Below are 109,927 nucleotides of genomic sequence, written 5' to 3'. Positions count from 1 at the left end.
TGTCTTCGAGGCCATTCGCGCCGGGAAGGCGTAAAGCGCGCTCGGATAAGTCGTTTCGCGCATCCCCGCAACGGCCCCGATGACCGGCTGGTCATCGGGGCCGTGCGCTGTCCATAGCATCGTGCGCCGCAGGTCGGGCGGCGTGCCCCTGCCACGATGCCGGATTTCGACCGTTAGAATTGCGTAAGGTGTGCCGGGAAGTCTGGTCGGCATGCGGTATGCGTCGACCGCACCTGGTGGAGTCGCACGCCGCTGGCTCAGTCGACCGTACTGCCGGAAAGGTGCACCCTTGATCGCCCAGATGCGCTCCGAACTCGCCCGCTATCTACGGACCGAAACCTTCGGTGGCGCACTGCTTCTCATCGCGGCGGCGGCCGCGGTGCTGTGGGTGAACTCCGCATGGGGCGCGAGCTACACCACCATGGTCGACACCCACCTCGACATTCCCGCACTGCATCTGAATCTGACGCTCGCGGATTGGACCAAGGACGGTCTGCTCGCGATCTTCTTCTTCGTCGCGGGCCTCGAGCTCAAACGTGAACTGGTGGTCGGCGAACTCGCCGACCCCAAACGCGCGACCCTGCCGATCCTGGCCGCCATCGGCGGTGTGGTGGTGCCCGCGCTGCTCGCCATCGGCATCGGCTGGGGTGTGGAGGGCATGGATCGCGGCTGGGCCGTTCCGGTCGCCACCGATATCGCCTTCGCGCTGGCCGTGCTCGCGCTCACCGGCTCCCGCATTCCCGCGGGCGCGCGAGTGTTCCTGCTGAGCCTGGCGGTGGTCGACGATCTGATCGCCATCATTCTGATCGCGGTGCTGTTCACCACCACCCTCAAAATGCTGTGGCTGACCATCGCCATCGTGTGCTGCGCGGTATGGGCGCTGGGCCAGTGGAAGCGGATCGGCACACCGTTCCTCTATGTTCCGCTGGCGCTGCTCGCCTGGTATTCACTGCACGAGGCGGGCATCCATCCGACGCTGGCGGGTGTGACGCTGGGACTGCTCACCCGGGTGCGCCCGGACGCGGACGAGGACGAGCACTGCGTGCCCGCGGCCAAGCTGGAGCACTTCTTCCAGCCCATCTCCGCGGCCCTCTGCGTACCGCTTTTCGCGCTCTTCGCCTCCGGGGTGAAACTCGACGGCGATGTGTTCTCGAAGCTGTTCACCGATCGGATCTCGCTGGCCATCATCGTCGGCCTGCTGGTCGGAAAAACGGTCGGCATCTTCGGGTTCTCTTGGCTCGCGGTACGTCTGGGCATCGCGCGCCGGCCCGACGATCTCGGTTATCGGGACATGTTCGCCCTGTCGGTACTAGGCGCGATCGGCTTCACCGTTAGCCTCTTGGTGGCAGAACTCGCACTGGACGGCGTCGGCGACGGCTCCGAAGTCGAACTGGCGAAAGCGGCTGTGTTGCTGACGTCTTTGACGGCTTCCCTGGCGGGTTCGGCGCTACTGTTGCGTCGTGGCCGTGCCCACCAGGCACGCCGAGACGAGCGGGCACTACAGGGACAAGAGTGAGAGCGCACCGGGCAGTTCCGGGACATGGAGAAGGGTCGAGCAATTGAGCTTCACACAGGGCGGTAACGGGCGAGACGGGAATCGCACCCGCACCATCACCTCGATTCCGCTGTCCGATGTCGACGTGCACGAATCGGCGAGCCTGGGCAGTCTGGTCCGGGACGCGACCGAGCAGATGTCGACACTGGTGCGGGCCGAGGTGGAGCTCGCCAAGGCCGAGGTCACCGGCGAGATCAAGAAGGGGCTGCAGGGCAGCGTCTTCTTCATCGGGGCGCTGACGGTCCTGCTGTTCAGCTCCTTCTTCTTTTTCTTCTTCCTGGCCGAGCTGCTCGATGTCTGGGTGTACCGCTGGCTGGCCTTCCTGATCGTCTTCCTGCTGATGATCGTGACCACCGCCGCGCTGGCGCTGCTCGGTTATCTCAAGGTGCGCAAACTCCGCGCGCCGGAGAAGACCATCGAATCGCTCAAGGAGGCGAAGACGCTGCTGCCCAGCGGTTTCGGCGCCGCCGGTGAGCATTCCGCAGACGCCACGCCCGGTCTCGGCAAGCCGCGGCCGTAGCTCGTCGATTACGCTGCCTCGGCGTGTCGTCGATTTCGCCCCCCGATCCGTCCGCCGTCCGCTACGAGGGACCGTGGACCCATCGGGATGTGCATGCCAACGGCATTCGCTTCCACGTCGTGGAGGCGATGCCCGAAGGCGGAGTGGTCTTCGCGGACCCCGAAACGCCACTGGTGGTGCTGCTGCACGGGTTCGGTGATTTCTGGTGGTCGTGGCGGCATCAGCTGACCGCGCTCGCCGAACTCGGCTATCGCGCCGTCGCCGTGGATCTGCGCGGCTACGGCGACAGTGACAAACCACCGCGCGGCTACGACGGGTGGACGCTCGCCGGGGATATCGCCGGACTCGTTCGCGCACTCGGGCATACCGAGGCCACTCTCGTCGGCCATGCCGAGGGCGGGCTGGTGTGCTGGGCGACCGCGGTACTGCAACCGCGGGTGGTGCGCGCCATCGGACTGGTGAGTTCACCGCATCCGGCGGCGCTCAAGAGCTCCATCCTGCGCGACCGCAAACAGCGCTCGGCCTGGTTGCCCAATTTCCTGCGCTATCAACTCCCGCGGTATCCGGAGAATCTGCTCACCGCCGACGACGGCGCGGAGATCGAACGCCTGGCGCGCCATCGGGCCGGTGAACACTGGTCCGGCACAGCGGAATTCGCCGACACCGCCGAGCGCATGCGCACCGCCATCCGCATTCCCGGTGCGGCGCATTCCGGTCTGGAGTACCAGCGCTGGGCCTTCCGCAGCCAATGGCGGCCCGATGGCGCGCGCTTCATGCAGACCATGCGCGAACCCATCCACATCCCGGTGCTGTCCCTGCACGGCGACCGCGACCACTACATCCTCGCGAGCACGATTCGCCGCGGTCAGGAATTCTCGCCGCGGCGTCGCGTGGTGACCATCCCGGACGCGGGACACTATGCGCACCAGGAGAACCCGGCGGCGGTCACCGCCGAGCTCGCCACACTGCTCTCCTAGCTCAGGACGCAACTTCCGGTGCCGACCGGGGTCGAGACGCTCGCCGCCTCGTTCACTTCCGGTCGCACCTCGTCCAGGGTCAGCACATAGCCGGTGTCGTCATCGGTGACCGCCGCGCCGAAGACCACGCCGAGGATATTGCCCTCGGTGTCGACCAGCGGACCGCCGGAGTTGCCCGCGCGTACCTGACCGCGCACCGTGTACACCTCGCGCTGCACATTGTTGTCGCGATAGATATTGGGGCCCTTGAGATCCAGGGTCTCGCGCACCCGAGCCGCACTGGCCGTGTAGCGCCCGCCACCGGGGTAGCCGAGCACGATCGCGGACTCACCGGAGTTGGCCGCCGCCGGGGCCAGCGGAATCACCGGCGCGTTCAATCCGGGCACCGCCAGAATCGCGATGTCCTTGGACGAATCGAACAGCACCACTCGGGCTTCCATCGACCCGCGCGCGGTATCCACGCTCACGGTGCTGGTGCCCGCGACCACGTGCGCATTGGTCATGATGCGCTCGGGTGCGACCACGAAGCCCGAACCCTCCAGCTGCCGTTGGCAACTCGGCGCGATACCGCGGATGCGCAGCACGCTCGTCTGCAGTGACTGCGCGACCGGCAGTTGCAGCACGCTGCCATCCGGCGGTTCCACCGCGGCGATCGGCACCCGGCCGAACGGGCCGATCACATCCGGCAGCCCGGAGGTGTTGAGCAGGTTGGAGAATTCGTTCGGCACCCGTCGCAGCCAGTCCGGCGCGAGATGGTCCACATTCACCAGGACCTGAGAGTTCTTGACCGCGGCCGCGATTCCCGGCTGCGACGAATTCGCCAGCGGCAGCGCCAGCAGCCACGCGGTGGCCAAGACCGCGGCCATCTGTAGACCCGCGCCGACCACGCTGTCCACACTGCGGGTGAACGGATCACGCATACCGCTGCGCGCCGCCCGCCCCAGCACCATGCCCGCGACCTCGCCGACGATCACCAGGGCCACGATCAGCAGCACGCCGACCAGCACCCGGGAGCGACCCTCGCTCAGGTGGATGAGGATGTGCGGTGCGATCAGAATGCCCGCCACCGCGCCCAGCACCACGCCCAGGAAGGCCAGTGCGGAGGCGACCGCGCCCTGCCGCCACCCGGAGGTGGCCGCGAGCAGCGCCAGAATCAGGATCCCGAGGTCGAGCCAGGCCGAAGAGCTCATAACGTCATCCCAACCGCGGCCAGTGAGGCCTGCAGATCACGCACATCGTGATGGTCCCATTCCAATTCCCACCCGGATACCGCCAGCAGCCCGGCGAGCACTCCCCCGGTGAAGCCCCACACCAGCATGCCGTCCACCGCGAAGGCCGGACCCATATAGCCGAGCGGATGCCGCACCACGAACCTGTTGGCCGGATCGACGAGCTCCGCGACCGGCACCCGGACCACCCGGGACGCCTCGTTCACGCTCACCACGCCGACCTCGCCGGGGGTACGCCAGTAGGCCACCACCGGGGTCACATCGAACCGCGACGGCGGTACGAAGATCTTGGGCAGCACCGCGATCGGCTCCACGCCGGCCGGATCGAGTCCGGTCTCCTCCCGCGCCTCGCGCAATGCGGTGCCGATGGGCCCGTCATCGCCGGGCTCCACCCCGCCGCCTGGGAACGCCACCTGACCGCTGTGCGTGCGCATGGTCGCGGCGCGCTGGGTGAGCAGCACATCGGCATCCTCGGGCAGTCCGCCCAGCGCCTGTGGATCGGCCGTCTCGGAGCCGCTGAACAGCACCAGCACCGCCGCCTCACGGGTGTGCACGGCCGCGGAGGCGAAGCGCCGCAATACCGGATTCATCCCGGTCGGATCGGCCGGATCATGGTCGGCCACCGCTCTGAGCCACTCCGGAATGGAGCCCGTAGGCACCTCGAGTCTCATGCCCACACTCCAAGATCGACCACGGCACCGGCGCTCACGCCCGCACCCCCAACTCGGCGGCAACCGTATCGGCGATATCGTCGACGCTCTTGAACGGGCGCACAACGAGTTTCGCCACGGTGCCATCCGCACGCAACAGCACGGAGATGGGCAGCACCGCCGGAGCGCCGACGGCATTGCGCACCTTGGTATCGGGATCCGCCACACCCGGCAGATGGATTCCGAGCCCGGTCAACCGGGACAGGCCCTTGGCGGTGGACGGATCACTGTGCACGGTGAGCACCGTGATCGACGCCGACGCGCGATCGGAGAACTGTTGCAACAGCGGCAATTCCTCCGCGCACGGACCGCACCAGTAGGCCCACAGATTCAGCAGCGCGGGTTTACCCGCGAGCGCGGCGATCAGATCCACCGGTTTGCCGTCGGCCAGACATTCGAGGGCGAGCCCGCGCAATGGACTGTCCCCCACGACCGCTCCCGAGGGCGTGGGACAGTCGGCCAGCGCCGCGTGCGCCCGTTCGGCCGACGAGGCCGGTCGCTCACCCGACCCGTTCGGCGCGCCGCCGGACGTGCCGCCCCCGGAACTCGAACACGCCGCGACCGTCAGCGTCAGCGCCACGATCAGCGCGAGCAGCCCGCCCCACCTCGGAAGACGGGCGCGTCCAACAGGACTCACAGGCCCACCATTTCGAGCAGATGCTCGGCCTCCGGGCCTTTGACCAGTGCCGCCGCCGCGGCCGGATCGGTCGGACCCAGCCCGTACGAGGGGCAGTCCTTGGCCAGAACGCATGCGCCGCAGGCGGGTTTGCGCGCATGGCAGACCCTGCGACCGTGGAAGATCACCCGATGCGAGAGCATGGTCCACTCTTTGCGCTCGATGAGATCGCCGACAATATGCTCGACCTTCACCGGATCTTCTTCCGCGGTCCACTGCCAGCGCCGGACCAGGCGGCCGAAATGGGTGTCGACGGTGATACCGGGCACACCGAAGGCATTGCCGAGAATGACATTCGCGGTCTTGCGGCCGATTCCGGGCAATTCCACCAATTGCTTCAGGGTGTGCGGGAGTTCGCCGTCATAGCGTTCGACCAGCGCCTGCCCCAGTCCCATCAGCGAATTCGCCTTGTTGCGATAGAAGCCGGTGGGCCGGATGTACTCCTCCAGCTCGGTGCGGTTCGCCTCGGCGTAATCGCGGGCGCTGCGGTACCTGGCGAAGAGCGCGGGTGTGGTGAGGTTCACCCGCACATCGGTGCACTGCGCGGAAAGGATTGTGGCCACGGCCAATTCGAGTGGTGTGGTGAAGTCGAGTTCACAGTGCGCGTCCGGAAAGGCCAGCGCAAGCGTGCGATTCATGCGCCGGGCGCGGCGCACCAGACCGGTGGGCGTCTCCTTGGCGCGCGATCGGGCTTTTCCGCCCTTGGGTGCGGCGCTGCCGCTGGTAGGCACGGCGGGAGCGCCGGATTCGGCCCCATTCGCGGCCGCGCTGGATGTGGAGACACGCACGCGTCCACCTTACGGAACCGGCAAGCCCCATCAACCTGGCTGAGCATCCGCCGTGTTCCATCTGAGACCTTCGCCGTGTTTACTCCTCCCTATGCAAGGACTCGCTGTGGTGCTGTTTCCGATAGCGCTAATGCTGTTCGCATTGGTGATGGAACGTGTCGAGAATCGGCTTCGCAAGCTGCTCGAACCGGATCCGGAGGTTCAGCGGTATCTGGATCGAGCCACGAATGCCGAGGTCAGTGACCTGACCAAACTGGGACTGCCCGCCGCGGCGGCGCGCCCGAGGCGCGCCCGACCGGCGGCCAAGGGCATGGATGTAGCCCAGGCCAGCTGAATCGCTTTTATCCGCCGCTGCCCGTTACGCCGGTATTCGGCCGGTCAGCGGCATTTTCCGATCTTCCTGCGTGGGCTAAACGGCGTGTCGCTAGAGTTGAACTTTGCGTGTCGCTAGATCGACGGTGCGTGTCGTGTAATCGGATGCTGCGTGTCGGAGAATGACCCTGCCGCGTGGTGTCTATCACTACCCGGGCGTATTGCAAAGTAGACTGCACTGTCGGCCGAATGCTTCGGTCCAGGACAGAGCCATTTCCCATAAGGAGCACATTCGTGGACGAGGCCCTCGCCAGAGCAGGCATCTTCCAAGGCGTCGAGCCCACCGCGGTGGCGGCTCTCGCCAAACAACTTCAGCCCGTGGACTTTCCGCGCGGCCACGTCATCTTCAACGAGGGCGAACCCGGTGACCGGCTGTACATCATCACCTCCGGCAAGGTGAAGATCGGCCGCCGCTCACCCGATGGTCGCGAGAACTTGCTGACGATCATGGGCCCGTCGGATATGTTCGGCGAGCTGTCGATCTTCGATCCGGGTCCGCGCACCTCGACGGCGACCACCGTCACCGAGGTTCGCGCGGTCACCATGGATCGGGACGCCCTCAAGGCGTGGATCGATCAGCGCCCGGAGATCGCCGAGCAGTTGCTGCGGGTCCTCGCCCGTCGTCTGCGCCGCACCAACAACAATCTGGCCGACCTCATCTTCACCGATGTGCCCGGTCGTGTCGCCAAGGCGCTGTTGCAGCTCGCACAGCGCTTCGGCACCCAGGAAGCGGGCGCGCTGCGCGTGACCCACGACCTGACCCAGGAGGAGATCGCCCAGCTGGTCGGCGCCTCTCGCGAAACCGTGAACAAGGCCCTGGCCGACTTCGCGCACCGCGGCTGGCTCCGGCTCGAGGGCAAGAGCGTGCTCATCTCCGACTCGGAGCGCCTGGCTCGCCGCGCCAGGTAGTACCGGCAGGGAACAGAGACTCGTGGGGACCGGGTCGTCACCTCGGTGACGACCCGGTCCCTTCGTATTCGCTAGCCCCGGCTGCGGAGATAGGCCAGTTGCGCCTGCACCGAACTCTGTGCGGCCGGCCACAGCGACCGGTCCACATCGGCGTACACCTTCTCCACGATCCGCATCGCGCCCGCATCGGGCCCCAGCTCCGCCAGCGCCGCCCGCACCTGGTTCAACCGCTCCTCGCGATGCGCGAGATAGAAATCGATGACCGGCAGCGCGTCCGGATGATCCGGGCCGTGCGCGGGCAACAGCACCCGCCCCGGTGCGGCCTCCGCCAACCGCCGCAGCGATTCCAGATAATCGGCGAGCGCACCGTCGCGGGATTCGAGCACCGTTGTGCCACTGCCCAATACGGTGTCCCCGGTGAGCAGCGCCGCGTCACCGTCGGCGGGCCCGTCCACCAGGAAGCTCACCGAATCCTCGGAATGCCCCGGCGTCGCGAGCACGGTGATGCGCAATCCGGCCGCCTCGATCACCTCACCGTCGGCGAGCACCGCGGTGGAACCGTGCAGGAACTGGGAATCCTTGGCGCGCACCGGAGTTCCGGTGGCCTCGACCAGGCCGCCGATACCGCCGGTGTGGTCGAGGTGATGGTGCGTGATGAGCGTGAGCGCGATCTTCCCGCCGGTCTCGCGCACCACGGCCGCGGTATGCCCGAGATCCTCCGGCCCCGGATCCACCAGCACGTATTCCGCGCTCCCGGGCGCCCGCAACAGCCAGGTGTTGGTGCCCTGCAGGGTCATTCCGCTGGGATTGTCCGCCAGCACGACGGCGGCGGACGGAGTCACTTGCCGCAGTTGGTCATACGCGGGATGAGTGAGGGTCATGCTTCTGTCCTAACTCAGCGGGGGTGGCGGGTCCAGGGTTGAACGCACCACACCCGCCACTTCCTCGAAAAAGGAAGGCGTCAGCGAACTTCGGCGATGAGTTCGACCTCTACCGGGGTGTTCTTGGGCAGTTCGGAGACGCCGACGGCGGAGCGCGCGTGCACACCCGCATCGCCGAAGACCTCGCCGAGGAAGTTCGACGCGCCGTTGATGACGACCGGCTGATCGCTGTAACCGGGGGCGGAGGCGACGAAGCCGACGACCTTCACGATTCGCACCACATTGTCGAGTCCGACCAGATCATGCACGGCGGCAAGCGCATTGAGCGCGCACAGCTGTGCGGCCGCGGCGGCCTGCTCGGTGGAGACCTCCGCCCCGACCTTGCCGGTGGCCGAGAGCTGCCCGTCCGCGAACGGCAGCTGGCCGGAGGTGTAGACCAGATTCCCGGTCCGGATGGCCGGAATGTACGAGGCCACGGGTGCGGCCACGGGGGGCAGGGTGAGCCCCAGCTTCTCCAGGTTCTCCGCCCAGGCGGTGGCGGCGGCCATCAGTTCTTGGGTCGCTTCAGGTAGGCGACGTGCTGCTCACCGGTCGGCCCGGGCAGCACCGAGACGAGCTCCCAGCCGTCGGAGCCCCACTGGTCGAGGATTGCCTTGGTGGCGTGCGTCAACAGCGGCACGGTTGCGTACTCCCACGCGGTCACTTCACTCATGGGGTGAGATTAGCCCCGGGCATCGGGTCCCATACTCCGGACCCTGCTATGGCGCATTCGAATCCGGAAATCCAAGATTCCAGAGTGGTGTATCAGACAGTCGGCGTCTCCTCTGGGCATGAGGCAGGAACGAGTTATAGGCTCGCGAGCGTGGGAGTACCGATAGCAGTGCCCGTTTCGGTTGAGCCGGGGGTCGAAGCAGGTTGGCCGGAGCGGGCGGACAAGGCCCGTCTGCATTACGTATCCGGAAAGGGCGGCACCGGAAAGTCCACGGTCGCGGCCGCATTGGCCCTGGCACTCGCGGCGGGGGGCCGCCGCGTGCTGCTGGTCGAGGTCGAGGGCAGACAGTCCATCGCGCAACTCTTCGATCTGCCGCCGTTGCCGCCCACCGAGACTCGCATCGCCACCGCCGACGGCGGCGGCGAGGTGCTGGCGCTGGCGCTCGATGTGGAGCACGCCTTCCTCGAATACCTGGACATGTTCTACAACCTGGGCTTCGCGGGCCGTGCCATGCGCCGGGTCGGCGCCATCGAGTTCGTCACCACCATCGCGCCGGGCCTGCGGGACGTCATCCTGACCGGCAAGATCAAAGAGTGCGCGGTCCGCGTCGACAAGGCCGGTAAACCCGCTTATGACGAAATAGTCATCGACGCGCCGCCGACCGGGCGGATCGCCAGCTTCCTTGACGTCACCCAGGCCATGGCCGAGATCGCGGGCGGCGGCCCGATCGCCTCGCAGGCCGAGGGCGTATCCAAGCTGCTGCACTCACCGCAGACCATGATCCATCTGGTCACGCTGCTGGAGGCGCTGCCGGTGCAGGAGACCGCGGACGCGGTCGCCGAACTCACCGCCAATGATCTGAATATCGGCACGGTCATCGTGAACCGCGCCAATGAGGGCTATCTGCCGCGCGGCCTGCGCGAGAAGGCCGCCGCGGGCGAATTCGATACCGAGGCGCTGCGCACCGGACTCGCCGAGGCCGGAATCACCCTGTCCGAGGAGGACTTCCAGGGTCTGGTGGCCGAAACCCTGGAGCACTCGGCCCGCCTGCACGCGCAGGACGAGAACGCCGCCGACCTGGCCCAGGTCGATATCTCGCGGCTGTACCTCCCGGCGCTCGCCGACGGGATGGATCTGGGCGGGCTGTACGAATTGGCCGAAGTTCTGAGCGCGCAGGGAGTCCGCTGACCATGATCGTTCCAGCCAATACCGTCCCCCTGGACATTTCGAAGATCATCGCCGATCCCACCGCACGCATCGTGGTGTGCTGCGGCTCCGGTGGCGTCGGCAAGACCACCACCGCCGCGGCCATCGCGCTGCGCGCCGCCGAGGCGGGCCGCAAGGTCGTGGTGCTCACCATCGATCCGGCGCGCCGGCTGGCGCAGTCGCTCGGGGTCAGCGATCTCGGAAACACCCCGCAGCAGGTCGAATTGGGCGACGGCGTCAAGGGCGAGCTCTACGCCATGATGCTGAATATGCGCCGCACCTTCGACGATATGGTGCTCGAGCACACCAGCCCGGACAAGGCGGAGCAGATCTTCGCCAATCCGATCTATCAGACGGTGGCCTCCTCCTTCGGCGGCACCTCGGAGTACATGGCCATGGAGAAGCTCGGTCAGCTGGCGAGCAAGCGCGAGTGGGACCTCATCGTGGTCGACACCCCGCCCTCGCGGAATGCCCTGGACTTCCTCGACGCGCCCAAGCGTCTCGGCAATTTTCTGAACGGCAAGATGATTCGGGTGATCATGGCGCCGGGCCGCGGGGTGGGCAAACTGGTGGCCGGGGCGATGAGCCTGGCGCTGCGCGGTGTGTCCACCATCGTCGGCGGACAGCTGCTCAAGGACGCCTCGGTCTTCCTACAGTCCCTGGAATCCATGTTCGGCGGCTTCCAGGATCGCGCGGATCGCACCTACGCCATGCTGTCCCGGCCGGGCACGCACTTCATCGTGGTGGCCGCGGCCGAACCGGACGCGCTGCGCGAGGCGTCGTTCTTCGTGGACCGGCTCTCCACCGACAAGATGCCGCTGGCCGGTCTGGTGCTCAACCGCACGCACCCGGTGCTGAGCTCGCTCTCGGCCGAACAGGCGTCGGTGGCCGCGGACAAGCTGGTCCCGCAGGCCGCGGTGAACGGCGAATCCGAGACCCCGGCCGCGCTGGCCGCCGCGGTGCTGCGGATTCACGCGCAGCGCGCGGTGACCGCCAAGCGCGAACAGCATCTGCTGACCCGGTTCACCGGTGCGCATCCGCGGGTGCCGATCGCGGCGGTGACGGCACTGCCGTTCGAGGTCGCCGATCTGGAGGCGCTGCGCGCGGTCGGTGGGCAGCTGGCCGAGGCGGGAGCCGCGCGGTCGGCCTGACGCATATGCGCCACCCCTGGCGCGAGTGCGCAACCCCCCTGAATCACACCGGAGGATTTGCCTGTTCTGCCCGTTCTTACCCCGGAAATGGATCGAGCCCGCATCAGCGGGCTCGATCCATTCTGCTTATGGGGATACGGGTTACATGGCTACTTTCTGCGTACGCTGGACCCGGAAGAAATCGGCCCAGGATGTCACCTCGGGATGCTGCTTGAGCAGCGCACGACGCTGCCGCTCGGTCATGCCGCCCCACACACCGAACTCCACGCGATTGTCCAGGGCGTCCGCCCCGCACTCCATCAGCACCGGGCAATGCCGGCAGATGGTTGCCGCCTTGCGCTGTGCCGCGCCACGCACGAACAACTGGTCGGGATCCACTTCCTTGCATCGAGCCTGGGAAACCCAAGCGATCCTCGCTTCGGCCTGCTCCACGTCCAATCGAGCTATCGGGGTAGTCATGTGCATTTAAGTGCCCCTTTGCAGTCCGAACACCGGGTCACGGCGCTCCAGAATCGCGTGTGCAGCGCGCAGATACCCAACCCCACTGCGAACTGCACCACATTCCACTTTGAGTGTTAGCTCTATCACACTGGGTTCTCAATCTAGATAGTGGTGCACGGCCAGCGCAAGACCGTCCTGAGATTTTCTGGTACGCCCGTCCACGCATTCGTTGCCTAAAACCGGTCAGTCGGCATGATTCAGACGAACGGACACCCTCGCCCGGGCGGACGCCGACAGTCGGAAAGGGCAATTAGGCTATGGGTCGTGCCGATCACACGAACGCTCGCGAGACTGGCCGGCAGCTGCGTCCTGGCCGCCGTCCTGCTCGCCGGGCTGCTGTTCCCACTCGCCGGCGGCTTCGGCTATATCTCGAACCGAGCCGCCGACGCCGTAGACAACGTCTCCGCCGAATTGGTGGAGGGTGCGGTCCCGGCGGTGTCGACCATGGTCGATGCGAACGGCCAGCCGTTCGCGTGGCTGTACGAGCAGCGGCGATTCGAAGTCCCCAGCGACAAGATCTCCAACGACATGAAGCTTTCGCTCGTGTCCGTGGAGGACAAACGCTTCGCCGAGCACGGCGGCGTGGACTGGCAGGGCACCTTCCGCGCCTTCCTGACCAACACCAGCGGCGGTGAGGTGCAGCAGGGCGGCTCCACCATCGACCAGCAGTACGTGAAGAACTATCTGCTGCTCGTGGTGGCCAAGACCGATGCCGAACGCCGCGCCGCCACCGAGACCACCCCCGCCCGCAAGATCCGTGAGATCCGCATGGCGATGACGCTGGACAAGCAGCTCACCAAGGACGAGATCCTCACCCGCTATCTGAACCTGGTGCCCTTCGGCAATTCCTCGTACGGCATCCAGGACGCCGCGCAGACCTACTTCGGCGTGGATGCCAAGGATCTGAACATCGTGCAGTCGGCCATGCTGGCCGGCATGGTGCAGTCCAGCTCCAAGCTGAACCCGTACACCAACCCCACGGGTGTGCTGGAGCGCCGGAACACCGTGCTGGACACGCTCATCGCCAATATCCCCAGCCGGGCCGACGAATTCCGCAAGGCCAAGACCGAACCGCTGGGTGTGCTACCCGAGCCCAAGGGACTGCCGCGCGGCTGCATCGCCGCCAATGACCGCGGCTTCTTCTGCGATTACGCGCTGCAGTACCTGGCCAATGCCGGTATCAGCCGCGATCAGATCGACAAGGGCGGCTACCTGATTCGCACCACCCTCGATCCGGATGTGCAGAACTCGACCAAGGCCTCGGTCACCGCGAACGCCGATCCGAATCTGGACGATATCGCCTCGGTCATGAATGTCATTGCTCCCGGCCAGGATTCGCATCCGCTGCTGGCCATGGCATCGAGCCGCACCTACGGGCTGGATGGCAATGCGCATCAAACCGTGCAGCCGCAGCCGTATTCGCTGGTCGGCGATGGCGCGGGCTCGATTTTCAAGATCTTCACCACGGCCGCGGCCATGGAAAAGGGGCTCGGTATCAGCGCACAGCTGGACGTGCCCGCGAATTTCCAGGCCAAGGGCATGGGTAACTCGGGCACGCCGGGCTGCCCAGCCGAGACGTACTGCGTCAAGAACGCGGGCGCGTACAAGTCGCCGATGTCGGTGACCGAGGCCCTGGCGACCTCGCCGAATACGGCCTTCGTCAAGCTGATTCAGGCCGTCGGGGTCACCCCGACCGTCGATATGGCGGTCCGCTTGGGCATGCGCTCGTACGCACAGCCGGGCACCTCGGGCCACGGCAATCAGAGCCTGGCCGACATGGTGAAGGACCAGAACCTCGGCTCGTTCACCCTGGGCCCGGTCGGCGTGAACGCGCTGGAGCTGTCGAATGTGGCCGCGACGCTGGCCTCCAGCGGTCGCTGGTGCCCGCCCACTCCGATCAAGGAGGTGGTGGATCGCAGCGGTAAGACCGTGCCGCTCACCCAGCAGGCGTGTGAGCAGGTGGTCGATCCGGGTCTGGCGAACACCCTCGCGAACGCGCTGAGCCATGACGTGCTGAGCGGTACCGGTGCGGGCGCGGCCTCCTCGGTGGGCTGGAACTTCCCGCTGTCGGCCAAGACCGGAACCACCGAGACGCACCGCTCCTCGGCCTTCCTGGCGTTCAGCAACTTCTTCGCCGGCGCGGCGTACATCTACGGTGACAGCCCGACCCCGGGCGAGATCTGCTCGTACCCGCTGCGCAACTGCGGCAGCGGCAACCTGTACGGCGGTAATGAACCGGCGCGGACGTGGCTGGGCGCGATGAAGAATGTGCTCGGCAAGTTCCCGCCGCTGGGTCTGCCCCCGCTGGACGACAAGTACGTGCGCGGCTCGAACAATTCGCAGATTCCGGATGTGATCGGCCAGAACCAGGCCGAGGCGACCGCGAGTCTGATCGGCGCGGGCTTCCAGGTGTCGGTGGCCTCGGCCCCGGGCGCGAACAAGGGCACGGTGATGAGCATCTCGCCGGACGGTTCGGCGATCCCGGGCTCGGTGATCACCATCTATGTGAGTGACGGCACCCAGCATCCGCTGCCCGCGCCGAACGCTCCACAGCCGACGGTGCCGGGCATTCAGATACCGGGTCTGCCGCAGTTGCCGCCGATCCCGATACCCATCCCGATTCCGCGATAACGGGATTCGAGCGATTTACCGAGCGTGGCCCCTCGCCGATCGGCGAGGGGCCACGGTTGTATCGCCAGCCGTCCGCGCGGCCGATGTCGTCGCCCGGTGCGACGTGCGCGCCCGGGACGTTCGTGAATGGCCGAGAGGCCGAATGCGCGCGTCGCTCGCACCCGCGCGGGTGCGAGCGTCGCCGAGACCGGACGCGAGCCGCGTTCAGAGGCGGGCTTTGACCGCCGCCGAGACGCGGGTGCCGTCGGCACGCCCGGCGGCCAGGGCGGTGGCGACCTTCATGACCTGCCCCATCTGGCGCATGCCCGGGCGCTCGCCGATTTGCTCGGCCACGTCCGCGATGGCGGTGTCGGCGATATCGGCCACTTCGGCGTCGGTGAGCGGGGTCGGCAGGTACTCCTCGATGATCTGTTCCTCGGCGCGCTCGGTGGCGGCGAGTTCACCGCGTCCGGCCTGCTCGTAGACGACGGCGGACTCGTTGCGCTTCTTCGCTTCCTTGGACAGCACGGCGATGACCTCGGCATCGGTGAGTTCCTTCGCCTCCTTGCCGGCGACCTCGGCGGTCTGCACGGCGGCGAGCAGCATGCGCACCGTATTGAGGCGCAGCGTGTCCTTGGCCTTCATGGCGGTGGTGAGATCCGCGCGCAGCTTCGATTTGAGTTCCGACATGGCCGCCACGGTACCGTTCATCACCCGCGAGGCTCGACGCATTTTCAACGGGTCGCCTATTCTGGGCAAATGCCCGTAATCTCGACCGCCACCCTTCGCCGTACCGCTCTGGGAGCCGCGGGGGCCGCCGTCGCCGGAGTCGGCTACGCCACGCTGATCGAGCGCAACGCCTTCACCCTGCGTGAGGCGACGCTGCCGGTGCTGTCCCCGGGTAAACCCTCGCTCCGGGTGCTGCACATCTCCGATCTGCACATGATGCCCGGTCAGCAGTTGAAACAGGCGTGGTTGCGCGAACTGGATCGGCTGGAGCCGGATCTGGTGGTGAACACCGGTGACAATCTCTCGCATATGAAGTCGGTGCCCGCGGTGGTGCAGGCCCTCGGCGGCCTGTTGGGTCGTCCCGGCATCTTCGTCTTCGGTTCGAACGACTACTTCGCACCGGTGCCGAAGAATCCGCTGAAGTACTTCAAGAAGGATCACAGGCGGGTCTTCGGTGATCCGCTGCCGTGGCAGGACCTGCGCGCGGCGTTCACCGAGCGGGGCTGGCTGGATCTGACGCATGTGCGCCGCGATATCGAGGTCGCCGGGGTGAAGATCTCGACCGCGGGCGTGGATGATCCGCATTTGAAGCGGGATCGCTACGACACCGTGGCCGGTGCGCCGAATCCGTTGGCGGACTTGAGCATCGGGCTCACCCACTCGCCGGAGCCGCGGGTGCTGGATCGGTTCGCGGGCGACGGTTACGACCTGATCATGGCGGGCCACACCCACGGCGGGCAGCTCTGCCTCCCGGGTTTCGGTGCGCTGGTGACCAATTGCGGTATCGACCGGTCGCGGGTGAAGGGTCCCTCGCAGTGGGGCGCGCACACCAAGCTGCATGTCTCGGCCGGGCTGGGCACCTCGCCGTGGGCGCCGTACCGGTTCTGCTGCCGTCCGGAGGCGACGCTGGTGACCCTGGTGGGCGCGCCCCCGAAGCAGCCGGTCGCCGAATCGGGTCGCGGGCGCACCACTTCGGAGGCTGTCGCGCGTTAGGCGTCCGCCGCGATATACAACGCGGTATGTAGTCGTCAGTCAGGGGTGAGCCGTGGCCAGTGGTAATGAACCGAACGAGGATCCGACAACGCGGGGTCCGGATCCCGACTGGTGGCAGGGCGTGCCCAGTCAGGATTCGCCGTGGCAGTCGGCCCCGCAGCCGCAGCAGCCGCCGCCGAATTACGGTGTGGGTCAGTCGGACCCGACGATTCACCAGCAGTGGGGTCCGCCGCCGACGACACCGTTCACCGGCGGCCAGCCCTATCAGAGCGTGCCGAATCAGCCGTATCAGCAGTCCCCGTATCAGTCCGGCCCCGCGCCGTACCAGACAACGCCGCCGCCCGGTTACGGTCCGCCGCCGGGTTACGGAGCACCGCCGCCTTCGGGCGGCGGCAATCGCAAGGGCTGGTTGTTCGCGGGCATCGGCGTGCTGGTCCTGGCCATCATCGGCGTGGTGGTCACGGTCGTATTGGTGAACCGCGGTTCGAATGAGCCTTCGGCGCACTCGAATACGACCCCGTCGCTGATCAGCGCCCTCACCACCACCCCGTCGGGCGCTCAGCCCAGCACCTCCCCCAAGGCCACCACCTCGGCGAAGGCGACCACCCCGGCCGCGGTCATCCCGGGCTATCAGGTGGTGACGATCGCGGACAACGGTGCGGCATATGACATTCCGAAGGACTGGAAGCTGGATCGCACCGGCCAGACCAGTTTCAACGGCGGCGGTGATTCGGTGCCGATCGCGGGTCTGGCGCAGGACGGGCTCAACTACTGCCCGAACTACGTGCGCACCAACGTCTTTCTGAGTCAGTCCACCGAGACCGACCCGGCCAAGGCGGCCACCGATATCGCGACCCGGATGGCCAAGATCGGCTGGTCCACCTCCACCGGCTCCACCCCCGGCGCGACCGAGACCTTCGCCAACAGCGACGGTCAGCTCCAGGGCGTCTACCTGGAGACCAAGGGCAATGCCCCGCCGCCCTCGGCCGGCTGCGCCTCCACCTATTCGATCTACACCTTCGCCTTCCCCGGCGACAGCGGCGCGTTCGTCTTCACGATCGCCGCGGACACCGGTGTGGCCGGTTCGGTGGACCCCGGTCTGGCCAAGAAAATCCTCGCCAGCATCCGCCCGCTCTAACCCGCCGATTCCACCCATTTACCCCGTCTGACCACACGATTTAGCATCAGCGCCACCCATCGGCTAAGCTACTCCACGTTCACATCACGGGGTGTGGCGCAGCTTGGTAGCGCGCTTCGTTCGGGACGAAGAGGTCGCAGGTTCAAATCCTGTCACCCCGACGTGTTGGTTGAGACACAGAAAAGGCCCTGACTTCGGTCGGGGCCTTTTCGCTGTCCGGGCGCAGGCGGCGGTGGGTGTATTCGGCGACCAGGGTGCGCAGGGCGGGTCCGCGGGGGGTGGAGACGATCAGGCGGCGATCGGAGCCGTCCGGGGAAACCAGGGTGTCGTAATGCACCGTCAGATCTCCGGCCCGGGGGCGGTGCGGGCGTTCGCGGACGGTGTGGTCGTCCCACCAGGTGGCGAAATCGAGGCTGGCGGAACGTAGTTCGGCGATCAATCGGCGCAGGCCGGATCGTCGGGGTGGCGGGCCAGGTGCATGCGGAGGTTGCCGCCGGCTTCGCGGGCGACCACGGGCAAGTCGAGTTGCCCCTCGCGATCGGCCGGGTCCGGGAACACGATGCGGGGCGGTATTGCCGCCGGGGCCGAACTCCTCGCCGAAAAGTGCTGCGGCGGCGGCATTGCGGGCCAATATGTCGAATCGGAGTTCTCCGTAAGCGGTCATGTCGTCGGCATCGGCCAGGTCACCGCGACCGCACAGCGACCGATACGGATGATCCCCAGCCGTATTCGGCCGGGGATCATTGGGGTGCAACCGATTTCAGGGCATCAGCCCAGGTGCAGCTTCTTCATCAGGCGCAGGGTCATGAGGGTGCTCTTGAGCTGCTTCTCGTACGGCATGCCCGCGCGGGCGGCCAGGATCTGCTTCTTCTGCACGCCGACATTGATGGTGTCGGTGTACTTCAGGATGCCCGCCGCACCGTGCCGGGTGCCCACGCCGGAGCTCTTGACGCCGCCGGACGGGGTGCCCTTGGCGGCGTAGGTGGTGACGAAGCCGTCGTTGATATTGATGGCCCCGGCCTCGATCTTCTCGGCGATGCGACCGGCGCGGTGCAGGTCGCCCGCCCAGACGCTGGCATTGAGTCCGTAGTCGGTGTCGTTGGCGAGGCGGATGGCCTCCTCATCGGTGCCGAACTTGTAGATGGCCACGACCGGGCCGAAGGTCTCCTTGGTGGCGTGCTCCATATCCTTGGTGACGCCGGTGAGCACGGTGGGCTCGAAGAAGGCGGGGCCGATGTCCGGGCGCGGTTTGCCACCGGTCAGCACGGTCGCGCCCTTCTCGCGGGCCTCGTCGACGTGGGCGGCGACGCGCTTCATATGGTCGACCGAGACGAGTGAGCCGATTTCGGGGTCGAAGTCGTAGGTGGCCCCGGCCTTGGCGCCCAATTCCGCTGCGGCGGCGACGAATCGGCGCAGGAATTCGTCGTAGACACGCTCCTGGACGTAGATGCGCTCGATATGCATGCATGCCTGGCCGGTATTGCCGAAGACGGCGAAGATGGCGCTGGGGATGCATTCGTCGAGGTTCACATCGTCGAGCACGATCATCGGGTTCTTGCCGCCGAGTTCGAGCGAACAGCCGATGAGATTGCGCCCGGCCTGCTCACCGATGGTGCGGCCGGTATTGGTGGAACCGGTGAACATGACGAAGTCGACATTGTCGATGATCGTCGGGCCGACATCGGGGCCGCCGCCGCAGACCACCTGGACCAGTCCGCGCGGCAGGCCCGCCTTGTGCAGCAGTTCGATGCCGAACAGGGTGCACAGCGCGGTCTTGTTGTCCGGCTTGAGAATCAGGCCGTTGCCCGCCATGAGCGCCGGGGTGGAGTCGGACATGGAGATGGCGAAGGGGAAGTTCCAGGGCGCGATGACCGCGACGACGCCCTTGGGCCGGTGCTCCTCGGTGGAGGTGGTGATGACCGGCATGGGGCCACTGCGCTTCTTGGAGCGCAGCGTCTTCTCCGCGGTCTTGAGGTAGTGCGCGATGACCATCGGGGTGTCGCAGGCCTCTTCGATGGCCATGCGGCGAGCTTTACCGCAGCCGATCTGAATCAGGTCGGCAATGGTCTCGATCTCGGAGAGGATGAGTTCGTGGGCGCGTTCGAAAACCTCGAGCCGCTGCTTGAGCGGCCGCGCGGCCCATTCGACCTGGGCGGCGCGGGCGATCTCGACGGCCTTGACGACATCTTCGGGCGAGGACTGCGGCAGCAGGCCGACCACGTCACCGGTGTAGACCTCGATCATTTCGAAGGGCTCGCGGGCCTCGCCCGCCTTACCCGCGGTCACCATGCCGGTGAGCCGGTTGATCAAGGATTCCGTAACCCGGGGCGGCAGCTTGCTCTGCGTACTCATTGCACTCATGGCGTCTCTCCCATAACTAGCCGCCCGTGACGGCGGTCACCACGATCCAAACTAGAACACGTTATTGTTCAAGACAACGGCGCGGGGTAGTTTCGTCCCCGAATCTGCGGAAAGAAAGGTCGGCGATGACGACAGCCACTGCTGAAACAAGTAGCAATACCGAGCCCCATGCCCTCGTGGAGAAGCGTGGCGGCACGCTGATCGTCACCATGAACCGCCCCGATAAGAAGAACGCGCTCACGGGCGAGATGCTGGCCATCATGACCGAGGCGTGGGAGCGGGTGAACAGCGATCCGGACATTCGCACCTGCATTCTGACCGGCGCCGGCGGCGCCTTCTGCGCGGGCGCGGACCTCAAGGCCATGTCCAAGCGTAATCCCAGTGACGGCATGTCCGAGGGCAGCGCGTTCGATCCGACCCGGATGCCGGGCCTGCTCAAGGGTTTCCGCCTGACCAAGCCGCTCATCGCCGCGGTCGAGGGTCCGGCCATCGCCGGTGGTACCGAGATTCTGCAGGGCACCGATATCCGCATTGCCGGTGAGAGCGCCAAATTCGGTGTCTCCGAGGCGAAGTGGAGCCTGTTCCCGATGGGCGGTTCCGCGGTGCGGCTGCCGCGTCAGATCCCGTACACCGTCGCGGCCGAACTGCTGCTCACCGGTCGGCACATCACCGCCGCCGAGGCGCTGGGGTTCGGGCTGATCGGGCATGTGGTGCCGGACGGCACGGCGCTGAACAAGGCCCTCGAAATCGCCGAATTGATCAATGACAATGGCCCGCTTGCCGTTCAGGCGATCCTGAAGGTCATGCGCGATACCGAGGGCATGCACGAGGAAGAGGCTTTCAAGATCGACGCGAAGGTCGGCTTGCCGGTCTTCCGGAGCGAGGACGCCAAGGAGGGCCCGCGCGCCTTCGCCGAGAAGCGCAAGCCCAACTTCCAAGGTAAGTAAGCGGTGTGGGGGCGCACGCCCCCACACCGTCACCTACCGGGCGACCATTTCTTCGCCGAGGAATCCGCCCGATTGATGCCGCCACAGCTGCGCGTACGTTCCTTCCGCGCGCAGCAGCTGCTCATGGGTGCCCTCCTCGACGATCCGCCCGTGGTCGAGTACCACCAGCCGGTCCATTCCGGCGACGGTGCTCAGCCGGTGCGCGACCACCAGCGCCGTACGCCCCTCCATCAGCTCCCAGAGTGCCTGCTGCACAAGCTTTTCGCTCTCGGAATCGAGGGCGCTGGTGGCTTCGTCCAATAGCAGGATCGGCGCATCGCGCAGAATCGCGCGGGCGAGCGCCACCCGCTGGCGTTGTCCGCCCGACAGTTTCACCCCGCGCTCACCGAGCAGGGTCTCCATTCCCTGCGGCAGCGCGTCCGCGAATTCGGTGACATGCGCGGCCTCGGCGGCGCGCAGAATCTCCGCGTCGGTGGCATCGGGCCGGGCGAAGCGGATGTTCTCCCGCAGGGTGCGGTGGAACATGGCCGGATCCTGCGGCACATAGGCGAGCAGACTGCGCAGATCGCTCTGCTTCAGCTTCGAAATATCCTGTCCGCCAATGCGAATCGCACCGGCGTCGACATCCATCAGCCGGAGCAGCAATTGGGTGAGCGTGGTCTTCCCGCCGCCCGAGCGCCCGACCAGACCCAGTTTGGATCCGCTCGGCACATGCAGATCCAACCCGGTGAACAGTGGTGCGGCGCCCGCGTGGGTGAAGTGCACCCGCTCGAATCGCACATCGGATCCCTTGGGCCGCAGCGCTTGCGGCTCCGCCGCGTCCACGACGGTGGGCGAGGTCAACAGTAGTTCGGTGAACTGCGCCGCCTCGGTGAGCGTGCTCTCCAACCGCCGGTAGATCTGATTGAACCGGAACATGATCCCGGTGGCGTTCCAGTAGTACGTGAACGCCACCATGATCACGGTGACCGAGGCGTGCCCGCCGCTGAGCCCGAGCGCGATGAGCAGCCCGGCCACATTGGTGATCGCCACCAGCGGCGTCACCACGGTGTCGATGCGCAGATTGGCATAGTCCCAGGAGCGCAAGGACTTTCGGCGCTGGTCGACGACCCGTCGCCGATGTTCGGCCGCCTCCTGGCGTTCGGCGGCGAACGCGCGCACCACCTGCATATTGGCCAGGCTGTCGGCCACATGCCCGGAGACCAGGGCGATGGACGCCTCCCGCTCGTCCACCAGCGCCTGCCGTCGCTGGATGAGCGGTGTGATGATCAGCGCGGTCAACAGGATCAGCCCGATGAGCACGACCACCAGCATGGGGTCGTAGCGCCACAGCACCACCGCCGCGAAACCGAGCGGCAGCACGGCGGCGAAGATCTCGAAGGCGAAGGTGTCGACGAACTGTTCGAAGCGGCTGGCGAAGCTCAGCGACCGTTTGGTGAGCGATCCGGCGAAGTTGTTGTGGAAGAACGCCGCGTCCTTGGCCAGCAGTTCGTCCATGGCGATGACGTACAGACTCTCGATGCCGTAGGCGTCGAGTCGGTTCAGGCAGTGGATTCCGATGCGCCACAGCACTTCCGAGAGCATGATCACGCCCGCGAAGGCCGCGACCAAGGGGCCGAGGGTGGATATCCCGGAGTCACCGCTGGCGGCGACCCGCCCGATGAGGACCGCGACCAGCAGTGGTGCGATGTAGTTCTGGCAGATGGTGCCGAGCGCGGGCCCCAGCATGCCGCCCAGCGTCCACAGCTTGCGCCGAGCCAATTCCCGTCCGTAGTAACGCAGTACGAGCTTCAACGCGGGTGCGCGTGAACTCATCCGTCCCCTCTCTCGAATGGTGTCCGAGCAGAAGGGTTCATTTTCTCGCGCGTGCGAGATCCGGGCCAGCGATTATTCGCCGGCCGATAGCCGGCGGAGGGCCGGTGCTGGGCGATCGCAGAGCCCCGATCGCCCAGCACCGATGCGGTCACCGGTCGGAGCACGAGCCGGTTTCCGCGCGACGGTCAATCCGTCGGCTTGACCATGCGGCGCACGATCCGGCGCGAGAGGCCGGGCAGCAAACGCCGCATGAGGTAGGTGGGATAGGCCTGGCCGGGGAAGACGAACAGCGGATTGGCCGGCTTGGACAGCGCCTTCTCGAGCGCGTCGATCACACCTTCGGGACTCATACCGCCCGAACCGCCGAGCACGGATTCGTTCTCCGCGCGGACCTTGTCCAGGAAGGCGGTCTCGACCATGGGTGGGCAGAGTCCGAGCAGTCGCACCCCGCTGTCCTGGAGTTCGTAGGCCAGGCTGTCGATGAATCCGATGACCGCGAACTTGGACGCGGAGTATCCGGCCATCCCCGGTGAGGGCAACCAGCCCGCGACCGAAGCGAAGAGTACGACGGTGCCCGTGCCCGCCTGTTTCATGGCCGGTATGACGGCCTGACACAGATTGACGGTGCCGAAGTAATTGACATCCATCATCTTCTTTATCTGCGCCACATCATGATTCAGCGCGGAGGCGTGCACGTGGCACATACCGGCGGCGTGCACGAGCCGGTCGATGGCGCCGAGTTCACCGCGTACCTTGTCCACCACCGCGCGCACCTGTTCCTGATCGGAGACATCACAGGTGTAGGTGGTCATATTGGGTGAGCGCTGCGCGGTTTCGGCGAGCCCGACCGGGTTCAGGTCGACCGCGGCGACCTTCCATCCGGCGGCGGCCAGCCGCAAGGCGACGATCCGCCCCATACCGCTGGCGGCTCCGGTGACGAGTGCGGTCCGGGTCATCGTGCCTCCCTGGTCGGCCAGACGCTCGTGGCGTCTTCGAAAGTCATTGCCAGCGAACCGATCCGGCTGGCGAACAGCGCGCGCCGGGGCAGGCCGAGCGCACGCAGTTGCCGCGAGACGGGGTGGTCGCCGAGTTCCACGCGCACCCCGCCGGGCATACCGCGCACCCGGCTCGGGTTCATCACCCACGGGGTGCGCCGGAGCACTCCGTTCTTCCAGGTGTACGCGTCGATGGAGGCACCGCCCGCACCACCCGGCATGGGCACGCCGTCCAGTACGCGCAGGGCGATGACGAGTTGCCCGTCCACCCGCACCTCGCAGCGCTGGCCGCCGCGCACCGGCGTGATGTCGATATCGGCCATCAGCTTGGGAAATCCCCAAATCGATTGTCCGGCTTCGAGAGTGAAACTCTGATTCACCGGCAGCCAGTGGATGTAGGCCCCGGTGCCGTCCTTGCGCCCCGGCTGCTTGGCCATGAGCGAGAAGGCGAATTCGTGGTACGGCCCGAGATCGCCGTCGACGTAGCGCACGAAGGCGAGCGAGAGAATCGCCAGGCCGAGAACAGTGACCGGTTCCAGCCCCGCCGGTGCGAGCAGTTCGCGCGCGGCGGCGGTATCCGCGAAGAAGAGCGCGGAGCTGGCATCGGCATGCCTGATCTCGACCGGCATCCGGACCTGTTCACCGAGTACGGTGTGCACCTCTGCCATCTCTGAATTAGAACAGGTTCCTATGCTGTTCGCCATTGATTCAGCCGAGTTATCCCGAAGAATGGACCGTGACTTGGCATTGCTTTCCATAACCGGTTACTGCACCTCGTGATCCGGTAGGGCGGATTCCGCGTACGACTTCGCCCAGCGATAGTCCGGCTTACCGCTGGGCGTGCGCACGACGGTCTCCGTGACCCAGATCCGGCGCGGCAGTTTGTATCCCGCGAGATGGGTCCGGACATGGCGTTCGAGATCGGCGAAGTCCACGCCGTCCGCGCTCGACACCACCGCGCCGACCAACTGCCCCCAGCGCTCGTGCGCGATCCCGATGACCACCGCGTCGTACACGCTCGCATGCGCCTTGACCACGGCCTCGACCTCTTCGGGGAAGACCTTCTCGCCGCCGGTGTTGATCACCATATTCCCGCGACCGATGAGCGTGATGGCCCCGTCCGCCTCGACCCGCGCCCGATCATCGGTGATGACCATGCGCCGCCCGTCCACGGTGCGGAACAGCTTGTCGGTCTTGACCGGATCCTTGTAGTAGCCGATCGGCACATTGCCGGTCTTGGCCAGCCACCCCTGCGAGCCCGGCGCGACCGGATGTCCGTCCTCGTCGACCACCACCGCCCCGCGCCCGGTGTTGACCCGCGGCCCGCGCCCCGGATCGTCGTCCTTCTGCGCGAAACCTATTCCGCCGAAACCGGTTTCGGAGGAGCCGATGGATTCGCTGACCAGCGTGCTCGGGAACAGTTCCAGCAGTTCGTTCTTCACCGGCTGGGTGAGCTGCGCCGCGCCGGAGCCGATGGAGAAGACCGAGGAGGCGTCCACGGGTGCGGCCCGATAGGCGTCGATGAGCGGGCGGGCAATGGCATCACCGGTGATGACCAGGATATTCGGCTGTTCGCGCGCCACGACCTGCCAGATGCGCGCGGGATCGAAGCGGGGTTCGAACAGCACGGTATTGCCCGACCACAGCGCGGTGAAGGTCGGCATCATGGCGGCGGCATGGATCAGCGGCGGCAGCACGAACCAGCGCATCGGTTTTTCCTGGGCCGCGCCCGCCCGCGATTGCTGGTACTCGTCGGCCACCGGTTCCCCGGTGTAGAAGTCGATACCGCCGCCGAGCACCCGCCACATGTCCTCCTGCCGCCACATGACGCCCTTGGGCAGTCCGGTGGTGCCGCCGGTGTACATGATGAAGAGATCGTCGGCGCTGCGCTCGGCGAAATCCCTTTCGGGCGAACCATTCTCGAGTGCCGACTCATAGGGCATGGACTGGGTCGCCAGACCCTGACCGCCCTGATCGTCCTCCACCACCAGGCTGTGCCGCAGCTTGGGCAGCTGCCCCCGCACCGCCTCCAGCAGTGGCGAGTAGCAGCGATGATGCACGACCATCTCGAGGTCGGCGTTGTCGTAGACGTACCGCAGTTCCTCGGCCCGATACCGGAAGTTGATATTGACCGGCACCGCCCGAATCTTGAAGCAGCCCAGCAGGGTTTCCAGGGTTTCGATGCTGTTGTGCATATGGAAACCGATATGGGTGCCCGGTCCGGCCCCGGCAGCGGCGAGGTGGTGCGCGAGCCGATTGGCCCGCTCGTCGAGTTCGGCGAAGGTGCGCCGCCGCGCGCCCTCGATGACGGCGAGGCGGTCGGGTACCGCGTCCGCCGCGTGTTCGTAGAGGTCGGCGAAGTTACAGGCCATGGACTTTCGCTTTCTACAGGACGGTGAGAGGGAGGGGAATGCCCCGGTCGGCGAAGGTGAACGCGGCCCCGGTACTGAATCGGGTGATGGCGACCTCGCCGAATTCCCGGAAAGGCACGGCGGCCAAGCCGAATTCGAGGATCAGTTCGTCGGCGGTCGCGGATCGCACGCCCGCCTCGAATCGGGGATTGACCCCGCGTGCAAGGGAATTCAATGCCTCGAGATGCTCGGCATCCACCAGTGCGGCCCAGGCGCCGTCGGCCACCGCACCGCAGGCCCGGCCGAGCCGCAATTCCACGATCTGCTCGCCGCCGGAAACCGAGCATCCGATCTCAGCGTCCACATAGGCCGAGGGATTCAAGGCCGGATGCAGGCGCAGCACCTCGGCCAGTGCGGCGGTGTCGTCCCCGAGTCCCAGGGCGGAGCGCAGCCGCTCCGAGGTCAATCCCGCGATACCGGTGAACTGCTTGCGCGTGATATCCAGCGCCACAGCCGAATCCGAGCGCTCGGCGACGGCCCGCCGGAACGCGAGCGTCAACAGGTGCTGCTGGAGACACACTTCCTCGGCGATCCGAATCAGCGCCGACCGCGAGAAGTCCCCGAAGCGCAGATCGTTCAACAGCGGCCCCGAATAGTCCGACTGTCCCTCGTCTTCGGTGTCGATGGCCGCCAATTCCACCGTGGCCGCACGGGTTCCGGCCAACGCCAGCGCATCGGGTTCGGGCGGGGTAGGCTCCAGCGATCGATCGATGGTCACGGTCCACGCGCACACCGGCGTCCGATCCGCGGGCACCCGCGGTGGCCGATGGATCGGCCGCACGCGCGCATGGGGATTGGTGGCCAGCGCCGAGGCGTCGAAGGTGGGGTCTTCGATGTGGTGGCACATGCCGACCACGTATTCCTCCCCCATCGGCTCCACATCGGCGAGCGCGCCGCAATGGTCGAGGTGGAATTCGCCGTGGTCGTGATCGCGGACCCGGTACCGGAAGTCCATGAACTGCGGTGGCGCGCCGATATCGAGCTGGAAGCCCTTGAAGATGGCGTCCACCCCGTCCCCGGTGACACCCAGCGCCGCACGCATGCGCCGGGTGTACAGCGGACTGGCCCAACGCCATTCGTCGATGGCGACGCCGGTCATCCCCTCGCGCCCGAATGCCCCGATGGCATGCGCCATGCCGGAGCGGTCGATGAGATGTCCGCACAGCAGCAGTTCGGGTACCAGGATCGCGAGTTCGGAGCGGGACAGCGAAGCGTATCGACTGTTCACCACAGCGGAGCCGGTCCCTGCCCGACCGGGTACCAGCCCTTCAGCGGTTCCCCCGACACCGAACGTTCGATGCGCTTGCGCATGCCGTCCGACAGCACCCCGTTGGAGATCATCTCCACGAAAAGCGCTGTGACATTGCCGAAGTCGAAGAAGTCCCGCTGCCACGACCACTGCCCGCCGCCCGCGTACCGGAACCAGCTGCCGCCGATGCCCTCGGGGCTGTACGGCCGCCCGTCGGCGCGGGTCTTCTCATTGATCTGTTTCCAGAAGCCGATGACGCTGCCGCTGCGTTCGTCGACCACGAATTCCTGGTACGGATAGGTCCAGCCCTCGAGCCCGAACATCTCCTGTCCGAGCGCGATATCGCGGATCTCGTCGCGGCCCACGGCCATGAATTCCTGGGTGGGTCCGTAGTTCCAGCCGTAGGTGGCATCGGGGGTGTAGAAGTCGGCCAGGGGTTTCCAGTCACCGAGCGCCTCGCAGCGCTGGTTCTCCTGCACCCATCGGGCGATCATGTCGTCGAGTTCGTCGCGGGACCAGGCCATGGGGTTTCCTTCAATCTTCACGGAGCGAAAGCGCCTGGGTGGGGCAGTAGCGGACGGCCTCGCGGGCCGCCGCCAGCTCGTCGCCGGGGTCGGCGCGGAGTATCTCGACCTGTCCCTGTTTGGGTACGTGGAACAGTGCGGGGGCTTCGTCCTGGCAGACGGCATGCCCCTGGCAGAGGTCGAGGTCGACAACGAGCCGCATGATTACTCTCCCGTTGTGGTCAGGGGTGCTTCGGGCTGGACTTCGACCAGCACCAGATGCGCACCGCGCGCAGTGCCGACCACGGCGACGATGGCCGCGGCGATATCGGATGCCTTGAGGAAGTAGGGGTGCCGGGCGAATCCCCATTTCACCCAGTCCTGCAGCATGGGGCCGACGACCTCGGGCGCGGCGGTCATCCCCATACCGGTGAGGGTCTGGCCCGGTCGCACGATGGAGGCCCGCACACCGGTGCCCTCCAACTCCATACGGAGTTGGCGCGCAAAGGCTTCCACGCCCATTTTGGCGGCGTTGTACGCCCCGACCCCGGGCCGCGCCCGGTCGGCGCAGTCCGATCCGATCACCACGAAATCGCCGCGGCGTCGTTCGATCATGCCGGGAATGACCCGGTGCGCGAGCCGCTGCGCGCCGACCAGGTGCACCCGGGTCTGCGATTCGAACAGCTCCGGATCCATCTCCCAGCCCTTGGCGAACTCCAGGTCACCGGCCCCGGAGACCACGATTTCCAGTGGCCCGAGCGCCTTTTCGGCCGCGATCACGAATTCGTCGACCGAGGCGGTATCGGAGACATCGAGTCGGTGCGCGAATGCCTCACCGCCGTCGGCGCGGATCTTCTCGGCGAGGGTTTCGCAGATCTCCAGCCGGCGTGCGCCCAGCGCCACCGGATATCCCAGCTCCGCCAGCGCGACGGCGGTGGCGGCCCCGATGCCCGAGGAGGCCCCGGCGATCAGCACCGGTCGCCGCTCCGGATGTGGTGCGAATCGTGGCATTACCGAACCTCCACTGTCACAGGCAATTTCGCGAAGCCGCGGACATTCACCGAATGCACGCGCTCACCCCCCGCCTCCAGGTTGTACGACCGCACGCGATCGGTGAACTCGCGCAGGACGATTCCGGCCTCCAGCCGCGCCAGGTGCGCGCCGAGACAGAAGTGCACCCCTTTTCCGAAGCTGACCAGCCCGCCCTTGTCACCGCGCTCGATGTCGTAGCGGTCCGGATCATGGAAGACGCCGTCATCGCGATTGGCGGAGCCGATGAGCAGCAATACCTTCGAGCCCCGCGGAATCGTCTGCCCGTAGTACTCCAGGTCGACCGCGGCGGTGCGCGCCAGAATCTGAGTGGAGGCGTCGTAGCGCAGCGTCTCCTCCACCCAGTCCCCGACCAGATCGGGATGGTCGGCGACCTTGGCGTACTGCTCCGCATTCACCCCGGCCCAGTGCAGCGCGTTGCCGAGCAGTTTGGTGGTGGTCTCATTCCCGGCGACCACCATGAGGAACATGAAGCCGATGACCTCGGCATCGGTGAGCCGATCACCGTCGGCCTCGGCATCGAGCAGCGCGGAGGTCAGATCGTCGGTGCGGCGTGTGTGCCGGGCGGCGACCATCTCGTTGTAGTAGCCGAAGAGCTGTACCGCCGCCTCCATGGCCGATACCGGCACATCGAGCACACCCTCTTCGCGGTGCAGCAGCAGATCCGCGAGTCTGCGCAGTTCGGCGCGATCGGCCTGGGGTACGCCGAGCAGTTCGGAGATGACATCCATGGGCAGTTTGCCCGCGACATCGTCGATCCAGTCGAAACTGCCCGCGGCCAGCGCGGGTTCGAGGTGTTGCAGGGTGATCTCGCGAATCCGGTCGCTCATCTCGGTGACCCGGCGCGGGGTGAAGCCCTGGTACACGAGTTTGCGCAACCGCAGGTGGCGCGGATCATCCATGGCCAGGAAGGACATGGTGTTGTGCGCGTGCGGACCCCAGGCGGCCGGGTCCAGCGAAACCCCGTTGGCGCTGGAGAGATTCACATTGTCGCGGAATCCGGCGGCGACATCGGTATGCCGGGACAACGCCCAGAAATCCAGTCCGGGGTGATGGTAGAGGGGGGCTTCGGCGCGCAGCCGCTGATAGACCGGGTACGGATCCTCGTGGATGGCGTAGTCGTACGGGTCGAACAGCAGGGGCTCCAGCGGCACTGCGGACAACTGACTGGACATGTGTCTGCACGGTACTAGCGCAACGGCGAACTGACAACGAATTCGGAAATTCGCCATGGGAAAGAGTCTCCCAAACTGAAACATGTTCTTGCGCGTTTCCGAGCTACGAACCTATAGTCCGTACACGTGTCCAGACACTATGGGAGCTACCGTTGAGCCTGAGCAATCTCATCCCGGACAGCGGTTCCCAACTGCTGATCGGCGGAAAACTCGTCCCCGGACAGGGCAACCTGTTCGGCAACATCAACCCCGCCACCGGCGAGCAAATCGGCTATGCCGCCAATGCCGGCCCCGCGGATATGGATGCCGCCATCACCGCCGCCCGCACCGCCTTCGACGCCACCGATTGGTCCCGGGACGCGGGCTTTCGCGCCGCCTGCCTGCGACAACTCCGCGATGCCCTGCGCGGGCACATCGAGGAGCTGCGCGAGATCACCATCGCCGAGGTGGGCGCGCCCCGCATGCTGACCGCCGGGCCCCAACTCGAGGGCCCCATCGGCGATCTCGGCTATTTCGCCGATCTGGCCGAAAACTATTCCTGGGAAACCGATCTCGGCATCGCGTCGCCGATGGGGATCAAGAGCAGCCGACGCCTGCGCCGCGAACCCATCGGAGTGGTCGGCGCGATCACGCCGTGGAACTTCCCGCACCAGATCAATTTCGCCAAGATCAGCCCGGCCCTGGCCGCCGGGACGACGGTGGTCCTCAAGCCCGCCCCGGATACCCCGTGGTGTGCGGCGGCGGTGGGCCGAATCATTGCCGAGGAGACCGATATTCCGGCCGGTGTGGTCAATATCGTCACCTCCGACGATCATGGATTGGGCGCGCAGCTGGTCGCCGATCCGCGGGTGGACATGATCTCGTTCACCGGGTCGACGCGGACCGGTCGCACCGTCATGGCCGCCGCCGCGCAGTCACTAAAGAAGGTGTTCCTGGAACTCGGCGGGAAGTCGGCGTTCATCGTGCTCGATGACGCGGATCTGAAAGCGGCGGTGAGCTACGCGGCCTTCGGCGTCACCGTGCACGCGGGGCAGGGCTGCGCGATCAGCACCCGGCTGCTGGTACCGCGCGAGCATTATGACGAGGCAGCCGACATCGCCGCACGGACCCTGGCCGGGATCCGGCCCGGCAACCCGGATAGGCCCGGAACTGTCTGCGGCCCACTGATTTCCGAACAACAGCGGGCGCGGGTCGAACGCTATCTCGACAGCGCGCGCGCCGAGGGTGGCACCGTCACCGGCGGTAACCGTCCCGACCTGCCCGGGTACTTCATCGAACCGACTCTCGTTGCGGGCCTGCCGAATTCGGCGACGGTCGCCCAGGAGGAGATCTTCGGGCCGGTGCTGACGCTCATCGCGCACGACGGCGACGACGATGCGATCCGGCTGGCCAACGACTCCCCCTACGGCCTGTCCGGCTCGGTCTGGGGCACCGATCCCGCACGTCTTCGCACGGTCGTCAACGGCGTGCGCACCGGCACCCTGAGCGTGAACGGCGGCGTCTGGTACTCCGCCGACGCGCCCTTCGGCGGATACAAGCAATCCGGTATCGGACGGGAAATGGGCATTGCCGGATTCGAGGAGTACCTCGAAACCAAACTCATCGCGACCGGTTGCTGAAGGAGCACGTCATGGCCCGTTTCACCGATAAGACCGTCATAGTCACCGGAGCCGCGCAGGGTATCGGGGAGACCTATGCCCAGGCGTTGGCCGCCGAGGGCGCGAAAGTCGTTGTCGCCGATCTGAACAGCGAGCGCGGCGCGGCCGTGGCCAAACAGATCAGCGCGGACGGCGGTATCGCGGTCTTCCGCGCGGTCGACGTCTCCGATCCCGAATCCGCCGCCGCGGTAGCGGAATTCACGGTCGGCGAGTTCGGGCGCATCGACCATCTGGTCAACAATGCCGCCATCTACGGGGGTATGAAACTGGATCTGCTGCTCACCGTGCCGTGGGACTACTACAAGAAGTTCATGAGCGTGAATCTGGACGGTGCGCTGAATATGACGCGCGCGGTGTGGAAGCCGATGAGCAAGCACGGCGGCGGGTCGATCGTGAATCAATCCTCCACCGCCGCATGGCAGTACTCCGGTTTCTACGGCCTGGCCAAGGCCGGGATCAACAGCCTCACCCAGCAGTTGGCGCATGAGCTGGGCGGGTCGAATATTCGGATCAACGCCATCGCGCCCGGACCGATAGACACCGAGGCCACGCGGACCATCGTGCCGGACAAGTATGTCGACGACTTGGTGAAGACGGCGGCCATCAAACGCCTGGGCACCCCGGAGGATCTGGTCGGCGCCTGCCTGTATCTGCTGTCGGACGAGGCGAAGTGGGTCACCGGGCATGTGCTGAATGTCGATGGCGGACAGGTGTTCCGAGCATGAGCGATATGTCGATCGGCTTCATCGGCCTGGGCAATATGGGTGCGCCCATGGCCAAGCGGCTACTGGAATGGCCCGGCGGACTGGTGGTCTGCGATATGCGACCGGATGCGCTGACACCCTTCACCGATCACGGTGCGCGGGCGGCGGCCACGGCGGCACAGGTCGCGGAACGGTCCGGAGTGATCTCGGTGGCCGTCCTGGACGACGCGCAGGTGCGCACGGTGGTCACCGGCCCGGACGGTATTCTGCGGACGGCGAAGCCCGGCACGGTGGTCGCGGTGCATTCGACCATCGCCGATTCCACCGCGGTCGAGTTGGCGGCCGAATGTGCCGAGTACGGTGTGGAATTCGTGGACGCGCCGATCAGCGGCGGCGCCCCGGCGGCGCACAAGGGCGCACTGGCGGTCATGGTCGGCGGCAGCGAGGCCGCCTTCGCCACCGTGCGCGCCCCGTTCTCCAGTTTCGCCTCGCTCATCGTGCACGCGGGCGAGGTCGGGGCGGGCACCCGAATGAAGCTGGCGCGCAATCTGCTGCATTTCATCGCCTTCACCGCCGCCGCGGAATCGCAGCGGCTGGCCGAAGCGGCCGGGTTGGACATCACCGAACTCGGCAAGGTGGTCCGGCACTCCGACTCGCATACCGGTGGTCCCGGGGCGATCATGTTGCGGGACACCACCTCCCCGGTGGCCGAGGGCGATTTCTGGCTGCCGATTCTCACCCATGTCCGCGATCTCGGCGAGAAGGACCTCTCGCTAGCCCTGGACCTGGGCCGTCGGCTCGGCGTCGATCTGCCGCTGGCCGATCAGGCGCTCGGCGCGCTCGGGGACGGGCTCGGGGTCGGACGCGGACCGATAGCGAAGGAGCAGTGGTGATATGACCGATGAACGCCGACAGCGCGGACTGAAGAAGATGAGCGAGGTGTACGGCTGGGAGTTCCAGGACGGCCCGGGTACGCATTTCGCCGTCACCGCCGATCATCTGTTCGCCGATATCTGGTCGCGGCCAGGACTTTCCATTCGCGATCGCCGAATGTTGTTGCTGGGTGCGCTGACCGCGCAGGGCCTGTTCGATATCGCCGAGATCCAGATCGGCGCGGCCCTGCGCAATGAGGAGTTGGACGAGGAGCAGTTGCACGAGATCGCGCTGTTCCTGTGTCACTACGTGGGCTGGCCCGCGGGCACCACGCTGGACGGCATTGTGGGTAAAGCCGTCAAGCAGCACAAGAAGAAGTAATCCCCTCCACCAGTTAGGAATTCGAAGACCATGGCCGATACCGCAACCGTCCGACCGCTCCGGGCCAGCGAGGTGAGCTCCTGGGATCTCGAGGCCGATGTGGTCGTCGTCGGCTACGGCATTGCCGGGGTGTGTGCGTCCATCGAGGCGGCCCGGACCGGGGCCGATGTGCTCGTGCTGGAACGCACCGGCGGCTGGGGTGGCGCGGCCGCGCTGTCCGGCGGCTTCATCTACCTCGGCGGCGGTACGGCGCTACAGCGCAAGCTCGGTTTCGAGGACACCCCGGAGAACATGGAGGCGTTCCTGACGGCCGCGCTGGGTCCGGGCGTGGACAAGGCCAAGATCCACGACTACTGCCAGGGCAGCGTGGAGCACTTCGACTGGCTGGTCGCCAATGGCGTCCCGTTCAACGAGGTCTTCTGGGGCGAGCCGGGCTATGAGCCGCCCGCCGATGAGGGCCTGATGTTCTCCGGCGGCGAGAACGCCGCACCGTTCAACGCCATCGCCACCCCCGCACCGCGCGGGCACCTCGCCTGGACCAAGGACAAGAAGCTGGGTGAGAAGGGCGGCGGCTACATGCTGATGGAGCCGCTCGCCCAGACCGCCGAAAAGCTGGGCGTGCGACAGGAATTCGACGTGCGGTTGCAGCGACTGGTCGTCGACGACGACGGCCGGGTGGTGGGCGTGGCCGCCAAGCGCTACGGCAAGGAGCTCTTCGCCCGCGCCGAACGCGGCGTGGTACTGGCCACCGGCAGCTTCGCGTACCAGCACGAAATGGTGGAGCGCTTCGCGCCCAAGATCATCGGACGCCCCGCCGCCACGGTGGAGGAGCACGACGGTATCGGCATCCGGGTGGCGCAGGCCCTGGGCGCGGATCTGGCGCATATGGACGCCACCGAGGTCGCGCTCATCGCCGACCCGCAGGTGGTGGTGCGCGGAATCCTGGTGAACGGGCGCGGACAGCGATTCATCACCGAGGACACCTATCCGGGGCGGATGGGTCAGGCGGTACTCCAGGATCAGGACAATCAGGCATACCTGATCATCGACGAGCAGGCGCTGGAGGCGGCCTTCGAGACCAAATCGTCGATGTCGTTCCTGCGGATCGCGCCGACCTGGGTGGCCGAGACCGTCGAGGAGCTCGAGGGTGAGATGAGCCTGCCCGCGGGCACCCTGCGCGCGACCATCGACCTGTACAACAGCCATGCCGAACACGGCCAGGATCCGTTCCTGCACAAGAAGACCGAGTGGGTCAAGCCCATCGGCGAACCGCTGGGCGCGTACGACCTGCGCGGATACACCGGCGGCTTCACCCTCGGCGGGCTGCGCACCGATCTCGACTCGCGGGTGCTGCACGTCTCCGGTGAGCCCATTCCCGGGCTCTTCGCGGCGGGCCGCGTCACCTCCGGCATCTGCGCGGGCGGCTACGCCAGCGGCTGCTCACTGGGTGACGGCAGCTTCTACGGACGGCGCGCGGGCGTGGCCGCCGCCAAGGGCGACTGAGAGGACGTGCGGCACATGCGATTCGGAATCGTGCAATTCACCAGCGACCGCGGCATTCGACCCGCCGTCGCCGCGAAAGCCGCTGAGGAACAGGGCTTTCGATCATTCTTCGTGCCCGAGCACACCCATATCCCGATCAAGCGGGAAGCGGCGCATCCGGGTACCGGCACCGCCGAACTCCCCGATGACCGATACACCCGCACCTTGGATCCGTGGGTGACGCTGGGGACCATCGCCGCGGTGACCACGAAGATCGAACTCTCCACGGCGGTGGCGCTGCCGACCGAGAGTGATCCGATCACCCTGGCGAAGACCATCGCGACGCTGGATCACCTCTCGGGTGGACGGGTCACGCTGGGCGCCGGATTCGGCTGGAACACCGACGAACTCACCGATCACGGGGTACCGGGCAATAAGCGGCGCACAGTGCTGCGCGAGTACGTCGAGGCCATGCGGGCGCTGTGGACGCAGGAGGAGGCCAGCTACTCCGGCGACTTCGTCTCCTTCGGCCCGAGTTGGGCGTGGCCCAAGCCGGTGCAGGCGCATGTGCCGCTGCTGATCGGGGCGGGCGGCACCGAGAAGACGTTCAAGTGGATCGCCCGCTCCGGTGACGGCTGGATCACCACACCCACCGAAACCGATGTCTCGGCGTCCACCGCACTGCTGATGAAGTGCTGGGCCGAGGCCGGCCGCGAGGGCGCACCGCGCGTGGTGGCCCTGGACTTCAAGCCCGACGCCGACAAGCTTTCGCGCTGGGCCGAGGCCGGTGTCACCGATGTGCTCTACGGCATGCCGGACAAGCCGGAGGCCGATGTGCTCGCCTACCTGGAGCGGTTGGCGGGCAAACTGGAGCCGCTCGGCCTGGTCCGCTGACCGCGGACCCGCCTGACTTCTGTAATTAACACTCCACCAGTAGATTTCGCCGCGCCCCGACGAAAGGCCCAGACGTGCGTATTGCCCTGCTGTCCTACCGCAGCAAAACCCACTGCGGCGGCCAAGGGGTATATGTCCGCTACCTCAGTCGAGGGTTGGCGGAGCTGGGACACCAGGTCGAGGTGTTCTCCGGGCAACCGTATCCGGAGCACCTCGATCCCCGGGTGCGGTTGACCGAGGTGCCGAGTCTGGACCTGTACCGGGACGAAGACCCTTTCCGCACACCGGGATTGCGGGAGATCCGGGACGGAATAGACCTGCTCGAGGTCGCCACCATGTGGACCGCCGGATTCCCGGAGCCGCGCACGTTCAGCCTGCGCGCGGCCCGGATACTGCGGGAACGCGCGGCGGAATTCGATGTGGTGCACGACAATCAATGCCTCGGTTACGGGTTGCTGGACATCGCCCGGCACCTGCCGCTGGTGGCCACCATCCACCATCCGATCACCCGGGATCGGGCGGTGGATCTGGAGGCCGCGCCGTGGCGGCGAAAACCGTTCCTGCGCAGGTGGTATGGCTTCCTGCGGATGCAGGAGAAGGTGGCGCGGCAGCTGCCGGAGCTGATCACGGTGTCGTCCTCGTCGGCCGCGGATATCGTCAGCGACTTCGGGGTGTCGGCCGAGCACGTGCGCACGGTGCCGCTGGGTGTGGACACCGAGCTGTTCCGGCCGCGCGAAGCACCGCGGGTGCGGGGACGGATCGTGGCGGTGGCCAGCGCCGACAAGCCGCTGAAGGGCATCGCGCATCTGCTCAATGCCATTGCCCGGCTGCGGGTTACCCATGACCTGGAGCTGCGGCTGGTCGCCAAGTTGGAGCCGGAGGGTCCGACCGAGAAGCTGATCGCCGAACTCGGACTCGCCGATATCGTCACCCCGGTGAGCGGACTCGATGACGACGAGCTCGCGCGGCTGCTGGCCTCGGCCGAGATCGCCTGTATCCCTTCCCTGTACGAAGGGTTCTCACTACCCGCCGTGGAGGCCATGGCCAGCGGTACACCCCTGGTGGCCAGCCGCGCCGGAGCACTGCCCGAAGTGGTCGGCGATTGCGCCGAACTGGTCGAGCCCGGCAATGTGGATGATCTGACCCGGGTGCTCGGCGCACTGCTGGACTCCCCCGCCCGGCTCCGCGACCTGGGTGCGGCCGGGCGGGCGCGTGCGCTGACCGTCTTCAGCTGGGAAGCCGTTGCCGCACAAACCGTTTCGGTGTACGAACGAGCTATGGCCCGGCACGATTCCCGTCCGGTGATCACCCCCATCCGCCAGGAGGCGCACACATGCTGACCGTCGACTTCGACCGCCTGGGCATCGGCCCGGGCACCCGCGTCATCGATGTGGGGTGCGGGGCCGGACGGCATTCCTTCGAGGCGTATCGGCGCGGCGCGGATATCGTCGCCTTCGACCAGAACGGCAGCGACCTGGCCGATGTGGAGGTGATGTTCCGGGCCATGGCGGACGCGGGTGAGGCGCCCGAGTACGCCAAGGCCGAGACGGTGCGCGGGGACGCCCTCGACCTGCCGTACGGGGACGGCGAATTCGACGTGGTGATCGCCTCGGAGATCCTCGAACACATCCCCGCGGACGACGCGGCCATCGCCGAGCTGGTGCGGGTGGTCAAACCCGGTGGCGCGCTCGCGATTACGGTGCCGCGCTGGCTGCCCGAGCGGATCTGCTGGGCGCTGTCGGACGAGTACCACGCCAATGCGGGCGGTCATGTGCGGATCTACCGGGCAGACGAACTGCGCGACAAGGTCATCGCACGGGGTTTGAGATTTATCCACAGGGCGCACGCACACGCGCTGCACTCGCCGTACTGGTGGTTGAAGTGCGCGGTCGGGGTGCACAATGACAGGCATCCGGCGGTGACGGCGTACCACCGAATGCTGGTGTGGGACATGATGTCCGCACCGCAGGTGACCCGCACCACCGAGCGCTGGCTGGACCCGCTCATCGGCAAGAGCGTGGCCCTGTACTTCGCCAAGCCGGCGGTCCGCAGTGCCCGCCGCTGAACTACCCGCCGTGCCCGGCGTGCTGTCCGCACACGACTGCCTGCGCACGGCCGAAACCATCGCGGCGGCACAGCAATCCGATGGGGCGCTGCCCTGGTTCACCGGCGGGCACACCGATCCGTGGGATCACATCGAGAACGCCATGGCCCTGACCGTCGGCGGACTGTGGGATCAGGCGCGCGATGCGTATCGCTGGTCCGCGAAGACCCAGCGCGACGACGGGTCCTGGGCCATGCAGTTCCGCGACGGCGTGGTGGAGAACGCGGACAGCGATACCAATTTCTGTGCGTACATCGCGACGGGGGTGCTGCACTACCTCACCAGCACGGAGGATTCCGCGTTCGCGCGGGAGATGTGGCCGACGGTCCGCGCCGCGATCGACTTCGTGCTCTCCCTCCAACGTGGCCGCTTCGGCGAGATCCACTGGTCGCTGGGTCCCGCGGGCTCGTCCGGCGAAGCGCTGCTCACCGGCTGCTCCAGTATTTTCCACAGCCTGCGCTGTGCGCTGGAGCTGGCCGAGCGGTTGGGTGATCCACAGCCTTCCTGGGAGGTCGCCGCACTCCGCCTCGGGCATGCGCTGCGCGATCATCCCGAGGCGTTCCTCGACAAGAGCCGCTATTCGATGGACTGGTACTACCCGATCCTCGGCGGCGCGATCCGAGGGCGACGCGGCTACGACCGAATCACCGCGCGCTGGCCCGAATTCGTCATCCCCACGCTCGGTATCCGCTGCGTCGCGGATCAGCCGTGGGTCACCGGCGCGGAAACCTGCGAGCTGGTGCTCGCGCTGGACGCACTCGGCGACCAGCGCCGCGCCCGCCAGCTCTTCATCAATATGCAGCACCTCCGCGATCCGGACGGGTCCTACTGGACCGGCCTGGTCTTCACCGACGGCAAACGCTGGCCCGAGGAACGCACCACCTGGACGGCCGCGGCCATGCTGCTGGCCGCCGACGCCCTCAGCCGGACCACGCCGGGGAACGGCATCTTCCGGGATCTGCTCCCGAATCTCCGCACACCGGCCGGACCTTGCGAGTGTGCCGCCGACCTGTACCCGAATCCTTCGTAGCACGCCCGGCACCGACGGACTCCGCCCCCGGTGCCAGTCCCGGGGGCGGAGTCCGGTGAAACAGCTACCGGATCACTGCTCCAGCAGCTGTTCGATTCGGGTGGTGCAGAAGCCGGTGATATTCATCTCCGGCGGCAGTTGGATCCGATTCGCCATGCGCAGCAACGGAACCGACAGCAGCACCGCGGCCAGGATCTCGTTGAAGACCAGATTGCGCACCCGCGTTCCGGTTCGCTTTTCGTAGTAGGCGATGGTCTCCTCGCGAGTCGGCGTACCGGACAGCGGGTCGTGCCCCTCGTAGGTGGAGCTGGCCCAGTCCAGGAACAACATCCAGGCCAGGTCCGCCTCGTGGTCGCCGAGATACGCGATCTCCCAGTCGAGTACGCCGCTGACCCGGAAATCGCTGTCGTACAGGATGTTCGACATGCGGGCATCACCCCAGCAAAGAACCGGGTGCTCGGGTTCGGCGAGGTTCTGCCGCAGGTACGCGATAGCGCGCCGGTAGGTCGAGGGCAGCTCCCCCGCGGTGGCCCATCGCAGGGCCGCGTCCAGATAGTTCACAATCTGTTCCACCGGCCCGCTGCCGTACTCCGGCAACGCCAGGAAGTCCAGATTCAGAGCCCGCCAGTCCAACCGGTGAATATCGGCGAGGGTGTCCACGCATCCCCACCACATCCGCGCGCGCTGCTCCGGTGTGGCTTGGAAGTAGTTGCCCTGCACGTGATACGACGGATAGTCGCCGGGCGCCTCGCCCGCCAGCCGGTTCATCACGAAGTACGGGCTGCCGAGTTGTTCGCCTTCGCGGTCCAGCCAGATCGGCGTGGCCACCGGAACAGCGGTGGCGGCCAGTCGCCGCATCACCAGCACCTGCCGCAGCAGATCGTAGTCGGGGAACAGGGATATCTCCGGCGGCCGCCGGAAAACCATTGGCAGCGTGCCGCTTTCGTCCTCTACATCGAAAAGGTATGTCTCGGTGGCGAATCCACGATCGGTACGCTTGAAGTCGCGGATCCTGGCGCTACCGGAGACCGGGAAGTTCCGGCGCAGCTGCGGTTCCAGTGCCGCTGCCAGCCGCTCCGCCGGCAGTCGTTCGATGCTCAAGCTCAGTACCCCTTGTACCCGTACTTGTCATTGCGGCCCATGAAGACCATTTCGACCAGGCCGTAGCCGACCTTGCCCTCGGTCTCGACGCGGCAGAAGGTCTCGCTCAGCATGCTGACCTGCTTCAGATCCTGGGCATCGGTGAGATCGGCGACGAAACTGTCACTCCAGGATTCGCCCTTCCACACACCCGAGGCGTAGCCGCGGTAGGTGTCATAACCCGCCAAGCCGGGCCAGAAGTCGCCCACCGGCGTGATGGTGAACTCCCGCGTCGTGCCCGCCGCGTCGACAATGCTGAACGTCCCGCCGCTGACGATTCGGAAGTCGTCGCGGAAGGTCAACTCGTGCGCGGCGTCTCGCACGGGCTGTGGCTGGGCGTCCGAGCCGAGCGGTGACAGTACCGTCCCTTCGAAATGCCAGCGGTGCCCCTCGGGCGTCTCGCGCTGCGCGAAATGCACCAGCTCGTCATCGAATTGGAAGATCCCCATGTAGTAGAGGACGCCCTCGGGAATCTCGCCCGGCTGCAGAATCCCGCCGCCCTCGTTGATCGCGCCGCCGCCACCGCCGTGCCGGGTGCCCCAGGAGTGATCGCGCCCGAACCACCAGGTCGACGGATCGATCTCGATGCGCTCGCCCTCGACCTCGAGGAAGCCCGAGACCCAGCCGTTCTGGTAGTACCGCCGCGCGTCCTCGCGCACCCGTCCGCGCGTCCGGAAGAACGCGGGCTCCTGCTCGTAAGCCGGGAACCGCGCATCGAATTCAAGCTCCAGCGTGATGTTGTGCTCATTCTCGACCAGCGACGCGCGCACCTTCCGCAGCGGTTCGACGATCTCGTAGGTGAACGGCCCGACCTGCCAGGATCCGAGCCCGTCGTACCGGTCGTCGATCTGCCGGGACAGGCGCACCGTATGCGCCTTATCGCCGAGGGTGATCATGGCGTAGGCGTCGATGAGATTGCGGTTGGGATAGCGCGCCATACCGGTCATGACGCTGACCCGCCGGGTCTTGTCGAAGCCGTACATCACCACCCGCTCGGTCCAGCGCAGATCGCTCTGCTGGACGTGGTCGAAGGTGGTGGGCAGCTGATGGCAGAGCAATTCGTCCTGTGGCGTCAACATCGACGGTACCTCTCGAGAGCAATTAGAATACGCGGCACAGCGTATTTGAAAAGGCCGCTGGAGGTACTGTGAATCCCAGAATTTTCTCGAGAGAGTGTGGGAGGACCCGGTGAGCGCACCCCAGCCGGCCCGCTCGGGGCCGGGGCGTCCCCGCGATCCGCAGTTGGACGAACAGCTCCTGGCCGCGACACAGGAACTGCTGGTCAGCGAGGGCTACCAGGCCACCACCATTGCCGCGGTGGCCCGGCGCGCGGGTGTGGTGACCACCTCCATCTACCGCCGCTGGCCGAGTAGGCGGGCCTTGATCGAGGACGCCATCTTCGCCCTGGAGGAGTTCAACCACCCGGCCCCGAGCGGTGATCTGCGCGCGGACCTACTCGCCTGGACGCGGCTGTTCCTGTTCGCCTCCGCGCATCCCGCCGCCCGCTCGGCCATTCCGGGTCTGCTCTCGGAGTATCACGACGACCACGACAGCTACCGCCGTCTGCTGGACCGCGGTGAGCTTCCGACCCGCGAGGCGCTCGGGGAGCTGTTGACCGGCGCGGCGGATTTGGGCCAAGCCGCGTCCGACTGCGATGCGGACGCGCTGTTCGAACTACTGCGTGGCGCGACGCTGTTCCGGGCGCTCACGCACGGCGATCACGATGCCGACGCCTTCTGCGCGCAGATCGCCGACGCCCTGGTGGCGGTGGCGTCGACCCCGGCCGGTCAGCGTATGAGACCGAACCAGTAGATCACGCAGGCCAGAACGAAGACGATCACTGTTTCCATCGTCGGATCCAATCTCCTTGGCGCACTTGCCTCAACGATACCCGTGAACAAGATCGCCGGATGCAACCCCGGCATTACCGGGATTCGCCGATCCGGCCCCTGGAGCACGACCCGACACCCCTCGTGGACGGATCGTGCCCCAGCGTTCCCCCGGCCGGGTCCGACGCCGGGCGGACCCGGCGTCGAAGACAACGATGCGGCGCGGCCCTTGGCACGGCCTTAAGAAGATCTTGCAGCACCGAGGAAACGCCGTAGACCAGCAGACACGCCGGTCAAAAGGACTAAATTCGGCCAATCCGGCGCGCCTGGTCGGCGCTACGCGTGTCGCCCGCACTATGGCTGCTGTCAAGACGCGGAACTCTCAGGAGGCGCATGTGAAATTGTGGCGATCCCGCTGGTGCCGGGTGGCGCTGCTGCCCACGCTGGTGGGTGCGACCGCGGTGGCCGGGCCGTTGGCCAGGGCCGATATCGGCACCGAACTACCCCTGATCATCGATGTCAGCACACCCGCCGCCGGACAGTGCGACGGCGCGCTGCACGGCACCACCGCCGTGTACTTCCCACCGGGCGTGCCCGCGCACGCCGATGTGGAGTGGCGCATTCTCGGCGGCGGACAACCGATTCGCACCGGCATCACCCCGGTCAACAGTGACGTGATGACGGTCGGATTCGATATCCGGCAGGACGAACTGCCCGCCGACGGCCGGCTACGCGTGGACGCCCGCGCCAGGGTCCCCGGCGGCGCGGTCGGCGGCTACGGCAAACCGTGGAATCTACGGGTGAGCCGCGAATGCCGTCCGCTGCACGTGGTTTCGGCGGGCGATTCGGTCACCTGGGGGCAGGGGCTGGGATTGGATCGCACGTTCGCCGATCTCACCGCCGAGGCGCTCGGCACCCAGACCGGCCGCACCGCCCGACTACACGACTATTCGGTCTCCGGCGCGGCCCTGGACGCGCCCGTCCTGCACGCCGATACCGAGGACGCGGGCTGTCCGGTCGACGCGAAAACCACCGACGAGACCCGCACCGACCGGCTGCCCGACGTATTCTGCCAGCTGGAACAGGCCGGAGCCGAGGCCCGAGCGGGCGGTTATCCGGTGGATCTGGTGCTGCTGGACGGCTGCATCAACGATCTGGATCCGCTGTTCGGCATTCCGGTCGGCGTCACCCCGGGCACCAAGGATGTGACCGCCGCGGTACAGCGCGAATGCGCGGGGGTAGGGGCCGAGGCGGACAATCCGGCCGTGCACGTCCCGTACTTCAGTGGTGCGAAGCTGGGCTACGGCGGGCGCGGTATGCGGGCGGCCATCGAGAAGGCGCACAATCTGCCCGGCAGTCCGAAAGTGCTGGTATCCAACTACTTCCACGGCGAGGACGCGCCCGGGGCCCCGGAGGCGTTGCGCGCCCGCTGGTCCGAGTTCATCCGGGTCTCGGCCGAAACCTTCCGGCAGGCTGCACAGCAGGCCAATAGCGCCGCGGGCGAGGTGTACGCGGTGGCGGCCGACGGGCTGGTCAGCCGGGACGGCGGCGATCACGGTCCGTGGATGAATCCCCTCGGCGATGAGGAGGTTTCGCTGCGACTGCTGGCCTGTCCGCACATCGAGGCGCCGCCGCAGTGCCGTACCGCCGCCGTCAGCCATACCGATGTGGACGGCGCGCGAGAGTACGCCAAGACCTTCCTGCTCAATCCGGTCGTGCGCGAATGGTTCGGCGGAGGTGGACCTTTGGGTGACGGCTTCACCGTCTCGAAGACCTCCGGACCCGCCGGAACCACGGTGGAGTTCGACGGTGCGCCCGCGGGCGGCGCGATTCGCCAGTACGACTGGTACTTCGGCGATGGCGCGCACGCCAGCACGGACGGTCCGACCATCGCGCACGCGTACCGGGATCCGGGCCCGAATCTGCCGCGCCTGGTGGTCACCGATATGACCGGGCGGCGGGCCATGTACGAGTTGGAGGAGCCGATAGTCATCGGCTGAAGGCCGGACCGCCCTGTACGGACTCAGCCGTGCAGGGCGGTGGCCAGTTCCGCGATGGCGGCATCGGTCACCGGATATCCGGGGAAGTAGCAGCACACCCGGGAGATCCTGTCCCCGTAGCGATTCCGGATCAGCGCCGCGCACTCGGCGGGGGTGCCGCTCACCGTCAGCGCGTCCACCATCGGATCGTCGATCAATCCGGCCATCTCCCGCCAGCGCCCCTGTTTGGAGAGCAGATTGAGCTCCGGTTGCAGATCCCCCCAGCCTTCCACCTCGAGCACCGGGCGATAGGACGGCGTGGACCCGTAGAACGCCAGCAGATTACGCACCGACCGTCGCGCCGCGTCGAGTTCGCGCTCCGTATTGCCCATGGCCACAATGGCTTCGGCGATGATCTCGAACGGCCGATCGGATTCGGCCAGGCCCCGGTCCACCGCGGCCAGCGTGCGTTCCCGGAAATGCCGCTCGGTATTGAACGGCATGACCAGCAGCCCGTCGGCCACCCGCGCCGCCATCTCGGTCATGCGCGGGCCGAGCGCACCCACCAGCACCGGCGGCACGCCATGCGGATTCGGCCCCGGATCGAAGTTCGGCGGCATCAGGGTGTGCTGCCAGAACTCCCCGCGATAGTGGAGTTGTTCCCCGGTCTGCCAGGCGCGCAGGATCTCCCGCACCGCGGCGACCGTATCGCCGAGTCGATCCACCGGCCGCGACCAGGTGCTGCCGTACCGTCGCTCGATGTGCGGCCGGATCTGCGATCCCAGCCCGAGCCGGAAACGCCCGCCGGACAACGCATGTAGGTCATAGGCCGCATGTGCGAGATGAATCGGACTGCGCGGGAACGCGATCGCCACATTGGTCATGATCGCGAGCCCGGACCCGGCGGCCAGCGCGAGCGGGAGGAACACATCGTGCGCGCCCTCGAAGGTGAACACCCCGTCCACCCCGGCCGCACGCAATTGCGCCGCGCGGGAAGCGGATTCGGCGACCGGGCTGTTGAGCCACACATCCAGCGGCAACGCTGCCATGATTTCCTCTCGAAAGCAGAACTCCGCCCCGGGCGCTGATGGTGCAGGCCCGGGGCGGAGCATGGTCACCGCAGGTCGTGGTTGGGTGACCGGCGTTCCGGCAGCTGCAAGGGAAGTAACAGCGCCGCCGAAACGCCTTCCGGTGCGGCGGTTTACGCGCCGATGAACTCCGCGGCCTTCTCACCGATCATGTAGCTCGGGGCATTGGTATTGCCGCCGGTGATGCTGGGCATGATCGAGGCGTCGGCCACGCGCAGACCCTCGATACCGTTCACCTTCAGGGTGGGGTCGACCACGGCGCGCTCGTCCACACCCATGCGGCAGGTGCCGACCGGGTGGTAGATGGAGTGCACGCGGTTGGGGAGTTCGGCGCGCAGTGCGGACTCGTCCTGCAGGGCGGGCCCGGGGGCGAGCTCCTCGGTCCAATCCTTGGCAATGCTGCTGTGCGCCATGATCTCCCGGATCATCCGAATGCCCTCGATGAGGAATTCGGTATCGCGCGGATCGCTCAGGTAACCCGGGTCGATGAGCGGCGAGGCGAACGGATCGTTCGAGGCCAGTCGCAGATCGCCGCGACTCTTGGGGTAGATGAGGCTCGGGAAGATGGTGAAGCCGGGGCGGCGATCGACCAGGTGCAGCTTGTCCTCATCCTGGTTGGGGATGGGGTAGCTCCACGGCAGGGTGTGGATCTGCATGTCCGGGTAGTCGCCGTCGGCGAACTTGGTCTTGACGAAGCCGCACGCCTCGAAGACCGTGCGCCCCATCCAGGAACTGCCCGGGCGGGCCAATTCCCGCATGATGCCGCTGGCGAAGTGGGTCGGAATACCGCGGTGGATGGCCTTCTTCGAGATGTAGGTCATCGGCACGAACAGGTGGTCGTGCAGGTTCTGGCCGACCGGCAGGTCCGCCACCACGTCGATGCCCAGTTCGCGCAGGTGCGCGGCCGGGCCGATGCCCGAGAGCATGAGCAGCTGCGGCGAGCCGATGACGCCGCCGGAGACGATGACCTCCTTGGCTGCGCGCACGATCCGGCGGCTGCCGTTCTTCTCGGCCAGTTCGACACCGGTGGCGCGGCCGTTCTCGATCACGATCCGGGTGACGTGCACATGGGTGAGCACGGTCAGATTCGAGTTCGGCATATCGGTGATGAAGCCGCGCGAGGAGCTGTAGCGCAGACCATTCTTGACGCTCTGCTGGAAGATCGAGATGCCCTCCTGCGATGCGCCGTTGTAGTCCTCGATGATCGGCGCGCCAAGGGTCTCGGAGGCGGCGACCATGAACTGCTGGGCGATCGGGGTCAGGTCCTGCTGCCGGGTGACCTCGATGGGGCCGCCCGCGCCGCGCACATCGCTCGCGCCGTCCTGCCAGTTCTCCAGGCTCTTGTAGGCCGGGAGCACGTCCTCATAACTCCAGCCGGTATTGCCCTCGGCGGCCCAGGAGTCGTAGTTGGCGCGGTTACCGCGCACGTAGAGCATGCCGTTGACCGAGCTGGAGCCGCCGAGCACCTTGCCGCGGGTCATCGGGATCAGGCGGTCGTTGGCGTGCTTCTGCGGGACCGAGTACTGCTTCCACGTCACGCGCTTCTTCAGCTGCGGGACGGTGTGCACCATGCTGATCGCGCCCGGCATGGTGACCATGCGGGTGTTGTCCCTACGGCCGGCCTCCAACAGGATCACGCTGGCGCCGCGTTGGGCGAGTCGGCCCGCCACCACGGCGCCGGCGCTGCCCGAACCAACAACGACGTAATCGGCTTCGGTCGCGGAATCCCCGGAGCGCGGAGAAGCGGTCATTCTTCGTTACCTCATCCTCGAGTGTGCCTGCGGTCACTGTAGAACAAGTTCTAGTCTGCGCACAGATCGGGCAGGGTGTCCACTCGTTCTTCAGATTCTGCCGGTTTGCTGGCTCAAGCCGGTTGCCGGTGTAGGCGAAACCCGGTCCGCCGCACCCGTCCACGTGGTTCAATCGTGGTGAAACACGTTTCAGTTTCGCGATCATAGCGGCAATATGCGCGAGGAGGAACAGTGTCTGTTCCGTCGCTACCGGCAGGCTTCGATTTCACCGATCCGGCCCTGTGGGCCGATCACAGTCCCGCCGCGGAGTTCGCCGCGCTCAGGCGCACCCGGCCGGTCTGGTGGAATGCCCAAACCCCCGAACAGGCAGCGCCGTTCACCGACGCGGGCTTCTGGGCGATCACCCGATACGAGGATGTCAAAGAGGTGTCCCGGCGACCGGACATCTGGTCCTCGCATGAAAAGGGCTCGATTATCCGGATGCCTGCGGATTCGCTACCCGAACAACTGGAACTGTCACGGAGTGCGCTGCTGATCAATATGGATCCGCCGAAACACACCAAGATTCGCCGGATCATCTCGCAGGGATTCACCCCGCGGGCGGTCGAGGGGCTGCGCACAGCGCTCACCGAACGCGCCGCGGCCATTGTCGCCGAGGCGAAGAAGTCCGGCGGCGGCGATTTCGTGGAGCAGGTGGCGTGCGAACTTCCGCTACAGGCCATCGCCGAACTGCTCGGGGTGCCGCAGCACGATCGGCACAAGCTCTTCGCCTGGTCGAATCAACTGCTGAACTTCGACGATCCGGAGTTCGCCGGGGCGAATATGACCGCCAATGCCGAACTGCTCGGCTACGCCTACAACCTGGCCGAACAGCGCCGCGCGTGTCCCGCCGACGATATCGTCACCAAGCTGGTGACCGCCGATATCGACGGGGAGGCACTGGGTTCGGACGAATTCGGCTTCTTCGTCATCCTGCTGTCGGTGGCGGGCAATGAAACCACCCGCAATGCCATCACGCACGGTATGAAGGCATTCGTCGACAATCCGGAGCAGTGGGAGCTGTATCGGGAACGACGCCCGCGCACCGCGCCCGACGAAATCGTGCGCTGGGCCACGCCGGTCACCTCATTCCAGCGCACCGCGCTCCACGATACCGAACTCGGCGGGCAGGCCGTCCGGCAGGGCGATCGGGTCGGATTGTTCTACAGCTCAGCCAATTTCGACGAGGACGTATTCGACCGGCCCTTCGAATTCGACGTGCTGCGCGATCCGAATCCGCATGTCGGATTCGGCGGCACCGGTGCGCATTTCTGCGTCGGCGCGAATCTGGCGCGGCTGGAGATAGACCTCATGTTCAATGCCATCGCCGATGCCATGCCCCGGATCAGCGAGGCCGCACCGCCGCAGCGATTGCGCGCGGGGTGGATCAACGGGATCAAGCACTGGCAGGTTCGGTACGAGTGAAGCCCCTCGAATACGGGCGGACCGGCGACCACGCCGAACCCGTTCTATATTCGAGGGCGTGACCTCACTTCGCGATATTCCGCTGCAGACGCTCGCCGATAAGCCCACCACGCTCGCCGAACTGGCCGCCGACCAGGTGGTCCTGCTGGTCAATGTCGCCTCCAAATGCGGCCTGACCCCGCAGTACACCGGCCTGGTCGAACTCCAGCGGACCTACGGCCCGCGCGGTTTCACCGTGGTCGGCGCGCCGTGCAATCAGTTCATGGGCCAGGAGCCCGGCACCTCCGAGGAGATCGCCGAATTCTGCTCCACCACCTACGGTGTGGACTTCCCGCTGCTGGAGAAGCTGGAGGTGAACGGCGAGGGCGCGCACCCGCTCTACCGGGAGCTGACCCGGGTCGCCGACGCCGACGGCACCGCCGGTGATGTGCAGTGGAACTTCGAGAAGTTCCTGCTCGGCCGCGACGGCACCGTGCTCGCGCGCATCCGCCCCCGCACCGAGCCCACCGACCCGTCGGTCATCGCGGCCATCGAGGCCGCCCTCTAAAGCGGACCCCGTCATCCCGGCGTGCTTGTGGCCGGGATTCACGCTTGGGCTATCGGGACCGCCTGCGATAGCGCACCGCGCACGGCTGCCGCAACCGCACCACCATCTTCGAATGATCGTTGCGGTAGGCGCCGGACGGCTGTGCGAGTTCGAACTCCCAGTCCCACAACAGGATCGAGAAGATCGCCTTCAGCTGCATCAGCGCGAAGGCGGCCCCGACGCAGCGATGCCGCCCCGCGCCGAACGGGATCCAGGTCCAGCGGTTGAGCAGATCCTGCTGATTCGGGTCGAGATAGCGGCCCGGATCGAAGGTGCCGGGATTCGGGAAATCCTCCGGAATCCGGTTGGAGACAGCGGGTGTCGCCGCCACCAGGTCGCCGGGCGCGATGCGGTGGCCGCACCCCTCGAACACCTGTCTGGACGGTACTACGGGAGCGATTGCGCGGCAAGGGATCTCGGTACGGAGGACAATAGTTCCGGGTGCACTCGGACCGGTGGCGGAATATCAGTCACGCAATGCGCGCAGCGCGGATTTCTCCAGCAGATCCGCGATTTCGGCATACGAGGCGTAGCCCATCCCCGCGCGCAGCAGTGCGCCCGCGTACAGCATTTCCAGGGTGTCCACGACCTCCGGATCGGCCTCCGGGCCGAGCGCGTCGATGAGCCGCTGCCGAATCTCGGCCCCGATCCGCAATCGCAGATGCGCCACATCCGGATCGGTGCCCAGCAGGGCGTTCGTCACCGCGCCCGCCAGCGCAGGTTCGTCCGCCATCAGCATGGCGATCTGCCGCAGCGCCGCGACCACCCGCACCGTACGGTCCGCATCCTCCAGCGCGGGCGCGGGCGTGGATGCCAGCCGACGCCAGAACATCTCCGCGACCAGGTGTTCCTTGGACGAGAAATAGGTGTAGGCGGTAGCCGTGCCCACCCCCGCCGCGGCGGCGACCATGCGCACGGTGAGCCCTGCGAAGCCCTCCCGCGACAGCACCTCCATCGCCGCCCGGGTGAGCCGGTCGACGGTGTCGGCCTGCTTCTCGGTGAGGCGACGGCGGGTCGCCTCGAGGCTTACCACCGGGCGGTCGGAGACGGAATCAGACACGTGTCCGGATGCTACTATGGGTCCGCTCTCCGGGCAACTCGCCGATGCGTAATCCGTATCAATGCGCGCGCCCCAGAAAGGTTTTTGTATGACACGGGCTGACATTTCCGCCGACGCCGCCGAATTGTTCGCATTGGCCGAAGAAATCACCGGATTCATGCCGCCGGAAGAGGGCCGTGCGCTGTACGAAGCCGCGCGCACCTACGCGGGCGACGGGACCATTTTGGAAATAGGGACCTACTGCGGTAAGTCCGCCATCTATCTGGCCGCCGCGGCGCGGGAGACCGGTGCGACCGTGTTCACCGTCGACCACCACGGCGGCTCGGAGGAGCACCAGCCGGGCTGGGAGTATCACGACACCAGCCTGGTGGATCCGGAGACCGGGGTCTTCGACACGGTAACCACCTTCCGGCGCAACATGATTCGCGCGGGACTGACCGAGACGGTGATCGGGATCATCGGCTCTTCCACCGCGGCGGCACGCATCTGGCGCACTCCGCTGCGAATGCTGTTCATCGACGGCGGGCATACCGAAGCGGCGGCGCAACGGGATTACGACAACTGGGCGCACTGGGTGGCCGGGGGCGGACTGCTCGCTATTCATGATGTCTTCCCGGATCCGGCCGATGGCGGGCAGGCTCCGTACAACATCTATCGGCGGGCGATGGACTCGGGGAAGTTCCGGGAACTCTCGGTCACCGGGTCGCTGCGGATCTTGCAGCGCAATGCCGGCTGCAATTGACAGCACCCCGCCCCCGAATTGATATCGGGAGCGGGATCTTCGTCTTCGGTTGTGGCTAGCGGGCTTCGACCATCTCCTCGGCCGCTTCGGCCGGAACACCTTCCGCCCCCGCCGCTTTCGCGCCCCGCATCAGGAAGAAGGCAACCACGCAGGCGGCCAGGACGCTGATCGCGCCGGCGGTGAAGGTGGTGGACATGGCGTTGGTGAACGCCTCCCGCGCCGCGGCGACGATCGCGCTGTCGCCGCTGGCGATGGCCGGGGCCAGGTTCTCCCGGACCACCGACGGCGCATCGGCGGGCATGCCGCCGGTGTACGAATTCGCCAGAATGGCACCGAGAACCGCGACGCCCAGCGCACCACCGGTCTGCTGAATGGTGTCGTTCAGCGCCGAACCGACACCGGCCTGCTCCGGCGGCACCGCCCCCATCAGCGCACCGATCGCGGCGGGCATGGCCAGACCCGCGCCGGCGCCGACCAGGGCCATGGCCAGGGCGGGCATCCAGAAACCGGAATCGACGGTGAGCGTGGTGAGTACACCGGTGCCCGCGGCCAGCACCAGCAGGCCGCCGATGGTCATGGTGCGCACGCCCAGCTTGCCGGCCAGCCCGGCGCCGATCCCCTGACAGACCAGCGCCGCCAGCGCCATCGGGGTGAAGGCCACCGCGGTCTTGATCGGCGAGTAGCCGAGCACGAATTGCAGGTACTGGGTGAGCACCAGCAGCAGACCGGCATTGGCGAAGACCACCAGCATCAGGGAGAAGCTGGAACCGGTGAAGACGCGATTGCGGAACAGCTGCATCGGCACCATCGGGTGTTCGGCCTTCAGTTCCCGAATGATGAAGGCGGAGAAGCCGATCATCGCGAGGACGAGTGACGGCCAGACACCCGCGAGCCCCCTGGCGGGGAATTCGATAATGGTCCACACCAGTGCGGTGGTGCCGACGATGGAGAGCACCATGCCCGACAGATCCGGCTTGGTCCACGGGCCCTTCGACTCCGGCATGAGCGCCAGCGCGGCGAGAATGGCGACGATCGCGATCGGCACGTTCAACAGGAACACCGAACCCCACCAGAAGTGATTGAGCAGTACCCCGCCCATGACCGGGCCGCCGACCACCCACGTGGCGAGCAAGGAGGAACTGCTCGAACTGGTGGTGGACGAGGTACTGGGCGAGGTGTGGATACCCGGGGAGTTCACCGCCGACCGCTGGCGCGCCGATATGCTCGCCACCAGCCGCAGCCTGCGCGACACCCTCCTGCGGCACACCTGGCTGGGCGGCGTGATGAGCAGCGCGGGCCTGGTCTACCTGGGCCCCGATGTCATGCGCATGATCGAGGGCATTCTGGCCATTCTGGAAACCGCGGGCTTCGACGACATCGTCAGCGACCCCGCCTCGAACGCGATCTTCTCGTACGTCATGGGCTCCTCCAGCAGTGAGGCCGCCCTGCTGACCGCGGCCGCGCGCAGCGGGCTCAGCGAACAGGAATGGGTCGACCGGATCCTGGTCCTGTCCAGAGCGGTCCCGGCCGTACCCGCGGATTGACAAAAGGTATGTGGCACACCGCGATATCGACTCGCGGGAAGCCCGCGAGCATTTCTTCGACGGTGAACTCGGCCTCATCCTCGACGGCCTGGAAAGAAACCATCGGCGGCAGGCCGAGCCCGCCGCCGAATAGGGTCAGCGGCCGGTGGGCAGGTTCGCGCCGCCGGTCACGTCGAGCACCACGCCGGTGATGAAGCCGTTGGTGGCCAAAGAGTGGATGGCCCTGGCGATTTCGTCCGGATGGCCGACGCGGCCGACCGGGGTGGTGGCGGCGAGGCCGTCGAAGAGGTCGCGGCGCTGCGCCTCCGGAACCCGGTCCCACCACGGGGTGTCGATGACGCCCGGGGAGACGGCATTGATGCGGGCGGGAGCCAGTTCGACCGCGAGCGGGCGGATCATGGCTTCGAGAGCACCGTTGATGGCGGCCAGGCCCGAGGTTCCGGCGAAGGCGGCGCGAGCGGAGGCCGCGGTGACCAGGGTGACCGAACCGGTTGAAGTCAGGTGCGGCAGCGCGGCTTTCAGGATGCGAACCTGGGGCCAGAACTTCTGCAGGAACCCGGCTTCCAGCTCGTCCAGGTCGAGGTCGGCGAAGGCGCCGCTGCCCGCCGCACCGCTGACCGCGATGACCAGGTGGTCGATCGGGCCGGATTGTGCGAAGAAGGCGGTGATATCTGCCTGATCGGCGGCGTCCATGCGATAGCCGGTGCTCTTGCCGCCGATGCGGGCCAGGGCCGCGTCGATCTTGTCCTGGGTGCGGCCGGTGATCACCACTTCGGCCCGCTCCGCGGCGAACAGCGCGGCGGTGGCCTCACCGATGCCGGAGCTGCCGCCCATGACGACTACGCGCTGGACAGTGGCCGAATCCGCTGTGGTCATGTCGAATGCCTTTCGGTTGGTGTCCCGCACTATGCTTACGAGACTCACAGTCTCGATAACGCACCGACCGAGACTTTTAGTCTCGGCAAAAGGGTGAGTTGGGTCACAGGAGGAAGGCATGGAGCGACCGCATACCGGACGACGCCGCAATGAGGCGGCGCACCGGGCCATTCTGGACGCCGCCCTGCGCCTGCTCGCGGAATCCGACGGGGCGAAGGTGAATATCGACGCCATCGCGCGAGCGGCGGGGGTCGGGAAACAGACCGTCTACCGCTGGTGGCCGTCCAAGGGCACCCTGCTGCTCGACGCGCTCACCGACCGATCCGAACAGGATGTCGCGCGCCCGGACACCGGATCGCTGCGGACCGATCTACTGCACCTGATCGAGAGCACTTTCGCCGGGGCGCAACGCATTCCGACCGCGTCGGCGCTACGGACCCTGGTGCGCGAGGCCGCCGGGGACGAGCACCTCGCGGAACTGCTGCGCACCTTCACCATGGAGCGCCGCGAGGTCGCCCGGGAGGTGCTCGCGCGCGGACGCGAACGCGGGGAATTGCGCGCGGACGCGGACCTGGACCTGCTGCTCGATCAGTTCTACGGGCTGTTCTGGTACCGCTTCCTGCTCGGGCACGCGGCCCTGGACCGCAGGACGGCCGAGGAGCTCACCGACGCGCTCCTGAAACAGTAACGCCCGCACCATGAATCATGGTGCGGGCGTTGTTTTCTGGATGTTTTCTAGCCGGCCAGCCCGGCGCGCACACCCTCTTCGATGCGCTTGCCCAGCTCGGAGTCGATGTTCTTCCAGTATTCGAAGACCCGGCTCAGCACCGGTTCCTGGACGCCGCCGAGCACATGGCCGACCACGTTGGATACCAGGCGATCTCGCTCGCCGTCGTCGAGGACCTCACGCACCAGGGTGCCCGGCTGGGTGAAATCGCCGTCTTCGCGGTGCTCGATATAGCCCGCGTGCACCATGGTCGGCTCGAAATCCCAGATGCCGCCGTCCGGTGCGAGTTCCGGCTCCGCGTGCGGGCCGCCGTACGAATTCGGCGCGTACACGGGGGTATTCGCGTCGTTGTACGTGTACCGCATGGCGCCCTCCTTGGAATAGGAGTTCACCTCCGCGGCCCTGGGCAGGTTCGGCGGCAACTGCGCGTAGTTGGTGCCGATGCGGTAGCGGTGCGCGTCGGCGTAGGCGAAGACACGGCCCAGCAGCATCTTGTCCGGCGAGAAACCAATGCCCGGAACGACATTCGACGGTTCGAAGGCCGCCTGCTCGATATCGACGAAGTAGTTGCCCGGATTGCGGTTCAGCGTCCACTTGCCGACCTCGATCAGCGGGTAGTCCTTATGCGACCACACCTTGGTCAGATCGAACGGGTTGAAGCGGTAGCCCTCGGCATCGGCGACGGGCATGACCTGCACATGCAGTGTCCAGCTGGGGAATTCGCCGCGCTCGATGGCCTCCCACAGATCCTGGCGGTGGAAATCGGGATCGGTGCCCGCGCGGGTGTCGGCCTCGGCCTGAGTCAGCGACTCCACGCCCTGATCGGTCTTGAAGTGGTACTTCACCCAGAAACGCTCACCGGCGGCATTGATCCACTGGTAGGTGTGCGAACCGTAGCCGTTCATATGGCGGTAGCTCTTGGGCACACCGCGATCGCCCATCAGCCAGGTGACCTGGTGCGCGCTCTCCGGGCGCAGGGTCCAGAAGTCCCACTGCATATTGTGATCGCGAAGTCCGTTGCCGGGCAGGCGTTTCTGCGATCGGATGAAGTCCGGGAACTTGATCGGATCCTTGATGAAGAAGACCGGGGTGTTATTGCCGACCAGGTCGTAGTTGCCGTCCGGGGTGTAGAACTTCACCGCGAAACCGCGCGGATCGCGCCAGGTGTCCGGGGAGCCCAGCTCACCCGCGACGGTGGAGAAACGGGCCAGCGATTCGGTGCGGGCGCCGGGCTGGAACAGCTTGGCCTTGGTGAAGCGGCTGACGTCGCCGGTCACCACCAATTCGCCGAACGCGCCCGCGCCCTTGGCGTGCACGATGCGCTCGGGTACCCGCTCGCGGTTGAACTGAGCCAGCTTCTCGATCAGATAGTGGTCGTGCAGCAGGATCGGACCCTGGGTTCCGGCGGTGAGCGATTCATTGTCGCTGACCACCGGAGTGCCGGTATTGGTGGTTGTCGGCTTGGTCATTCGACGCCTCCTTCGCAGGTGGGAAGCGCACGTGCCGGGCACTGCGCGATCACCACACTGCCCGCTTTTCTGGAATTAGTCAAGAAAAGGTTATTGGAAGGGATGGACGCCCGACGGGACCGTGAGCTGCGGTTGCGGCGGAATCGCCGGTGCTACCGGAGGCGCGGTGCGGAGCGTCACCCGCGGGGCAGGTTCGTCGGCCAATCGCGCCGGAACTCCGGGGGGAGACTCGGGAACGGCAGCGGGTTGACATAGCTGGCCGGTGGTGTCCGCACCCAGGTCGGCACCGGCGGCGGGGTGTGCGACGGCGTGCCGGAGTCGTCCGAGACACCGGCCGCGATCAATCGGATCACCAGCACGACCGATATCCCGAGCACCCACTTGTAGGCGCGCCCGCCCCGCGACGCCGGTGCGGTGTCGTACACGAATTGTTGCGGCTGAGCCGTCCGGAAGTTGCGCGCCAACCGCTGCGTCTCCGCCGTCCGCGCGGCTTGGGCCAGCCGATCGTCTTCGGCGGCCAGCCAGTCCAGGTGGTCGCGCACCGCGGTGCCGTACCCCGGATCCAGCAGCGCCACTCGGCGCAACTGCGCCGACCCCGTTTCTCGATCGCCGCCCTCGATATCGATCAGCGCGAGTTCGTACAGCGCCTCCGCGTTCTCCGGATCCAGCCGCAGCGCCTCCCGGAACTCCGCCGCGGCTTGTTCGGTGCGCCCCTTCATATTTCGGCGCAGAATGAACCCGCGCAACAGATGCACGCTGACATCGTCGGGGTCGATCTCCAACGCCGTATCCAGCGTCGCCAACGCCGCCGCCGGATCTTGATCCCGCGTGGTGGAGGCCAGAATTCGCAGATTGTCGGTGTCCTCCGGCGCGATCTTCACCGCCCGTTCGGCGGCTACCCGCGCCCGCGCCCGATGCTCGGCCACCACCTCCGGCCCCAGTTCGGCATCGCGGGCCATCCCCAACTCCCCCAGCGCCCGCACCCGCCACGCGAAGGTGTTCTCCGGATCCCCCCGCAGCGCCGCCGCACTGTACTCCACGGCCCGCCCGTAATCCCGCAACCGCAACACCACATTGGCCATATCCGCCAGCGCCACAACATCTTCCGGCTCCCCCGCCAGCACCTCCCCCAGCGTTTCCCGCGCCGCTTCCAGCCGCCCCAGACTCGCCAGCACCCGAGCCCGCTCGATCCGGTTATCCATGCGCCGCCGCCGGTGGGGTCCGCAGCTGGGTCAGGAGCACAGCGGCCTGTTCGATTCGACTATCCATTTGTTCTTCCCGCCCCTACCGGATGTTCGGTCAGCGGAGCTTCATGCGCTTCATGTAGGTGGCGAGTTCGTCGTAGGCGCCGTCGTTGTTGGCGAATTCGACTACGTTGCGGGCGGATTCGAACCAGGCGCCGGCGCTGGGGCGGATCTGGGTCATGGCCTGGTCGATATCCGGCATGCGGATGGGGCGGACGGCTCCGGCGCGCAGGGAGTCGGCCATGGCCAATTGGGTTGCGGAGGTGGCGATGTGGGCCAGGTCCGCGCCGGAGAAGCCTTCGGTGCGCAGGGCTATCGCCTTGAGATCGATGCCCTCGACGGGGCGGTCCTTCAGGTGGTGACGCAGGATGGCGACGCGGGCGTCCGGGTCGGGCAGGGTCACCAGGATCATGCGGTCGAAGCGGCCGGGGCGGCGCAGCGCGACGTCGATGTCCCAGGGGTGGTTGGTGGCACCCAGGATGTAGACGCCCTCGTTATCGCCTGTGGCCGAATCCATTTCGGTGAGCAGCTGATTCACCACGGTGCGCAGGCCCGCCGAGCCGGACATCTGGCTGCGCTTGTAGCCGAGCGCGTCGACCTCGTCGATGAACAGCACGCAGGGGGCATTGCGGCGCGCCACCTCGAAGATCTGGTGCAGATTGCGCTCGCTCGCGCCCAGGTGGATATCGAGGATATCGGCGATCTCGATCGGATAGAAGTTCGCGCCGAGCTCGCCCGCCACCGCCGACGCGATGAACGTCTTACCGCAGCCGGGCGGACCGTACAGCAGCAGCCCGCCGCGGGCACTGGTGCCGAATGCCTTGGCCAGCTCTGGATTTCGCAGCGGTCCGAGTAGGGAGAGCTCCAACTGCTCCTTCACGTTCTGCATACCGCCCACCTCGGACAGTGACAGCCTGGGCTGCTCGAACAGCCCGACATCAGCCGGGTCGACGACCAGCGGTTCACCATCGTCGTCCACGAAGGCGGGTTTGATGATGTCGCCGACCTCGGCTTCGGCGGCGGCCCAGTCGAAACCGTTGCCGCGCGTGGCGTTCGAGGTCTCCGGCTCCGCCGCGACGGCGTCCGGTGAAGCGGTGGCAACGGGTGCGGGGCTCGCGCCACCGGCGAGCGCGGCCGAACAGCGTTGCAGCAGAGTCATGGCCGTCGCATTCCCGGGATCCTGACCCAGCGCGATGGCACAGTGCGTGAGCGCGTCCGCGTAGCGCTCGCGATCGGCGAGCAGTTCGACCACCCGCAGCCGCAGCGACAGCAGATCGGGGTTCTGCTCGAGCACGCTCATCAGTTCGGTGATCACCGGATCATCGGTCAAGGCTTCCCCCCTGGAAAAAGTTCGGTCTTCGTTGCGAATGCTAAACGGTCCCGGCGACAGTGCGCACCGAATAGTTTGCCGCCCGCCCCCGTGCGGCCGCGGGTAGCGCGGATCACACCGGCGCGGCCGGAATAGATCCCGCCGCGGCCCGGTTGATCCCCACTGTCGGCGTCGGTAACAGCCCCGGGCCGCACCCTTTGTCGCTACGAGCGACCACCCGCCGAGAGGCGCTTGTTGGGCGTCGACGCTGCTTCGCGGCACCGCTGCGAGCGACGCCGCCGGGACTCCCCCCTTTCCCGGCGGCGTTTCGCCGTATCGGGTCCGGTCCGGCGGTTAGCCTGAAACGCATGGTGCGCATGCGCAGGGGGCTGCTCGGCGCGATGGTGCTGGCGGTAATGATCTTCGGCGGCGGGGTGGCGCAGGCACGGCCGGAGTCGATACCGGCGGGGGAAATTCGGTGCGCGCAACCGGACGGCCGGGAATTCGAACGGGCCGCACCGGAACAGGCGGGGTTGGATAGTGGGCGATTGCACGACGCGTTGAACTTCGCGGCCGGCCGGAATCGATTGAATGTGCAAGTTTTCCGACACAATTGCCTCATCGGCGAAGGCCCACAAAACTCACAAACCGGACAAATTCCATGGAATGTCTGGAGCGTCACCAAGAGCATTGTTTCGCTACTCGCCGGAATCGCCTGGGATGAAGGCAAACTCGATATCGACACGCCCATCGATCGCTATCTGCCGCCGGGCGTCGGCGATCCCGGACATCGCGCCATCACCGTCGAGGATCTGCTCACCGAAACCTCCGGATTGCGCATCGGATTGGTCACCGAAGGCCTCACCGGCGTCATTCCCGTCGACCCGTTCAGCGCGGTGCAGGCGCTCGGCGTGCCATTCGACAATCCGCCCGGAACCGCATTCTCCTACAGCCAGCGCAATGTGGACCTGCTCTCCTATGTGCTGGAGCTGGCCATCGGCGAACCGCTGCAGGAGTTCGCGCAGCGAGAGCTGTTCGGGCCCATAGGCATCGAGCGCGGCGACTACTACTGGGCACGGGACCGCTCCGGGCACACCTACGGCTACGCGCATCTGATGATCCCGCCCGATGATCTGGCCCGGCTCGGGCTGCTGGTCGCGAATCAGGGCCGATGGCAGGGCCGCGAGGTCGTGTCACGGGCGTATCTGACCCGCGCCACCAGCTCCTCGGCCACCAACGGCTGCTACGGCTACCTGTTCTGGCTCGGCCCGGACTGCGCCGAGAACCCCGAATTCCTGCCCGCCGACACCTTTTCCATGTCCGGGCTGGGGCTCCAGCACGTGTTCGTCATCCCCAGCCTGGATCTGCTGGTGGTGTGGACCGGCGTCTTCGGCGTGCACACCGATCAGGGTCCGAGCGGAATCCTGCAGTACGGCATGGAGGTGTCGCACGAGTTCTTCCGGCAGCTGTTCGCCGCCTTCGACGATCCCCCGGTGCCCGATCCGGGGCAGTTCGTCCAACCACCGCTGCGGTTCGATGCCTCCAAGTACTTCGACGCCGATATCGCGCTCGCCGTATTCGGGCTCGGCCCGGACGCCTATCCGGGCTGTAATGTGCTGTCCTGCTTGAATACTCCCCTCGCTCCACCGTTCAGCGACGCACCGCCCGGCTGTGCGCTACTGGCATGCGTCGGCGCGGATCCACGCACCCCCGGTATCCGCTGAGCCGCCCGTTGCGGCATTCCGTGGGTCCCCGAGCCCACGGAATGCACTAGGGCGTGACGGCGGCGCGGCCCGCCAGCTCCCGCAGATCATCGGCCGGTCTGCGGCCCGCGAACTGGAGTAGGTCGCGCACCACCTCCCGGGCGCGCGGATCATGGTGCACCAGCTCCGGAGCCAGCCGCTCGGCATTGAGCAAGGCCCCCAGCGCATCCTGCGCCTGCCGCCGCTGCGCGTGCGCGCGAGCCACGTCGACCAGGAAACGCGCCTGCCGTTCGGGTGAGAGCACCGCGGCGTCCACCGAGGCCGCGGTATCGAGCGCCTCACCCGCATCACCCAATTCGACGGCCACCGCGACCGCGTGCACGGCCACACTGGTCGGGCCGAATTCGGTGTCGAAATCATTGCGGCCCTCACCGAGTCGCTGCGCGGCGGTGCGCGCGGCGGCCAGTCCGGTGCGCGCGGCCGTCCGATTGCCATCGGTCGCCGCGATCACCGCCAGCATGAGCTGCAGAGAGCCGTAGAGCGACAGTACTTCCGGACGCACCCGCTCGGTATCGGCGATCTGCGGCGCGAGCGCCGTCACCGAGACCCGAGCCGCCTGCTCGGCCTGTTCCAGCCGTTGTAGTCGCAGGAAAGCCTGTGCCATCCGGTAGGTTCCGGCCACGACGCCGAGCGCGTCACCGGATTCCTCGGCCGCGGTGAGCGCCCGATCGGCGGCTACCCAGGCCGCGTCCACTTCCTCCTGACGGGTGAATGCGGCGGCGGCCACCTGGTAGGCGCGTGACAGCAGTGTCAACACCTCCGGCCGTTTCGCGGAGGTGGTCCGCGCCGCGTGTTCGAGATCCGGAATCAATTCCAGCAGTGCGCTGCCGACCTCCACGAGCCGCGACTCGTGTGCCAGCTGCCATGCCAGATCGACTCGTTCCTGTAGTCCCGGCAACTCGTCGGCCGACTCGCGATCGGCCTCGTCACCGAGGAGTTGCTCCAGTGCGGGATGTCCGGTGAGCAACAGTCGCAGTTGTTCGAAAACGGCGGATCCGGGTCGATGGCCGTCACCGCGATCGGCGGCCATCGGTTCGGCCGCCTCGGGTCTCAGGTCTCGCACCGCGACTCCGAGGACGTCGGCCAGTCGTTGCAGTACCGACAGTCTCTCGACCGGCAGTACATCGCGCTCGACCTGCGACACCCAGCTTTCCGAGCGCCTGATGGCTGCGCCCAACTCTTTCTGCGATAGTCCCCGCCGCCGCCGCAACTCAGCTACCCGTGCCCCTAGGGTACTTTCGGCCACCGGGTCAAACTCCTTCTGCCTGATCGGCTTTCCCGGCCGTCACCGCCCGCTTGTTTCGCCGATTCCTACCATGCCCTTCTCCTTCCCAGTGGGATCTGCGGACAAGGATTCCAGACCGGGCGAGCTTACGGCGCACAGTATGGAACATGTATTTTTCTTATTGCACCGCAATTTTTCTGTGTTTAACGTTTACTACGGACCGTTGGCACCAATCCGACGACAAGAGGTGGCACATGACCGCCGCACCGCAAACGCGCGAAGTCCATGTGCGCCTGCGCTTTCCGGGCGGCATGGTGCTCGACTACCGAGCCGGCCGGGCAATAGCCGAACGGCTCGCGGCGCACTTGCGTCCGCACAGTATCGAAGTCACCATCGAGCCATCGGCTACCACCGAAGAGGACACTGCGGTAGATCATCTTCCGCCACTACCGTGCGCGGAACTCTGGACGGACTGAAGCGGCGCCGAATATGAAAAACGAGCCGTTCAATCCGAAGCGGATCGAACGGCTCGTTTTCAGTTGCGTACTCATTCCTCAATCAACCCCACCCAGAGGTAATCCCGTGCGCGGGTCATGGCAACCCACGCCTGACGGGCAGCGAGTTCCGCGGTTGCTTGCCCGTCGCCAGCGTCCGCACCAGCACTGCCGACCAACAAGGTCGGATGAAAGACCGCAGCAAATTCCACGCCTTTGGCGCGGCGGACAGTGCCTACCTTGACCGCGTTCTGAGGTGTTCCGTCGAACTTCTCCAGCGAAAGCGTCGGTATGGATGCGTAGTCGAGGACTTGCTGCAGGTACTCGGCCTCGTCCAAGGTCGCCGTGATCACCGCGATCTCGGTCCAGGCGTAGCCCGAATCCGTGATGGCTTCCACGAGCCTCGAACCAAGCTCGTTACGACTGACCCGCTCGGACACCACCATTCGCGCCGAGGATATCTCCCCCTCATCGTGCAATACCGAGTCGATTGTCGTAGTGGGGGAGACCAGATCGTGGTCACGAAGCCGATTCCAGGCGGTTCGAACATGATCGTCTGTGAACATCTCAGCCTTACGCGGCGTCCATTCGCGCACCAGCTCAGCTGTGCGCTGCCAGGTTTCGGCCGCCCCGACATCATGAACAGTCAGCCAGTGCACCGTAGCGAGCAGTTCCATGCCGTACATCGACTCGAACCCGTCGGTGATGTTGTCCACCAGCGCAATTCGCTGTCTTGTTGCGGGCTCGTCAGCCAGCACCCGAGCAGCCTGTTCAGCTGCTCCGGGAAGCGGGCGCACAGAGGATGCCTCCAGCGTGCGCGCCGACCCGTCACCGTAACCCGTGAGAAAATGGCCTTCTACCAGGTTGAGAACACGGCGAAGACTGTCGGCATAGGGCCCGTAACGGCCCTTGGTGAACTCGAGCCCGAGCGGCTCACCGACCACCTGCAGGAAATACATCAGCTTCTGAATCTCGAGTGGAGTCGCCTCCAACGCATTGCGGAGGTAGCGAGTCAAGAGTTCAACCAGTGCGGCACGGCCAACCGTCATGTCTGGACGGGGCGTTGCATTCGGCATTTCACCAGCGGGTGGAGTACCGACCGGTGGGTAGATGCGAGCATCGAGATCAGGGAGCGGGCTCAGGGCGGATACCAGAAGTGGCTCGACTTCGGACCACTCGAGGCCGCCGTTCCCGCAGCCGAGCGGCGGGATCGCGATCGACTCGATATCAAGATCTCTGATGACCGCGACCAGAGCCGTGAGCCCCGCCCGCACATCCTCCAGCTTGGAACCTGCGCGCCAGTGCCGCTTGGTAGGGAAGTTGATGATGTAACGGGGGCCCTCCAACATCCCCGTCTCCCATACGTGCATTCGGCCTATCTGCACTTGGCCTCGCGCGCAGGCCTTTTGATATTCCTCGAACATCTGGGGGTAAGCGCGCCGAAACTGCAGCGCGATACCTTTGCCCATAACGCCGACAGTGTTGACAGTGTTGACCAAAGCAACCGTATCGGCGTGGAGCAGGTTGCCTGTGGCCTGAGTGATCACGGCGAACGACTCCATACGCTAGAAATACCAGTCAGGTATGACAGAAACACGTGGTCCACCAACGAGGCTACCCCGCAGCATCTGAGCGTGACGCTCACCGTAAACGACGACTTGCCGGATGACCGACCAGGGTACTTGCCCGTAGACGAGACACTCGGCCATCCTTCGCTCGACGCGTTGCCGATCAGCCTCCGTGTTCTTCCAGACACGCTCACACATAAGCGGCCAGTCGATCATCGTGTCGAGGTCCGCTACATCCTGCGAGAACCGACAGAACCCGAGCGCGGCATTGCGATCAGTGAACACCGGATCCAGCTCATGAGCGACCAAATCCTCCACTGTTGTCCGGAGATACACAAGATCATGCTCGTCGCCGTCGTACGTCTCGACGTTTCGCCTGTGGATCGAGTACATCATCGGGCTCCGCGGCGCGAAATAGAAGGGCACGTAATCAGCGACAACGCCTCGCTTACCGATCGGCACCACACGGGTTCGACGCTTCCTCTTGATGTCCCGATTCCCTGCCTCACGCTTGATACAACCGATCCGCTGAGCAAACGTGTCCGCGAGCAAGCCCCCTTGGACAACCGTGCGGATGTGGTCGATGTGCGTGAAGTGGCATACCGAAGTCGGCACCGGCCGGGGCAAACTCAGCACTCCACCGTCGACAGCGAGCCAGATCCGCAACCAAGTTCACGCATGAATCCCCCTAGACACCGCGCAGTCCGTACGGACACACGTTGCAGGATACCTGGGAACAAACGGTCTGTCAGTCGAATTTACTTACAGCGCAACACTTTTGGCGACAATGGATGAGATGACTGTCCATCCACGAAGTCGAAGCATGTGAGAAAGACGATTGGGCCGTTCGATCCGAAGTGGATCGAACGGCCCAATCGTGTGTCGCGACTAGCGGTCCGCGAGCAGAACTTCCGCGATCTGAATGGTATTCAGGGCGGCGCCCTTGCGCAGGTTGTCACCGGAGATGAACAGCGCCAGGCCGCGACCGTCCGGCACGCCCGGATCCTGGCGGATGCGGCCGACCAGGGATTCGTCGATACCGGCGGCGGCCAGGGGGGTGGGGACGTCGACCAGCTTCACGCCGGGGGCGTTGGCCAGCAGCTTCTTGGCGGTCTCGACCGAAATCGGTTCGGCGAACTCGGCATTGATCGAGAGCGAGTGGCCGGTGAAGACCGGCACGCGCACGCAGGTGCCGCTGACCAGCAGGTCGGGCAGGCCGAGAATCTTGCGAGACTCGTTGCGCAGCTTCTGATCCTCGTCGGTCTCCTCGGAGCCGTCGTCCACCAGCGAGCCCGCCAGCGGGATCACATCGAAGGCGATGGGCGCGACGTACTTGTTCGGCGCCGGGAAATCCACGGCCGAACCGTCGTGCACCAGCTTCTCGGCATCGTCGATGACCGCGCGCACCTGGGTGACCAACTCTTCGACACCGGCCAGGCCACTGCCCGACACCGCCTGGTAGCTGGAGACGATGAGCCGCCGCAGACCGGCCTGATCGTGCAGCACCTTCAGCACCGGCATCGCCGCCATAGTGGTGCAGTTCGGATTGGCGATAATGCCCTTGACCAGGTTGCGGGTGGCCTCCGGATTCACCTCCGAGACCACCAGCGGCACCTCGGGATCCTTGCGCCAGGCCGAGGAATTGTCGATGACCGTGACACCGGCGGCCGCGAAGCGCGGGGCCTGCACGCGGGACATGGTGGCGCCGGCGGAGAACAGCGCGATATCGAGACCGGTCGGATCGGCGGTCTCGGTGTCCTCGACGACAATGTCCTTACCGCGGAACGGCAGCGTCTTACCGGCCGAGCGCGCGGACGCGAAGAACCGCACCTCATCGGCCGGGAAGTCGCGCTCCTCCAGCAGCTTTCGCATGACCGCGCCGACCTGACCGGTCGCGCCGACGACTCCTACCCGTACACCCATGATCAGCGCCCCGTTCCGCCGTGCACGACCGCCACCTCGTCGCCGCCCAGGTCGAACGCCTGGTGCAGCACCTTGACGGCCTCGTCCAGATCAGTGTCCTTGACCAGCACCGAGATTCGGATCTCGGAGGTGGAGATGAGATCGATATTGATACCGGCCTCGGCGAGCGATTCGCAGAAGGTGGCGGTGACGCCCGGATGCGATTTCATTCCCGCGCCGACCAGCGAGACCTTGCCGACGAAATCGTCGTAGACCACCTGCGAGAAACCGATCTCGCCCTGCGCCTTGGTGAGCAGTTCGACCGCGCGCGGCCCGTCCAGCTTGGGCAGGGTGAAGGTGATGTCGGTCTTGCCCGTCTCCACCTTCGAGATGTTCTGCAACACCATGTCGATATTGATCTCGGCATCCGCGACGGCCCGGAACACCTTGGCGGCGTAGCCCGGCTTATCCGGAATGCCCACCACGGTCACCTTGGCCTCGCTGCGGTCGTGCGCGACGCCCGTGAGAATTGCCTGCTCCAACGGGATGTCCTCCATCGATCCGGAAATCAGGGTGCCGGTCTTGTCGGTGTACGACGAACGCACATGAACCGGCACGTTGTAGCGGCGCGCGTACTCGACGCAGCGCAGCATCAGAACTTTCGAGCCACAGGCGGCCATCTCCAACATCTCCTCATAGGAGACGGTGTCCAGCTTCTGGGCATCGGCGACGATGCGCGGGTCGGCGGAGAAGACGCCGTCCACATCGGTGTAGATCTCGCAGACATCGGCATTGAGGGCGGCGGCCAGGGCGACGGCGGTGGTATCGGAGCCGCCGCGGCCCAGCGTGGTGACGTCCTTACTGTCCTGGCTCACCCCCTGGAAGCCCGCGACCAGCACGATGGTGCCCTCGGCGAGCGCGTTCTGCACCCGGCCCGGAGCCACATCGATGATCTTGGCATTGCCGTGCGTACCGGTGGTGATGACGCCGGCCTGGGAACCGGTGAAGGACCGGGCCTCCGCGCCGAGCGAGTGAATGGCCATGGCCACCAGCGCATTGGAGATGCGCTCACCCGAGGTGAGCAGCATGTCCATTTCGCGGGCGGGCGGCGCGGGGGCCACCTGCTGGGCCAGATCGAGTAGCTCGTCGGTGGTATCGCCCATGGCGGAGCAGACGACCACGACATCGTGGCCCTGCTTCTTCGTCTCGACAATTCGCTCGGCGACCCTGCGGATGCGCTCGGCGGTGGCGACCGAGGATCCTCCGTACTTCTGGACGACGAGAGCCACTGCGGGAATCCTCCAAGATCGACAAACTGCTGCTACCGACCCACAAGACTACCGGGCAGCCTCCGGCGGCCCCGAGAGGGGAAGTTGGTGTGGCATGGGTCACTAAAGCGGTAAACGGAACTTACCGGCGGGTACGTTCCGATTCCATTGCTAGGCAGTGACATTCACAATTCCGGCGGCACAGAAAGGACCAGACGGTCTGCGAGGCAGTTGACTCGGAGAGCGACGCTGGTCACAATCGGTGCCCAAGCTGGAGGGTAGGTAATGCGCACGAAAACTGATCACCGCTTCATCATCGACATCGATCCAGATCAGGTGATGGAGGCGTTGCTCATGGTCGAGCAACTGCCTGACTGGTCCCCCTCGCACCAGGACGTCCGGGTCGCCACCCGCGACAAAATGGGCCGCCCCAAACGGGCCTACGTCTCCGCCACGCTCATGGGCCGCCCCGACCGACAGGTCGTCGAGTACACCTGCACCGAGAACCGCGTCGCCTGGAAGGTCTCCGAATCCAGTGCCGGCGCCGGCGGCCAGGGCTGGTTCGACCTCACCGAAACCGAGGACGGCGGTACCGAGATCTGGTACCACACCGAGCTCTACCTGCCGATTCCCGCGCCGGGCATGCTACTCAAGCGCACCGCGCGCCGCGAGGGCGAGGCCGCCATCGAGAACTTCATCGCCTTCGTCGAATCGGTCACCGGCGTCGAAGGACTCGGCGATATCGGCGAAGCGGAGCAGGCGCCGTACGCCGAACCGACCACCGGATACGAACCCACCAGCTATTCGCAGCCACTGCACTACGGCGGCAGGCTCGAACCCGGATTCGGTACCGCGTAACCGGAGGTCCGTCCTGGCAGTATGTCCAGCATGCCTGGTGCGCAACGTAAGCGAATAATGCCGGTGGCGCGGGACGCCTCGGTCACCCAGCTGGAACTCTTCTTCGACCTCGTGATCGTCTTCGCGTTCACCATGGTCACCGATCTGGCGGCCCACGAGACCACCGCGGTGAATCTGCTGCGCGCCCTGGTCATCCTCATGCTGCTGTGGTGGATGTGGATCGGCTACTCCTGGCTCGGCAATGTCGTCAAGGCCGATGAGGGCATCGCGCGGGTGGCCATCTTCGTGGCCATGGGCGCGGCCTTCGTCATCGCGCTCACCATTCCCGAAGCCTTCCATGATCTTCCGGGCGGCTGGTACGGACCGCTGGTCTTCGTGGTCGCCTATCTCATCGCGCGCTTCGTGCACCTGTGGGTGTTCTGGATGGCCAGCGCCGAGGACGAGAAACTGCGCGGACAGGTGATCCGCTGGGCCGCCGGCTCGCTCACCATCAGCGCGATCCTGTTGCTGGCCGGGGTGCGCAGTCACGGCGACTGGCAGATTCTGCTCTGGCTGGCCGCGCTCGCCGGGGAGATGCTGTGGACCGGATTCTCCGGAAACGACTGGGTGCTCAACTCCGCCAAGCACTTTGCCGAACGCTACGGGCTGATCATCATTATCGCGCTGGGCGAATCCATCGTCTCGATCGGCGTGGGCGTGGCCGGACTGCCGATCTCCTGGGCCATCACCCTCGGATCGCTGCTCGGGCTCGCGATCGCCGGACTCATGTGGTGGGCGTACTTCGATGTCGCGGCGCTGGTGGTCGAGCACGAGATGGAACACGCCAAGGGCGAACGGCGGGTGCAGATCGCGCGCGGCTGCTACACCTACTGGCACTTCCCGATGATCGCCGGAATCGTGGCCATGTCACTGGGATTGAAGAAGGTGCTCGGCTATGTCGGCGGGGCGCAAGGACATTCGCTCGAGGACAAGCTGTACGGGATACCGCTGTACGCCCTGTACGGGGGCGCGGTGGCCTATCTGCTGGCGCTGGTGGGTTTCCGGTACTACGCGACACATAAATGGCTGATTCCGCGCGTGGTGGCCTCGGTGGCGCTGCTGGCACTTATTCCGCTGGCCACCACGCTGCCCGCGCTCGCAGCGCTCGGCATCCTCTGCGCGGTGCTGCTGGCCATGATCGCCTGGGAGACCGTGCGCTACGCGCAGAAGCGGGACGGCATTCGGCACGGCATCTGACCGGGAACTATTGCGGGATCCGGTGATTCACCGACTCCGGAACCCGCACCCCGGCCCGCACCGCATCGCGCATCTGATCGATGTTCTCCCGCAACACATCCGCCACCAGCTCATCGGTGCGCGGATCGGCCAGCACCTGGAAGACCAGGCGGAAGCTGGCATCGGCGATACCGCGAATGATGTCCTCGTGGAACGGGAGATAGCGCACCCGGCCCAGCGCCGGATCCTGGCGAATGAGTTCGAGCATCATCTGATCGAGCTCACCCCGGTTCTCCTCCAGGGCATTGGCGATATTGCGGGTGTAGTGACCGGTGCGCAACACCTCGCCGACCTCGTCCAGCACCGCCATGGTCACCGGGCGCTTGACCGCCTCGACAATGGCGCCCACCGAACGGTTCACGATCGCCGCGGTCACCCGCTCGCCGAGAGCGCGATCGGCGACCCGGCCCAGCCGGACCGCGATCACCACGATCCGCAGCAGCCGGAAGCCGCGGAAGAACGGGCTGGTCACCGGGATCATGCCCAGTACCTCGTACCAGTAGATGAACGGGAACGTCCAGCTCCAGGCCTCGCGCCGCCAGCGCCACAGGAATTCGACCAGGAAGATCGCGCAGATGCTGTAGTCCAGTACGCGGATCACCCGGAAGGTGTGGTCCGAGACGTCGAAGAACGTCACCCAGACCACCAGCGCCACCGACACCACGGCCAGTGCGAGCATGAACAGATCGGTCCACAGGGCGGATGGGCGCCGCCCGAACTCCCCCGCCTCCGGTGCGCTGTCGCTCACGCCGGCCCCTTCCTCATCGAACGGTCTCGCGCCAGCGTAATTGCCGAGGCCGAATCCGCCCGGATTCCGGCCCCGGGCAATACGGTCAGCGGCCCGCGCCGATAATCGCCTCGATATTGCGTTCGGCGAGAGCGGTGATGGTGAGCGACGGATTCACCGTGGCGGTACTGCCCGGAATACCCGCGCCGTCCATCACGTACAGACCGGGGTGGCCGTGCACGCGACCGTACGCATCGGTCGCCCGGCCGTAGACCGCGCCGCCGAGCGGATGCGCGGTGAAGGCGGCATTGGCGTCGTACCCGATCACTGAGTAGTCGACCGAGGAGTTGGAACTGCCCGCGATGCGCCGGTCCACCGCGCGGCAGGCCGCGACCACCTGATCCTGTGCCGCGCGCGGCCAATTCAGGCCGACGGTATTGCGGGCGCGGTCATAGCCGAAGCGGGCGCGGGTCGGATCGAGCGCGATACCGAGCGAGGCGATGGCCAGGGTGTCCACCGGAATGCCCGGTACGAACCAGTTTTCGAGCGTCAGCGGCATACCGGACGCATCGTGGATACGGCTGGCGCTGGGCACGCCGCCGCCGGTGAGGGTCGGCTCGGTGACGCTGCGCGCCAGCACCGCATCGCCATTGGTGCCCCAGCCGTCGCCGATGTGCTCATTGAGATTGGGCAGGGTGCCGGTGGCCTGGGCGCGCACCAGCAGTTCGGAGGTGCCGATCGAGCCCGCGCCGAGGAACAGCCGATCACAGGTGAGGGTGCGGGTGGCCAGCACTTCACCGGTCGGGGCCAGTTTGGTCACCGAGACCACGAATTTGCCGCCGCCGTCCTGGCCGATGGCGTCCACCCGGTGCCCGGGGAAGATGCCGGTGCGGCCGGTGCCCTCGGCGTAGCGCAGATAGTTCTGATTCAGATCGAACTTGGCGCCATTGGAGTTGCCGAGATTACTGCGCGCGGCGGTCGCCGAGGCGCGCGAGGCACCCGCGAGTTCGGCGCGCAGCACATCCCAGTTGAAGATCGAATCATTGGGCAGCGGTTCATAACCCGCCGTCCGCACCTGCCGGTCCCATACCCGCGAATGCGAGAAGGGCGCGGAGTTGTAGATATCGGCGGGCATGGGGCTCAGCCGCAGCATCTCCCGCACCCGCGGGTAGTAGACGCGATCGAGTTCGTCGTAGTCGGCGATACCGCCGTAGAGCGAATCGAAGATATTGCGCGGCGGCGCGACCATGGCCCCGGTGAAGACGATCGATCCGCCGCCCACCGCGGCTCCGCGCCACACATCGATACCGCCGAATTCGGTGATATCCAGCACGCCGCCGAAATCGGCGAAGGTCATCGGCACCTTGGTGACGCCGGTGAAGCTGGAGCGATGCCAGAAGCCGCGGCCGTCGGGGAGATCGTCGCCGGTGAAGATCTCCCGATTGGGATCATTGGGCCAGCGCGATCCGCGCTCGAGCACGGTATTGGCGATGCCCGCCTGGGCCAGTCGCAGTGCGGTCACGGCCGCGCCGAAGCCGGAGCCGATGACGATCGCCTCGGTGTGCTCGGGCGGATCCGGCAGCGGCGCGAAGATCTCCGGCACCCACGCCTGGAACAGCGCGTTCCACACCGGATTGGCCGAAGCGGATCCGGCACCGCGCGCGGCGGCACCCGAACCCATGCCCGCGAGCAGAGCCGCGGCACCCGCGGCCTTGAACATGGCGCGCCTGCGCAACCGGCCACCTCCCTCATCAAGTAGGCCGCGCGCGAGATTACCGGTCGGTCGGCCGCGCAACAACACATTCGTCGTGCGCCACGAGAATGGTCATGCGTGTCGGCTATGTGTCGCGGTTGCGACGTGGTACAAGCCGCGCCCGGTCAGGCGCGCAGGCGCTCGCGCCGCAACCGGTCGACCTCCGGAAGATCCAGGGGGGACAGCGAATCCACGCCCAGGATCTTCTTGATCAGGTAGTCGGCGAGTTCGGGATTGCGGGCCAGCGCGGGACCGTGCATATAGGTGCCCAGCACCGAACCCTGCACCACGCCCTCGAGACCATCGCCGACACCATTGCCGACGCCCTTGGTCACCCGGGCCAGCCCACTCGCGTCGCCGCCGAGTTTCGTTCCGCCACGGTGGTTTTCGAAACCGGTGAGGGCCTGGGTGAGGCCCGGCAGCAGCGGCTGGGTGGCCACCTCGCCGATGGCCCGCCTGTCCTGCGGGGAGGTGGTGACGTCGAAGAGGCCGACGCCGTCGACCCGTTCACCCGAGGAGGTCTCGTACCAGTGGCCCAGCACCTGGATGGCGGCGCAGATGGCCAGCACCGGGGTACCGCGCCCGGCCGCCTGCTGCAGACCGGGATAGCGCTGCAGGTGCCGGGTGGCCAGCCGCTGCGCCGAATCCTCCGCACCGCCGAGCAGATAGATGTCCAGCGAATCCGGGACCGGATCCGACAGATTGATCTCCACGATCTCGGCGGCATGGCCGCGCATGCGCAGGCGCTGGCGGATGACCACGGCATTGCCGCCGTCACCGTAGGTGCCCATCACGTCCGGGAGGATGAGGCCGATGCGTACGGTCGAGTCGGTCATGCCCGCGCCTTCTCTTCGAGGTCTCGGTTCAGATCACGGAAGGCCGTGTAGTTGGCGAGCACCTCGACCCGGCCGGGCGGGCAGGATGCGATGGCGCGCAAGGGATCCGCGACGGTGATGTGCTCGACACCGGCGTAGGTCAGGCGCACCGCGAGATCGGTGGCCCGCTCCCCCGCGGCCACCACCTGGGTGCCCTCGAAATGTTCGAAGCGCACATCCCACAGCCAGGAAAGATCCTCGCCGTCGGGCACCTGGCCGTTCACTGCGATGACCAAACCCGTTGCGGCGGAGTCGATCATGGACAGCGCCTCCTGCCAGCCGGCCGGATTCTTGGCCAGCAGCAGGCGCGCGGAATGCCCGTGCACCTCGACCGTGCGATAGCGGCCCGCGATCTCGGTGACGGTGCCGGTGGCCTTCGCCGCGGCGGCCGCGTCGGCGCCAATGGCGACGGCGGCGGCCACCGCCTGCGCGGCGTTACCGCGATTGGCACGCCCCGGAAGAGCAAGGGCGAGCGGCAATTCCAGTCCGTCGGGGCCGTAGACGGTGTGCTCGTCCACCCGCCACCGCGGCTCCGGGCGCCGGAAATCGGCTCCGGTGCTGTACCAGTGCTCGCCCTCCCACAGGATGGGCTCACCGCTGCGCGGGCAGCTGGTGGCGTCCACCGACCAGCCGCTCCCGGCGGACACCCACACCACATTGGGATGGTCGTAGGCGATGGAGGTGACCAGCACATCGTCACAGTTGGCGATCAGCACGGCATTCGGGTGCCGGGCCATACCGGCGCGCAGGCGGCGCTCGATCATATTGATCTCGCCGACCCGGTCCAGCTGATCGCGGGAGAGATTGAGCAGCACCACCGCGGCGGGTTCGAGCGCATCGGCCACATGCGGCAGATGCAATTCGTCCACCTCGATGGCGGCCAGGCGCGCGGTGCGATTCGCGGTGAGCGCGGCCACGATTCCGGCATCCATATTCGCGCCGTCGGCCTGGGTGGCGACCGCGCCGAGGGTCTGCAGTGCGGCGGTGGTCATCCGGGTGGTGGTCGATTTGCCATTGGTGCCGGTGACCAGCACCGTGCGCCGGCCCCGCCCCAGCTGGGTCATGATCGTCGGATCGATCTTCAGCGCGATCAGGCCGCCGATCATCGAACCATTGCCGCGCCCCGCGCGCCGCGACGCCCATGACGCCGCCGTCGCCGCCCGCAGCGCCAGCTGTCCGCGTACCGAGATGTCTGCCACGCCGCGAGTTTATTGGTGCGAGCGGGTTGATGCGCAGGCGGCATCGACACTCAGGACTTGTAGAGCAGCTCCTCGTAGGTGTGCGAGTAGTGCTTCTCCAATTGTTCGACGGTCTCGGTGCTCTCGGGTTGCAATTCCTTCACCAGCCGAGCCTGATTCGGCAGCGTGTCGACCGGCCATTGCTCGGGGTTCCACAGGCCGCTGCGCAGGAATGCCTTGGCGCAGTGCAGGAAGATCTGCTCGACCTGGACCTCGACGGCCAGGATCGGACGGTGCCCCTTCACCACCATGTCGTCGAAGTACGGCGCGTCCCGCACCAGCCGGGCTTTGCCGTTGATACGCAGGGTTTCCCCGCGGCCGGGAATCAGGAAGATCACGCCCACACGCGGATTGCTCAGAATATTGAGGTAGCCGTCCGCACGGCGATTGCCCGGGCGCTCGGGAATCGCGAGGGTGTGGTCGTCCAGCACATGAACGAAACCGGCCGGATCGCCCTTGGGCGAGGCATCGCAATTGCCGTCGGCGTCACTGGTGGCCAGCACCACGAAGGGAGAGAGGGAGATCCACTCCTTGTCGCGGGCATGGAGTGCGACGCGCTCCTTGGCGATGGCCCGGGGTGACGGATCACCCAGCAGGGCGCGTAGTTCGGCCTGATCCACGATCTCGCTCATGATTCGATTCAACGCTCGAACCGGGCCGCTGCGCCAGTGGATTGTGCGGTATCTCCCTAGAGCGGGCCGTCGAAGAGGTTGGGCTGACCGGCCTTGAAACGCGCGATGTCCAACTGCCGGAACGGTTCCAGTTCGGTGGCGCGGTAGAGCGTGAACAGCTGACAGCGCGGGGCGTTCGAACCGGACACCTCCAGCAGTGCGTTCACCGCGGTGCGCGCGGCCTCCGACGCGCCCTCCATGGTGGCCAGATCCACCTTGGTGCGCACGTAATCGCCTGCCAGGAACAGGTTTTCGAGCTCGGCGCGATGCGACTCCGGGCGCAGCGCCCAGGAGCCCGCGGTATTGATCAGCAGCGGATCGGCATTGGCATTGCGCTTGGCGCCCGCATCCCAGGTGATGCCGGTGTCCAGGAACCAGGAGTGCAGATCCGCATCGGCGAGCAGTTCGCGCTGATCGTTCAAATGCGCTTTGAGCTGCGCCCATACCTCGCGGGCGATCTCATCGTGGGTGCACTCCTTGGCGGGTTTGCCATAGAGGATGCCGGGGGTGTTCCAATCGGAGATGTCCACCGACAGGCAGTCCCGCACGGTGCCGTCGCCGAAGCCGGTGATCGGGGTGCGCGCCCAGAACTGGTTCTGCGCGATGGAGGTCAGCGACCACGGTGAATCCACATAGGCGACATGACCGCGCGCGATATTCGTCTCGCGCTTCAGGAAGAACTGGATACCGGTCATCCAATCCACCATGAGCTGATTCATGCCCGCCAAATCCGGTCGGCGGGAAAGGATTTCGGGTGACCACAGGGTGCGCGCCACCTCGGTGGGGACGGCGGAGACGAAATAGTCGGCCTCGATCTGCCGTGCCGCGCCGGCACCGTCGACAATGCGCGCGGCGGTGATGCGGCCGTCGGCGATATCCAGGCCGCGCACCTCACCGGTGGCGAATTTCACGCCGAGCTCGCGCAGCCGCGCCACCCACGGATCGATCCACGCCTCATTGGTGGCGCCGTTCAACAGCCGGTCCAGCGCACCGTCGTTCGCGACCTCGAAGGGATTGCCGAGGAACTGCTCACCCATATTGCCGATGGTCAGGGTGCTGGCCAGATCGTCCTTGGCCGCCACCAGCAGGGTGGTCAGCGTGCGCGAGAGCAGCATGCGGAATTCGGTGGAGCGACGGCCCGCGCCGACATAGTCCCGCCAGGAAACCTTGTCCCACTGGCCATATCGCCGGGCATCACAGCTGGTGTTGAAGACCAGCAGGCGATTGGCGAAGTACAGGGCGTCGGCCTCGGACATCTTGGTGCTGGTGGCGATGGCCGATCCGACGGTCTCGCGGAAATCGTCGGGGGTGGCCCAGACCCGGCCCGCGCGGCCCAGCGGCAGGATCACATCATCGGCGTCGCGGCGGGAGAAGCGCGCCTCGGGGGCGGCGATCAGATTGTCCCAGACCCCATTGGCATTGCCCGCGAACGGAATTCGCCGCATGGTGTCGGGAATGTGCCGGTAGAAGCCGGGGAAGAAGCGAAAACCGTGTTCGCCCATCAATTCCGGGCGACCGTCGCGCCCGGTGCCCGGCACCGGAATGCTGCGGGCTTTGCCACCCAGCGCCCGGCGCTCGTACACGGTGACATCGAAGCCGCGTTCGGCCAGTTCGTGCGCCGCGGTGAGTCCGGCGACCCCGCCGCCGAGCACCACGACGGTGCGGCCCGGATCGGCCGCCGCGGGGGTGGGTCGCAGGGTCGCGGCCGTACTCGCCAGAGCACTCGCCGCGACCGCCCCACGCAGCACCGTGCGCCGCGTGACGGACATACGCTGTCCCGTCATTCCCTACCTCCCACGCCTGGGGGAATCCTAGGCAGCGGGAACCGGACACGGGTCCGTAGGGTCGCAATTTCCGGACCTCGTGTCGATCTTTGATGTGTGTATGCCGACCGTTCGCTATACCTCGGCCAGGCGCGGGGCCGGTTCCGCCGGAATCAGTCGAGGTGACGGGGCCGGCACCGGCTCCGGCGCGGAATTCGCAGACTTCGCAGCCCGGGCCGAGGTGGCGGTGAACGCACCCGCGATCACAATGGCCGCGCCGACCAGGGAGACGGCCGACGGATGCTCGTGCAGGAAGGCCCAGGAGGCCCCGATCCCGACCACCGGCACCATGAGCGAGAGCGGTGCGACCGTGCCCGCCGGATAGCGGCTCATCAGATAGGTCCACAGACCCGAACCGGCGATGGTGCCCAGCAGCACGATGTAGGCCAGCGCGGCATAGGCGGGCCAGCCGCGCGCGGAGAACGAGTCGGCCAGATCGCGCAGCCCGGTGGCCGGGCCCTCGACGACGGCGGAGAGCGCGAACATGGGCAGCGGCGGGACGACCGTCATCCACAGCGTCAGGTGCAGCGGATTGACCCCCGCGGCGTGCGCGGCGGCCATGCGGGAGCCGAGATTGCCGAAGGCCCAGCCCAATCCGGCCAGCAGGGTCAGGATCAGCGGCAGCAGCGCGGCCTGATGGGAGCGGTCCCAGCCGATCACCGCCATACCGGCCATGGCCACCGCGATGCCGAGCAATCGCACACCGCGCAACCGCTCCCGCAGGAATACCGCGCCCAGCAGCACCGTGAACGGCGCCGAGGACTGCAACACCAGCGAGGACAGTCCGGTCGGCATCCCGGCGCGCATGGCGCTGAACAGGAAGGCGAACTGCAGAATCCCGAAGCCGACGCCGTACAGCAGCAGCCACCGCCACGGCACCCGCGGGCGCGGGATGAAGATCAGCACCGGCACCGCGATCACCGCGAAGCGCAGGGCGGCGAAGAAGAAGGGTCGGAAGTGGTCGAGGCCCACCCGAATGGCGAGGAAATTCAGCCCCCACAACACCACGACAGCCAGGCCGAGCAGCCGATCACGATTGGTCATGAGGCAAATATGCGGTTGTCCATAGATAAGAACAATCGAATAAATCTGTAGAAACGATGTAGTAGAACTTATCTATGCCGCACCCGGAAGAGCCGGACACCACCCCGCCCCGCACCGTCCCGCGACCCCGGCGCATCGCACCGGACCCGATGGGTCCCCGGCATCTTCCACCGAGCGGGCCCGATCCGCATCCCGGCACCCGAGCCGGGGCCGCCACCCCACCCCGCCGGGTCGGTACAGCCACCGGGGGCGACGCGGTGGGCACGCAGGAGGCGAAGACTGCGCAGGACGGTGGCCCCCTCATGTCGGTCGAGCGATTGCGCGTGTTGCGCGAACTCGCGGATCGAGGGACCGTCGCCGCCGTGGCCGAAGCGCTGTCGATGACGCCCTCCGCGGTGTCCCAGCAACTGAAGGTGCTCGCCCGCGAAGCCGGGGTGGCACTGCTGGAGCCGGAGGGGCGCCGGGTGCGGTTGACCGATGCGGGACGAGCACTGGTGGTGCGGGCCGATGAGGTGCTGGCGGCCATGGAGAAGGCGGCCGCTGAGATGGCCTCGTACCGGGGATCACCGCGCGGACAGGTGCGGGTCGCGTTGTTCCCTTCCGGGGCGGCCCTGCTACTGCCCCAGGTCCTGACCGAATTGGCCGGGACCGGGGTGGAGATGATCGCGGCCGATGAGGATGTGCCACCGGTGCAGGTGCCACGGCTGCTCGCCGATTACGACGTGGTGCTCACGCATCGGGATGAACGGTCCACCTCCCTCGGCGGGGCGCGGGTGGCCTCGCGGGTGCTCATGCGGGAGCCCATCGACGTGGTGGTGGGACCCGAGCATCGGCTGGCCAAGCACGGCGCGGTGGTACCCGCCGAACTGTCCGATGAGACCTGGCTGAGTGTGCGCGGCGGATTCCCGGTGGACGACGTACTGCGCTCGATTGCCACCGTGACCGGCGTGCAGCCGCGAATAGCGCAGCGGCTCAACGACTTCACCGTGATCGAGGCGCTGGTCGCCTCCGGTTACGGCATCGCGCTGATGCCCCGGTACGCGGTCCGGCACGCCGAGGTGGTGATGCTGCGACTGGCGGGGGTGCGCGCCGCGCGGCTCTACGATCTGGCCACGCGTCCGCATGCCGAGAAGCGCCCCGCCGTTGCCACCGTCCTGGCCGCCTTCGAACGCGCCGCGCGCCGCGCCACGCGCTAGCCCCGATGCGACGTGTCGCCGCGCCGGGGCTAGCGCCGCTGCACTCTTGACTTGGAGCGCACTCCAGGTCATAGCGTGAGCGCATGAGCATTCGTCTCGGATATCAGATGCCCAACTTCAGCTACGGGGTGCCGCCGCGCGAGTTGTTCGCCGCGGTCACCGCGCAGGCCCGCGAGGCCGAGGCGGCGGGGTTCGACGCCGCCTTCGTCATGGACCACTTCTACCAGTTGCCACTGCTGGGCACCCCGGACCAGCCCATGCTGGAGGCGTATACGGCGCTGTCCGGATTGGCGGCGGCGACCGAACGAATTCAGTTGTCCGCCTTGGTGACCGGCAATACCTACCGCAATCCGGCACTCACCGCCAAGACCGTCACCACGCTGGATGTGGTGAGCAGCGGGCGGGCCGTACTCGGGATCGGCGCGGGCTGGTTCGAGCTCGAGCATCAGGCGTACGGATTCGAATTCGGCACCTTCACCGAGCGTTTCGAACGACTCGAGGAAGCGCTGCAGATCATCACGCCCATGCTGCGCGGACAGCATTCCACCTTCGACGGGCGCTGGTATCACACGAAGGACGCCATGAACGAGCCGCGCGTGCGCGATGATCTGCCGGTCATGCTCGGCGGCGGCGGGGAGAAGAAGACGTTCGCGCTGGCCGCGCGGTTCGCCGACCATCTCAATATCATCTGCAATGCCTCGGAACTGCCGCGCAAACTGGACGCGCTGCACGCCCGGCTGGATGAGGCGGGACGCGATCGCGCGAGCCTGGAGACCAGTTTCCTGGCCTTCGTCATCGTCGACGAGGACGGCGACCGGGCCCGCAAGGCGCAGGCGGATATGCTTGCGCGGCAAGGGATCACCGATCTCTCGGCATTGCCGGTGGCGGCGCTGCGACAGACCCCGGCGGACCGGCAGTTCGCGGGCACCCCCGATGAGGTGGCCGAGCAGTTGCAATCGCGGGTACTCGATCACGGAATCGACGGGCTCATCGTCAATCTCGTCACCAACGGGCATGAGCCGGGGACCGTGGAGCTGGCCGGGCGGGCATTGGCTCCGCTGGTGCACGGCTGATGCGCTGATACGCGAAACGCCCCGCGGTGGTCGCCGCGGGGCGTTCGTTCGTTCTCGGGGTTGCCGTGCCTAGTGCTGTCGCGGGTAGCCCTGCTGCGCAGCGTGATAGCCGAAATCGTCGGCGACCATGGCGGCGAGCTCCAGCAGTGCGCGCCGGGTCGGCTTGGAGACCAGCTCCAGATCGATCTCCGCGCCTTCGGCCAGGTGATCGTCGAACGGCACCACCTGCACCGCGCGGGTGCGGTCCAGGAACAGTTTGCGCAGCTGATCCAGGTCCACGGTGGAGGAACCCTTGCGAGAGGCGTTGACCACCACCACGGTTCGCTCCACCAGCTTGTGATAGCCATGGTGATCGAGCCAGTCCAGGGTGGCCGAGGCACTGCGGGCGCCGTCGATGGCGGGCGAGGTGACCAGCACCAGCGAACTCGCCATATCCAGGACGCCGGACATGGCCGAATGCATCAGACCGGTGCCGCAGTCGGTGAGGATGATGTTGTAGAACTGCTGCAGGATACCGATCGCCTTACGGTAATCGGCCTCGCTGAACGCCTCCGACACCGCCGGATCCTGTTCGCTGGCAAGCACTTCCAGGCGACTCGGGGCCTGGGAGGTATGCGCGCGCACATCGGAGTAGCGGGTGATGTGGGTGTCCTCCAACAGATTTCGCACCGTGGAGCGGGTCTGCCGCGGCACCCGGTGGGCGAGGGTGCCCAGGTCGGGATTGGCATCGATGGCGATGACCCGGTCACCGCGCTCGGAGGCGAAGGTGGAGCCCAAACCGACGGTGGTGGTGGTCTTTCCGACACCGCCCTTGAGCGAGAGGATGGCGATCCGGTAATCGCCGCGCACCGGCTGGTTCACCCGATCCACCAGCTGCGCGTGCATCAGATCCGCGGGCGACTCACCCGGGTTGATCACACCGCCGGAAGCCTTGTGCACCGCGCGCCGCCAACCGCTGCGCGGTGCGCGTCGCGCCCGGCGCAACAGGTTCAGGTCATTGACCGAGTGCCCCGGCGGCGGCTGCTGCTGGTAGCCGCCGTGCTGCTGCGGAAAACCCTGCTGCGGCTGACCATTCCAGCCCTGCGGCGCGAAGCCGGGCTGCTGCATCGGCTGCTGCGGGGGCTGGGCGGGCGGCGGGGACCAGCTGTAGATCGGGCCGCCGGGTTGATCATTGGCGGGCGCGAACTGACCGGGCTGCCCGAACTGACCGGGCGCACCGCCCGGCTCCTGCGGTCCGGGCTGACCCGGCTGGCCGGACTGGTCGGGAAACACTCGGCGAACCATGCCGTCACTGCCGATTTCCTGCCGGATCTCGCCGTACGGGGTCTCGTCGCGCACCTCACCGTAGGGACCGTCCTGGCCCGGAAACGCGCCCGGCGCACCGGAATTCGGCGGCGGCGCGAACTGGCCGGAATCGGGTGCGGAGTAGTTTCCGGGCGGCGGAAAACCCTGCTGACCGTGCTGGAACGGACCGCCCGGGAACGGCCCCTGTCCGTCGAACGGTCCGTTCGGACCGCCCTGGGGCGGTGCGCCGTACGGGCCCGCGGGCGGGAAGCCGCCCGGCGCAAAGGGATTCGGTCCCTGACCATACGGTCCCGCGGCTTCGGGATGGAAGACGGTCTGCTCGATCGAGTCCGGTACCGGCGGGAAGAATCCGGGCCCCTGCTCACCCTCGGCGGCGGACTCGGCCTCGACGGCCTGATCCGGCTCCGGAGCGCCCTCGCGGGACGAGGGTCGCTCGTCCTCGAGTTCGTCGGCGTCCACCGGTAGCCCGGCCGCGGCCTGCGAGGTCGAATTCTGGTCGTTCGTAGTCACGTGTCCCCCATCTGCTCGACAGCTCGAACAGAGAGCTCGGCGCTAATGCGGCTCCCACGCTAGCATTCCCGACGCTCTCCTACCCGGCCCTGGTAACCCTTCGCACCCTCGCGCAACTGCCCCGCAAATCCGCCTCCCCGAGACTTCAGCGCACGGCTGAGTGCCGTTAACCATCTCGCACGCGTGCCTGCGGTCGCTGCCGAACCGATTCCGGGCGTACCCCATGAGTTACCCGGGCCTCACGAAATCAGTCGTCTCGTTCGCGAAACCCGGGCACCCGAGGGGTTGGATCAGTTGCCGCGGGCCGCTCGGTTGACAGCCGAGACGACCGCGCGCAGCGAAGCGGTGGTGATCGAGGTGGCGATGCCGACGCCCCAGGTGACCTTGTCGCCGATGGCGCATTCGACGTAGGCGGCGGCCTGCGCGTCATCACCGGAGGACATGGCGTGCTCGCTGTAGTCCAGGACGCGCACGTCGTACCCGATGGTGGCCAGCGCGTCCACGAAGGAGGCGAGCGGGCCATTGCCCTCACCGGAGATGGCCTGCTCGACGCCGTCCACCTTGACCACGGCCTCGATATGGTCGACGCCGCCGTCCAATTCGGAGGCGGTGACCTTCTGGCGGATGCGCTCCAGCGGCACGATCGGGGTCAGGTACTCCTCGGAGAAGACGTCCCACATCTCCTTCGGGGTGACCTCGCCGCCCTCACCGTCGGTGATCTTCTGCACGGCCTGCGAGAACTCGATCTGCAGGCGGCGCGGCAGCACCAGCCCGTGATCGGTCTTCATGATGTAGGCGACGCCGCCCTTGCCGGACTGCGAATTCACCCGGATGACAGCCTCGTACGTGCGGCCGACATCCTTCGGATCGATGGGCAGGTACGGGACCGCCCAGGTCATATCGGCCACATCGGAATCCGCGGCGTCGGCCGCGGCCTTCATGGCGTCCAGGCCCTTGTTGATGGCGTCCTGATGCGAACCCGAGAACGCGGTGTAGACCAGATCGCCGCCGTAGGGGTGGCGCTCGGCCACCGGCAGCTGGTTGCAGTATTCGACCGTGCGGCGGATCTCGTCGATATTGCTGAAGTCGATCTGCGGATCCACACCGCGCGAGAACAGATTCATCCCCAGGGTCACCAGGCAGACATTGCCGGTGCGCTCGCCATTGCCGAACAGGCAGCCCTCGATGCGATCCGCACCGGCCTGGTAGCCCAATTCGGCGGCGGCCACCGCGGTGCCGCGGTCATTGTGCGGATGCAGCGACAGCACGATCGAATCGCGGCGGGCCAGATTCCGGCTCATCCACTCGATGGAGTCGGCGTAGACGTTCGGGGTCGCCATCTCCACGGTCGCGGGCAGGTTGATGATCAGCGGCTTGTCCGGCGTCGGCGCGATGATCGCGGAGACGGCGTCGCAGACGTCCAGGGCGTAGTCCAGCTCGGTGCCGGTGTACGACTCGGGGCTGTACTCGTAGCGCCAGTGGGTGTCCGGGTACTTCTTCTCGATCTCCAGGCACAGCGTGGCGGCGTCGGTGGCGATCTTCTTGACGGCCTCGCGGTCTGCGCGGAACACCACGCGGCGCTGCAGAATCGAGGTCGAGTTGTAGAAGTGCACGATGGCATGGGGTGCGCCCGCGCAGGCCTCGAAGGTGCGCTCGATCAGCTCGGGCCGGGACTGGGTCAGCACCTGGATGGTGACATCGTCCGGAATCGCGCCGTCCTCGATGATCTCGCGGACGAAGTCGAAATCGGTCTGGCTGGCGGCCGGGAAGCCGACCTCGATCTCCTTGTAGCCCATCCGCACCAGCAGGTCGAACATGCGGCGCTTGCGGGCCGGGCTCATCGGATCGATCAGGGCCTGATTGCCGTCCCGCAGATCCACCGCACACCACTGCGGGGCGCGGTCGATGACCTTGTCCGGCCAGGTGCGGTCGGCCAGCGTGACGGGCTCGACCTCCTCGGCGAACGGCCGGTACCGAAAGGTCGGCATGGAGGAGTTCTTCTGCGTGTTCCAGGCGGGCTGATCCGCGGGAGCAGGCTTGGACGGCACGTTGACCGTGCGCGAACCGGATACGAAGGCATCAGCGGGTGACATGGCGATTTATCTCCGAGAGTGTGGCTGGATCCCAGGTATGGGGTAGACCGGCACGACGAACACCCGCGACGGGAGCCGGTCCGTATCAGACCCCGCCGCGGCGGCCGAGGAGAAGGCTTGCCCGCTGCATGATGATCAGAGTTTACAGCGTGGCAATACGGTGCCGGAATCCAGGTGCGCCGCTACTGTCGGCCGCATGGCGATGCTGGCGAATGCGCTCGGGCAATGGACCGGGGCGAACGATTTTCGGCTGATGTCCACCGACACCATGGAGACTTCCGCCGCGACCGTGACGGTCACCACCGGGGCGGGCGGGAATCTGACGTCGATCGGATACACCTGGAGCCATCCGGCGGACGGGCCGCAGCAGGGACTGCTGGTCGTCGGTGCGGACGAGGACGGCAAGGCCCGGGCGCTGTGGAGTGACACCTGGCATCAGAAGCCGGGGCCCTCCGTGTTGACGGGTACGGCGAATCCGGGCGCGCAGGTCGAACTGGCAGCGACCTACGCGGGCGACTGGGAGTGGCGGATCATGGTGGACGACACCGTGGACGGGGTGTTCCGGCTGCGCATGGACAATGTGGTGCCCGAGTCGTACAAGCCCGGCGTGGGGGCGTACACCGTGATGGAGCTGACGGCCCATCCCGAATAGCTAAGCCGCGGAACACAGTTCGTGGATGAAGCGCATCTTCTCCAGGACCGGATCGGCCAGGACGAAGGGGTAGAGATCCGGGTGGCCCATCGAGCGGTTGACCATATTGAGCGACCAGGCCAGCGGCAGCCAGAGTTCGATGATGCGGTCGAAACCGGAGCGGCCCAGTTGCGGGCGGTCCATGGTCGCGCCCGCCGGGGCGAAGCCGAAGGACGCGGCGGTGTCGAGGGTGTCGCGGATGTGCAGGTAGTGGGCGAAGGTTTCGGCCCAGTCCTCGGCCGGATGCATGGTGGCGTAGGAGGAGACGTGGTCGGACTCCCAGCCGGGTGGCGGACCGACCCGATAGTGCCGGTCCAGGGCCTGTTGATAATCGGTCAGGGGATCACCGAAAAGGGTTCGGGCCCGGTCTGATTCGGCCGCGGTGACCAGGACCGGATAGTAGTAGTGGCCGATCTCGTGCCGGAAGTGGCCGAGCAGGGTGCGGTAGGGCTCGGCCATCTCGACGCGGAGCTGTTCGCGGTGCACGTCATCGCCCTCGGCCAGGTCCAGGGTGATGAGGCCGTTCTGGTGACCGGTCATGACCTGCTGGTCGGAGCTGGCGAGCAGGTCGAAGGCCAGGCCGTGTTCGGTATCGGTGTGCCGGTCGACGATGGGCAGGCCGAGTTCGGTGAGCTCCATGACCAGGCGGCGTTTGGCGGCCTCGGCCTCGGCGAAGGCGGGCAGCCATTTACCGTCCCGATCGGACGGGCGGGTGCGGGTGAGCCGGCAGGATTCACACAGGCCCGATCCCTTGACCAGCCAATTGCATTGCGCGATATGGCTGTTGTCGCAGAGCCGGTAGCGGTCGGCGTCCAGTACGCCGTCCGCGGGGTCCGCGTCGCCGTTCCGGGCCAGCACCAGCAGCGCCCGGTCGGCGAGGCTGAAACCCAGTGCGCTGCCGCAGTTCAGGCAGAGCGAATTCTCGAAGGCCAACCGCTGGCCGCATTGTGGGCAGGCGAAATCGCGCATGTGCTTCACACCTCGATCGGGGCGACGTCGACGGAGACGCGGATGCTGCTCTCCTTGGCGTCGGTGTAGATGATGCCGCGCATGGGTGGTACGTCGGCGTAGTCGCGGCCCCAGGCCACGGTGACATAGCGTTCGTCGGCGAATTGATTGTTGGTGGGATCGAAGTCGACCCAGTGTCCGTCGGCGCTGCCGTCCGGCAGCCACACCGCGGCCCAGGCATGGGTGGCGTCCGCGCCGACCATGCGCTCGCGGCCGGGCGGCGGATCGGTGGCGAGATAGCCCGACACATAGCGGGCGGCCAGCCCGAGCGAGCGCAGACAGGCGATGCCGAGGCGGGCGAAGTCCTGGCAGACGCCGCGGCGATCGGCGAAGACATCGGCGACCCGGGTGCTGACGGTGGTGGAACCAGATTTGTAGGTGAAGTCGGTGTAAATGCGGGTGGTCAGTTCCCGCACCGCCTCCAGCAGCGGTCGGCCCGGCGGAAAGGATTCTGCGGCATAGGCGGCGACCTCGGGAATGATCTCGGGCGGGTTCAGGTCCAGGGTGAATTCCACCGCGAGCGGACCGTTCTCGATGGCGGGACGGGCCTTCTCCCAGGGACCCGGATCCGGAGCCTCCGGCGGATCCGTCACCTGCACGGTCGATTCGCCGGTCACCTCCAGGCGGCGATGCTCCGCCGTCACATGGAAATACAGCGTGGTGTTGCCGTACACATCGGTGCCGACCGAGCGATCCGACGGCACCGGATCCACCCGGATATCGTGCGCCAGCAGCCGCTGGCCCGGGAATTCGCGCGGGGTCAGATAGGCGCGGCCGTACGAGCTGGTGACCTCGTCCGAATACACGTAGACCGTGCTGTGCACTACTCGATAGCGGCGCACGCTCAACCCACCACCCGGGTGGAGCCCCACAGCGGCTGGGTCTCCCGCGGCACCGAAAGCCGTGTGGTCTCGAAGGATTCGGAGATCTTGCGCAACCGCAGATGAACGCCGTCGAGCAGTTCGGCGAGTTCGGTGCGGCGGCCGGTCGCGTCGGTGACCTCCAGATCCGCGGGATCGACCCGGCGCAGCATGCGCTGGGCGTCGGTCAAGAGTCGTTGCGGGCGTGAGGATCCCGAGGCGGCGGGCAGGGCCAGGAAATCCGCCTCCAGCCGCTCGAGCTGATAGGCCAGCGAGCGCGGATTGCTGCGATCGAACAGCAGCAGGCTCGCCACGGCCGCGACCCGGACCGAATCACCTTGGCGGCGGCGATAACTCACCGACGAGACGGTGGCCTGTAGTACCGCCTCGGTGACCACCCGCCCGATCGGGGCCGGATAGGTGCCGGTGAGCGCGGCCGCGAGCAGCGAGGTGAGCGCGAGGCCGCGTTCGACCCGGCGGCCGATATCCATGACATGCCAGCCCGTATCGCGCACGGTGGATTCCGCGTCGATGCCGGTCAGGGAGAGCAGCGCCGCCAGGGTCCGGGAATGCACCGCCGACAGCGCCGCACCCCGATCGCCGCGGGCGCCGCGGTATTCCGAGAGCGCGCGGTCGACCGCGCCCGTGATCATCCAGGTATCGGGTGAAAGCTGGTCTCGCACAGCGCGAGCGGCCGTCCCGTAGCGCTCGACGGCGAAGGCGAGTGAGCCCGACAGTTCGCGGTCCACGGTCAGGGACACCAGGTAGTCGTGTTCGCGACGGGAAGCGCCGGGCAGCGCGATGGGCATGGTCGGCTGGTCGGAGTACTCGCGGCGACGTTGCGCGGCGGCGGACAGCTCCGGCGAGCCGCCTTGGCTCCGATCGCCGGAACCCTGCCATTGGCCGCCGGAGCCCTGACTCTGACCCCTGCCACCCTGCCACTGACCACCCGAGCCCTGGCTCTGACCACCCGCGCCTTGCGACTGACCACCCGAGCCCTGACCACCCGCGCCTTGCGACCGACCACCCGAGCCCTGACCACCCGCGCCTTGCGACCGACCACCCGAGCCCTGACCCTGACCACCCGCGCCTTGCGACTGACCACCCGAGCCCTGACTCTGACCGCCGGAGCCCTGCGACTGACCCAGCGAACCATCCTGCTGTACAACCGTTTCCGGCACGGCGGGAGCTGCCGCGGTCGTCGCGTCGGAGCCTGTTCGCCGGGGTGCGGGCGGCGTGGTGCCGGTCATATGCCCCAGGGCCGCTATCAGGATCGGCATCGCCTCCGCGCCCTCCATCCAGGGTCGGTACCGATAATCCTGGTAGCGATCGTGGGTGGCGTCGAGCAGCCGGACGGTGGCCTCGGCGCGCTCGCCGTAGCGGCCCATCCAGAACAGATCGTTGAGTACGCGCGGGGAGCTGATGACATCCACGGTGGCCAGGGCGGGCGCGCGCTGTTCACGCTCCTCCGGGATTTCGACCGCGGGCGCGGGGGCGGGTGCGGCGCGAACCCAGACGTCCTTCGCGGCGGCCTCGCCGATGACGCCGTCGGGACCGGTGCGCTGATGCAGTTGGCCGAGTCCGCCCGCCATGACGCGGTATCCGACCCGGCCCGCGAGCGAGAACAGTCGCACGGCGACGGGCGCGGCATCGAGTTCGCCACCGGCGGCGACCGCCGGGGCCACCGAGAATCGGGCCGGTTCCTGGCCCACCCATTTCCAGCCTTCGGCGGCAATGCGTTCGCGCCATTCGGCGCGCTGTGCGCGGGTCAGCAGGGAGCCGAAGACGGTGACCGAATCATCGACGGTGGAGCGCAGGATCAGCCGGTGCAGATTGCCGATCAGGTGCGAGCGCTGGGCATCGTCTCCGCCCCAATAGGTTTCGATACTCGGCAGCTTCAGCTCCTGATCCAGCAGGGCGCGCGACAGCTCCGGCAGGAATGCCGCGAGCGCCGGACTCTCCAGCAGTCCGCTGCCGAGCGTATTGACCACCGTCACCGCGCCCCGGCGCAGCACCTCCACCAGTCCGACCACACCCAATCGCGAATCCGGCCGCAGATCCAGCGGATCGGAGAATTCGGCGTCGACGCGGCGCAGCATCACATCCACCTGCTTGAGGGTGCCCAGCGAGCGCATCCACAGCCGCCCGTCCCGCACCACCAGATCGGCGTTCTCCACCAGCGGGAAACCCAGCACCGATGCGAGATATGCCTGGTCGAAGGCGGTTTCGGATTGCGGTCCGGGGCTGAGCACCACGACGAGCGGTTCCTCGTCGGCGGCATGCGGGGCGGCCTCGACGAGCATCAGTCGCATGGCGCGCACGAAGGGATTGAGCGGCAGCGGGCTGGCCAGTTCGAAGGCCTGCGGAATCGCGGCCGAGACCACCCGCCGGTCCGCGAGCGCGTAGCCCGCCCCGGACGGGGCCTGCGCCCAATCCGCGAGCACCCGGAATCCGCCATCGCTCCAGCGGCTGATATCGCAGGCGTGCAGGAACAGCTGATGCCGCCCGGGCAGCGAGATCCCGTGTGCCGCACGCACATAACCCCGATGACCGAAGACGATCCGCGGTGGCAGCAGCCCCGCGGTGAGGGTGCGGCGCGGACCATACACATCGGCGAGAATGGCGTCCAGCAGCCGGGAGCGCTGGACCACGCCCGCTTCCAGATCCTTCCAGTCCGCGGCGTCCAGGAGCAGCGGAATCGGATCGAGCCGCCACGGTTTCGGCGGCGCGGGCTCATTCGCCGCACCGCCGAGTTCGGTATAGGTGATGGCGTCGTCCTCGATGAGACGGCGCACCCGGGCGTCCAGGGCGTGCAGCCCGTCCCGGCCCAACTCCAGGAATTCGGTGGAGAGCTCGGCCCAGCTGGGGCGCAGGCCGCCACCGCCGTTCACCAATTCGTCGTAATACCCGTCGGTGGGCAGTCCGACCGCATCGAAGGAGCCCGTATCGGCCGCTGCCGCACGGTATTTCGCGTACTCGCCGGGTGCCGTCGTGTCGAACACCGTCACCGTCACCACTTTCGGGCGTATGCCTACCGGTCGCCGGCGCCCCACACCGTGCGCGCCCGGCGTAGATCGAGGATCCCGGGAGCGCCGATATCGGTGGCCTGTATAGCCATTTTGGCACGCAGATCGGCGATGTCGACCGGACCGGAGGTATGCCCGGCCGGTTCGAAACGCCTATTGCGCCGCGATTGCGCCACCACCGCGTTCACCGGTGGACCGGCGTAGAACATGCCGCCCGGATGCGAGACGTGATAGGTACAGCCGCCGCGCGACAGCCCGGTCTCCAAATCCACCACATCGAAGGTCAGCGGTGCGTCCACGGTAATGGTCGGATGCAGTGACTCCGGCGGCTGCCAGGCCCGGTACCGCACCCCGCCGACCTGCACATCGGCCTTCCCGGTGGCCATGAGCGGAATCGGGAAGCCATTGCAGGTCACCGCGTAGCGGCCGCGATCGGCCCCGGTCACCCGCACCTGCATGCGCTCCACCGACGAATCCACATAGCGGGCGGTGCCCGCGGCGGTGCTCTGCTCCCCCAGGGTGTTCCAGGGTTCGATGGCCCCGCGCAACTCCATCTCCACATCCCCGAGTACCACCGTGCCGAACCTCGGAAAACGGAACTCGGAGAACGGATCCAGCCAGCTGATATCGAATTCGATGCCGTGCGAGCGCAGATCGGCCGCGACATCGGCGATATCGGCCGCCAGGAAATGCGGCAGCAGATAGCGACCGTGCAGATTCGCGCCGTGCCGCAGCAGCGGGGCGGTGTACGGATGCTCCCAGAACCGCAGCACCAGGGCGCGCACCAGCAGTGACTGCACCATGGCCATGCGGAAATGCGGCGGCATCTCGAAGCCGCGCAACTCGACCAGACCCAGTCGGCCGCGCGCGGAGTCGGGACTGTAGAGCTTGTCGATACAGAATTCCGCGCGATGGGTATTGCCGGTGAGATCGGTGAGCAGATGCCGCAGCGCGCGGTCGACCACCCAGGGCGCGGTGGAGTTCTCGGCCGGTATGTCACCGGAACCGCCACTGAGCCGGGCGATTTCGGCGAAGGCGATCTCCAATTCGTAGAGCGCCTCCACACGACCCTCATCGGCACGCGGGGCCTGCGAGGTGGGTCCGATGAAACGACCGGAGAACAGATAGGACAGCGCCGGATGGCGCTGCCAGTAGCGGAGCATGGAGACCAGCAGATCCGGGCGGCGCAACAGCGGTGACCGCGCGGGCGTGGGGCCGCCCAGCGTGATGTGATTACCGCCGCCGGTACCGCGATCGGTGCCGTCCACATCGAAGGATTCGGTGCTCAGCCGCGCCAATCTGGCCTGCTCGTACAGGGTTTCGAGGAGGCCGGACTGTTCGGCGAAGCTGGCGGCGGGCTGTACGTTCACCTCGATCACGCCCGGATCCGGGGCGATGGACAGCGATTGCAGTCGCGCGTCGACCGGCGGGCCGTAACCCTCCAGCACCACCGGCTGGCCGACCGCCAGCACCGCCTCCTCGACCCTGCGCACCAGATCGCAGAAGGCCCCGAACTCCTCGACCGGGGGCAGGAAGACGAAGAGCTGGCCGTCCCGGATCTCGGCCACCAGCGCGGTGGTCGGCGCACGGTCGGCGGACTCCACAATTGCGTCCGGCTCATAGGGTTCCAGCGGCAGCCGCGGTGCGAAGGGATCCGATTCCGGGCGGCGGGCGGGAGCGCGCCAGGAGATGGCACCCAGCGGCAGGCGCAGTCCGGCCGGAGAATCGCCCTCGGTCAACATGATTCGGCCGCGGCGCAGCCGCCAGTCCGCGCTCGCCCAGCCCGCCTCGTCCGCGCGGCGGTACAGCGGCAGCACATAGGCGACCGGCTCTCCCGCCGAGGTGTCCAGCCGGGCGAGCAGCTTTTTCCGGGTCTGCGCCGAGTCCTGCTCCGGCACAATATCGTTCCAGGCGGCGACGGGCTCACCCGCCGGGAGCGCGGCCTGGGCGGCCACCCGCGGCAACGGGTCTTCGAAGGCGGGGCGCACCTGGGTGTCCGGTAGACCCAGGCCCTGGGCGATATGCGCGATGACGGCCCATGCGGTTCCGGCATCGGCCCGCGCCGAGATACCGGATTCCGCTGTCTCCGCGGATGATTCGAGCTCGCTCGGCCCGGTCTCGGATCCGTTCGTCAGCACGGCGGTGACCGCCGCCTGCGGATCGAGCACCGCCGCGGTCTGGGTGCGGGCCGGTACCCCGATGCCGAGAGCGGCCGCGGAACCGCCCGTGCCCCTCGGTCTTTCGGCGGGCGGCGCGGGTGGTGACGGCGCCGGTGGCAACCAGGGATTGCGCAGCAGGCCGGGATGCCGCCAGAGCGCCTCGCCGTCGGTGCGCCACAGCATGGCGATCTCCCAGCGCGGCAGTGGTTCTCCGGGATACCACTTGCCCTGCCGGTATTGAACCAAACCGTCGGGGGCGTAGATGCGGCGCAGGCGCTGCGCGAGATCGGCCGCGCGCTCGCGTTTCCGGGGGCCGTCGGCGGCGGTGGTCCATTCCGCGCCGGTTTGATCGTCCAGGGAGACGAAGGTGGGCTCGCCGCCGATGGTGAGGTCGATACCCGCGGCCCGCATCCGATCGTCGACCACCGCGCCGAGCGCGGAGATTCGCTCCCACTGAATATCGCTGTAGGGCAGCGTGACTCGTGGATCCTCGTGGATGCGGTGCACGGTATTGGAGAAGTCCAGGGTGGCCCGCACCGGATCGGTGGCGCCGGTGATCGGCGCGGCGGAGACCGGATGCGGCGTGGCGGCGAGAGGGATATGCCCCTCACCGGCGAAGAGCCCGGAGGTGGGGTCCAGGCCCACCCAGCCCGCACCGGGCAGGTACACCTCGGTCCAGGCGTGCAGATCGGTGAAATCGGCGGGCGGACCCGAGGGACCGTCCAAAGACGGTACGTCCTGGGCCAATTGGATGAGATAGCCGGAGACGAAGCGGGCGGCCAGCCCGAATTCGCGCAGGATGGCGACGAGCAGCCAGGCCGAATCGCGGCAGGAGCCGATCCCGGTGTTCAGGGTGTGATCCGGTGTCTGCACGCCGGGTTCGAGCCGAATCGTGTAGCCGACATCCGCGCGCAGCGCCTGATTGAGCCCGATGAGGAATTCGATGGTGCGCGGACTGCCCTGCGGCCGGTGCCGCGCCGCCCAGTCGCGCACCGATTCACCCGGCCCCGAACCGGATTCACCCTCCTCGACCGGGCGCAGGTACACCTCGAGATCCGCCGCGAGCGCGGGCGCGTACGTGAAGGGGATGTGTTCGGCGGCATCCTCGACGAAGAAGTCGAACGGATTGATCGCGTCCATATCGGCGATCAATCCGACGGTGATGGACAACTCGCGCGCCGGCTCCGGAAACACCAGGCGCGCCAGGAAATTGCCGAAGGCGTCCTGCTGCCAGTTCACCCAGTGATCGGACGGGGAGACATGCATGGAGTAGGACTGGATCGCGGTGCGCGTATGCGGCGCGGGTCGCAATCGGACCACGTGCGGATGGATGCGCACGGGGCGATCGAAGGTATAGACGGTGCGATGTTCGAGGGAAACCCGAATCCCCATAGATAAGTTCACCACGCCGGCCCGGGACACGCGGCTTTATTCCCGACAGATCGGACGACACGCGGTGACCTCCCACCGTTGTCGTACCCGAGTGCTTGGATTTCGGGCAGACGGTCGAAGGAGGTTTCATGAACCACTGTCTCGGGACACTGATCGCGCACGCCGACGGTTCGGCCGAGTGCACGGATTGGGCGTGCACCGATACCGACCGGCTACGCCATGTCTATCTGGCCGACTGCTCCGCTATCGCGGGCGGCTGCGAATGCGTCCAACCCGAATTCGGCACGGGTACCGGTCGGCAAACCCTGGCGGGGTGACTACTAGCCTGATCAGGTGAGCTACGACCATGTGCTGCTGCCCTCCGGTGTCGCCACCACGCCCGCCGCGCTCGATGCGTTCCTGACCGCGCAGAACGGCGAACCCGCCACCGAGCCGGTGGCCGCGATGGCCGCCGAGCTCGACCGGCGCAATGGTGAACTCGCCGAGGCGGACGAATTCCTCGGCGCGCCCGCACCCGACGGCGCCATGGGTGCGGCGCTGTTCGTCTCGAGCCCCTACGACGCCATCGGGCATGTGCGCGCGCTGCTGTTCGAGCTGGCCACCCCGCGCGGGTACGCGGTCTACGATCCGCAGCTGGCCTGGCTCATGGACCCCGCGGGTTCGGTTCCGGTCGCGGTCTCGCACGGCGGGGCCGGTGACTTTCCCTATCTGACACGTGAACTGGCGCATCTGTGGGTTCCCGAACTCGGAGCGCCGGGGCCCTATCTGATCGTGGAAAGCGGCGATCAGGTGTACATCCAGACTTATCGGCATGAAGACGGGCGTTACGACGTCGAATACCGGGATGGCTCATCCGAGCGGCATTACACCGTACGAGTCGATGATCCCTCGACCGTCGCCGATCTCATCTGGTCGTGGACTATCGGTGACCGGTCGCATTTCGAGGCGCTCGATTGGCAGCGCCTCACCTTCCAATAACAACAGTGTCTCGATTCGGGGTTGCACACCCTCACGAGTAAGCCTGCGCGGCTGGAGGAACGCTAGCCTTTCACTAATTTCGTGCTCCGCTGTTCCCAGGTTCCACCCGGAATAAGGAGAGACTGTGAGGCTACGCCCCAAGAAAGCCGCGACCCCGAGGCTTCGTAAGAGCCTGGCCGTATTGGCAGGGATCGCCGCAGCTCTCGCCGCCGTGGTGGCATTACACGCCACGGGTGCGGGAGCGGATATACCCCGGAACAGTCAGCACATTCCCTGCCCGCACCCGGCGGCATTGGCGCCGCCGGTGTGGACCTGACAACTCGATTCACAACGCCCGGCGGCCGGAAAGTGCCCGGCCCAAGGTCAATTCGTCGGCGAATTCGAGGTCTCCACCCATCGGGAGGCCCGATGCCAGGCGGGTGACGCTCAGTCCGGGGAAATCGCGGAGCATACGGACCAGATAGGTGGCCGTCGCCTCACCCTCGGTATTGGGGTCGGTCGCGATGATCACCTCGCTGACATCGACACCGTCATCCTGGTTTCCGATGCGCTGCAAAAGCTCCCGAATGCGGAGTTGATCCGGCCCGACCCCGGACAATGGATCCAATGCGCCACCGAGTACGTGATAGCGGCCGCGGAATTCGCGGGTGCGCTCGATGGCCTGCACATCCTTGGGCTCCTCGACCACACAGATCATGGTGCGATCACGACGCGGGTCCGAGCAGATACGGCACAGCTCGCCATCGGAGACCGTGCCGCAGACGGCGCAGAACCGCACGCCGTCGCGCACCTTCTGCAGCGCCGCCTGCAGGCGGTCGATCTCCGGCGGCTCCACACCCAGTAGGTGAAAAGCGATGCGCTGCGCGCTCTTCGGACCCACACCGGGCAGCTTGCCCAGCTCGTCGATGAGATCCTGAACCGGACCCTCGTACATCAGAAGCCCGGGAGCGCGCCGCCGCCGAGCCCACCGGCCAGCGGACCGAGCCGGTCCGCGGCCAATTGCTGGGCATTCTCCATGGCGTCGTTGAGCGCGCCGATGACCAGATCCTGCAGGGTGTCGACATCCTCGGGATCGACCACCTTCGGGTCGATGGTCAGCGACAGCACCTCACCGGTGGCGCGGATCTTGGCGCGCACCAGGCCACCGCCCGCCTCGCCCTCGACCTCGGACTGGGCGATCTCCTGCTGTGCGGCCATCACGGCTGCCTGCATCTGCTGGGCCTGGGCCATCAACTGCTGGATATCGAACTCTCCACCGGGTTGCACGGCGTGTCCTCTCTGCGGGGGAAGTAACCGCACCCAGCCTACTGGCAGATCCGCGGGCCACCCTTGACTCTCCCCCGGTAGGAGAGTGTTCGCTGAAGGCATGACAGCGACGGTTCCGATCGGGGAGTTCTCCCGGCTCAGCTACCTCAGCGTGAAGGCGCTGCGCTACTACCACGAGATCGACCTACTGGCGCCCGCCGCGGTGGATCCGAGCACCGGGTACCGGTTCTACTCGACCGATCAGGTGGAACGGGCGCATCTCATCCGGCGGTTGCGCGATCTGAATATGCCGGTGCCCGAGATCAGAGCGGTGCTGTCCGCACCGGACCGCGCGACGCGCGACGCCGCGCTGCGGGCGCATCTCGAGCGCATGGAGGCCGAACTGACCCGCACCCGCGATGTGGTGGCCTCGCTGCGAGCGCTGCTGCTGCCGCCCGCCGATGAGCCGCTGCACGTCGAATACCGTTCCGTCCCAAGCTATCCCGTGCTGGCCGTAACCGATGTGGTGGGCCGCGAGGTGATCGACCGGTGGTGCGACGCCAGCTTCGCCACGCTGTACCAGGCGCTGGAGGCCGCGGGCCTGCGACCCGACGGCCCGGGCGGCGCGACCTACGCGCTGGAGTTCTTCGAACACGACCGCGGCGAGGTGATGGCCTTCGTACCCATCGCCCCGGCCGATCGGGGCCACGCCGAAACTCTCGGCACCGTGCTCGACCTACCCGCCCGGCGATTCGCGGTGGCCGTGCACAACGGTCCGTTCACCGACTTCGACCTCAGCTACGGCGCACTCGGCAGCCACGTCGCCGAACACGACACCGCGCTCGCGGAACCCGTTCGAGAGATCTACCTGGTCGGTCCCGGCGATGTCGCCGAGGCCGAATACCGCACCGAAATCTGCTGGCCCATCGGCCGGCTCTGACAGGGAGAAACCACCATGGGATTGAAGATCGCGCACATCACCGTCGACTGCGCCGACGCCGCCGAACTCGCCGGATTCTGGGCGCAGCTGCTGGAGCTCCCGGTAGACCCGGACGCCAGTGCGCAATTCGCGACCGTTGGCGCGAGCGCCGGCCGCTCCCCCCTACTGATGTTCATCCAGGTCCCGGACAAGACGCCGGGCAAGAATGTGGTGCACCTGGATTTGACCGCCGAGGATCTGCGCGTGGAGCAGGAACGCGCGGTTGCCCTCGGCGCCAAGCACATCGCCGACTTCGACGAGTACGGCGCGATCTGGTCGACCTTCGCCGACCCCGAGGGCAACCTGTTCGATATCGCGATCGAGAAGGCCGACTAGGCGAGTTCCCGCTTCAGATTCTCGAGCACCTCTGCCTGGATCTTCTTCAGGCCGAGGGGTGCGAAGATGCCCTCGAAGATGCCGCCGATCCCGCCCGCGCCCTTCCAGCTGGTGCGCGTGGTGACCAGCGATCCGCCGCCCTGCGGGGTGACCGTCCAGGTGGTGACCATGGAGGAGTTCGAATCCCGTTCCGTCACCATGGAATCCGAGACCGAGATGGTGGCGTGCACATTGCGTGACCGCTTCTCGGTGGCGTCCAGTGTCCAATCCACCACGGTCCCCGCACCTTTACCGCCCTCGACCACCTTGTAGTCCCGGTAGTGCGAGGAGAGAATGCGCGGCCGAACCGACTCGTAGTCGGCGATCGCCTCGAGAGTGCGCTGCGGGTCCGCCGTCACGACGACCGAACTGGAGGCGCTGACCTGTCCCACCATGTGCTCCTTAACTTTTCCCGGCTAGGTGCCCTGTGCCGCGGAAAATGCTACGCCGCCCCGCTTCCGCCGACCGCTCTCGACCGGATGCGGGTACGCTTATAGTTAGCAAGCGTAACTATAATCACCGTCCAGGTGGGAATAGACTCGATATGCGGCTGGTGGCGGGTGTCGAGGCGGATGGAAACTATGCGTGAAAAACCGCCCCGCCGGTGTGGTTCTGCTGGCCGTACCGGTTCGTGCAGGCTAGCGTTCCGGGGGTGGCATTGAGTCTGCTGGGGAAGGCTGGCCGCGCACCAGCCGCGCAAGAATCAGGGTTCGCCGCGCATCGGGCCGGGGTCGATCGACTCCTGGCCTCCTATCGCGCGATACCGCGCGATGCGAACGTCCGATTGGCCAAGAAGACCTCCAACCTATTTCGGGCTCGCGCCGAGAACACCGCGCCGGGCCTGGACGTCTCCGGATTGACGCAGGTCATCGCGGTGGATCCGAAGGCCAAGACCGCCGATGTGGCCGGGATGACGACCTATGAGGATCTGGTCGCCGTCACCCTGCGATACGGGCTCGCACCGTTGGTGGTGCCGCAGCTCAAGACCATCACCCTGGGCGGCGCGGTCACCGGACTCGGCATCGAATCGACCTCGTTTCGCAATGGCCTACCGCACGAATCGGTGCTGGAGATCGATGTGCTCACCGGTGCGGGCGACATCATCACCGCCACCCCGGAGGGCGAGTACGCGGATCTGTTCCGGGGCTTCCCCAACTCCTACGGCACCCTCGGCTACTCCACCCGCCTGAAGATTCAGCTCGAAGCGGTCGAACCCTACGTGGCCCTGCGGCACATAAGGTTTCATGAACTGCGGGAGCTGGAAACAACCATGGCGCAGATCATCGCGGACCGGTCGTACGCCGGTGAGCGGGTCGACTACCTCGACGGCGTGGTCTTCACCGCCGACGAAAGCTATCTGGTGCTCGGCCGGCAAACCGATGAGCCCGGACCGGTCAGCGATTACACCGATATGGACATCTTCTACCGGTCCATCCAGCACGATTCAGCCGAACCCAAACGTGACCGGCTCACCATCGCGGACTATCTGTGGCGCTGGGACACCGACTGGTTCTGGTGCTCGCGCGCCTTCGGCGCCCAGAACCCCAAGATCCGCAGGTTCTGGCCGAAGAAGTACCGGCGCAGCAGCTTCTACTGGAAGCTCATCGCACTCGATCACAAGTACCACATCGGCGATCGGATGGAGGCCCGCCAGGGCAACCTGCCCCGCGAACGCGTGGTGCAGGACATCGAGGTGCCCATCGAGCGCACCGCGGACTTCCTGGACTGGTTCCTGCGCGAGATCCCGATCGAGCCGATCTGGTTGTGCCCCTTGCGATTGCGAAACGCGGGTGGTCCGGAGCGCCCCTGGCCGCTCTACCCCCTCGAACCGGATCGCACCTATGTGAACGTCGGCTTCTGGTCGGCCGTGCCGACCACGCCGGGGCAGCAGGAGGGCGCGGCCAACCGCGCCATCGAACACGAGGTGTCCAAGCTGGACGGCCACAAGTCGCTCTACTCGGACTCATACTACGCGCAGGACGAGTTCGCCGAGCTCTACTACGGCGGCGACACCTACGCCCAACTCAAGCGGACCTACGACCCGGATTCTCGTCTACTGGATCTGTATTCGAAGGCGGTGCAACGCAAGTGACCACGTTCAAGGATCGTTCCGACGTATTCGCCGAGCTCGGAACAAAACTCACCATTGCCGAGATCTTCGAGACCCTCATCGACGGGCCGGTGCCGATCCGCTTCACCGCGTACGACGGCAGCAGCACCGGCCCGCAGGACTCCGAATTCGGTCTGGAGATCGTCAACCCGCGCGGTGTCAACTATGTCGCCAACGCCCCCGGCGATCTGGGCATGGCCCGGGCCTACATCTCCGGCGATATGATCGCGCACGGCGTGCACGCCGGTGACCCGTACGAACTGCTCAAGGCCATGGCGGGCTTGAAGTTCCGGCGGCCCACCGCCATGCAGCTGGTCGTCATCGCGCGCTCGCTCGGCTGGGAACTGCTCAAGCCGGTCGCCCCGCCGCCGCAGGAGACGCTGCCGCGCTGGCGGCGCATCGCCCTGGAAGGGTTGCGGCACAGCAAGACTCGTGACGCCGAGGCCATCCACCACCACTATGACGTCTCGAACACCTTCTACGAGTACGTACTCGGCCCCTCCATGACCTACACGTGCGCGGTCTACGAGGACGAGAAGTGGACCCTGGAGCAGGCCCAGGAGAACAAGTACCGGCTGGTCTTCGACAAACTCAACCTGAAGCCCGGCGACCGGCTACTCGATATCGGCTGCGGCTGGGGCGGCATGGTGCGCTACGCCGCCAAGAAGGGTGTCAAGGTCATCGGCGCGACGCTTTCCGCCGAGCAGGCCGAATGGGCACAGCGCAAGATCGCCGAGGAGGGCCTGTCCGAGCTGGCCGAGGTGCGGCATTCGGACTATCGCGATGTGCGCGAGGGCGACTTCGACGCCGTCTCCTCCATCGGGCTCACCGAGCACATCGGGGTGCACAACTACCCGGCCTACTTCGAATTCATCAAATCCAAGCTGCGGGTCGGCGGCACCTTCCTGAACCACTCCATCACCCGCCCGGACAACACCCGCACCACCAAGGCGGGCGACTTCATCGACCGGTACGTCTTCCCGGACGGTGAGCTCTCCGGCTCCGGCCGCATCATCTCCGATATCCAGAATGTGGGTCTCGAGGTGCTGCACGAGGAGAACCTGCGCCAGCACTACGCCCTCACCCTGGCCGAATGGTGCGAGAACCTGGTGAAGAACTGGGAGGCCGCGGTCGACGAGGTCGGCGAGGGCACCGCCAAGGTCTGGGGCCTGTACATGGCGGGCTGCCAGCTCGGCTTCGAACGCAATGTGGTGCAGCTGCACCAGGTGCTCGGCGTCAAGCTCGGGCCGGACCAGGCATGGACGGTACCGCTACGGCCGTGGTGGCAGCCCTAGGAGCGGTTCGGCGCCGGTAGCCCCAGTCGGGCGGTCAACCAGGGCAGCGTCGAGGTGAACGCCGACGACGCGAACTGCCAGGTGTGACCGCCCCGCGTGGTGTTCACCGTGCAGTCGATTCCGACGCGGCGGCCGTCCTCGCACAGGGTGTTCGCCGCACCCAGCTCACCGGTGTCGAAGACGCCGTCGCGCCCGCCCAGGCCGACCGAATCATCCTCGGCCGCAGGCTGTTTCGGCCGGATGTTACCGTGGTCGGCACCAGGACCGCCCTGGCGCTGCGGCGGGGTCAGATCGTCGTAGACGCCGACCATGTCCTGATACGGGCCGTGCGCGGCCATCACCGTCCGCGGATCGAAACGCGCCCACGCGGCGGCGTCGCCGCCGTACAACCGGCGAACGGTCTGCTCCTTCGTCCCCGCCGTCGGGCCGAGATCCCCCGCGATGTCGAGGAAGGTGTGCAGCAGTTCCGGATGCATGACCGCCAGATCCACCGCGCAGGTGCCGCCCATGGACCAGCCCACGGCCGCCCACCGCGCCGGATCGGCGGAGACCCCGAAGGCCGACTTCATATAGTGCGGAACATCATTGGTGAGATGGTCGGCGGCATCACCGCGGGTGCCGTTCACGCATTCGGTGTCATTGTTGAAACTGCCGCCGGAGTCGACGAAGACCAGCACGGGGGCCTGACCGCCATTGCCATTCACGAAATCGTCCACCGCGGGCATGATCTGACCGCTGCGCACCCAATCCGCCGGGGTATTGAACTCACCGCCGATCATCATGACCACCGGGAGCGCGGGCGGCTTGTCACCGGCGAACCACGCGGGCGGCAGGTACACGTACTCGCGGCGATGCTTGAAATGGCTGCCCGACTCCGGAATATCCACCGGCACAATGCGGCCCGAGCCGACATCGCCATTCCGCATACCCGCCAGCGACGCCAGGGACGTCTGATGCGGCAGCGATTCGGCGGTCGCGGCCGCCCACGCCGACCGCACCGTCGGGTAGTACCCGACCCACTGGTCCAGCACGATCAAGGCGTTCACCAGCGCCAGCGGCACCGCCAGCACCGCGGCCACCCGCTGCCACCACGCCCCGTCCTGCCAGCCCACCAGCACCAGGCCCACGGCCAGCGCGGTCATCCCGACGGCGACCCACAGCAGGACCGGGGCCGGATCCGAGGCCAGCCCTTCGTCATTCATATAGGCCCACGCCACCCAGGTCACCCCGGCCGCCAGCGTCACACAGGCGGGCACCCACAGCAGCCACCAGCGCCGGGTGAACCGCGCCACCGCCAGCACCAGGAAGAACACCGCCAGGAACAGCGCGACCTGCGGCACCCAACCGTGCAGGAGCGAAAGCCCGTGCTGAAAACCACCCTGATGCCCCGAACCCGCCGGTGCGCGCGGCGCGGGAGGAGGGGCCAGCGGCGGACTCTGCGGCAGCGCAACGGTGAACGGCACGACGGCGATTGTCGATGACATTCCTCGAGGTTGGCTGTGAACACCCTCCGGGATCGCTGGCGACCGGCCCGGCCCGAAACGCTGGAGGTCGGACCGGTCCATCGCCCCTCGGGAGGAGGTACGGGCCCGCTACGACAGCGGTTCGCCGAAAATCTGCGGACTGTCTATAGCAGGCTGTCGAGAAACGCCCTTGGCAGTTCAGGGTTTTCCGGATTTCCGATGTCGATCAGCGGGAGTTGGGTGCGCATGGTGCGCAGGATGTTCCGCACGCCCGGACCCGCGTCGATCAGGGGGCGAGACCAGCCGAGTTCGGCGAAGCGGACCACCACGGGGGTCAGGACCGCGATGGATTCGCCCACCCAGCCCGAGGCCGACAGACATTCCGCGAGGAGCAGCGCGGCATCCATTTCCGCACGCGGACGGTTCTTCTCGCGTATCCGGGCGTGCAGGGCGCGTGCCCGCTTCACCGCTGTGTCATCGGTGCCGAGCGGTGCGAGATCGTCGGAGTCGCCGCGCTGATCGCCGCGATAGTGCCGGGACAGCAGCGCCCGGACGGCCGCGAACTCCTCGGCCTCGAGGGCCAGCGCGGCCGCACCCGACAGCCGTCGCAGCGGACGCACCATGGGATCGGTGACCAGACCCGCGGTCAGCTGATCCGGTGGCAGGCCGAGCCGGAAACGTTCCGCCCTGATATGGGCCGCGAGCCGAATCAATTTGCGGTCCAACGCGATTCGCGCACCCTCGTCCAGGCGGGCGGTGGCGGTGTCCAGATCACCGTGCACCGCCTTCACCCGGGCGCCGATGACGAAGGTGCTGATCAGGAAATCGACCGGGCCGACATGGGTGGCGAGCTGATAACTCTGGTCCAGCAGGCGTTCGGCGCCCTCCAGATCATTACGGCGGTAGGCGAGTTCGCCGAGCAGCGCCGCCGCCACCCGCACGGGCTGCGAATGCGGACCCGAGCGATCCCGAGCCACCTGCCAGGCTTGTTCGAAATACCTTGTGGCGGCGTCGATATCGAGCTGCTCATAGGCGGCATCACCCTGACCGCAGAGACCGAACACCGCACCGAGCGGGTCGGCGGAAAGGGCGTGATACGGGGCCGCCCACTCCTGCATCCGGCGCGCGCCATCGAAATCGAATTCGCAGAGCCGCACGTAGGAGACCAGATTCGCGGCGGTGGAGACCGTCCAGGGCGGCAGTTCATCGGCCAGCCGGAGCGTATCGGCGAGCTTGTCCAGCACCCCGTCGGTGCGATCGCGCGCCACCTGATCGGCGGCATCGAGCACCGCGGCCTGACAGCGCTGATTCATCGCCTCCGCATCGGTGGGCGAGCTGCGCGCCAACAGGCTGGAGAGCCGCCCCAGCGCGGTGCGCGCCGCGCCCGACTGCTGCAGGTTCACATTCGCCCGCGCCAGTGCCATCAGCAGTTTGCTGCGCGAAGTCACCTGTTGTACGGGCAGTTTGGCGACCGTCCCGAACAGCGTCGCCAAGCGGGAGCGGTCGATGAGATCCATGCCGCCGTTCTCGACCAGATCCAGCGCGAATTTGAAATCGGTGGCGGCGAGCGCGTGATCCACCGACTGCCGCAGCAGCTGATGTTCGGCGAACCAGCGGGATGCCTTGCGGTGCAACGTCTTCACCTGACCGGGCTGGGCCCGATCCAGGCGGGCACGCAGATGTTCGGCCACCATGGGCTGCATGCGATACCAGGAGGGGTCATCCGAGAGCCGGTGCAGGAACAGCTCGCGCTGCTCGGCCTGTTCCAGCAGGTCACCGGCGTCGGCGCTGCCGCTCAGCGCCTCGGCGAGGGAGGCGTTCACCCGCTCCGGCACCGAGATCGCGGTCAGGAAGTCGAGCATGGGCGGTTCCAGCGAATCCAGCACATTCTCGGCGAGGTATTCACGAATCGCCTTGCTGTCCCCGGAGATTCGAGCGATCAGCTGATCGGCATCGGACCCCGCCGACCGCAGCGACAGACTCACCAGCTGAATGGCCGCGGGCCAGCCGTCGGTCGCGGTGTGGATCTGCTCGACCTGCCGGTCGGACAGCGCCAATCCGGTGCGTTCGACCAGGATCTGCCGGGTCTCCTCGGCGGTGAAACTCAGCTGATCGGACTCGATCTCGATGAGTTCGTCGGCGACCTGCATACGACTCAACGGCAGTCCGGCGCGCTCGCGACTGGTGATCACGAACCGCAGATGGTGGCAGCCGTTGTCGAGCAGCGCGTCCATCACCCGGTGCGCACCGGGATCGGTCACCCGATGCCAGTCGTCGACCACCACCACAATGGTGTTCCCGCCCGCATGCACCTCGTCGATGAGCGCGGAGACGGCGTACGGCACCGCTTCGGCGGGCCGCTCCTCCAGCACCTGCTCCAGCCCCGCGCCCAGTTCGGGCCGCACCCGGCGAATGGCGGCGATGACATGCGCGAGCAGCCACACTTCGTTGTCGTCATAGCGGTCGATGCCGATCCAGGCCACCGCCACCCCGCGATCGGTGAGCTCGGCGCACCACTGCGCGGCCAGGGTGCTCTTACCGAACCCCGCCGGGCCGTGGATGATCGCGAGCCGGCGTCGCCCGCCCGCGCGCAGCGGTTCCAGCAGTCGCCGCCGCGGCACCGGTTCCCACGCGGGCGTCGGCGGCCGGAATTTCGTTGCGGCCGTGGGCGGAAGCGTATTGCCGGTCGGGGCGGAAGGCTCTCCCATCGGCGAATAGGTGCCGCTCGGGGAGATCGACGGACGCAGCGTCAGCGATCTGTTGCGCGGCGCGTTCACCATGGTGTGGCGCGAATACTGCTGGGTCGCATCGGATTCGGCGCCCTCGCCCGCGACACTGCCGTCCAGCAGCGCCATTTCGTCCGGCACCTGCCCGTGTTCGGCCTGCACCGAACGCAACAGCTCGCCGAACTCCACCGCCGACTCGGGGCGGTCGCGGGGATCCGGGGACATGGCCGCCTCGATGGCCGCCGCCACATCCGGCGGTATCTCCTGTTCGCGCAAATCCGGCAGCGGCTGGCTGGTGATGCGCAGGAACTGCGCGACGATCTTCTCCCCCGCCTGCCGCTCATAGGCGGCATGCCCGGTCAGCAGGGCGAAGAGCGTGGAGCCGAGCCCGTAGACATCCGAGCGCACGGTGGGCTCATCGCCCTTGAGGACCTCGGGCGCGGTGAAGGCGGGCGAACCGGTGATCAGACTCGTGGAGGTGCGGAAACCACCCGGGATGCGGGCAATGCCGAAATCGGTGAGCTGCGGTTCGCCATAGCGGCTGAGCAGCACATTCGCCGGTTTCACATCGCGGTGCAGCACCTGCGCGCGGTGCGCGGTCTCGATCGCGCCCGCCAGCTTCACCCCCACGCGCAGCGAATCCGACCAGGTCAGCGGACCGTTATCGCGGACCAGCTGCTCCAGCGAACCGTGCGTGGCATAGGGCATCACAATGTACGGGCGACCGCTGGCGGTCACATCCACCTGGAGGATGTCGACGATATTCGGGTGCCCGGAGAGCCGCCCCATGGCGTGCTCCTCGCGCAGGAAGCGTTCCCGGCTCTCCTCGTCGATCTCGGTGGAGAGCACCTTCACCGCGACGATTCGATCCAGAACCCGCTGCGTGCAGCGGAAGACCACCCCGAAGCCGCCCCGGCCGACCTCTTCGGCATCACCCAGTCCCATGGCCTCGAGCTCATCGACGATGCTCATGGGAACGTATGCCTGCGTAGCGGTTTCGGGCCGAGTAGAGTCGCTCCGGGACTTTCCCGGGCGCGGCTGTGGATTCATCTCTACCCCACCTCGCACTGGACGAGCGCGCACCGGAACTACGGGCAATACCGGTGTTCTACCCGCGCATAATCCAACGTAGCGCGCGCTGTGGATCGGTGTGCGGAATTCGCCGCAGCCGCGAGGTTGCCCCACCGACCCCCGCACACGCCACGGCCCGGGTTGTGTGACACAACCCGGGCCGTGGCGGTCAGCGAATCCGCGGTGCGGCACTCGCTTCCGGTATCACCTGCTACTTGCGCAGCGAGGCCGGAACCTCGAAACGCTCACCGAACTTGGCGGCCAGCTCGTCCGCACGGGCGACGAAGCCCGCGGTGCCACCGGGGTAGCCGACGATGAACTGGTGCACGCCACCGGTCCAGGCCGGGTAGCCGATGCCGAAGATCGAGCCGATATTGGCGTCGGCGGTGGTGGTCAGCACACCCTCGTCGAAGCACTTCTGGGTCTCGATGGCCTCGATGAACAGCATGCGGTCCTTGAGGTCCTGCAGGGTGACGCCCTCGGGCAGCTCACGCTGCGAACCGAAGGCCTCGCGCAGGCCCTCCCAGATACCGGCGGTCTTGCCGTCGACGTAGTTGTAGAAACCCGCGCCGTGCAGCTTGCCGCGACGATCGAACTTGTCGATCATGGTGCCGATCACATTGCCCGAGGCCAGCGACGCGGCCGAGATGACCTTGCCTTCCTTCTCGGCGGCCTCGCGGGTCTCCTTGAAGATCTTCTGCATGGTCTCGAAGTTGAGTTCATCGCTCAGCTTCAGCGGCGCGGCCGGGTAGCCCGCCTGCAGACCGGCCTGCTCGATGGTCTGCGGGTCGATGTTCTCCTCGAGCATCATGATGGCCTCGTTGATGAACGTGCCGATGACGCGAGAGGTGAAGAAGCCGCGGCTGTCGTTGACCACGATCGGGGTCTTGCGGATCGCCAGGGTGTAGTCGTACACGCGGGCGAGCGCCTCGTCCGAGGTCTTCTCACCGCGGATGATCTCGACCAGCGGCATCTTGTCCACGGGGGAGAAGAAGTGGATGCCGATGAAGTCCTCGGCCCGCTTCACACCGTTGGACAGCAGGGTGATCGGCAGGGTCGAGGTGTTCGAGCCCAGCAGCGCGTCGGCGTCGACGATGTCCTCGATCTCACCGAAGACCTTCGCCTTGAGTTCCGGGTTCTCGAACACGGCCTCGATGACGAAGTCGACACCGGCGAAATCGGCGGCATCGGCGGTCGGGTGGATGCGGGCCAGCAGCGCCTTGGACTTCTCCTCGGTGGTCTTGCCACGCGAGAGGGCCTTCTCCTCGATCTTCTCGGAGTAGTTCTTGCCCTTGTTGGCGGCCTCGATGGTGACGTCCTTCAGGACGACCTCGTAACCGGCCTTGGCGGAGACGTACGCGATACCCGCGCCCATCATGCCCGCGCCCAGCACACCGATCTTCTTGATCTCACGCTTGGGCACGTCCTTGGGACGCGAACCACCGTTGTTGATCGACTGCAGATCGAAGAAGAACGCCTGGATCATGTTCTTCGCGACCGGGCCGGTCAGCAGCGAGACGAAGTAGCGCGACTCGATCAGCGACGCGTTGTCGAAATCGACCTGCGCGCCCTCGACCGCGGCGGCCATGATGGCCTGCGGCGCCGGCATGTTCTGGCCCTTGAGCTGCTTGCGCAGGTTGGCCGGGAACGCCGGGAGGTTGGCGGCGAGCGCCGGGGTGGACGGGGTGCCGCCCGGAATCTTGTAGCCCTTGACGTCCCAGGGCTGCACGCCCTTGTCCGGGTTGGCCTTGATCCACGCCTTGGCGGCCGGGATCAGTTCCTCGATCGAGCCGACGACCTCGTTGATCAGGCCGGTGGCCTTGGCCTTCTGCGGGGTGAACTTGTTGCCCTGCAGCAGCACGCCCATCAGGCCGTTCGCGATGCCGAGCATGCGGGTGATGCGGGTGACGCCGCCACCGGCCGGGAGCAGACCGAGGGAAACCTCGGGCAGACCCAACTGCACGCCCTTGACGTCCGCGGCGATGCGGTAGTGGGTGGCCAGGGTGATCTCCAGGCCGCCGCCCAGGGCCGCGCCGTTGATCGCGGAGACGACCGGCTTGCCCAGGGTCTCCAGGCGACGCAGGTCACCCTTGATGGAGCCGAGCTCCTCCATGATGTCCGCCGCGTTCTCCGGGGTGGTCTTCATCATGTTCTTGAGGTCGCCGCCGGCGAAGAAGGTCTTCTTGCCGGAGGTGATGACGACACCGGTGATGTCGTCCTTCTCGGCCTCCAGGCGATCGACGGTCGCCTTCATGGAGTCCTTGTACAGCTGGTTCATGGTGTTGGCGCCCTGGTTGGGGTCGTCCATGGTCAGCACGACGATGCCGTCGGCGTCCTTTTCCCAGCCGATCATGTTCTCAGTCATTGTTTTTGGTTCTCCTCGAGAAAAGTCTGAATCGGATTTCGGCGCGAGCGGGGTCCTACGTGGGGTTACGCGGGCTGCCGCCTCCGGACCCTCACGCTCGCGCCGACTGGGCGTTAGACGCGCTCGATGATGGTGGCAACGCCCATGCCGCCGCCGATGCACAGCGTGATCAGGCCGTAGCGGGCATTGCGACGGTGCAGTTCGTCGACCACGGTGCCGGTGATCATGGCGCCGGTGGCGCCCAGCGGGTGGCCCATCGCGATCGCGCCACCGTTGACGTTCAGCTTCTCGTCCGGGATCGCCAGATCCTTCTGGAACTTCAGCACGACGGAGGCGAAGGCCTCGTTGATCTCGAAGATGTCGATATCGTCGACCGTCAGGCCCGCCTTGGCGAGAGCCTTGAACGCGGCCGGGGTCGGGCCGGTCAGCATGATGGTTGCGTCCGCACCCGAGGTGGCGGTCGCGACGACGCGGGCGCGCGGGGTCAGGCCCGAGGCCTTACCGGCATCCTCGTTGCCGACCAGCACCAGCGCGGCGCCGTCGACGATGCCCGAGGAGTTACCACCGTGGTGCACGTGGTTGATGGCCTCGACGAAGGTGTAGCGCTGCATGGCCACGGCGTCGAAGCCGCCCATCTCGCCGATGCCGGCGAAGGCGGGGTTCAGCTTGCCCAGGTCCGCGGCGGTGGTGCCGGGACGCATGTGCTCGTCATTGTCGAGCACGGTCAGGCCGTTGATGTCCTTGACCGGAACGACGGAGTTGGCGAAGTAGCCGTTCTTCCAGGCGTTGGCGGCCAGGTCCTGCGAGCGGACGGCGTAGGCGTCGACGTCATCGCGGGTGAAGCCCTCGATGGTGGCGATCAGGTCGGCCGAAATGCCCTGCGGGACAATGTAAGCCTCGTACGAGGTCTTCGGGTCCATGAACATGGCGCCGCCGTCGGAACCCATCGGCACGCGGGACATGGACTCGACGCCACCGGCGATGACCAGGTCATCGAAGCCGGAGCGAACCTTCTGGGCGGCCAGGTTGACGGCCTCGAGGCCGGAGGCGCAGAAGCGGTTGATCTGAATGCCGCCGACGGTGTCGGGCAGGCCCGCGGTCAGCACGGTGGTGCGGGCGATATCCGCGCCCTGGTCACCGACGGGGGAAACAACACCCAGGATGATGTCCGAGATCCGATCCTCATCGAGATTCGGGAAACGGTTCCGCAGCTCCGCGACCAGACCGGTGGTCAGATCGATCGGCTTGACCGAATGCAGCGACCCCTTCTTGTTACGGCCGCGCGGGGTGCGGATGGCCTCGTAAATGTAGGCCTCTGTGGTCATATCGGAGTTTTCCTTCCGTAATGTGCGCCGACACCGCGTTGTGCGGGGCGGCCGCGGGTAGCCTCGCCGATCGACTGTTCGGGACGACCGTCTGACGCTGTACAAACAGCCTCAGAGGCGGACCGACGCGCTCTCTGGCAACCCGTACGCCTGGGCATACCTTAGAACTTCGCCGAACCGATACTCACGGCCACCCGATCATAGTACCGCCCGATGCGAACTCCGGTTAACTTAATGCGTCTCACAGGGCAACTGTCAACCCTCCAGCGGAGTAGCCCCCAATTCGGACCGCAACAGTTCCAAGGCCACATCATCGGGGTCGCGGCGCTCCTCGGCGGGGATCGGGACGGCCGCGGCGGCCAGCATCTCCCGCTCCTCCTCGTCCGTAGTAGCAGGTGGGACGCTCTCATAACCTACTGGCGAGTAGTCCGAGGGCCCCGGGTCGTCCGGATAGTCAGGCCCGTCAGGCAGCGGAATCTCGTCCTCCGGGGGCGCGTTCCGCACCGCCGCGGCACTGGGCCGCACATACGATTCGACCGCCACGGGCGCGGGCTCCGCGACCGCCGTGCCCGAGCCACCGGCCGAGGCGATACCGGCGCTCTGCGCGATCGCGGCGGTGCCGCCCGCCGCCTCGGTGCCGCCGGTCGCCGGACTCCCCCACGCCACCGGTGCCGCCACCGCGGTGGCGGCCGCGCTCGTCGCGCTCTTGGCTTGGCTCGGCCGGGAGAACTTGGCCGCGGCCTTCTTGGGGGCCGCGCCGCCACCGGCCGGACCCTTCCCCGCCCCGCCCGCACTGCCCTGCGGAGCCGCGGGCGTGTTCCCACCCCCCACTTCCCACTTCACATCATGATCGCGCCCGAGCACGGCCTTGACCGCCGACCGAACCGCGTCCAGGTTCTGCGGCTGCGACAATCGCTGCGCCAGCGGCGCGTGCTGATGCGCGAACACAATCGTGCCGCCCTCGAGCCGCGACACCGAAGCCCCGGACAGCAACGCCTGCACCGCCGCCCCGAACTCCCGCACCTTGGCCCGAATATCGGCCCAAGCCGCCTCGATCTCCCGCAGCACATCATCGGTGTCCCCACTCCCCACCGGCCCCACTGCCGCGGCCTCCGCCGCGACAACAGGTTCGGGTGCGGCGGACTCGGCCGCGACAACCGGCGCGACAATCGAAGGTTCCGACGCGACCGGCTCCGTGACAGCAGCGGGCTCGGGCGCGCCAACCGGCTCCACGGCAGCAACGGGCTCGGGCGCGCCAACCGGTTCCGGCGCGGAGATAAGTTCCGGCGCAACCCCTTCGGGTGCGACCGCGCGGGGTTCGGCAACACCGGCCACGTCCGCGAGCGAAGCGTCGGAGGTGCTCTGATCGACCTGCGCGGCGGCAACCGGTGCGGACTGTCCGTCTGCCGGAACTCCCGCCGAAGTTGCGTCATCGGCCGCACTCTCGGCCGAGAACTGGCCGACAACCTCGGAAACCGCTGCCGCACCACCGGATTCACTCGCGAACGCGAACGCGGGCAGCGGATCATCCGCCGCTGGCGCATCGGACTCGTCGACATCCACCCCGAGCGCCATCTGATTCGGATCGGTCTCGACGATATCGGGATTCGCGGCGGGCTCCGGCTCTGCGGGCGCGGGAGGCTGCTGGCCACTCGAAATAACCTGCGGAACAGGTATATCCAGCGTAGGTTCGGACTCTTCGATCGGAGCGGACTCGCCCGCGGCCGCCGAATCACCCTGCGGTACCGCGTTTTCCACGGCCTGCGCGACAGCGTCCAGCTCCGACGGTACCGAACCCTGCGCCGAGGGGTCCGCAACGGGAACGCGAACGGCATTCATCTCGGGCGGCCGCACAGCGGCGACAGGCGCGGGTGCCGCCGAATCAGCCTGCGGCGCAGGTGCATCCACGACCGGCTGCGATGCGGCGGCCGAGGTCCGCGGCCCCGAGGAAGGCGCGGGTGACTGAACAGACTCGGGTGCCGAATGAACCGGCCCCGGGGTCCGCTGCGGAGCGGCCGGAGTCGGAGCGGACCGGGGCGCCTGGATGCGGGGGTCTGCCGGTGCGGCCGATCCGGGTCCCGGCGCTGCGGCGGGTCCCGGC

Annotated in this window: 97 protein-coding genes, 1 tRNA gene and 1 pseudogene; 42 read left to right on the top strand and 57 right to left on the bottom strand. The window is 66.9% G+C overall.

Annotation, left to right across the window (positions count from 1 at the left end; all coding sequences use genetic code 11):
* Window positions 1-289 precede the first annotated feature (289 nt).
* Genes nhaA through NA10_RS18380 form a run of 3 tightly spaced genes read left to right on the top strand, consistent with a single transcriptional unit; the run spans window position 290 to window position 3,052 of the window.
* Window positions 290-1,516, top strand: a complete 1,227-nt coding sequence (nhaA, locus tag NA10_RS18390) for a Na+/H+ antiporter NhaA (protein WP_373862390.1) — start codon at window positions 290-292, stop codon at window positions 1,514-1,516.
* Window positions 1,517-1,559: 43 nt separating this feature from the next.
* Entirely contained in the window at window positions 1,560-2,075 is a 516-nt protein-coding gene (locus NA10_RS18385) for a phage holin family protein (RefSeq protein ID WP_067569498.1), read from the top strand.
* A 32-nt stretch (window positions 2,076-2,107) separates the two neighbouring features.
* A complete protein-coding gene (locus NA10_RS18380; protein ID WP_218021545.1) occupies window positions 2,108-3,052 on the top strand; it encodes an alpha/beta fold hydrolase in 945 nt (314 codons plus the stop codon).
* Here the strand turns inward: NA10_RS18380 and NA10_RS18375 are convergent.
* From NA10_RS18375 to nth, 4 genes are read right to left on the bottom strand one after another with little or no spacing between them, the layout of a single operon-like run.
* Complete coding sequence (locus tag NA10_RS18375) at window positions 3,049-4,242, bottom strand: MarP family serine protease (RefSeq protein ID WP_067569492.1); 1,194 nt, start codon at window positions 4,240-4,242, stop codon at window positions 3,049-3,051. The genes NA10_RS18380 and NA10_RS18375 overlap by 4 nt on opposite strands.
* Window positions 4,239-4,952, bottom strand: coding sequence for an NUDIX hydrolase (locus tag NA10_RS18370; protein ID WP_067569489.1), 714 nt, complete (start codon window positions 4,950-4,952; stop codon window positions 4,239-4,241). The genes NA10_RS18375 and NA10_RS18370 overlap by 4 nt, the downstream gene beginning before the upstream one ends.
* A gap of 34 nt (window positions 4,953-4,986) precedes the next feature.
* Window positions 4,987-5,628: a TlpA family protein disulfide reductase gene (locus NA10_RS18365; RefSeq protein WP_245677592.1), complete on the bottom strand. Its 642-nt coding sequence runs from the start codon at window positions 5,626-5,628 to the stop codon at window positions 4,987-4,989.
* On the bottom strand, window positions 5,625-6,398 hold the full coding sequence (gene nth, locus NA10_RS18360; protein ID WP_067569553.1) for an endonuclease III: 774 nt from the start codon (window positions 6,396-6,398) through the stop codon (window positions 5,625-5,627). The genes NA10_RS18365 and nth overlap by 4 nt, the downstream gene beginning before the upstream one ends.
* A gap of 187 nt (window positions 6,399-6,585) precedes the next feature.
* Between nth and NA10_RS18355 the strand changes: the two genes are divergently transcribed.
* A complete protein-coding gene (locus NA10_RS18355; RefSeq protein WP_245677591.1) occupies window positions 6,586-6,789 on the top strand; it encodes a hypothetical protein in 204 nt (67 codons plus the stop codon).
* 272 nt (window positions 6,790-7,061) lie between these two features.
* Window positions 7,062-7,736: a Crp/Fnr family transcriptional regulator gene (locus NA10_RS18350; protein ID WP_019044571.1), complete on the top strand. Its 675-nt coding sequence runs from the start codon at window positions 7,062-7,064 to the stop codon at window positions 7,734-7,736.
* Between the two features lie 71 nt (window positions 7,737-7,807).
* Here the strand turns inward: NA10_RS18350 and NA10_RS18345 are convergent, their stop codons facing one another.
* The 3 genes from NA10_RS18345 to sp36 form a co-directional block, all read right to left on the bottom strand.
* On the bottom strand, window positions 7,808-8,617 hold the full coding sequence (locus NA10_RS18345) for an MBL fold metallo-hydrolase (RefSeq protein ID WP_067569483.1): 810 nt from the start codon (window positions 8,615-8,617) through the stop codon (window positions 7,808-7,810).
* Between the two features lie 80 nt (window positions 8,618-8,697).
* Window positions 8,698-9,165: a RidA family protein gene (locus NA10_RS18340; protein ID WP_067569479.1), complete on the bottom strand. Its 468-nt coding sequence runs from the start codon at window positions 9,163-9,165 to the stop codon at window positions 8,698-8,700.
* Window positions 9,165-9,329 (bottom strand): Sp36 family protein, encoded by a 165-nt coding sequence (gene sp36 / locus NA10_RS36835; protein ID WP_153802898.1) that lies wholly within the window; start codon window positions 9,327-9,329, stop codon window positions 9,165-9,167. The genes NA10_RS18340 and sp36 overlap by 1 nt, the downstream gene beginning before the upstream one ends.
* 168 nt (window positions 9,330-9,497) lie before the next feature.
* Between sp36 and bagA the strand changes: the two genes are divergently transcribed.
* Window positions 9,498-10,517 carry an ATPase BagA gene (gene bagA / locus NA10_RS18335; protein WP_067569476.1) on the top strand — a complete coding sequence of 340 codons (1,020 nt, stop codon included), beginning with the start codon at window positions 9,498-9,500 and terminating at the stop codon, window positions 10,515-10,517.
* A 2-nt stretch (window positions 10,518-10,519) separates the two neighbouring features.
* The gene (gene bagB, locus NA10_RS18330; RefSeq protein ID WP_067569473.1) at window positions 10,520-11,686 is read left to right on the top strand and encodes an ATPase BagB; all 1,167 of its coding nucleotides are present in this window, start codon (window positions 10,520-10,522) and stop codon (window positions 11,684-11,686) included.
* 141 nt (window positions 11,687-11,827) lie between these two features.
* Here the strand turns inward: bagB and NA10_RS18325 are convergent, their stop codons facing one another.
* Window positions 11,828-12,151, bottom strand: a complete 324-nt coding sequence (locus NA10_RS18325) for a WhiB family transcriptional regulator (protein ID WP_067569470.1) — start codon at window positions 12,149-12,151, stop codon at window positions 11,828-11,830.
* Between the two features lie 300 nt (window positions 12,152-12,451).
* Between NA10_RS18325 and NA10_RS18320 the strand changes: the two genes are divergently transcribed.
* Window positions 12,452-14,818, top strand: coding sequence for a penicillin-binding protein (locus tag NA10_RS18320; protein WP_067569466.1), 2,367 nt, complete (start codon window positions 12,452-12,454; stop codon window positions 14,816-14,818).
* A gap of 204 nt (window positions 14,819-15,022) precedes the next feature.
* On the opposite strand, the gene NA10_RS18315 is transcribed toward NA10_RS18320, so the two are convergent.
* The gene (locus NA10_RS18315) at window positions 15,023-15,487 is read right to left on the bottom strand and encodes a GatB/YqeY domain-containing protein (RefSeq protein WP_067569550.1); all 465 of its coding nucleotides are present in this window, start codon (window positions 15,485-15,487) and stop codon (window positions 15,023-15,025) included.
* A gap of 69 nt (window positions 15,488-15,556) precedes the next feature.
* Between NA10_RS18315 and NA10_RS18310 the strand changes: the two genes are divergently transcribed.
* The 3 genes from NA10_RS18310 (at window position 15,557) to NA10_RS18300 (ending at window position 17,818) form a co-directional block, all read left to right on the top strand.
* Window positions 15,557-16,519 (top strand): metallophosphoesterase, encoded by a 963-nt coding sequence (locus tag NA10_RS18310; RefSeq protein ID WP_067569463.1) that lies wholly within the window; start codon window positions 15,557-15,559, stop codon window positions 16,517-16,519.
* 52 nt (window positions 16,520-16,571) lie between these two features.
* Entirely contained in the window at window positions 16,572-17,657 is a 1,086-nt protein-coding gene (locus NA10_RS18305) for a DUF8017 domain-containing protein (protein ID WP_067569460.1), read from the top strand.
* A gap of 87 nt (window positions 17,658-17,744) precedes the next feature.
* Window positions 17,745-17,818: transfer RNA gene (locus NA10_RS18300), tRNA-Pro, on the top strand.
* Here NA10_RS18300 and NA10_RS37575 read toward each other — a convergent pair.
* Both NA10_RS37575 and NA10_RS18290 read right to left on the bottom strand, forming a co-directional pair.
* Window positions 17,800-18,321 carry an MmyB family transcriptional regulator gene (locus NA10_RS37575; RefSeq protein ID WP_169812602.1) on the bottom strand — a complete coding sequence of 174 codons (522 nt, stop codon included), beginning with the start codon at window positions 18,319-18,321 and terminating at the stop codon, window positions 17,800-17,802. The two genes, NA10_RS18300 and NA10_RS37575, sit on opposite strands and share 19 nt — an antisense overlap.
* A 104-nt stretch (window positions 18,322-18,425) precedes the next feature.
* Window positions 18,426-20,018 (bottom strand): succinic semialdehyde dehydrogenase, encoded by a 1,593-nt coding sequence (locus NA10_RS18290; RefSeq protein WP_067569454.1) that lies wholly within the window; start codon window positions 20,016-20,018, stop codon window positions 18,426-18,428.
* Between the two features lie 125 nt (window positions 20,019-20,143).
* Between NA10_RS18290 and NA10_RS18285 the strand changes: the two genes are divergently transcribed.
* The gene (locus NA10_RS18285; protein ID WP_067569451.1) at window positions 20,144-20,965 is read left to right on the top strand and encodes a crotonase/enoyl-CoA hydratase family protein; all 822 of its coding nucleotides are present in this window, start codon (window positions 20,144-20,146) and stop codon (window positions 20,963-20,965) included.
* Window positions 20,966-20,998: 33 nt separating this feature from the next.
* Here the strand turns inward: NA10_RS18285 and NA10_RS18280 are convergent, their stop codons facing one another.
* The 9 genes from NA10_RS18280 to NA10_RS18240 all read right to left on the bottom strand — a co-directional run bounded on the left by NA10_RS18280 (window position 20,999) and on the right by NA10_RS18240 (window position 30,163).
* On the bottom strand, window positions 20,999-22,780 hold the full coding sequence (locus NA10_RS18280; RefSeq protein ID WP_067569448.1) for an ABC transporter ATP-binding protein: 1,782 nt from the start codon (window positions 22,778-22,780) through the stop codon (window positions 20,999-21,001).
* A gap of 185 nt (window positions 22,781-22,965) precedes the next feature.
* Complete coding sequence (locus NA10_RS18275) at window positions 22,966-23,736, bottom strand: SDR family NAD(P)-dependent oxidoreductase (RefSeq protein ID WP_067569445.1); 771 nt, start codon at window positions 23,734-23,736, stop codon at window positions 22,966-22,968.
* On the bottom strand, window positions 23,733-24,443 hold the full coding sequence (locus NA10_RS18270) for an acetoacetate decarboxylase family protein (RefSeq protein ID WP_067569442.1): 711 nt from the start codon (window positions 24,441-24,443) through the stop codon (window positions 23,733-23,735). Before NA10_RS18270 ends, NA10_RS18275 begins: the two co-directional genes overlap by 4 nt.
* 96 nt (window positions 24,444-24,539) lie before the next feature.
* A complete protein-coding gene (locus tag NA10_RS18265) occupies window positions 24,540-26,147 on the bottom strand; it encodes an acyl-CoA synthetase (protein WP_067569439.1) in 1,608 nt (535 codons plus the stop codon).
* A gap of 13 nt (window positions 26,148-26,160) precedes the next feature.
* Window positions 26,161-27,417: a hypothetical protein gene (locus NA10_RS18260; RefSeq protein WP_067569436.1), complete on the bottom strand. Its 1,257-nt coding sequence runs from the start codon at window positions 27,415-27,417 to the stop codon at window positions 26,161-26,163.
* Entirely contained in the window at window positions 27,411-27,959 is a 549-nt protein-coding gene (locus NA10_RS18255) for a nuclear transport factor 2 family protein (RefSeq protein WP_067569432.1), read from the bottom strand. Before NA10_RS18255 ends, NA10_RS18260 begins: the two co-directional genes overlap by 7 nt.
* 10 nt (window positions 27,960-27,969) lie before the next feature.
* Window positions 27,970-28,161 carry a ferredoxin gene (locus tag NA10_RS18250; protein ID WP_067569429.1) on the bottom strand — a complete coding sequence of 64 codons (192 nt, stop codon included), beginning with the start codon at window positions 28,159-28,161 and terminating at the stop codon, window positions 27,970-27,972.
* Between the two features lie 2 nt (window positions 28,162-28,163).
* Complete coding sequence (locus tag NA10_RS18245; RefSeq protein WP_067569425.1) at window positions 28,164-28,949, bottom strand: SDR family oxidoreductase; 786 nt, start codon at window positions 28,947-28,949, stop codon at window positions 28,164-28,166.
* Window positions 28,949-30,163, bottom strand: a complete 1,215-nt coding sequence (locus NA10_RS18240; RefSeq protein WP_174562525.1) for a cytochrome P450 — start codon at window positions 30,161-30,163, stop codon at window positions 28,949-28,951. The genes NA10_RS18245 and NA10_RS18240 overlap by 1 nt, the downstream gene beginning before the upstream one ends.
* A 158-nt stretch (window positions 30,164-30,321) precedes the next feature.
* On the opposite strand from NA10_RS18240, the gene NA10_RS18235 reads away from it, so the two are divergent.
* The 9 genes from NA10_RS18235 (at window position 30,322) to NA10_RS18195 (ending at window position 39,289) form a co-directional block, all read left to right on the top strand.
* Entirely contained in the window at window positions 30,322-31,782 is a 1,461-nt protein-coding gene (locus NA10_RS18235) for an aldehyde dehydrogenase (protein ID WP_067569544.1), read from the top strand.
* 11 nt (window positions 31,783-31,793) lie between these two features.
* Window positions 31,794-32,546 (top strand): SDR family oxidoreductase, encoded by a 753-nt coding sequence (locus NA10_RS18230; protein WP_067569541.1) that lies wholly within the window; start codon window positions 31,794-31,796, stop codon window positions 32,544-32,546.
* The gene (locus NA10_RS18225) at window positions 32,543-33,418 is read left to right on the top strand and encodes an NAD(P)-dependent oxidoreductase (RefSeq protein WP_067569422.1); all 876 of its coding nucleotides are present in this window, start codon (window positions 32,543-32,545) and stop codon (window positions 33,416-33,418) included. Before NA10_RS18230 ends, NA10_RS18225 begins: the two co-directional genes overlap by 4 nt.
* 1 nt (window position 33,419) lies before the next feature.
* Window positions 33,420-33,779 (top strand): carboxymuconolactone decarboxylase family protein, encoded by a 360-nt coding sequence (locus NA10_RS18220; RefSeq protein WP_067569419.1) that lies wholly within the window; start codon window positions 33,420-33,422, stop codon window positions 33,777-33,779.
* 30 nt (window positions 33,780-33,809) lie between these two features.
* Window positions 33,810-35,282, top strand: coding sequence for an FAD-dependent oxidoreductase (locus NA10_RS18215; RefSeq protein WP_067569416.1), 1,473 nt, complete (start codon window positions 33,810-33,812; stop codon window positions 35,280-35,282).
* Between the two features lie 15 nt (window positions 35,283-35,297).
* Window positions 35,298-36,155, top strand: a complete 858-nt coding sequence (locus tag NA10_RS18210) for an LLM class F420-dependent oxidoreductase (protein ID WP_067569413.1) — start codon at window positions 35,298-35,300, stop codon at window positions 36,153-36,155.
* A 74-nt stretch (window positions 36,156-36,229) separates the two neighbouring features.
* Window positions 36,230-37,495: a glycosyltransferase family 4 protein gene (locus NA10_RS18205; RefSeq protein WP_067569410.1), complete on the top strand. Its 1,266-nt coding sequence runs from the start codon at window positions 36,230-36,232 to the stop codon at window positions 37,493-37,495.
* Window positions 37,489-38,220, top strand: coding sequence for a class I SAM-dependent methyltransferase (locus tag NA10_RS18200; RefSeq protein WP_067569407.1), 732 nt, complete (start codon window positions 37,489-37,491; stop codon window positions 38,218-38,220). The genes NA10_RS18205 and NA10_RS18200 overlap by 7 nt, the downstream gene beginning before the upstream one ends.
* Window positions 38,207-39,289, top strand: a complete 1,083-nt coding sequence (locus tag NA10_RS18195) for a prenyltransferase/squalene oxidase repeat-containing protein (protein WP_067569404.1) — start codon at window positions 38,207-38,209, stop codon at window positions 39,287-39,289. Before NA10_RS18200 ends, NA10_RS18195 begins: the two co-directional genes overlap by 14 nt.
* 72 nt (window positions 39,290-39,361) lie before the next feature.
* On the opposite strand, the gene NA10_RS18190 is transcribed toward NA10_RS18195, so the two are convergent.
* Both NA10_RS18190 and NA10_RS18185 read right to left on the bottom strand, forming a co-directional pair.
* Entirely contained in the window at window positions 39,362-40,390 is a 1,029-nt protein-coding gene (locus tag NA10_RS18190) for a phosphotransferase family protein (RefSeq protein ID WP_245677590.1), read from the bottom strand.
* A 2-nt stretch (window positions 40,391-40,392) separates the two neighbouring features.
* Window positions 40,393-41,508 carry an Rv3169 family protein gene (locus tag NA10_RS18185; protein WP_067569401.1) on the bottom strand — a complete coding sequence of 372 codons (1,116 nt, stop codon included), beginning with the start codon at window positions 41,506-41,508 and terminating at the stop codon, window positions 40,393-40,395.
* Between the two features lie 109 nt (window positions 41,509-41,617).
* On the opposite strand from NA10_RS18185, the gene NA10_RS18180 reads away from it, so the two are divergent.
* Together NA10_RS18180 and NA10_RS18175 are read left to right on the top strand one after the other, a co-directional pair.
* Entirely contained in the window at window positions 41,618-42,241 is a 624-nt protein-coding gene (locus NA10_RS18180; protein ID WP_067569535.1) for a TetR/AcrR family transcriptional regulator, read from the top strand.
* A 412-nt stretch (window positions 42,242-42,653) separates the two neighbouring features.
* Entirely contained in the window at window positions 42,654-44,258 is a 1,605-nt protein-coding gene (locus NA10_RS18175; protein ID WP_169812601.1) for a PKD domain-containing protein, read from the top strand.
* 23 nt (window positions 44,259-44,281) lie between these two features.
* On the opposite strand, the gene NA10_RS18170 is transcribed toward NA10_RS18175, so the two are convergent.
* Together NA10_RS18170 and NA10_RS18165 are read right to left on the bottom strand one after the other, a co-directional pair.
* Entirely contained in the window at window positions 44,282-45,286 is a 1,005-nt protein-coding gene (locus tag NA10_RS18170; protein ID WP_174562524.1) for a TIGR03617 family F420-dependent LLM class oxidoreductase, read from the bottom strand.
* Between the two features lie 152 nt (window positions 45,287-45,438).
* Window positions 45,439-47,076, bottom strand: a complete 1,638-nt coding sequence (locus NA10_RS18165) for a GMC family oxidoreductase (RefSeq protein ID WP_067569395.1) — start codon at window positions 47,074-47,076, stop codon at window positions 45,439-45,441.
* Window positions 47,077-47,307: 231 nt separating this feature from the next.
* On the opposite strand from NA10_RS18165, the gene NA10_RS18160 reads away from it, so the two are divergent.
* Together NA10_RS18160 and NA10_RS18155 are read left to right on the top strand one after the other, a co-directional pair.
* A complete protein-coding gene (locus NA10_RS18160; protein WP_067569392.1) occupies window positions 47,308-48,540 on the top strand; it encodes a cytochrome P450 in 1,233 nt (410 codons plus the stop codon).
* A gap of 58 nt (window positions 48,541-48,598) precedes the next feature.
* Window positions 48,599-49,087, top strand: coding sequence for a glutathione peroxidase (locus NA10_RS18155; RefSeq protein WP_067569389.1), 489 nt, complete (start codon window positions 48,599-48,601; stop codon window positions 49,085-49,087).
* Window positions 49,088-49,136: 49 nt separating this feature from the next.
* Here the strand turns inward: NA10_RS18155 and cyp51 are convergent.
* Together cyp51 and NA10_RS18145 are read right to left on the bottom strand one after the other, a co-directional pair.
* A pseudogene (gene cyp51 / locus NA10_RS18150) lies at window positions 49,137-49,508 on the bottom strand (lanosterol 14-alpha demethylase); the annotation flags it as partial.
* 84 nt (window positions 49,509-49,592) lie between these two features.
* Window positions 49,593-50,186, bottom strand: coding sequence for a TetR/AcrR family transcriptional regulator (locus NA10_RS18145; RefSeq protein WP_067569385.1), 594 nt, complete (start codon window positions 50,184-50,186; stop codon window positions 49,593-49,595).
* A gap of 88 nt (window positions 50,187-50,274) precedes the next feature.
* Here NA10_RS18145 and NA10_RS18140 point away from each other — a divergent pair, with 88 nt between their 5' ends.
* Window positions 50,275-50,928, top strand: coding sequence for a class I SAM-dependent methyltransferase (locus NA10_RS18140; RefSeq protein WP_067569383.1), 654 nt, complete (start codon window positions 50,275-50,277; stop codon window positions 50,926-50,928).
* A 55-nt stretch (window positions 50,929-50,983) separates the two neighbouring features.
* Here NA10_RS18140 and NA10_RS18135 read toward each other — a convergent pair whose 3' ends face one another.
* Window positions 50,984-52,060 (bottom strand): MFS transporter, encoded by a 1,077-nt coding sequence (locus tag NA10_RS18135; protein WP_245677589.1) that lies wholly within the window; start codon window positions 52,058-52,060, stop codon window positions 50,984-50,986.
* Between NA10_RS18135 and NA10_RS18130 the strand changes: the two genes are divergently transcribed.
* Both NA10_RS18130 and NA10_RS39165 read left to right on the top strand, forming a co-directional pair.
* On the top strand, window positions 52,026-52,472 hold the full coding sequence (locus NA10_RS18130; protein ID WP_067569379.1) for a TetR/AcrR family transcriptional regulator C-terminal domain-containing protein: 447 nt from the start codon (window positions 52,026-52,028) through the stop codon (window positions 52,470-52,472). The two genes, NA10_RS18135 and NA10_RS18130, sit on opposite strands and share 35 nt — an antisense overlap.
* A gap of 10 nt (window positions 52,473-52,482) precedes the next feature.
* Window positions 52,483-52,605, top strand: coding sequence for a hypothetical protein (locus NA10_RS39165; RefSeq protein ID WP_281180198.1), 123 nt, complete (start codon window positions 52,483-52,485; stop codon window positions 52,603-52,605).
* A 2-nt stretch (window positions 52,606-52,607) separates the two neighbouring features.
* Here the strand turns inward: NA10_RS39165 and NA10_RS18125 are convergent, their stop codons facing one another.
* Entirely contained in the window at window positions 52,608-53,348 is a 741-nt protein-coding gene (locus tag NA10_RS18125; RefSeq protein ID WP_067569528.1) for an SDR family oxidoreductase, read from the bottom strand.
* A gap of 118 nt (window positions 53,349-53,466) precedes the next feature.
* Here NA10_RS18125 and NA10_RS18120 point away from each other — a divergent pair, with 118 nt between their 5' ends.
* Window positions 53,467-54,036: a TetR/AcrR family transcriptional regulator gene (locus NA10_RS18120; protein WP_067569377.1), complete on the top strand. Its 570-nt coding sequence runs from the start codon at window positions 53,467-53,469 to the stop codon at window positions 54,034-54,036.
* Window positions 54,037-54,083: 47 nt separating this feature from the next.
* Here the strand turns inward: NA10_RS18120 and NA10_RS18115 are convergent, their stop codons facing one another.
* The 3 genes from NA10_RS18115 to NA10_RS18105 all read right to left on the bottom strand — a co-directional run bounded on the left by NA10_RS18115 (window position 54,084) and on the right by NA10_RS18105 (window position 58,118).
* The gene (locus NA10_RS18115) at window positions 54,084-55,544 is read right to left on the bottom strand and encodes a catalase (protein ID WP_067569375.1); all 1,461 of its coding nucleotides are present in this window, start codon (window positions 55,542-55,544) and stop codon (window positions 54,084-54,086) included.
* Between the two features lie 176 nt (window positions 55,545-55,720).
* Complete coding sequence (locus tag NA10_RS18110) at window positions 55,721-56,746, bottom strand: tetratricopeptide repeat protein (protein WP_067569372.1); 1,026 nt, start codon at window positions 56,744-56,746, stop codon at window positions 55,721-55,723.
* Window positions 56,747-56,843: 97 nt separating this feature from the next.
* Window positions 56,844-58,118 (bottom strand): ATP-binding protein, encoded by a 1,275-nt coding sequence (locus tag NA10_RS18105; protein ID WP_067569370.1) that lies wholly within the window; start codon window positions 58,116-58,118, stop codon window positions 56,844-56,846.
* A 347-nt stretch (window positions 58,119-58,465) separates the two neighbouring features.
* On the opposite strand from NA10_RS18105, the gene NA10_RS18100 reads away from it, so the two are divergent.
* A complete protein-coding gene (locus tag NA10_RS18100; protein ID WP_067569367.1) occupies window positions 58,466-59,821 on the top strand; it encodes a serine hydrolase domain-containing protein in 1,356 nt (451 codons plus the stop codon).
* 46 nt (window positions 59,822-59,867) lie between these two features.
* Here NA10_RS18100 and NA10_RS18095 read toward each other — a convergent pair whose 3' ends face one another.
* On the bottom strand, window positions 59,868-61,106 hold the full coding sequence (locus NA10_RS18095) for a helix-turn-helix domain-containing protein (protein ID WP_067569364.1): 1,239 nt from the start codon (window positions 61,104-61,106) through the stop codon (window positions 59,868-59,870).
* Window positions 61,107-61,339: 233 nt separating this feature from the next.
* Here NA10_RS18095 and NA10_RS18090 point away from each other — a divergent pair, with 233 nt between their 5' ends.
* Window positions 61,340-61,561, top strand: a complete 222-nt coding sequence (locus NA10_RS18090; RefSeq protein WP_067569361.1) for a hypothetical protein — start codon at window positions 61,340-61,342, stop codon at window positions 61,559-61,561.
* A 71-nt stretch (window positions 61,562-61,632) separates the two neighbouring features.
* Here the strand turns inward: NA10_RS18090 and darG are convergent, their stop codons facing one another.
* The 4 genes from darG to NA10_RS18070 form a co-directional block, all read right to left on the bottom strand.
* Window positions 61,633-63,141, bottom strand: coding sequence for a type II toxin-antitoxin system antitoxin DNA ADP-ribosyl glycohydrolase DarG (gene darG / locus NA10_RS18085; RefSeq protein WP_067569358.1), 1,509 nt, complete (start codon window positions 63,139-63,141; stop codon window positions 61,633-61,635).
* Window positions 63,142-63,144: 3 nt separating this feature from the next.
* Window positions 63,145-63,783: a type II toxin-antitoxin system toxin DNA ADP-ribosyl transferase DarT gene (darT, locus tag NA10_RS18080; protein WP_169812600.1), complete on the bottom strand. Its 639-nt coding sequence runs from the start codon at window positions 63,781-63,783 to the stop codon at window positions 63,145-63,147.
* Window positions 63,784-64,035: 252 nt separating this feature from the next.
* On the bottom strand, window positions 64,036-65,070 hold the full coding sequence (locus NA10_RS18075; RefSeq protein WP_067569352.1) for an aspartate-semialdehyde dehydrogenase: 1,035 nt from the start codon (window positions 65,068-65,070) through the stop codon (window positions 64,036-64,038).
* Window positions 65,071-65,072: 2 nt separating this feature from the next.
* Window positions 65,073-66,338, bottom strand: coding sequence for an aspartate kinase (locus tag NA10_RS18070; protein WP_067569349.1), 1,266 nt, complete (start codon window positions 66,336-66,338; stop codon window positions 65,073-65,075).
* A 264-nt stretch (window positions 66,339-66,602) separates the two neighbouring features.
* Here NA10_RS18070 and NA10_RS18065 point away from each other — a divergent pair, with 264 nt between their 5' ends.
* Together NA10_RS18065 and NA10_RS18060 are read left to right on the top strand one after the other, a co-directional pair.
* A complete protein-coding gene (locus NA10_RS18065) occupies window positions 66,603-67,175 on the top strand; it encodes an SRPBCC family protein (protein WP_067569346.1) in 573 nt (190 codons plus the stop codon).
* 30 nt (window positions 67,176-67,205) lie between these two features.
* A complete protein-coding gene (locus NA10_RS18060) occupies window positions 67,206-68,411 on the top strand; it encodes a low temperature requirement protein A (protein ID WP_067569525.1) in 1,206 nt (401 codons plus the stop codon).
* Between the two features lie 7 nt (window positions 68,412-68,418).
* Here NA10_RS18060 and NA10_RS18055 read toward each other — a convergent pair whose 3' ends face one another.
* The 7 genes from NA10_RS18055 to NA10_RS18025 form a co-directional block, all read right to left on the bottom strand.
* On the bottom strand, window positions 68,419-69,198 hold the full coding sequence (locus tag NA10_RS18055; protein ID WP_067569343.1) for a hypothetical protein: 780 nt from the start codon (window positions 69,196-69,198) through the stop codon (window positions 68,419-68,421).
* Window positions 69,199-69,283: 85 nt separating this feature from the next.
* Complete coding sequence (locus NA10_RS18050; protein ID WP_067569340.1) at window positions 69,284-70,912, bottom strand: GMC oxidoreductase; 1,629 nt, start codon at window positions 70,910-70,912, stop codon at window positions 69,284-69,286.
* A gap of 143 nt (window positions 70,913-71,055) precedes the next feature.
* Window positions 71,056-71,766 (bottom strand): type 1 glutamine amidotransferase, encoded by a 711-nt coding sequence (locus NA10_RS18045; protein ID WP_067569337.1) that lies wholly within the window; start codon window positions 71,764-71,766, stop codon window positions 71,056-71,058.
* Window positions 71,763-73,004, bottom strand: a complete 1,242-nt coding sequence (locus tag NA10_RS18040; protein ID WP_067569334.1) for a Mur ligase family protein — start codon at window positions 73,002-73,004, stop codon at window positions 71,763-71,765. The genes NA10_RS18045 and NA10_RS18040 overlap by 4 nt, the downstream gene beginning before the upstream one ends.
* Window positions 73,005-73,054: 50 nt before the next feature.
* Window positions 73,055-73,675, bottom strand: a complete 621-nt coding sequence (locus NA10_RS18035; protein ID WP_067569331.1) for a pyridoxamine 5'-phosphate oxidase family protein — start codon at window positions 73,673-73,675, stop codon at window positions 73,055-73,057.
* 56 nt (window positions 73,676-73,731) lie between these two features.
* Window positions 73,732-75,498 (bottom strand): hydroxysqualene dehydroxylase, encoded by a 1,767-nt coding sequence (locus tag NA10_RS18030; RefSeq protein WP_067569328.1) that lies wholly within the window; start codon window positions 75,496-75,498, stop codon window positions 73,732-73,734.
* A 114-nt stretch (window positions 75,499-75,612) separates the two neighbouring features.
* A complete protein-coding gene (locus tag NA10_RS18025) occupies window positions 75,613-76,581 on the bottom strand; it encodes an EamA family transporter (protein WP_067569325.1) in 969 nt (322 codons plus the stop codon).
* A gap of 302 nt (window positions 76,582-76,883) precedes the next feature.
* Here NA10_RS18025 and NA10_RS18020 point away from each other — a divergent pair, with 302 nt between their 5' ends.
* The gene (locus NA10_RS18020) at window positions 76,884-77,777 is read left to right on the top strand and encodes a LysR family transcriptional regulator (protein WP_067569522.1); all 894 of its coding nucleotides are present in this window, start codon (window positions 76,884-76,886) and stop codon (window positions 77,775-77,777) included.
* An 83-nt stretch (window positions 77,778-77,860) separates the two neighbouring features.
* Window positions 77,861-78,850 carry an LLM class F420-dependent oxidoreductase gene (locus tag NA10_RS18015; RefSeq protein ID WP_067569322.1) on the top strand — a complete coding sequence of 330 codons (990 nt, stop codon included), beginning with the start codon at window positions 77,861-77,863 and terminating at the stop codon, window positions 78,848-78,850.
* A gap of 69 nt (window positions 78,851-78,919) precedes the next feature.
* On the opposite strand, the gene NA10_RS18010 is transcribed toward NA10_RS18015, so the two are convergent.
* Together NA10_RS18010 and leuA are read right to left on the bottom strand one after the other, a co-directional pair.
* On the bottom strand, window positions 78,920-80,665 hold the full coding sequence (locus NA10_RS18010; RefSeq protein ID WP_245677588.1) for a nucleotide-binding protein: 1,746 nt from the start codon (window positions 80,663-80,665) through the stop codon (window positions 78,920-78,922).
* A gap of 290 nt (window positions 80,666-80,955) precedes the next feature.
* Entirely contained in the window at window positions 80,956-82,758 is a 1,803-nt protein-coding gene (gene leuA / locus NA10_RS18005) for a 2-isopropylmalate synthase (RefSeq protein WP_067569319.1), read from the bottom strand.
* 196 nt (window positions 82,759-82,954) lie between these two features.
* Here leuA and NA10_RS18000 point away from each other — a divergent pair, with 196 nt between their 5' ends.
* On the top strand, window positions 82,955-83,410 hold the full coding sequence (locus NA10_RS18000; RefSeq protein WP_157556597.1) for a hypothetical protein: 456 nt from the start codon (window positions 82,955-82,957) through the stop codon (window positions 83,408-83,410).
* Here NA10_RS18000 and NA10_RS17995 read toward each other — a convergent pair whose 3' ends face one another.
* Genes NA10_RS17995 through NA10_RS17980 form a run of 4 tightly spaced genes read right to left on the bottom strand, consistent with a single transcriptional unit; the run spans window position 83,411 to window position 91,894 of the window.
* Window positions 83,411-84,418: a zinc-binding metallopeptidase family protein gene (locus NA10_RS17995; RefSeq protein ID WP_067569513.1), complete on the bottom strand. Its 1,008-nt coding sequence runs from the start codon at window positions 84,416-84,418 to the stop codon at window positions 83,411-83,413.
* A gap of 5 nt (window positions 84,419-84,423) precedes the next feature.
* Window positions 84,424-85,305 carry a transglutaminase family protein gene (locus tag NA10_RS17990; RefSeq protein ID WP_245677587.1) on the bottom strand — a complete coding sequence of 294 codons (882 nt, stop codon included), beginning with the start codon at window positions 85,303-85,305 and terminating at the stop codon, window positions 84,424-84,426.
* The gene (locus tag NA10_RS17985) at window positions 85,302-88,325 is read right to left on the bottom strand and encodes a circularly permuted type 2 ATP-grasp protein (RefSeq protein ID WP_245677586.1); all 3,024 of its coding nucleotides are present in this window, start codon (window positions 88,323-88,325) and stop codon (window positions 85,302-85,304) included. The genes NA10_RS17990 and NA10_RS17985 overlap by 4 nt, the downstream gene beginning before the upstream one ends.
* A gap of 23 nt (window positions 88,326-88,348) precedes the next feature.
* Window positions 88,349-91,894 (bottom strand): transglutaminase family protein, encoded by a 3,546-nt coding sequence (locus tag NA10_RS17980; RefSeq protein ID WP_067569313.1) that lies wholly within the window; start codon window positions 91,892-91,894, stop codon window positions 88,349-88,351.
* Window positions 91,895-92,022: 128 nt separating this feature from the next.
* Here NA10_RS17980 and NA10_RS17975 point away from each other — a divergent pair, with 128 nt between their 5' ends.
* A complete protein-coding gene (locus NA10_RS17975; RefSeq protein ID WP_067569311.1) occupies window positions 92,023-92,211 on the top strand; it encodes a hypothetical protein in 189 nt (62 codons plus the stop codon).
* 16 nt (window positions 92,212-92,227) lie between these two features.
* Window positions 92,228-92,872, top strand: a complete 645-nt coding sequence (locus NA10_RS17970) for a hypothetical protein (RefSeq protein WP_067569308.1) — start codon at window positions 92,228-92,230, stop codon at window positions 92,870-92,872.
* A gap of 325 nt (window positions 92,873-93,197) precedes the next feature.
* On the opposite strand, the gene recR is transcribed toward NA10_RS17970, so the two are convergent.
* Complete coding sequence (gene recR, locus NA10_RS17965; protein ID WP_067569305.1) at window positions 93,198-93,806, bottom strand: recombination mediator RecR; 609 nt, start codon at window positions 93,804-93,806, stop codon at window positions 93,198-93,200.
* Window positions 93,806-94,138 (bottom strand): YbaB/EbfC family nucleoid-associated protein, encoded by a 333-nt coding sequence (locus NA10_RS17960; RefSeq protein WP_067569302.1) that lies wholly within the window; start codon window positions 94,136-94,138, stop codon window positions 93,806-93,808. Before NA10_RS17960 ends, recR begins: the two co-directional genes overlap by 1 nt.
* 100 nt (window positions 94,139-94,238) lie before the next feature.
* Here NA10_RS17960 and NA10_RS17955 point away from each other — a divergent pair, with 100 nt between their 5' ends.
* Both NA10_RS17955 and NA10_RS17950 read left to right on the top strand, forming a co-directional pair.
* Complete coding sequence (locus NA10_RS17955; protein ID WP_067569299.1) at window positions 94,239-95,057, top strand: MerR family transcriptional regulator; 819 nt, start codon at window positions 94,239-94,241, stop codon at window positions 95,055-95,057.
* A gap of 15 nt (window positions 95,058-95,072) precedes the next feature.
* Window positions 95,073-95,432, top strand: a complete 360-nt coding sequence (locus NA10_RS17950; protein WP_067569296.1) for a VOC family protein — start codon at window positions 95,073-95,075, stop codon at window positions 95,430-95,432.
* On the opposite strand, the gene NA10_RS17945 is transcribed toward NA10_RS17950, so the two are convergent.
* Window positions 95,429-95,863, bottom strand: a complete 435-nt coding sequence (locus NA10_RS17945; RefSeq protein WP_067569507.1) for an SRPBCC family protein — start codon at window positions 95,861-95,863, stop codon at window positions 95,429-95,431. The two genes, NA10_RS17950 and NA10_RS17945, sit on opposite strands and share 4 nt — an antisense overlap.
* A 266-nt stretch (window positions 95,864-96,129) precedes the next feature.
* Between NA10_RS17945 and NA10_RS17940 the strand changes: the two genes are divergently transcribed.
* On the top strand, window positions 96,130-97,563 hold the full coding sequence (locus NA10_RS17940) for an FAD-binding oxidoreductase (RefSeq protein WP_067569504.1): 1,434 nt from the start codon (window positions 96,130-96,132) through the stop codon (window positions 97,561-97,563).
* On the top strand, window positions 97,560-98,876 hold the full coding sequence (locus tag NA10_RS17935) for a class I SAM-dependent methyltransferase (protein WP_067569293.1): 1,317 nt from the start codon (window positions 97,560-97,562) through the stop codon (window positions 98,874-98,876). The genes NA10_RS17940 and NA10_RS17935 overlap by 4 nt, the downstream gene beginning before the upstream one ends.
* On the opposite strand, the gene NA10_RS17930 is transcribed toward NA10_RS17935, so the two are convergent.
* From NA10_RS17930 to NA10_RS17910, 5 genes are all read right to left on the bottom strand, one after another.
* Window positions 98,873-100,360, bottom strand: coding sequence for an alpha/beta hydrolase (locus NA10_RS17930; protein ID WP_084514868.1), 1,488 nt, complete (start codon window positions 100,358-100,360; stop codon window positions 98,873-98,875). The two genes, NA10_RS17935 and NA10_RS17930, sit on opposite strands and share 4 nt — an antisense overlap.
* Before the next feature lie 143 nt (window positions 100,361-100,503).
* Window positions 100,504-104,037 carry a serine/threonine-protein kinase gene (locus tag NA10_RS17925; protein WP_245677585.1) on the bottom strand — a complete coding sequence of 1,178 codons (3,534 nt, stop codon included), beginning with the start codon at window positions 104,035-104,037 and terminating at the stop codon, window positions 100,504-100,506.
* Between the two features lie 310 nt (window positions 104,038-104,347).
* Window positions 104,348-106,501, bottom strand: a complete 2,154-nt coding sequence (locus NA10_RS17920) for a 3-hydroxyacyl-CoA dehydrogenase NAD-binding domain-containing protein (RefSeq protein ID WP_067569287.1) — start codon at window positions 106,499-106,501, stop codon at window positions 104,348-104,350.
* Window positions 106,502-106,614: 113 nt separating this feature from the next.
* Window positions 106,615-107,826, bottom strand: a complete 1,212-nt coding sequence (locus NA10_RS17915) for an acetyl-CoA C-acetyltransferase (protein WP_067569284.1) — start codon at window positions 107,824-107,826, stop codon at window positions 106,615-106,617.
* Window positions 107,827-108,081: 255 nt separating this feature from the next.
* Complete coding sequence (locus tag NA10_RS17910) at window positions 108,082-109,734, bottom strand: hypothetical protein (RefSeq protein ID WP_157556596.1); 1,653 nt, start codon at window positions 109,732-109,734, stop codon at window positions 108,082-108,084.
* Between the last annotated feature and the right edge of the window lie 193 nt (window positions 109,735-109,927).

It is taken from the genome of Nocardia acidivorans NBRC 108247, from assembly GCF_001625085.1.
GTDB classification, from domain to species: Bacteria; Actinomycetota; Actinomycetes; order Mycobacteriales; family Mycobacteriaceae; genus Nocardia; species Nocardia acidivorans.
This window is presented reverse-complemented; position numbering and strand designations above follow the sequence as displayed.

Excerpts from the sequence above, each read along its gene's own strand:
- NA10_RS18075 (WP_067569352.1), bottom strand. The coding sequence starts at position 65,070 with ATGGGTGTACGGGTAGGAGTCGTCGGCGCGACCGGTCAGGTCGGCGCG.
- NA10_RS18355 (WP_245677591.1), top strand. The coding sequence starts at position 6,586 with ATGCTGTTCGCATTGGTGATGGAACGTGTCGAGAATCGGCTTCGCAAG.
- NA10_RS18315 (WP_067569550.1), bottom strand. The coding sequence starts at position 15,487 with ATGTCGGAACTCAAATCGAAGCTGCGCGCGGATCTCACCACCGCCATG.
- NA10_RS18200 (WP_067569407.1), top strand. The coding sequence starts at position 37,489 with ATGCTGACCGTCGACTTCGACCGCCTGGGCATCGGCCCGGGCACCCGC.
- NA10_RS18280 (WP_067569448.1), bottom strand. The coding sequence starts at position 22,780 with ATGAGTTCACGCGCACCCGCGTTGAAGCTCGTACTGCGTTACTACGGA.
- NA10_RS18030 (WP_067569328.1), bottom strand. The coding sequence starts at position 75,498 with ATGACGGGACAGCGTATGTCCGTCACGCGGCGCACGGTGCTGCGTGGG.
- NA10_RS17930 (WP_084514868.1), bottom strand. The coding sequence starts at position 100,360 with ATGTCATCGACAATCGCCGTCGTGCCGTTCACCGTTGCGCTGCCGCAG.
- NA10_RS18045 (WP_067569337.1), bottom strand. The coding sequence starts at position 71,766 with ATGACCGACTCGACCGTACGCATCGGCCTCATCCTCCCGGACGTGATG.
- NA10_RS18165 (WP_067569395.1), bottom strand. The coding sequence starts at position 47,076 with ATGACCGCTTCTCCGCGCTCCGGGGATTCCGCGACCGAAGCCGATTAC.
- NA10_RS18130 (WP_067569379.1), top strand. The coding sequence starts at position 52,026 with ATGACCGGGCCGCCGACCACCCACGTGGCGAGCAAGGAGGAACTGCTC.
- NA10_RS18090 (WP_067569361.1), top strand. The coding sequence starts at position 61,340 with ATGACCGCCGCACCGCAAACGCGCGAAGTCCATGTGCGCCTGCGCTTT.
- NA10_RS17925 (WP_245677585.1), bottom strand. The coding sequence starts at position 104,037 with ATGAGCATCGTCGATGAGCTCGAGGCCATGGGACTGGGTGATGCCGAA.
- NA10_RS18325 (WP_067569470.1), bottom strand. The coding sequence starts at position 12,151 with ATGCACATGACTACCCCGATAGCTCGATTGGACGTGGAGCAGGCCGAA.
- NA10_RS18120 (WP_067569377.1), top strand. The coding sequence starts at position 53,467 with ATGGAGCGACCGCATACCGGACGACGCCGCAATGAGGCGGCGCACCGG.
- NA10_RS18275 (WP_067569445.1), bottom strand. The coding sequence starts at position 23,736 with ATGACCCGGACCGCACTCGTCACCGGAGCCGCCAGCGGTATGGGGCGG.
- NA10_RS18140 (WP_067569383.1), top strand. The coding sequence starts at position 50,275 with ATGACACGGGCTGACATTTCCGCCGACGCCGCCGAATTGTTCGCATTG.
- NA10_RS17915 (WP_067569284.1), bottom strand. The coding sequence starts at position 107,826 with ATGACCACAGAGGCCTACATTTACGAGGCCATCCGCACCCCGCGCGGC.
- NA10_RS18065 (WP_067569346.1), top strand. The coding sequence starts at position 66,603 with ATGCGCACGAAAACTGATCACCGCTTCATCATCGACATCGATCCAGAT.
- NA10_RS18265 (WP_067569439.1), bottom strand. The coding sequence starts at position 26,147 with ATGGCCTGTAACTTCGCCGACCTCTACGAACACGCGGCGGACGCGGTA.
- NA10_RS17995 (WP_067569513.1), bottom strand. The coding sequence starts at position 84,418 with ATGCGCGATTTCGCCTGCCCACAATGCGGCCAGCGGTTGGCCTTCGAG.
- NA10_RS18340 (WP_067569479.1), bottom strand. The coding sequence starts at position 9,165 with ATGGCCGCCGCCACCGCCTGGGCGGAGAACCTGGAGAAGCTGGGGCTC.
- NA10_RS18370 (WP_067569489.1), bottom strand. The coding sequence starts at position 4,952 with ATGAGACTCGAGGTGCCTACGGGCTCCATTCCGGAGTGGCTCAGAGCG.
- NA10_RS17920 (WP_067569287.1), bottom strand. The coding sequence starts at position 106,501 with ATGACTGAGAACATGATCGGCTGGGAAAAGGACGCCGACGGCATCGTC.
- recR (WP_067569305.1), bottom strand. The coding sequence starts at position 93,806 with ATGTACGAGGGTCCGGTTCAGGATCTCATCGACGAGCTGGGCAAGCTG.
- NA10_RS18345 (WP_067569483.1), bottom strand. The coding sequence starts at position 8,617 with ATGACCCTCACTCATCCCGCGTATGACCAACTGCGGCAAGTGACTCCG.
- bagB (WP_067569473.1), top strand. The coding sequence starts at position 10,520 with ATGATCGTTCCAGCCAATACCGTCCCCCTGGACATTTCGAAGATCATC.
- NA10_RS18035 (WP_067569331.1), bottom strand. The coding sequence starts at position 73,675 with ATGAGCGAGATCGTGGATCAGGCCGAACTACGCGCCCTGCTGGGTGAT.
- NA10_RS18270 (WP_067569442.1), bottom strand. The coding sequence starts at position 24,443 with ATGGCAGAGGTGCACACCGTACTCGGTGAACAGGTCCGGATGCCGGTC.
- NA10_RS37575 (WP_169812602.1), bottom strand. The coding sequence starts at position 18,321 with ATGACCGCTTACGGAGAACTCCGATTCGACATATTGGCCCGCAATGCC.
- NA10_RS18115 (WP_067569375.1), bottom strand. The coding sequence starts at position 55,544 with ATGACCAAGCCGACAACCACCAATACCGGCACTCCGGTGGTCAGCGAC.
- NA10_RS18285 (WP_067569451.1), top strand. The coding sequence starts at position 20,144 with ATGACGACAGCCACTGCTGAAACAAGTAGCAATACCGAGCCCCATGCC.
- NA10_RS17980 (WP_067569313.1), bottom strand. The coding sequence starts at position 91,894 with ATGGGGATTCGGGTTTCCCTCGAACATCGCACCGTCTATACCTTCGAT.
- NA10_RS17975 (WP_067569311.1), top strand. The coding sequence starts at position 92,023 with ATGAACCACTGTCTCGGGACACTGATCGCGCACGCCGACGGTTCGGCC.
- NA10_RS18215 (WP_067569416.1), top strand. The coding sequence starts at position 33,810 with ATGGCCGATACCGCAACCGTCCGACCGCTCCGGGCCAGCGAGGTGAGC.
- NA10_RS18210 (WP_067569413.1), top strand. The coding sequence starts at position 35,298 with ATGCGATTCGGAATCGTGCAATTCACCAGCGACCGCGGCATTCGACCC.
- NA10_RS18310 (WP_067569463.1), top strand. The coding sequence starts at position 15,557 with ATGCCCGTAATCTCGACCGCCACCCTTCGCCGTACCGCTCTGGGAGCC.
- NA10_RS18240 (WP_174562525.1), bottom strand. The coding sequence starts at position 30,163 with ATGTCCAGTCAGTTGTCCGCAGTGCCGCTGGAGCCCCTGCTGTTCGAC.
- NA10_RS18020 (WP_067569522.1), top strand. The coding sequence starts at position 76,884 with ATGTCGGTCGAGCGATTGCGCGTGTTGCGCGAACTCGCGGATCGAGGG.
- NA10_RS18250 (WP_067569429.1), bottom strand. The coding sequence starts at position 28,161 with ATGCGGCTCGTTGTCGACCTCGACCTCTGCCAGGGGCATGCCGTCTGC.
- darG (WP_067569358.1), bottom strand. The coding sequence starts at position 63,141 with ATGGAGTCGTTCGCCGTGATCACTCAGGCCACAGGCAACCTGCTCCAC.
- NA10_RS18110 (WP_067569372.1), bottom strand. The coding sequence starts at position 56,746 with ATGGATAACCGGATCGAGCGGGCTCGGGTGCTGGCGAGTCTGGGGCGG.
- NA10_RS17955 (WP_067569299.1), top strand. The coding sequence starts at position 94,239 with ATGACAGCGACGGTTCCGATCGGGGAGTTCTCCCGGCTCAGCTACCTC.
- sp36 (WP_153802898.1), bottom strand. The coding sequence starts at position 9,329 with ATGAGTGAAGTGACCGCGTGGGAGTACGCAACCGTGCCGCTGTTGACG.
- NA10_RS18060 (WP_067569525.1), top strand. The coding sequence starts at position 67,206 with ATGCCTGGTGCGCAACGTAAGCGAATAATGCCGGTGGCGCGGGACGCC.
- NA10_RS18230 (WP_067569541.1), top strand. The coding sequence starts at position 31,794 with ATGGCCCGTTTCACCGATAAGACCGTCATAGTCACCGGAGCCGCGCAG.
- NA10_RS18025 (WP_067569325.1), bottom strand. The coding sequence starts at position 76,581 with ATGACCAATCGTGATCGGCTGCTCGGCCTGGCTGTCGTGGTGTTGTGG.
- NA10_RS18220 (WP_067569419.1), top strand. The coding sequence starts at position 33,420 with ATGACCGATGAACGCCGACAGCGCGGACTGAAGAAGATGAGCGAGGTG.
- NA10_RS18000 (WP_157556597.1), top strand. The coding sequence starts at position 82,955 with ATGGCGATGCTGGCGAATGCGCTCGGGCAATGGACCGGGGCGAACGAT.
- leuA (WP_067569319.1), bottom strand. The coding sequence starts at position 82,758 with ATGTCACCCGCTGATGCCTTCGTATCCGGTTCGCGCACGGTCAACGTG.
- NA10_RS18245 (WP_067569425.1), bottom strand. The coding sequence starts at position 28,949 with ATGCCACGATTCGCACCACATCCGGAGCGGCGACCGGTGCTGATCGCC.
- NA10_RS18015 (WP_067569322.1), top strand. The coding sequence starts at position 77,861 with ATGAGCATTCGTCTCGGATATCAGATGCCCAACTTCAGCTACGGGGTG.
- NA10_RS18125 (WP_067569528.1), bottom strand. The coding sequence starts at position 53,348 with ATGACCACAGCGGATTCGGCCACTGTCCAGCGCGTAGTCGTCATGGGC.
- NA10_RS18375 (WP_067569492.1), bottom strand. The coding sequence starts at position 4,242 with ATGAGCTCTTCGGCCTGGCTCGACCTCGGGATCCTGATTCTGGCGCTG.
- NA10_RS18185 (WP_067569401.1), bottom strand. The coding sequence starts at position 41,508 with ATGTTGACGCCACAGGACGAATTGCTCTGCCATCAGCTGCCCACCACC.
- NA10_RS18255 (WP_067569432.1), bottom strand. The coding sequence starts at position 27,959 with ATGGCCTGGTCCCGCGACGAACTCGACGACATGATCGCCCGATGGGTG.
- NA10_RS18225 (WP_067569422.1), top strand. The coding sequence starts at position 32,543 with ATGAGCGATATGTCGATCGGCTTCATCGGCCTGGGCAATATGGGTGCG.
- NA10_RS17950 (WP_067569296.1), top strand. The coding sequence starts at position 95,073 with ATGGGATTGAAGATCGCGCACATCACCGTCGACTGCGCCGACGCCGCC.
- NA10_RS18170 (WP_174562524.1), bottom strand. The coding sequence starts at position 45,286 with ATGGCAGCGTTGCCGCTGGATGTGTGGCTCAACAGCCCGGTCGCCGAA.
- NA10_RS18290 (WP_067569454.1), bottom strand. The coding sequence starts at position 20,018 with ATGAGTGCAATGAGTACGCAGAGCAAGCTGCCGCCCCGGGTTACGGAA.
- NA10_RS18100 (WP_067569367.1), top strand. The coding sequence starts at position 58,466 with ATGGTGCGCATGCGCAGGGGGCTGCTCGGCGCGATGGTGCTGGCGGTA.